Raw genomic sequence first — 113,882 nt, forward strand, 5'->3', positions numbered from 1 at the left:
CCGCGTAGCAGGGGATGCACACCCCGCCCTGCCGGCCGGGCAGCTTCATCGACCGTATGCCGCAGGTGGACTCCCGGTACCCACCGGGAGCGGGGCCGCTTCAGCTGCGGGTCACAGACGCGTCTGGCCGGGGCCCACGTGCTGGATGTCGTTACCCGTCTTGTTCTCGGCGCCGGTCGTGCCGCCGCTGTCGACGTTGGTGTTGCCGTTGTCGATGGTCGGGCTGCCGCTGTCGCTGTTGTTGCCGCTCAGGTGGACGTTCTGTCCGTTCCTGACGTTGCCGCTGTTCACCGGCCCGTTGACACAGATCCGCGCCCGGGGCCCGCACCGCAGCACGGTGCGGAAGCTGGCGATGGTGTCGCTGGCCCACACCCCGTCCCCGCCGTACCCGCGGTCGAACCCGCCCCACGCCAGGGCGGGCGACGCCCCACCCGCAGCCAGGAGCAGGCCGCAAGCTCCTGCGATCACGAAATTGACGCGTGCCATGTTCTTCACTGTGTGCTCCTGCACCTCGCGGTTGGTAACCCGCGGTCTTGCTACCGGGCGTGCCGGTCCGGGCCAAGCCTGAGCAACGGCCCGTCCCCGGTATTCACCCTGTCCGACCACTGGATTCACCGTGACGGCCCTCCACGGCGGAGTACTCCGGCCGGCCGCCGGCCCCGGGCACAGGAGCGGTGCCCGGGCCCGGCGGGCTCACGCCCTCAGCTGGAGCCGCTGTCCGGGATAGATGCGGTCCGGGCCATGGGGCAGGGCGTGTCTGTTGCGGTCGTAGAGCCCCTCGGCGCCGCCGGCGGCGCGGGTGCGCTCGGCGATGGTCGAGAGGCTGTCGCCGGGGCGCACCACGTAACTGCGGGTGCCGGTGGGGGCGGCCTGGGGCGTGGCGCGGGTGCCGGTGGTGTAGGAGCAGTTGGGCCAGGCGGACATGCCGCGGTCGCGGACGATGCGCTCGGCGATCGCGATCTGCTCATCGCGGGTGGCGAGGTCGGCGCGCGGGGCGTAGCGCTCACCGCCGTAGGCGCGCCAGGTGGTGAGGTCGATCTGGAGGCCCCCGTGGTAGCCGTTGCCGGTGTTGATGTGCCAGCGGCCGCTGCTCTCGCAGGCGGCGACCCGCTCCCAGTCGGGCACCGGGGAATCGGCGGGCACGGGGGTGGCGGCGGCGGGGCGGGCGAGGCCGAGGACACCCAGCAGGAACAGCAGCACGGACAGGGTGGCTTCGGCGGACCGTTTGGCGAGGGGCGACGGCATGACGGGAATCCTCCGCTGTGCTCCGGCAGCGCCGCGGCGGGGTCCCCGCCACGACCGGTGGGCACGCACCAACTAACCCGGCAATATGGTTTTCTGCATGCTGGGGGAGCGCGACATGCGACGGTTTCACCCGGGTGGGCCATGACGTGGTGCCGCCGCCCGCGGCCACGAGCCCGGGGCCCGAATTCAGGCCACCGGCGGGGAATTCACGGCGCATTCCCACCGCCCGCACGGGGAAACGGGCAATTACGTGCCCGAATACGGGAAGGAGGGGGTGAGCGGAAGGGGTTCGGGGATCGCCACGGCGAACTCGTACGAGGGGAAGAAGGCGAAGTTCCGCACCGACACGGGCACCTCCGTGCCGTAGGGGCCGGGGACGCGCACGGTGCCGCGGTCGGCGGGGAAGCCGGCCTCGATGCGTTCCGGTGCGATGGACAGCCCCCGGCCGACGGCCTGCATGGCGGCGTCCTTGCGCACCCAGAAGCGGGTGATCAGGCGCTCCCGCTCGGCGGCCGGGCAACCCGCCGCGGTCCGGGACTCCTGGGCGGTCAGCACCGCGTCCTGGGTCTGCGGCAGGGCGCCCTCACCCCGGACGGACTCCACCGAGAAGCCCATCGCACGGGCGTCCTCGCCGCACGCCACGATCAGCAGCCCGCGGGTGCCGTACAGCTCCCAGTGGGAGGCCGTGGCCATCTCCTCGCGCACCCGGGCGGGGAGCCGGGCCAGCAGCCAGCTGCGGGACGCACCGTCGAGGGTGGCCCGGGTGTGGCCGTTCAGGCCCAGGCAGTGGTCCGGGGACAGGGACCCTACGGATCCGCCGCCCCGGGGGGACGGTGCGGGGACGGACGATCCGACGGGGACGACGAATATCGGGACGGGGGTGGACACCGGCGCGGGGTGACCGGTGTCCGGGCGGGGCCGGGTGTGCGAGGGTGTGAGCGGGGCCGGGCGGGCCCGGCCGGGGTGCTGCAGGTGATCCGGAGCGTCCTGGTCAAGGGGTTCCGGACAGAGTTCGAGAAGAGCGGCGTTCGTTTCCACGTACTTTCCGTCCTCCACAGGTGAGCGGTGCCGAGGCCGTACCGGGTGAATGACAGCCCGTCATACAGGTGGTGTCTCCCCCTTTTCCGCCTACATCGATCGATACAGACAGCCCAAGGTTTGCAGATCCTGCGGATCCTCCGAGTCATCCCTCTTGCTGATGTGCGGCTACATACTTCGATGTACGAGAGCACAACCCGAATTCGGGCGCCAGGGCCAGGAGAACGGACACTAAACCCCAGTACTGTCCTCGTGTGTGGTTACGTCTTTTCACAAGTACGAACGCGCGTCGCCGTCCCCTCCCGCTCCGTGACCTCAGATTGGCCGTGGGTTTCTTCGCGGGCTGTCTGATCCTGTACGTCCTGGGCGGCCCCCGGGTCATGGGCGGCGACATAGCCGCCTGGCAGGCGGTGATCCCGGTGCTCGTGCTGTGTGCCGCCACCGCCTTCCGCAGCACCCTGCCGCCGCTCGCGGTCGCCGTCGGCACCGTGACCGTGACGGTGGAGATGACCTCGAGCGGTGGGCTGGGCCCGGTACTGATCTACACCGACCTGCTGTACGCGGCGGCCCTGTACGGCGCGACCTGGCTGTGCCGGCTGCTCCAGGTCGGCACCGTCGCCGTCACCCTCGCCACCACCATCGCCCTGGTCGCCCTCGGCAACCGCTCGGAGGGCGTGACGACCGGCGTCATCGTCGCCCTGCTGCTCATCTCCCCCGTATGGACCGGGGTGTTGATAAGGAACCACAAGGAGCAGGCGGACGCCGAGCGGGAGCGCGCCGCACAGATCAACCGGCTGGCCGAGCTGGACCGCAAGACGGTGCTGCAGACCGAGCGCACCCGGATGGCCCGTGAGCTGCACGACCTGGTGGCCAACCACCTCAGCGCGATCGCCATCCACTCCAGCGCGGTGCTGTCGCTGACCGAGGCCAAGCGGGCGGCAGAGGCGGACAAGGGTGAGAACGGCGAGAAGGGCGAGAAGGGCGAGAGGGGCGACGGGGAGGAGGACCCGGTGCTGCGGGCGCTGGCGGTGATCCGGGAGAACAGCGTCCAGGGGCTGACCGAGATGCGCCGGATGGTGGTGCTGCTGCGGTCCGACCGGGGCGTGGACGACGACTGGGACCGGCCGCAGCTCAACGCCCTGGGCGCGCTGGTCGAGCAGGCCCGGCCGGCCGCCGATGCCGCCGCGCTGACCCTGCACACCGAGTTCCCCGAGGCCTTCCCGGAGGTGTCGTCGGTGATCGAGGTGACCGCGTACCGCATCGTCCAGGAGGCGCTGACCAACGTCCTCAAGCACGCCGCGGCGGGCCGGGTGCGGATCCGCTGCGAGGCCGGCGTCGAGCAGCTGACCATCTCGGTCGACAGTCCGCTGTCCCGCCCCGACGGCCGGGTCCGGCAGCGCCCGGTGGCGCAGCTGACCACCGGCGCCGGCGCCGGGCTCGCCGGGATGTCCGAGCGGGCCGCCCTGGTCGGCGGGGTCTTCGACGCGGGACCCGACCGCACCGCGCCCGGGCGGTGGCGGGTCCGGGCGGTACTCCCGCTGACCCAGAACTCCTAGGGCGTACCGCACCCCTGGGCGTACCGCACGTAAGGACACAGATGACTCCCGGGACCCGGCACCCGGGTCCGGCACGGGGGCGGTGATGACGAGAGGTGGAGCAGCCAGTGAGGCAGCCGGTGGAGGAGATAGTCAAGGACGCGGCGGACGCACCGAGGGAGGGGACGGCGGGCAGCTCACCGGGCATCCGGGTGCTGGTCGCCGACGACCAGGCCGCGGTGCGGTCCGGGCTGGTCCTGGTGCTGCAGACCGACCCGGGCATCACCGTCGTCGGCGAGGCCGGTGACGGGGAGGCGGCGGTCCGGATGGCCGCCGAGCTACGGCCCGACGTGGTGCTGATGGACGTTCAGATGCCCCAGCTCAACGGGGTCGCGGCCACCCGCAGGATCGTCGAGCGGCAGCTCGCCGAGGTGCTGGTGCTGACCACCTTCGACCTCAACGAGTACATCTTCGGGGCGCTGCGGGCCGGCGCCGGCGGCTTCATCCTCAAGAACGCCGAGCCGGCCGTGCTGGTCGGCGCGGTGCGGGAGGTGGCGCACGGCGAGGGCTTCCTCACCCCGGCGATCGCCCGCCGGCTGATCACCGAGTTCGCCGACCGCCCGCCGTCGGCCGGCCCCACCCTGCCCGACGGTGCGGCGCAGGCCCTCGACACCCTGACCAAACGCGAGCTGGAGGTGCTCGCCTGCATCGCCCGCGGGCTGGCCAACAGCGCGATAGCCGAGACCCTCAGCCTCGCCGAGGGCACCGTGAAGACCCACACCAGCCGGATCCTGTCCAAGCTCCACCTGAGCAGCCGGGTCCAGGCGGCCATCCTGGCCCAGCAGCACGGGATCACCCTGTCGGGCTGAGGGGCGGCGGCCGGGGGGGGCGGCCGGGGGGGTGCGGCCCCTCCCCGGCCCGGCAGAGCCGTGGACCGCCGTTCCGCCGTCGGTTCGGGCGGCCGGGCTCAGGCCTCGGTTTCGGGCCACGGATTCGGGCCTCGGTTTCGGGCCTCGGTTTCGGGCTTCAGGCTCAGGCCTCCGGTTCCAGCCCCGGGTTCGGGAGTCGGGCTCAGGCCTCGGCCGGGTCCAGCAGCAGCCGGCGGGCGATGGCGTCGTTCTGCCGGAAGTAGACGGCGTTGGTTCCCGGGCGGGGGAACTGGGCCGGGCCGGCGACGATCCGGTCCCGGTGCTCGGTGCCGTCCGCGCCGACCGGGTGCAGGCCCGTACCGGACAGCCGCGGCAGGCCGCTCGCACCGCCACCCGAGCCGGGCTCGGACACCAGCTCCCCGCGGGAGTACAGGGCGCGCCGCAGCGGGTCGGCCGGCTGCCCGCCGTCGGGTGCCGCGAGCCGGGCGTCGAGCAGGACGGCGGCCTCGTGGACCACACCGGGCAGGGCGGGGCTGGTCGCGCGGTAGACGGCGGACGAGCCGCCGGCCACGGTCTCCACCCGCATCCCCGGCCCCACGAACGTCACCACCCCCGCCTCGGCCAGCGCCAGCAGCTGCGCGGCGCGCAGCGGCGGCGGCCCCGAGCTGAGGTGGGTGCCGAGCGCGAAGCGGTCCAGCGCCTCGGCGACCTGATCAGCCGTCAGATGGCCGTCCCGCCACAGCTCCTCGATGACCGCACCGGTCCGCTGCAACGCATCGACCAGGGCGGTCGCGATCCCCCGCGCGGGTCCCGTACGGCGGCGCAGCTCCCCCGCCAGATGGCCCTGCAGGCGGCGCTGGAGGTCGTCGGCGCCGTCGAACCGCAGCCCGGCCAGCGGGTCCGCCAGCCGGTCCAGGTCGAGCCGGTCGGCGGGGTCGGGCACCGCCGCGCGGGCGAGTTTCGCCAGCCGCTCGGGGTCGGTGTGCAGCAGCGCGTACTGGGCGTCGAAGTCGGCCCAGGTCGTACCGGCGGCGGTGGGGCGCTCGGCGAAGAGCGCGCGGTAGTGGCACCACCCCAGTTCGGCCAGCACCAGCGGCCAGACGTCGCGGCCGAAGGTGGCGCCGGGCCGGGACAGCCGGTCCCGGCAGGCCTCGACGGTGGCGAAGCGCAGCGCCGGGGGGCCGGCGGCCGGGGCGGCCGGGGTGTCGCGCGCCGGCTTGGGTGGGAGGGGAACGCCGCGCCGGGAGCCGGCGAACAGCCGGGGCTCCCGGCCGGACGGCAGGTAGCGCAGTGGGCCGCCGGGGGCGGTACGGAGGAACCGGCCGCCGCGGCCCTCCGTCAGCAGCGCCAGGCAGTCGATGAAGACCAGGCCCAGTCCGCGGACGAGCACCGGGGCGCCGGGCGGCAGCGCGGCCAGCGCGTCCGGGTCGGCGGGGCCGGGGCCGATCCGGGTCAGGCCGGGCGGGACCGGCCCGGGGCGGTGGTCGAGGTGGCCCTGGGCGAGGACCACCCGGTCGGCCGGGACGGGCGGGTGGCCCCCGTCGAGGACGACCAGTTGCCGGCCGTCGGGCGTCCGCCGCAGGTCCGTGGCGCGCGCCCGGTGCAGGTGCAGCCGGACCGAGGCGGGGCGCGCGCGGGTGACCGTCTCGAAGAAGTGGCGCAGGTAGCGACCCTGGTCGCGGCGGGCCGCGTAGCCGCCGTCGTGCAGCGGGGCGTCGAGCCAGCCGGCGGTGGTGGGGCCGGGCCGCGGCGGGCCGGCGCAGTCCACGCTCTCGTCGGGGTACAGGGTGACCTGCTCGGCGGCGGAGTTCATCCACAGCAGGCCGGGCTGGTCGGTGCGCCAGGTGCGGCCGGCGCCCGGCGGGTAGGGGTCGACGAGGTGCAGGTCCAGCGGACGGTCGCCGTACAGGGTGGGGACGTTGGCGAGGATCCGCTCGACGATCGAGGTGCCGCGCGGGCCGCAGCCGATGATGCACAGGGAACGGGCGGGGCCCGCGGTGTCGTTCAACTGGCCTCCGTCCGTGGGCTGTTGGGGCGGCGCGAGCGGTGGTGTCCCACGGGCCGGACGCCCGGGAGAAGGCAAGGGCCCGGTGGCCCGTGCCGCAGCACGGGACCACCGGGCGCCGTGTCAGCAGCCGCCGGAGACGGTGGAGCCGAGCGCCTGGGCGTCACGCTCGCCCGGCACCTCCAGACCCTGAAGATCCATGATGGTCATGTCGTCACCTCCCTTCCGCGTTTCGGTGGACGTGTGTACGGTTACAAGACGGTGTGTAGTGAAGGACGAACGTCCTTGACGGACGCCGTAGTTCATCGCCGTAACGCATCGCTGCCGTACCGCATCGCTGTGGAACAATGCCGTACCGAATGCCGTCACCGACACCGTGTTGCCGACTGGGTCAGCAGCCGCCGCTGATGGTGGAGCCGAGCGCCTGGGCGTCACGCTCGCCCGGCACCTCCAGGCCCTGCAGGTCCATGATGGTCATCTGACGACACCTCCCTCCGGTGGTGTGGAGTGGATGATCGCGGTGGTGACGTACCAGGTGCCGTAGTGGGACACCTGGTGCCGGCGGGCCGTGCAATGACGGTGCACGGTCCGGCCGGCGGTTCGTCAGCAGCCGCCGGAGACGGTGGAGCCGAGCGCCTGGGCGTCACGCTCGCCCGGCACCTCCAGGCCCTGAAGGTCCATGATGGTCATCTGACGACACCTCCCTTCCGCGGTCCGCAGTGCCCGCTGCCCCGGACGGGGCGGTGGGGGTGACGGCGCCGGTGGCGCCGCCGCCGCGTCCCGGTGCGGCCGGTGCAACGGCCGCCGCGGGGCGCGAGTCGGTGAGGAACGGCAGCAGCGGGGTGCCCCGTTCGGCGGTGGCGAGCGCCAGCAGGACGCCGGCGCCGCCACCGGCCAGGTCCATGGAGATCCGGGCGCGGCCGTCGCAGGGGAAGACCGTCGCTCCGTTCCACGTCATGGCGTGCTGGCCGAGGTTGGTCAGATGGCGGCGCAGGTACCGGTCGACGGCTGCGCGGTCGAGGGCGGGGCCGCCGGGCCGCTCCGGTCCGTCCGGGGGCAGCGGCACCCGGTCGCGGAGCAGCGCCAGGGTGGCGAGCAGGCCCGCGCGTCCGCCCAGCAGCCCGGACTCGATGACGAAGTCGGCGGCACAGGCGCGCAGCAGGGCGGGCAGCGCCTCATGGATCCGCGGGTCGTCGCGGTGGTCCAGCAGGTGGGCCGCCACGAGGGCGATGCCGGCGCTGCCGTTGTCCAGATAGGGCAGCAGACGGAAGCCCTCGTCCACCTGGAGCGTGCCCTGTGGGCCCGGTGAGCACCGGTCGAGGTCGCGGTGGACGGCGCGGACCGCGGCGTCCAGCAGCCCGGGGTCTCCGGTGGCGCGGTGGGCGTGCAGCAGGAAGAGCGCGGCGCCCGACCAGCCGTACATCAGCCCGGCGGCGTCCGTGGAGCCGCGCCGGCGGCGGCGTGCGACGGGGGCGGTGCGGGCGGCGTCCAGCCGGTCGGTGACCCGGTCGGCGAGGCCGAGGGCCTGCTGCCGCAGGGCGGCGCTGTCCAGCGCGTCGGCGAAGTGCAGCAGGTTCAGGCCGACGCCCGACAGCCCGCGGTAGAGGCTGGGGCAGTGGCGCAGGGCGAGCGATCCGGCGGCCCGCTCCAGGGCCCGTCCGGCGGCCTCGTGGTCGCCCAACTCCCTTAAGACGTACGCCATGCCGTGCAGACCGTCGTAGAAGCCGATCCGTTCGGCGGGGGTCTTGTCGAGGGCGGCGCGCAGCCAGGCCGCGCCCTGCTCGTCGCGCTCCCCGAGGGCGATGTGCCGGGCCCACAGGACACCGGCCGCGCCGTGTGCGAAGCCCGCGCCGCCCTCGACGAACTGCTCGAAGTCGCCGGGGTACAGCCGGTCGGTGCGGTACGGGGTGGCGCTGGCGCGCAGCCCCCGGCCGAGCGAAGCCAGCACGTCGTCCGGTGGGAACGCCCCTGGTGAGGAGCGGAGTTGGGAGGTGGTGTCGTCGTTGGGCGCCAGCTGCGGGGCGAGCCGGGCGACCAGGGCGTCCGGCAGGGCGTAGCGCTCGGCGGCGGTGGCCAGCAGGGCGGCGGCCTTGTCCGGGGCGAGCCCGCCCAGGGCGGCCAGCGGCAGGAAGAGCCAGAGCCCGATGGCGGCGAGCGCGTAGTGGTCGCCGTCCGCGCCGGTCGCATCGCCGCGGTGGAAGCCGGGGGCGCCGAGGCTGCTGGGGGTGGCCCGGTCGAGGTCGTCGGCCACCTCGAAGTCGATCAGCACCGGTTCGTCACCCGGCTTGATGATGAGGTTGCCCGGGTGCAGGTCACCGATCCGCAGGCCGCGGGCGTGCACCGAGGCGACCAGCGCCTCGATCCGGTCGAACAGGGCCACCGCGCGGTCCCGGTAGTCCGTGACGGCCCGCTCGTCGGGGTCGGGGACGGTCAGCGGGTGGTGCGCGGCGAGCCAGGTCTGGAAGTCCTGCCCGTCGATGTCCTCCAGGATCAGGAAGAGGTGGTCGCGGACCTTCAGGGTGCCGAAGGTGCGCGGGATGCCGGGGAGCCCGGCCAACCGCTGGAGCATCCGGTGCTCGTGGGCGACCCGGGTGACCGCGTCGCGGCCGATGCCGTCGGTGCCGGAGAAGGGCCGGCCCTCCTTGAGGACGACGCTGCGCTCGCCGGCGCCCGGGGCGTCCCCGCCGAGGGGCGCGGCGCGGTAGACGCCGCCGCCGTGGGAGAACTGCAGCGCCCCGGTGATTCGGTAGGGGAAGTCGTCCAGCGCCTGCCGGGCGGCCAGCGAGTCCTTGAGGACGTCGGGCAGCTGCACCCAGTCGGGGGTGTGGAAGACGGGGGTGCGGCGGTCGGCCTCGGGGGTGCCGTCGGGGCGGCGGAAGGCCGTGACCAGGTCGCCGTCGTCGTCCTCCAGGTAGCGGGTGCGGAAGCCGCCGTACCGTACGTAGAGCGGGCCCTGACGGAAGCGCAGGTCGGTCAGGACGTACGGGCCGGGGCGACCGCCGATGAGCGCGTCGAGCCCTTCGAGGGCGGCCGCGAACTCGGCGTCGTCCACCGGGTAGACGGTCAGCAGCTTGCCGGCCGAGGAGCGCTGCGCGTACTTGCGGCTCAGGGCGCGCAGGACGTTGGCGCTCTTGAGGTACTTGAAGGCGATGCCGTGCGCGGTGCAGTGCGCGGCGACGTCGGCGAGGGTGCGGGCGGCGTCCTCGGGGGCCGCGCTGACGTGGATCTTCCAGCCCTGGTCGGGGAGTCGGTCCTCGGCCGGGCGGCAGAAGGTCCAGGCCTCGTTGTCCTCGCGGGTCCAGCCGTCTGGCAGCGGCGGGGCGGGGAAGCGGGTGGCTTCCAGGTCCCAGTTGCCGGGCCAGTCGAAGAAGGTGCGGTCGGCCAGGGCGAAGCTCTCGGCGCCGTCTCTCATGCCGCACCTGCCGCGGGGGCGGGCTCGCCGGCGGCGAGCGGTTCGACGGACGGGGCGGCCGACGGCCCGGCGGGTGCGGCAGACGGGGCGGCGGGTGCGGCCGACGGCTCGGCGGGTGCGGCGGGCCGTCCGGCGCCGCCCAGGTAGCCGTCCAGTGCGGTGCGTCCGCGGGCCGCCAGGTGCTCGACGAGCACGGCACGGGCCTGCGTCTTGTCGTCCTCGGAGACGAAGTCCTCCAGCCCGACGGCCAGCACGCGGTTGTCCTCGCTTGGCTTGAGCGAGGCGTAGTGCTCGTCGCGGAGCAGGCCCCACACGATCGCGTCGTGGTACGCCCCGTCGAGGTAGCAGTGGTCCCGCAGGATGCCCTCGACCACGAACGGGGTCTTGGTCATCAGCCGGATGATGCCCTTGTTGTAGCCGGCGGTGGTGACCTGCACGCGGTGCGCGTCGAGCTGGTGGAAGAGGTAGTCGACCAGCAGCACCACGGCCTCCGCGCCGTAGCCGCGGCGCCACAGCTCGGGCGCGCCGATCGCACCGCCGACGGTGAAGCCGCCGATCCGGCCGGAGCGTTGGTAGCTGACGGTGCCGATGCGGTCGCCGTCCTTGGTGCGGATCACCAGGTTGTGGACCCGGCCGGCGCGGTTGGCCTGCTCGATCTCGGCGGCGCCCAGCAGCTCCCAGTCACCGCTGAGCACGGCGGCCGGCGAGCCGGGCCGCAGCCAGGTGGCGATCGCCGCCCAGTCGTCGTCGCCGGGCCATTCCAAGGTCACCAGTCGTCCCTGCACGGTGTGCGTCCCTCCTCAGCTCGGGTCTCGTCGGTCAGCGGGTGTAGCGGGTCAGGACGAGTACGGCGTTGTGCCCGCCGAACCCGAAGGAATTGCTCAGCACCACATCTCCGTCCCACTCGCGGGCGCCCTTGACCACCAGGTCGAGGTCCTCCTCAGCGGGGTGGTCGCAGTTGCGGATCGGCGGGACGGTGCGGTCCCGCAGCGACAGCACCGCGGCGGCGGCCTCGGCGGCTCCGGAGGCACCGAGCATGTGCCCGGTCATGCTCTTGACGGCGGTGACCGGTGTGCGGCGCAACTGGTCGGGGCCGAACACCTCGCGCAGCGCCGCCGCCTCGATCCGGTCGTTGAGGACGGTGCCGGTGCCGTGCGCGCTGATCTGCCCGACGTCCTCGGGGGCGATCCGCGCCTCTTCGAGGGCGCCGCGCATCGCGCGGACGGCGCCGGCGCCGGTGGGGTCGGGGGCGGTGGCGTGGTGGGCGTCGCTGGTGGTGGCGTAGCCGGCCACCTCGGCGAGGATCTCCGCGCCGCGCCGCTCGGCGTGGCCGGCCTCCTCCAGCGTCAGGACGGTGGCGCCGACGGCCATCACAAAGCCGTCGCGGTCCCGGTCGAAGGGCCGGCTGGCGCCTTCGGGGTCGTCGTTGCGGCGGGAGAGGGCCTGGGCGTTGGCGGTGCCGGCCAGGTCGACGGCGGTCAGGGCGTCGTCCGTCCCGCCGGCCAGGGCGACGTCGGCCCGTCCGTGGCGGATCAGTTCGGCCGCCTCGCCGAGAGCCACCGCGCCGGTGGCACAGGCCGCGGAGACCGCGCCGCTGGGGCCGCCGATGCCGTACTTGATGGACAGCAGGCTGGTCGGGTGGTCGATGGCGGTGAGCACCGAGTGGTACGGGGAGACCCGCCGGGGGCCCTGCTCCCGCAGGATGTCGTACTGCTGCTGGATCGCGTTGGCGGCGCCGTAGCCGGAGCCGATCACCGCGGCGAAGCGGTGGTTGGCGACGCCGGCGCCGGTGTCGAGGCCGGCGGAGCGCATCGCCTCGGCCGCCGCGACCACCGCGTACTGGGTGAAGTTGTCGCAGCGCCGGGCCTCCTGCGGGGTGAGGTGGCCGGTGGTGTCGAAGCCGGTGAGGTCGCCGCCGATCCGGACGGGGAGGCCGGTGGTGTCGAAGCGGGTCACGGCACGGACGCCGCTGCGGCCGGCGAGGAGGGCGGCCCAGAAGTCCGCAGTGGTGTTTCCCACGGGGGACACCACGCCGCAGCCGGTGACGACGACGCGTCGCCGATCGGTGCGCAACTCCATGAAACCCACCTCCTGATTTTCTGCCCCGGTAGTCACGCTCGGGGCGTCCTCATGACCAGAAACATGACAGCCGAGTCATCGACCTGTCAACACTCTTCGCAAAGTCAGTCAGTCGATGGCGCGACCACCCACACCCCCACTACGCCCCGCACCAGCGAAAATGCGCCCAGACGCATGACCAGCAGAGTCATGAAAATTGACTGCACGGGGGCCGTTCAGCGCCGTCACCACAGGACAGCCGGACCGGTCACACCCCCGGTCACGCCCCCGGTCACGCCCTCGGTCGCCCACCCGGCCGCGCCGCGCGCGGAGCCGGACGGCGCCCCGGGTAGGGGCCGGGAGTACATAGAAAGTGACAGTCGGTGGGGCGGAAAGTGCCTACCTGCGGATGATCCGAATGCGGCGGCCGGACGGGACGCTGGTCCGTACAACCGACCCCGCCGCCCGATGCGGGGCGCCGTCACGAGGGACGAGGGAACTCATGAAGGGTATTGCGGTAGGTATTGTTCTGGCGATCATCGGCCTGATCCTCTGGCTGACCACAAAGGAAGTGGAGACACCGGTCGTCTCGCTTCACAAGGCCGGGCTGGTACTGGCGATCGTCGGTGGCGCCGAGGCCCTGTTCGCACTACTGGGCCTGGGAAAGAAGTCGAATAAGTAAGCGTGTATGGGGCGCAATAACGGCATTGTGGCAGCGCACCGCGCTTTTGCCCCGGCCGTCAGCCGCGCTTTTCCAGGAGGTCCGCCAGCCGTTCCCGGGCCCGCTCAGCGTGCCGGTACGCCTGGGCCCGCCGGAACAGCTCCGCGGAATACCGGAAGTACCCGGCCGCCCTTTCCCGGTCCCCCACCCGCTCACACGCCGCCGCGATCTCCCCGAGCGCGGCGGCCTTCTCATGGCTGCGGCCGGTGTCGGGCAGCGCGGCCAACTCCTCGCCCAGCGCGACCAGCTGCGCCACCTCGCCGGCCGCCTCGGCGCAGACCGCCTCCGCGGTCGTCAGCCACAGCGGGAAGCCCGGCTCCTGGGCCACCGAGGCGACCACCAGACCGCGCTCGACGATGCTGCGGGCCGCCGTCTCCTCGCCCTGCCCCAGGAGCAGCAGCGCGTACTGGCCGCTGATCCGCTCCCACAGCGGGAAGCCCGCGGCCGGTGTCACCCGGCGTGCGCACTCCCCCAGCAGCGCGGTGGCGCGCGCCGTCTCGCCCCGGTCGCGCAGGTCGAGCGCCCGGTGCAGATCGATGCTGGCGCGCGGCCCGGGGAACGCCCCGTCCGGCGACGGGCGGCCGTGGTCGGTGTCGGGCGCCCAGTCGGGGCAGCCGCTCCAGTACGCGCAGCGGGTGAGCACATCGAGGACCAGCAGCGCGTGGAAGCCGCCGCCCGGACGCCGGTCGGCGCATTCGAGGAAGCCGGTGAGCGCATGGCGCAGCCCGTCCTGGACCCGGCCGGCCGACTCCAGCAGGTCGGCGAGCGCGATCAGGGCACGCAGCCGGGCCTCGGCGTACGGCGCGGGCGCCAGCGCCTGGAGCATGCGCAGCAGGACCTCGGCGCCCTCATCCGCACGGCCCAGCGTGCCCAGTATTTCGGCAATCGCGAGCTGCGCCTCGGTCAATACGTCGTCCTGCCGGCCGGCCGGTTCAATCTCGGCCAGTGCGCGGAATTCCGACAGCGCCCCCTCGGCGTCGCCGCCCTCCCATTGCCGCCGGGCCGCCACCAATCGCCCGACCAGGTCCAGCCGGCGGACCCGGCCCGGGCTTTCGACCGGCTCGGCACTTCTGGATATGTCGTCCACGCCGACCCCGAGGCGTTCCGCCAGGATCTTGAGCGCCCGACCGCTGGGAATGCGCTTCCCGCGTTCGACGAGCGAGATGTAGCTGGACGACATCTCAGCCCCGGCAAGGTCGTGCTGTGTCATTCCCGCGCTGACCCGAAGCTCTTTGATGCGCCGCCCGGTGTCCGCCAGCTCAGGCATTCGACAAACCCTCCGGATTACGAACGGTGGATGACTCCGCCCGGCTGCATCAAATCGGCGAGTCACAATGAGTGCTACGCACTTTACCAAGCAGTCAAGAAGAAGTCGACCAATATTCGGATTCCTTCACCGTTCTTCACCGACCCTACTGAGATCATTTCGGCGACTACCCGGGCGACGAAAAACCGGCTGCCGAGTACACCGAACTGTGTGCCTCGGCGCCGGGGGTCAACCTTTCGATGTACTACCGCACGGCGATGCCCCCGCCCCCGGTGACGTGGTCCGATGATCCCGGCGAACGCCCCACCCCTGCCCGGACCTCGCGGAGGCACCACGATGACGCCGTCCCAACGCCCCGATCTGCACAAGGACGTGACGCCCTCGTCCGCCCCCACCGCCCCGGCCCGTGCGGTGCTGGCGTCCGACGCCGAGCGCGAGACCATGGTCGAGCGGCTCAGGGAGGCCACCGCCGAGGGCCGGTTGACCCTGGAGGAGCTGGCCGAGCGGTCCGAGGCGGCGTACCTGGCCCGCACCCGCGAGGAGTTGGATGCGGTCGGCGCGGACCTGCCGCACGTCACACCCCCCGAGTCCGCCGCCACCGCCACCGGGCAGCGCAGCTTCCGCGCCCTCGTCGGTGACCTCGTCCACCACAGCCCCTCCCTGGAGCACGGCATCGAGGCCACCGCGGTCCTCGGCGACGTGACCCTCGACCTGTGCGGCTCCCCCGCCCCCTCGACCGGCGAACTGACCATCACGGCCCGCGCCCTGGTCGGCGACGTCCATCTGCTGCTCCCCGAAGGCGTCCGGGTGGAGCTGAACTGCAGCACGGTTCTGGGCGACGTACGCAATCTGACCCGGGACCACTCCGGACCGGAGGCCGTCACCCCGCGCGTGCGCATCACCGGCTCCGCGGTCCTGGGCGACATCATCGTCGCCCACCCCAGCACCGACCGGCGGACGTACTGGCAGAAGTGGCTCCAAGAGCGCCGCGGCACGACGGCCTGAGGCGGGGAGCAGCCGTGACCTCCCCCCAGGCGGCGCAGCGGGTGCGCTTCCGCCCCGGGCCGACCGCCCCGCTCCGCGACGAGGGGCCGGTGGGCCCGCGGGCGATGGCCCGGCACACCGGCGCCCTGATCCGCCGCAACCTCCTGCAGATCCGGCGGAACCCGGAGTCGATGACCGACGCCCTGCTGATGCCGGTCGTCCTGACGGTGCTGTTCGTCTTCGTCTTCGGCGGTGTGCTCGGCGCCGGCGGCTCCCGTGCGCAGTACACCGCGTTCCTGGTGCCCGGCCTGATGGTGATCCTCGGCATGACCATCGCTATGGCCGTGGGCACCGGCGTCAACGACGACTTCCGCACCGGCGTGATGGACCGCTTCCGTACGCTGCCGATCGCCCGCTCCTCGGTGCTGGTGGCCAAGGTCGTGGTCGAGACCGGCCGGATGCTGGTCGCCATCGCGGTCCTGCTGACCATCGCGGCCGTGCTGGGCTTCGACGTCGCCGGCCATGCGGCGGGCCTGGCGGCGGCGGTCGGCCTCACCGCCGTCTTCGGCACCTCGCTGATCTGGATCTTCATGCTGCTGGGGCTGACCCTGCGCTCCGCCCAGGCGGTGCAGTCGCTGTCGGTGGTGGTGCTGACGCCGCTGCAGTTCGGCTCCTCGATCTTCGTCTCGCCGTCGACCATGCCGGACTGGCTGCGGGCCTTCACCGGCGTCAACCCCCTGACCCATATGGCCGACGCGGCCCGCGGACTCGCCCTGGGCGAGGGGCCGGTGGCCGGGCCGGTGCTCTGGACGCTGGTGTGGTCGGTCGGCCTCACCGCGGTCACCGCGCCGCTCGCCCTCGCACGGTTCCGCACCAAGACCTGACACCGATCCGTACGGTCGGAGCGCATCCCCCGTCACGCCGATGGCGTGGCTCCCCCGTACGAAGAAGCCGTGGACCCGGCCCCCCGGCCACCCCCGGGCCGGCCGGGCCGGGTCCACGCAGCACGCCGCCGTGGCTACGGGCCTCCCGTAACCCCTTAGGCCGTCCCCTCGCGCTCGGGGAAGTCCCCGGCCGAACCGCTCATCCCCGGCGGGGTGTCGGGGAGCGCGACCGCGATCTCGACCACCGCGGTGGTGCCGCCGGCGACCTGCTGCCAGGCGGCGGACAGCGCGGCGTCCAGCTCATCCGCCGCGGTCACCCGGCGGTAGTCGCAGCCGTAGGCGCGGGCCAGCCCCTCGGTGCCGGTGGGGCGCGGGACGGTGAAGGCGAACCGCGAGTCCGGGCCGCAGACCCGGTCGAGGTTGGACTGCAGCCAGCCATAGCCGCCGTTGTCGAGGACGAGGTAGAGCACCGCGGCGCCGGCGTCGGCGACCGTGGGCAGTTCGGCGCGGAAGAGGTTGAAGGCGCCGTCGCCGACCACCGCGACCACCGGCCGCCCGGCCGGTTCGGCCAGCCGGACACCGACCGCCGCCGCCGCGCCGAAGCCCAGCGGCGTCTGCTCGCTGGGCACCACCGATCCGGCACCGGCGCCGAGCGTGGTGTGCGGGAAGAAGTACGACCACATGTCCTGCAGGCCGTTCTCCTGGACCAGGACCCGGTCGGCGGGGACCACGCGGTCCAGCGCGGTGAGCACCCGGGAGACCGGGACCGCCCCCTCGGGCACCCGCTTACCGGCCTCCTCGGCGCGGTCCGCGGCGCGCTGCGCCAGGGCGGCCCGTACCGCCCCGACCCGCTCCGGCCAGCCGTCGCCGGGCCGGTGGCCGGCCAGCAGCCCCGTCCAACCGTCGACGGTCCGCCCCACGTCACCGAGGACGTGGTCCCCGGGCCGCTCCAGCACCAGGCTCTCCTCGCCCAGGACCGCCTGGACGACGGGGAGTTCGGCGGCCTCGTCCGGCCAGCCGAAGGTGGCGGTCTCCTCCAGTCGGCTGCCCAGGGCGATCACCAGGTCGGCCTCCCGCCACAGCGCGTCCATCGGTGCGGCCGTGTAGAGGCCGCTGACGCCGCAGTACAGCGGGTGGTCCTCGGCCACGGTGCCGCGGCCGGAGGCGGTGGTGAACAGGCCGGCGCCCAGGAGTTCGGCGAAGCGCTCGATACGGCGGCCGGTGTTGCGGTGCCGGGCGCCGCCGCCCACCAGCAGCAGCGGCCGCCGGGCGGCGGCGATGCGGTCCGCGGTGGCGGCCAGGGCGTCCGGGTCGGGGCCGGGACGCTGCGCCCGCACCGGCCGCCAGGGACCGGTGCGGGGGACCGGGTCGGCCGCGATCTGCTCGGCCAGCTCCAGGTAGACGGGCCCGGGAGTGCCGTTGACGGCCAGCGCGGCGGCCTTCTCCAGGGCGGCCGGCAGCCGTTCGGCGTGGTCGACCCGGACCGCCCACTTCACGAACGGACGGACCGCGGTGAGCTGGTCCAGCTCCTGGAAGGCGCCGGTGCCCAGCCGGTCGAGCCGGGTGCCGTCGGCGATCAGGAGCAGCGGGGCGGCGGCGGAGCGCGCCTCCAGCAGGCCGGTGAGCGCATTGGTCAGGGCCGGCCCCTTGCCGATCACACAGACCCCCGGGCGCCCGGCGGCCAGCGCGTAACCGGTCGCCATGAACAGCGCGTTGCGCTGGTCGCGGCAGAGCACCACCCGGGTGTCGGTGCGCTCCAGCTCGCCGAGGAGCGCCATGTCGTCGCCGGGCAGCCCAAAGACCGCCCGGGTGCCGAGGTGGCGGAGGTGGTCGGCGACAGCGGCCCAGGCGGTGGGGTGCGATGCCACGGTCATCGGGTGCCTCCCGCTCCGTGGGCGGCAACGGCCTGGGAGATCAGTACGGGCTCGGCGCGCACCTCGTGGCCGTCGGAGATGTAGTTGGCCATCCGGCCGTAGCCGCCGAACGGGGCGTTGCCGTCGTCGATGGACAGCAGGGTGGTGTCCTGGGTGACGGTGGTCCGCCGGCGCAGCGCCTCGACCAGGGCGGGGGCGTGGCCGTAGACGCTGGATCCCAGGGCACGTTCGGTGAACGTGCCGGTGGTGAGGGTGGCCGCGAGGGCGTCCTCGTCGCGGTAGGAGGTGACGTTGAAGATCGGGGCGAAGAACTCCGGCACCTGGGTGCGCGGGGTGACCTCCGCACCGACGACGACGGTGGGGTCGAGCCGGCGGCCCCGGAAGTCGACGTGCCCGCCGTGCACGATCTCCCCGCGGTGGCGGGCGAGGAACTGGGCGCCGTCCTCCAGCGCACTGTCGTAGAAGATCGGCCCGAAGTCGGCGTCCGGATCGGTGTACGGGCCGTAGCGCAGCCCCTTCAGCTCGCTGACCAGCGCGTCCACGAACGGCTCCCGCAGCGTGTGGTGCACGCTGAACAGGTCGGGGCCCAGGCAGTCCTGACCGGTGTTCAGCACCCGGATGGCGATCGCGTCCCGGGCCGCCCGCTCGACGTCGGCGCCGGGCGCGACCACGAACGGGTTGACCCCGGAGCCGAGGAAGAGGAACAGCTGCCCCGGGGAGAGCCGGGCGCGGATCTGCTCGGCGTTGGCGTAGGCGCCGGTGAAGACCACCACGTCGGCGGGGCGGACGTGGTCGTCCAGGAACTCCCGCTGGCTGGCGGTGGTCAGGGTGATCGGCAGGCCGTGCTGCTCGGCGAGCAGGGCGTGCAGCCGGCGCATCTGGTCCTTGACCCGGCTGGAGGGCCGGAAGACCAGGCGGTCGGTGTAGAGGGCGGGCACCAGGAGGTAGAGGGCGTAGGAGTAGAGGATGACGTTCGACGGCATGAAGGCGGCCAGCTGGGGGACCCGGCCCGGCCGGTGGCGGGCCACCTCGTCCAGGGCCCCGTCGAGGGTGGCGAGGGTCGACTCGATCTCGTAGCGAGCGGCGCGGTGGGTGGAGATCTCACACAGCAGCTCGTGCACGGTACCGGCGTCGTTCACCAGGAAGTCCCGGACCCTGTGCACGGCCGCCGCACGTTGGCGCGTGAGGCTGTCCTCCGGCTCGGCGGCCACGGCCGGCCATGCGGGAGCGGAGCTCATATGTCCCTCCTCGGGGCGTAGTCCATGGAGGGTCAGCGTCAGCCAATTGTCATTTATTGTCAAGCAAAGTCATTGCACTCGACTCACTCATATGACAAGCGGCGTCACCCCGGACCACTCCCCCTCGCCCACCACACGTCCGTTCTCCTCAGTGCCAGAGAACCCGACTCGGCTCCCAGCTCCCGCGATGTCCTGCCGCGAGCAAGGGCGAACAGACACGTCCACAAGTGACAAAAAATGACTCCCCGGGTGGGTGAACGTCGTCCCCGACCATGCCTGGGACATCGGCCGGTGAGTAGACTCGCGGTCATCACGTTCCGCCCGTCCGGAGCCGGCGGTACGCCGTCCCTGTCCGTCCGCCCAACTCAACTGCGAGCGTTTTTCTTGGTGATCGAGCAGCCTGCTTTCGGGAAGCGCGTGCGGGAGGTCCGGCGCGCCCAGGGTCTGTCCCAGGGGGACCTCGCCGGGGAGGACCTCTCCCCGAGCTATGTCTCCCTGGTCGAGAACGGCCGCAGAGTCCCGGGCGCCAAGATCGCCCGGTCGATCGCCGAGCGGCTGGGCACCACGGTCGAGGCGCTCAGCGCCCGCGAGGAGTCCGGCGCCCGGCTCACCCAGCGCCTGGACCTGGTCGGCCAGTTGGTGGCGGCCCGCGCCAGTGCGCTGGCCGGCGACTGGCCGGCGGCCCGCCGACAGCTGGAGTCGCTGGTGGCGCAGGCCGGTGCCGACCAGGACGAGGTGCGCTGGGAGGCGCGCTGGGAACTGGCCACGGTCCTGGGCCGGCTGGACGCCCCGGACCGCCACGAAGCGGCGCTGCGCGACCTGTTCGACGACCCGCTCACCCACTCCGCGCCGGTGCTGCACGCCCGGGTCGCCGTCGAACTCGCCCAACTGCTGCGCGCCGCGGGCCGGCTGACGGAGGGGGTGCGCTTCGCCGAGGAGGCGGTACGGGTCACCGGCGAGCTGGCGCCCGACCGGCCGGAGCGGGTGCAGGCCCGGGTGGCACTGGTGTCCCTCTCCGTCGACAGCGGGGAGTGGAGCCGCGCCGCCCAGCTCGGGGCGGAGCTGAGCACCCAGGCCGCGCCACTGCCGGCCGGTGAGCTGCGGGCCGGCGCGCTGTGGGCGGTGGCCGGTGCGCGGTATCTGGACGGGCAGCCGGAGCGGGCGCTGGAGCTGCTGACCGAGGCCGAGGAGCTGCTGGCGGCGACCGACGGCGTACGGCTGCGGCTGCGGCTGGGCCGGGCCCACACCCTGCTGGCGCTCGCCGCCGGCCCGGCACCGCAGGCGGACGCCCTGATGGCCCGCGCCCGGCAGGCCGCCGCGCTGGTCGGCAGTGCGTCCGCCGGTACCTGGCTGGCGGTGCTGGAGACGGCCGCGGCGCTGCGCCGGGACGATCCGGCCGGGGCCGCCGAGCGGGCCGAGGCGATCGACCCCGACGCGGCGGAGCTCTCGCCGCTGGACCGGGCCCGCTGCCTGCTCCACCGGGCCCGCGCCCGTCGCGCGCACGGCGCCGGGGAGGCCGCGGAGGCCGACTTCAAGCTGGCCGCCGAGGGGTACGAGCGAGCCGGCGCCCTCCGACTGGCACTGGAGACCTGGCGCGAGCTCAGCTCCGGTGTCCGCCGGGCCGAGGGGCCGGATCCCCATGCGGTGCTGATGCCGTAGGACGCCGCGCACTCCCGTACCGGGCCGGGTGCCCGGCCCAGCACGGGTCCCGGCCTCAGAGGAAGGGCGGGGTGCCGGCGTCGCCGAGGGTGTGCGGACCGTCCAGTGCACCGGACGCATCCGCCCGCCAGAGGTGCACGCCCGGCGCCGGGGCCGCGGTGGCCGCACAAGCCACAGTCTGCGGGCCCCCGGGCAGATCGCGGACGAAGGCGACGCCTCCGGGGTGCACCGGGGACGGGGGGATCACGACCTTGCCGTCCCGCGCCTCGCTCAGCGCGTCGACCTCGTCGGCGAGGGCTAGCCCGCCGGGGCCGGTCAGCCGCAGCGACGCCTCCTTACGCGTCCACAGCTGGGCCAGCCGTCGGGCGCGCCGGTCGGCGGGGGCCTCCTGGACGTGGCGCCGTTCCAGCGGGGTGAACGGGAGCAGCAGGCCACCCACCGGACCGTGCGGGACGGTGTGCACGGACAGCGCCACCGGGAGGTCCCGGGTCAGGGCGAGGAGCTGGCGGGCCGGGTCCGCGGCGATGCCCAGGCAGAGGCGGGCGCCCGGTGGCCAGCCGATCGAGGGGGGCGGTTCGGCGAACACCGGGCGGCCGAACCCGTCCGGGGTCACCGGAATATCGTCGGGCGGACAATGCAGCAACCGCCCGAGAAATGCCGCCAGACAGCCGACTTCCCGAATGTCGCCGTCGGCAGGCGAGAATATGTGAACACCGCCGTCAGCTAATTCTGAAGAGCGTGCGGGGTCCCAACTTCCTGCTTTGACAAAGGCGTTGGGCGGTCCGTCCGGGCCTCCCCGGCCGCCCTCATGGTTGAGTGAATGCGCGCCACAGAAAGGCTCGTCCGCCCGCATAGATCCCCTCGCACCATGTCTCCTTTCTGCGGACCGGTCACGTCCGAGAAAGCAGTGCACTGAGTCGATTTGATTTACCCACTGGAGATCTTCAAGGTAACCCTGGTCTATGCCTGCGTCAACAAGCGACGACCGAAAATCAACTTTGGTTTACTGCCCGGCATTACCAGATTTCGCCAAGCCGAGGCCACCTCGCCTCACCGGTGGCCCCTCGGTTCTGGGGCAGGCGGCGCACCGTGCAGCCGTGGGACGGACCGACGCACCACCGTCGCCCCGCCCTGGCCGGTCCGGAGCGCACCGGTATGTACCGTTCGGGGCGGGTGCGTTCCCGGCGGGCGCCGGCGGCCGGCGGGAACGCACCCGGCCGGGAACCGCTCCGATGCCGGTGGCGGGCGCGGGAGTTCAGGCCGCCAGCTGCTTCTCCACGCGGAGCACTATGTCCAAAACTCTACGCATGTCCTTCATCTCCTCTTCGGGTAGGGCGATCCCGAAGCGTTCCTCGGCGATGACGATCACCTCCGCCATCGCCAAGGAGTCCACATCCAACTCCTCGACCAGGGACTTCTCCTCGGTCACCTCGGACGGCAGCACGCCGGCCACCTCGTGCAGGATCTCGGCGAGCTGAGCGACGATCTCTTCGCGGGGCGGGACGGTCATGACGGTCACCTCTCTATGGAAGGGGGGGTGTTGCGGGCCGGCCAACGCCCCGGCGCGGGAACGGGGGGCCCTGGCGGGGCGGTTGGGCCGCCGCGGGGCCGCCGACCGCCGGCCGGGTGCGGCGCCCCGGCGGGTGTGTCGCACCACCGCACCGTGCACCCGGCACGCCACGGCACCTCCGTGACCCCCAAGTCATTCTTTTGACTACACTTGACTACCGAAGTCAACTGGAGGTCCGATAGGTTGTCAATGACGGTCTTTCAAGACCACGCCCGGACAATGCTTCTGAGTTATGTCCGGTGACTTCGAAGTCGAGAACGAGTCAGACGGAGGAACCGCATGAGCGGTCTGCTCGACGGAAAGCGGCTGGTGGTCACCGGTGTGATCACCGAGAGCTCGATCGCCTACGCGGTGGCGCGGCTCGCCCAGCAGGAGGGCGCCCGGATCGTCCTCACCGCGTACGGGCGGCCGAGTCTGGTGGCCCGACTCGCCCGGCGGCTGCCGGAGGACCCCCCCGTCGTGGAGCTGGACGTCACCGACGAGGCGCAGCTCAGCACCCTCGCCGACCGGGTCGGCGGGCACCTGGACGGGATCGACGGCGTCCTGCACTCGGTCGCACACGCCCCCGCGTCCTGTCTGGACGGCGGCTTCCTGACCGCACCGTGGCGCGATGTGTCCGCCGCCCTGCACACCTCGGCGTACTCCCTGGTGGCACTGACCATGGCCTGCCGACCGCTGCTGCGCCCCGGCGCCTCGGTCGTCGGTGTGGACTTCGACGCCTCCCGCGCCTGGCCGGGCTACGACTGGATGGGGGTCGCCAAGGCCGGGCTGGAGGCCTGCTCGCGCTATCTGGCCCGGGACCTCGGCGGCCAGGGCATCCGGGCCAACCTCGTGGCGGCCGGACCCTTGCGCACCCTGGCCGCACGGGGCATCGGCGGCGACGGCCCGTCGTTCGAGAAGGGCTGGGCGAACCGTGCCCCGCTGGGCTGGGACCCGCAGGACGCCGAGCCGGTCGCCCGTACCTGTGTGGCGCTGCTGTCGGACTGGCTGCCCGCCACCACCGGCGAGATCGTGCACGCGGACGGCGGGCACCACATGATCGGCGACTGACCGCCATGACCGACAGCGCGGCGCCGCCCCCGGCCCCGCCCGACCCGGCTGCCCGGTCCGCCCCCGCACCGCCCCCCACCACCCTGCGCTGCGGCCCCTACGCCCTCGACCGGGCCCGGCTCGCCGCCTTCGCGGCCGCGGTCGGCGACCCGCACCCCGCGTACCACGACCCGGCCGCCGCACGGGCGCTCGGCCACCCGGACACCCTCGCGCCACCCACCTACCTCGCCACCCTCGCCGCCCACGCCGAGGACCAACTGCTCGCCGCCCACGGCGGCTTCACCACCGACGGGGCCGTGCACCGGGCACAGACGGTGCGCCACGCCCGCCCCGCGCACGCCGGCGACACCCTGCACGCAACGGTCCGGCTCACCGCCGTCACACCGCTCGCGGACCGCCGCCTGCTCACCCTCGACTGCACGTTCCAGGACGCGGACGGCCGGTGGGTGGCCACCACCACCTCGGCACTGCTGTGCCCGGCCACCCCCACCCGGACCGGGCGGCGTCCCCTCGACCCCACCGGATCGGAGCACCCATGACCGACACCATCGCCCCTCCGGTCGCCGCCGCACGGCTCGTCGACGGCGCGGCGTCCACGGCGGCGCCGCCCGGCGACGGCGGCCACCTCGACGGCCCGGCGCTCGACCGCCGCGTCCGGGCCACCGCGGACGCCCTACAGCGCCTCGGCATCCGCGCCGGCGACCGGGTCCTGGTCCAGGGCGACAACAGCGTCGGTTATGTCCTGACGCTGCTGGCCCTGATGCACCTGGACACCTCGCTCATCCCGCTCGACCACCGGCTCCCGGCCGCCGACGCCACCGCCGCCGCGCGCCAGGCCGCCGCCCGCTGGCTGGTCACCGCCGACGGCCGCACCGAGGGCTTCCCCGGCGTCCCCGACCAGCGGATCATCCACTACCCGGCGCTGACCGCCGACGCCGCACCGGCACCGGCACCGGCACCGGCCGACGGCGTCGACCTGGCCCGCTGGTTCCGCCGCCCCGACGCGCTCGTCCTGTGGTCCTCGGGCACCACCGGGCGCCCCAAGGGCATCGTCAAGCCCGGCCGCGCCGTCCTCGACAACTCGCTGCGCACCATCGAGGCCATGGGCTACCGCGCGGACGACGTGCTCGCCCCGCTGCTGCCCTTCTCCCACCAGTACGGGCTCTCGGTCATCCTGCTGTGGTGGCTGGCCCGCTGCACCCTCCTGGTCACCCCCTACCAGCGGCTCGATGCGGCCGTCACCCAGGCCGCCGCGCACGGCGCCACCGCCGTGGACGCCGCACCGTCCACGTACCACGCGCTGCTGGGCGTGGTACGCCGCCGCCCCGACGTACGCGCCGGACTCGCGGGCGTCCGCATCTGGGGCGTGGGCGGCGCACCGCTGCCCGCCCCGCTGGCCGAGTCCTTCGACATGACAATGGGCCGCCCGTTGCTGGACGGCTACGGTCTGACGGAACTCGGCAATGTCGCGCTGGCAACGCCGCGTACGCCGCACGGCTGCGGGCGTCCACTGCCCGGCGTACGGCTCCGTGTGAGGCGCCCGGACGGCACCCCTGCCGACCCCGGCGAGCTCGGCGGGATCGAAGTGCGCTCCCCCGGACTGATGGCCGGCTACCTCCAGGAGGATGGCTCCCTCACGCCCGTCGACCCCGATGCCTGGTATCCGACGGCCGACCTGGGCAGCGTCGACGCCGACGGCACCGTACGGGTGGTCGGCCGTAACCAGGCGGTACACCGGCTGGGCTTCACGCTCTACCCCGAGAGCCTGGAGCGCCGTGCCGAGGCCTGCGGCCGCCCGGTGAAGGTACTGGCGGTCGAGGACCAACGCCGCGGCAGTGCACTGCACTTCGTCGTCGCGGACCCCGAGGGCGAGGCCCCGCTCATCTGGCGCCGGCGGCTGGCCGAGCACCTGGCGGCGTACGAAGAGCCCAATGCGGTCCATGTCGTCGACCACTTCCCGCTCTCCGCCAACGGAAAGCCGGACACGCGCGCCTTGCGTGTACAGCTGGGGCTGGAGCCGGAAGCCGGTCCGGGGCCGGTGCCCCGACAGGAGGCCGGTCGGTAGAACTCGGGTCGTCCAGGGAGTGGTTGGGGGGAAGAAGTCTGGGCGTTACATCTTCGCTGGCGTCATCACTTGCGTCTTCGCTTACGTCTCGGCTTACTTCTTGGCTTGCGTCATCACTTGCGTCTTCGCTTACGTCATCTCGTCTGCGCCGGCCGCACCGTCCGGCCGCAGGTCTCCACCTGCTTCGCGTACCTCTGCGCCGTCTTCTCCGGCGTTGGTTTCTCTCGCGTCGCTTCCTCTGGCGTCGTCCTCGTCCGTACCGACTGCGCCCGCTGCCTCGTTGTGCGGGTCGGCGTGCGGGTCGCCGTGCCGGTCATCGTGCGGACATCGCGGGGGACGTCGTGCGGGACCTCGCGAGCGACACCGTGGGGGACGACGTCTCCGTCATCGGCGGTGCCAACCGCCGTGTCCCGTCCAGGACTCAGACCGAACCGGCGGTGTGCGCACGGCGACGGGCCGCCGGGATGACCGCCTGACGGGCCTCGGCACTGGCACGGGCAGAGGCTGGGGTGGAGGAAGAGGCCGGGGCAGGGACACGGGCTTCGACACCGGCGTCGACGCCGGAATCGACATCGGCGTCGACATAGGCGTCGACATAGGCGTCGACATGGGCGTCGGCTTCGGCTCCGGCACGGGCGTCGGCTTCGCCGTCCTCGTGGGACGCGGCGTCGGTGGTCAGCGGCTCCAGGCCCCGGATGCCGCGGCTGCGCAGGCCGGGTGAGGTGCCGTGCGCCTCGGCGCTGATGCGCTGCTTGATCGTCGGCGGCAGCTCCGGGCGGGTCAGCGTCCGGCGGGCGGGCCAGGTACAGCCGAACTGTGGGACGGAGCGTGGCGCGGGCACACCCGGCGTGGCTCCTCCCCCGGCGGGCACCGCGGGGCTCCCCGCATCCGGATCACGTTCCCGTTCGGCGCCGTGCACCGCCTTGGGCACCTCGGCACCCGGGGCGTCGGCGCCGGCGGTCCCGTTGGCCGGGCCCCGCTCGTACAGTGCGGCCTCACGGCGCGCGGCGGAGGCCGGCGCCGAGACACCCAGCGATGCCAGCAGCTTGCCGAGCACGGCAAGGCACACCGCCCAGAACTTCATGACCTTGGTCGCAGCCATGGTCCCTCGCTTTCGGTCAGGATCTCCCCGAGAGATCCGGTTACTTCGTTTCCTGCTCGTGTCTTGCGGTCCTGCGGGTCTTGCGGTCCCGCGGGTCCTGCTGTCCTGCGCCACCTGTGCGGTCCGTAGGCGCTGGGTGCGCATACGTCCCGCGGGTGCGCACAGGTCTGTACGCGTACGTCCGGTGCACCGCCGCAGTTGCAGCACTCCGCTCGCATCGCTTACGTTGTGCCGCTTCTGTTGCGTTTTCTTATGATGAGTACGCAATGGGAGGATTCACGCACCGACGCCCCCGGAACGGCGTTCTTCCGATGAACACCACCCGTCCGCAGTAGCCGCGGCCGCTGCGCAGCAGGTCGGCAGGGGGCGTGGGGCCCGTGAGACCGCCGGCTCGGCGTTCCTTCGCACGGGAGGCGAGGCGCCGGCGGATGCGCGCCGCGGGTTCTCGGGGTATGACCGTCAGGACGCGGTGGCGGGTGGCTCAGGCCGGTGTCGTGGCGGGTGGCTCAGGCCGGTGTCGGCTCCCCGGTGCGGGCCATCTCGGCCATGATGCGGACGGCCTCTGCTTCTGGGGTGTCGGGCGGGATGATCAGCAGGTCCCAGCGGCCGTTGCCGGGGGAGACCAGGCAGATGGTGTCCGGCCCGGGCCGGCCGGTGGTGCGGCGGAGGCGGACGACATGACCGCCGACGAGGGTGTGGGTGGGCAGCGCCGGCCAGGCGTCGCCGTTCACCGTGGCGTGGGTGATCCGCGGCCAGTCGAAGGGCAACGCGGTCAACAGCTCGGGGAGTTCGGCCAGCAGATCGGCCGAGTGCGGCCACCAGGCGCCGTCGATCCGCCGTGCCGGGCCGGTGTGCGGGGCGATGGTGAGGCGGGCGACGAGGGGCGGGGCGTGGTGCGGGGAGCGCGCCTGGCGGGCCGGGTCCCCGGGGGCGGTGGTCATACGGTGCTCCTGCTGCTGATGCGGCGGGCCGCCAGCCGTGCGGGGTCGGGCCAGCGCACGTCCCGGACCCAGCCGAGGCGTTCGAAGAGCCGGATCACCGCGGCGGACACATCGAGCTGGCCCCGGTCGACACCGTGCCGGGCGCAGGTCGGGTCGGCGTGATGGGTGTTGTGCCAGCTCTCGCCGAAGGAGAGCAGGGCCAGCGGCCACAGATTGGTGGCCCGGTCGTGGCGCCGGGTGCGGAAGGGCCGCTCACCGATGACGTGGCAGAGCGAGTTGACGCTCCAGGTGACGTGGTGCAGCAGCGCGATCCGGATGAACCCCGCCCACAGCAGTGCGGTCAGCGCCGTGACCCAGCTGCCGCCGATCGCCCAGCCCAGTGCGCACGGCAGCGCGAGGGTGAGCAGGCACAGCGCGGGGAAGGCCCGGTCCACGGCGCGGATCCCGCGGTCGGCGAGCAGGTCGGGGGCGAAACGGCGGTGCGAGGTGGGGTCGTCGCCGAAGAGCCAGCCGATGTGGGAGTGGACCAGTCCGCGCAACTGGCCGCGCAGACTGGTGCCGTAGCGGTAGGGCGAGTGCGGATCGCCGGGGCGGTCGGTGAAGGCGTGGTGGCGGCGGTGGGTGGCCACCCAGTCGATCACGTCGCCCTGGAAGCTGAGCGAGCCGGCGACGGCGAGCGCGATCCGCAGTGCCGGGGTGGCGGTGTAGCTGCCGTGGGTGAGGCCGCGGTGGAAGCCGATGGTGACGCCGAGGCCGGAGATGACGTAGAAGACGGCGAGGAGAACGAGGTCGGTGGGGCGGACGACGCTGCCCCACAGCAGGGGGATGGCCACGGCCAGGCCGACGAACGGGGCGACGACGATGATGCCGGTGACCGTGACGTACATCCGCCGGCCGCCGCTGGGGGGCCGCTCGGTGTCACCGTCGGGGAACGGCGAGGTCCCGTCGTAGTCCTGTGCGGGCGGTGCGCTCCGGGCGGCCGGGTTCACAGGTCGCTCCCCGCCTTGCCGGAGCCGCCATGGTGCGCCCGCCGGTGCATCCGCTGCCGCATCGACTGCATCCAGGCCGCGTACCGGTGGGTGGCAATCCGCCCGGTCTGCTGGGCATTGACCCGGGCGATGAACAGCGCGCCCAGCGCCACCAGCGCCAGCAGCACGACGACGGTCAACAGCGTCTGCATGGAGCTCACCTCACCGAATCGCGCGCTCCTGGGCATTCCTCGGTGTTCCGGTGTCTCCACGGTACCCCGGGCCTCCGGACGGATCCCCTCAAAGCGGGTGATACCCCTTGGCCTGGGCGGGGGCGGTGGGGGCCTGCCCCGGGCCGTCCGGGCGGTGCGGTCACGGCGGTACGGTGGCGCGGCGCCACCCGCGGCGCCGCATACGACCGAGGGATACCCCTTGGGGGTATCCCTCAGGCCGCTTCCAGGACTCGGACGCTTCCGTGGGCTCGGGCGCTCTCAGGGACCCGGACGTTTTCGGCTCAGACGTTGACCCCGAAGTCCGCGGCGATGCCCGCCAGGCCGGACGCATAGCCCTGGCCCACCGCACGGAACTTCCACTCCGCGCCCTGTCGGTAGAGCTCGCCGAAGACCATGGCGGTCTCGGTCGAGGCGTCCTCACTCAGGTCGAACCGGGCCAGCTCGGCGCCGTCCGCCTGGTTGACGACGCGGATGAACGCATTGCGGACCTGGCCGAAACTCTGCCCCCGGCTCTCCGCCTCGTGGATCGAGACCGGGAAGACGATCGTGGCGATCTCGGCGGGCACGCTCGACAGCGCCACCTCGATGGCCTCGTCGTCCCCCTCGCCCTCGCCGGTGAGGTTGTCACCGGTGTGCTGCACCGAGCCGTCGGGGCTGGTGAGGTTGTTGTAGAAGACGAAGTGCGCGTCCGAGGCGACCTTGCCGGCCTCGGTGCACAGCAGCGCACTGGCGTCCAGGTCGTAGGCGGCGCCCGTCGTCGTCCGTACGTCCCAGCCGAGGCCGACCGTGACCGCGGTCAGGCCGGGCGCCTCCTTCGACAGTGAGACATTGCCGCCCTTGGCCAGCGAGACTCCCATGGCTTCCTCCAGGTGTGGCTACGTTCCGGGATCGAGCGAGAATCTACAGGAGTGTAGAAGTTCGGGGCCGGGATCTGCGGGGTGGAGCGACGCGGCAGGCGGCGGCCCTCCGGCTCCGGCCACTCGGCGCTCGGGCACTCAGTAAAATGCCCGGCGTCCCGGCCGGGCGGGACACCCGGCACGATGGGAGGCCACGGCATGGGCGGCAAGCCCTTCGGTAAGGCGCTGGGCGATTCGCTCGGCGGCTCCGGGCGCGAGCGTGCCCGCCGGCGCGGACAGGGCCAGTTGGAGGCCCAGGTGCTGGCCGCACTGCACCGGGCACCGGGCCCCGCCACCGCCGCCTGGGTGCAGGAACACCTCGGCGGCGACCTCGCGTACACGACCGTGATGACCATCCTGTCCCGGCTGCACGCCAAGCGCGCCGTCTCCCGGGAGCGCTCCGGCCGCGCCTACGTCTGGACGCCGGCCGCCGACGAGGCCGGGCTCGCCGCGCTGCGGATGCGCCGGGTCCTGGACGGCGAACCGGACCGGGACGCGGTGCTGACCAGCTTCGTCTCGGCGCTCTCGGAGCACGACGAACAGCTGCTGCGCGCCCTCCTCGACCGCGCGACGGACGCCACCGACGACAACGTGACCGCGGCCGGTGCGGGCCCCGGTCCGGGACCGACGGCCCCGGGCCACGACCACGACCGCCGCGACCACCACGGCCACCACGACCGCCACGACCACCACGACCGCCGCGATCCTTCGGACGAAGCGCACGGGGGCTGAACCGGTGGGCGTCTTCGTGTTCCTGCCGCTCGTCCTGCCGCTCACCGCGCTGCCGATCGCCCACCTCGCGGAGCAGCACCTCCACCCGCGCGTCAGCACCCGCCTGCTGACCCTGCTCGCCGCCGTGCTCGGCCTGTGCAGCACGCTCTGTCTGGCGCTGCTGATGGTCGTCGGCACCGCCCAACTGCCCGGCAACCCGCTGCCCGACGGCTGGTCCGACCCCGAGGTGCGGGCCGCGGTGCCCTACGCCGAGGTCGTCGGGGCCGCCGCGATCCCGCTGCTGGCCGCGGCGCTCGCGGTGTGTGGTGCGACGCTGCGCCGGCACCACCGCATCCGGGCCCGCGCCCACCGGGCACTGGACGTCCTGCCCGCCGGCGCCGACCCCGCGGTCCTGCCGGACGACGCCCCGTACGCCTACGCGGTGCCCGGCACCCCGGCCCGGCCCGGGCGCCCCGCCGGACCGGGCCGGATCGCGGTCTCCCGCGGCATGCTGCGCAGCCTGGACGCCGACGAGCGGCGCGCCCTGTTCGCCCATGAGCGCGCACACCTGGTCTGCCGGCACCACCGCTACCTGCTCGCCGTACGCCTGGCCGGCTGCGTCAACCCGCTGCTGCTGCCGCTGCGTTCCGCGGTCGCCTTCGCCACCGAGCGGTGGGCGGACGAGGAGGCGGCGCGGGAGGTCGGCGACCGGCGGCTGACCGCGCGCGCCGTGGGCAAGGCGGCGCTGATCGCGCGGCCCGCCCCCCTTCCGGGGCTGACCCACTTCGCGTCGCCCGAACCGGGGCCGGTGCCGCGCCGGGTGGCCGCCCTGCTCGGGCCCGTGCCGTCGGCCCGGCACTGGCCGCCGGCGCTGACTCCGGCGGGGATGGCGGCCCTGATGGCCGCCGCCGGGACGGCCGCCTCCGCGCTCTCCGCGCTCAATGCGGCGGTGGCGCTGTTCCTCGTCCTCAAGGCGGCGACACCGCTCTGATCCGGGATGGGCGGATCGCGAGGGACGGACGGGATGGACCGACTCCCCGTTTCCCCCCATTGGCCCGGATTCCCCGGGGCGCCGCCGGCTCGCCCTGCGCCCGGTTCGACGTTCCCGGGGCAGCAAACGCCCTCTCCGGGCACACTGATGCCTGACCCTTACAGGGTGCGCACCCGCGCACGGTGACGCACGAGGCACCACCGGCACCTTCTACAACACTGTAGAACTTCCCGGTATGGTGGCGCGCACACATGCGCAACGGGCGCGGGCGGAGGGGGAGATGGCGACGAGGTGCGGACTCCTGAGCTGGGACTGCCCGCCTCCAGAGGCGGAGGTGCGATGGGTCTATCAGCCCGTGGAGGTCCAATACCCGGACGGCACCTGGGAATTGGGGCGGATCAGCGCCTGGTGGACGGACGGTGCGGGCGAGACGTGGTGCAGGCTGCGCACCCTGCCCGGTGGGGACGGCCCGCAGTGGCGCAGCTACGACCCCGAGTCCATCCGACTCCTGCCCAGCACGGGCATCTGACCCGCCACCTCCGCGTGCCTCCGCGGCCCGCGCGCGCGGTTTCACGGGAAACCGCGCTCAGCACCGCCCCGTACCCACCGTTTCACCAGCAACAGAAGGACCAGAAGGGCCACCGGCGTGCATGACAGGCAGACGCACCAGCAGACGGCCCGACGGGACGGTGCGGCCGGCTCGTCCCGTACCGGCGAGGCATCCGGTGCGGCCGACACCCCCTCCCGCCGTAAGCCTTCCGGCTCCTCGCGCCGGGGCGACGACGCACGCCGGGCGGGCAAGCCGGGGGGCGTACGGATGACCCGCCGCGGGCGCATCGTCGCCTGGACCGGCGGCGTCCTGGGCGTCCTGCTGCTCGGTACGGCCGGCGTCGGCGCATGGGTCTACCAGCACCTGGACGGCAACATCCACGGCGCGGACATCGCCGTGGACGGCAAGCGGCCGGTCAACCTCAGCCCGGGCTCGAAGAACATCCTGGTCGTCGGCTCCGACAGCCGCGCCGGCGCCAACGCCAAGTACGGCAAGGGCCTGACGACCATGCAGTCGGACACGCTGATGCTGCTGCACATCGCCGCCAACCACGAGTGGGCCACCGCAGTGTCCTTCCCCCGTGACTCGTGGGTGCAGATCCCCGCCTGCATGCGCGGCAACAACGCGAAGTCCACCCCGCACCACTTCAAGATCAACGAGGCGTTCTCGATCGGTGGGGACACCGGCGACATCAAGAAGGCCGCCGCCTGCACCATCAAGACCGTCGAGCAGAACACCGGACTGCGCATCGACCACTTCACCTCGGTCGACTTCCAGGGCTTCAAGGGCATGGTCAACGCGCTCGGCGGCATCGAGGTCTGCCCCAAGCACGCCATCCACGACAAGAAGGCCCACCTCGACCTGGACGCGGGCTGCCAGAACGTCCAGGACGAGAAGGCGCTGGGCTACGTGCGCACCCGCTACAGCGTCGGCGACGGCTCCGACCTCGGCCGGATCGGGCGGCAGCAGGAGTTCATGAAGGCGCTGGCCGCCAAGGCGCAGTCCAAGATCACCAGTCCGGGCGACCTCTACGACTTCCTGGACTCGGCGACCAAGTCCCTCACCACCGACAAGGGCCTGGACAGCCTGAATGAGCTCTACGACCTGGCCTCGACGGTCAAGGACATCCCCACCAACCGCCTGACCTTCATCACGGTCCCCAACTACTACCGCGAGGCCGACGTCCCCACCGACAAGGCCAATGTGGTCTGGCAGTACCCGCAGGCCGGCCAGCTGTTCGGCGATATCGCCCATGACCGCGAGATCGGCGCCGCCGGGAAGAAGAAGTTCGCCGAGGCCGCCAAGAACCCGATCACCGCGCACTCCGTCCAGGTCCGCGTCCTCAACGGCACCGGAACCCCGGGCCAGGCCGCCGCCGCGGCCGAGCAGCTGCGCAAGCTCGGCTTCACGGTGATCGCCACCGGCAACGGCCCGTCGACGGACAAGACCGCCATCAGCTACCCGGCGGCCCTCAAGCCGCAGAGCGAGGTGCTGGCCGCACGCCTGCACGCCACCAAGTCGACAGAGTCGTCCTCGGCGGCACCGGGCGCGGTCACCCTGACGATCGGGCCGGACTTCTCGGCGGCGGCCTGGGGGTGAGGGCGGTCCCGTGATCCCTGGCGGGCGCACGGATCACGGGACGGCCCGTAGGGCGCTTCTTCCGGATCTTCGTGGCGCGCGGGGTCCGGCACCCTGGCCCACGAAGGTCCGGACGGAACACTCCGGGCGCCCCGGGCGCTCAGACCCGCAACCGCTCCACCGGGCGGGACGTGTGTACCTCGATGTCGTGCGCCGCCCGCTGCAGCAGCTGGTGGCTGAGGTCCGACATCGCCCGGGCCACCGCCAACTCGTCACCGATGGCCGGGACGTTCTCGTCGGCGGGGTTGCAGCGGGCCGCCCCCTGGCCCACCAGCTGGCCGCCCTCCTTGCCCCGGAGCCTGGCCTCGGCCCTGACCTCGCTGTCGGTCTCGGTGATGGTGATCTCCGTCTTCCATGTCTTCGTGGTCACTGGAAGCCTCCTCGCCCTCGTACGCCTCCTACGCAGCACAGGACCTGCCCCCACGAAAATCGTCGCACCGCACCCCGTGCGCCGCACCTGGGCCCGCCCGGCCCCTGCGGAACACCACACCTCAAAGGTGGGGTTTACCCCATGGTCCGGGCCGTGGTCACCGCCCTAGCCTTTCGATACGTGGCCGCAGGGCGAGGGGGAAGAGCCCGGCCACCCCGGCAACTCCACGCACACACGGGGGACTTCATGCGCACGCCCATCCGGATCGCCACGGCCGCCGCGGCGCTCTGCATCGGGGCACTGGGGATCAGCGCCTGCGGGCTGCTGCCCGGCAAGACCTTCAGGGACGACGCCACGGTGTCGAAGAAGATCACGGCCATCCGGCTGGACAACGACTCGGGCGGCCTCACCGTGCACGGGGGCGCGGCCGGCGGGAAGGTGTCGGTGCACCGCGCGGTCACCTACCACGGCGGCCGGCCCGAGGGGCCCACGCACCGCGTCACGGACGGTGTGCTGGTGCTCGGCGACTGCGGCACCAACTGCTCGGTGGACTACACCGTCGAGGTGCCGGCGGGCCTCCCGGTGAGCGGGGAGACCTCCGACGGCGCGCTGAACCTGAGCAAGGTGGGCGCGGTGAAGGTGACCACCAGCTCGGGAGCCATCGAGCTGGACGGCGTGACCGGCCCGGTCGATGTGGAGACCTCCAACGGCCAGATCACCGGCCGGGCCCTCTCGGGCGGGCACATCGGCGCCGAGACCTCCAACGGGGAGATCGACCTCCGCCCGGCCACCCCGCAGAACGTCCGGGCGGAGACCTCGAACGGCTCCATCACCGTGCAGGTGCCCAAGAGCCACTACCGGATATCCGCCGACACCAGCAGCGGCGACAAGGACATCAGCGTGCCCGACGACCCCTCGGGACGTTTCCACCTGGACCTGACCACCAGCAACGGCGACATCACGGCCAAGACCGCGTCGGGCTGACGCCACCGCCCCGGGGGCTCCCCGCCCGCGGTGCCGGGTGCGGGAGCGCGCCCCGGCCGGGCGGGGTGCCCGGCCGCGGGCACCGGCGGCCGGGTCAGCCGTCCTCGCCCTCCAGCTCGCCCTCGGTCTCCAGGAAGGCCTCGCGGAGGGCCGCCAGCGTGGCGGCGTCCGGCTTCTCCCACATGCCGCGGGACTCGGCCTCCAGGAGGCGTTCGGCGATGCCGTGCAGGGCCCAGGGGTTGGCCTCCTGGAGGAAGGCGCGGTTCTCGGGGTCCAGGACGTAGGTCTGGGCGAGCTTGTCGTACATCCAGTCGGCGACCACACCGGTGGTGGCGTCGTAGCCGAACAAGTAGTCCACGGTCGCGGCGAGTTCGAAGGCGCCCTTGTAGCCGTGGCGGCGCATCGCCTCGATCCAGCGGGGGTTGACGACCCGGGCGCGGAAGACCCGGGAGGTCTCCTCCACCAGCGACCTGGTCCGGACCGTCTCGGGGCGGGTGGAGTCACCGATGTAGGCCTCCGGGGCCTTGCCGCCCCGCAGCGCCTTGACGGTGGCGACCATGCCGCCGTGGTACTGGAAGTAGTCGTCCGAGTCCGCGATGTCGTGCTCGCGGGTGTCGGTGTTCTTCGCCGCGACCGCGATCCGGCGGTAGGCCGTCTCCATCTCCTCCCGGGCCGGCCGGCCTTCGAGGCCGCGGCCGTAGGCGTAGCCGCCCCAGACCGTGTAGACCTCCGCGAGGTCGGCGTCGGTGCGCCAGTCGCGGGAGTCGATCAGCTGGAGCAGGCCGGCGCCGTAGGTACCGGGGCGGGAGCCGAAGATCCGAGTGGTGGCCCGGCGCTCGTCGCCGTGGGCGGCCAGGTCCGCCTGGGCGTGGGCCCGTACGAAGTTGTCCTCGTCGGGCTCGTCGAGCGAGGCGGCCAGCCGTACCGCGTCGTCCAGCAGGCCGATGACGTGCGGGAAGGCGTCCCGGAAGAAGCCGGAGATGCGCAGGGTCACATCGATGCGAGGGCGGCCCAGCTCCGCGAGGGCGATCGGCTCCAGGCCGGTGACCCGGCGCGAGGCGTCGTCCCAGACGGGGCGGACGCCCAGCAGGGCCAGCGCCTCGGCCACATCGTCGCCGCTGGTGCGCATCGCGCTGGTGCCCCACAGGGACAGCCCGACCGACTGCGGCCAGTCGCCGTTGTCGGTGCGGTAGCGCTCCAACAGCGAGTCGGCGAGCGCCTGTCCGGTCTCCCAGGCGAGGCGGGAGGGCACCGCCTTGGGGTCGACCGAGTAGAAGTTGCGGCCCGTCGGCAGCACATTGACCAGACCGCGCAGCGGGGAGCCGGACGGGCCGGCCGGGACGAAGCCGCCGGCCAGCGCGTGCACCGCGTGGTCGATCTCGTCGGTGGTGGCGGCCAGCCGCGGGACGACCTGGCGGGCGGCGAAGTCGAGGATGTCGGCGACCGCGGACGGGTGGCCGTCGGCGACCCCGGCCACCGCCGCCGGGTCCCAGCCGGCGTCCTCCATCGCCTGCACCAGGGCGCGGGCGGTCTCCTCGGCGGCGTCGGCGGTGGTACGGGTCGCCGCGGACTCGTCCAGGCCGAGCGCCTCGCGCAGTCCGGGCAGCGCGGCGGTGCCGCCCCAGATCTGACGGGCGCGCAGGATGGACAGCACGAGGTTGACCCGGCCCTCGCCGGTGGGCGCGCCGCCCAGGACGTGCAGACCGTCGCGGATCTGGGCGTCCTTGACCTCGCACAGCCAGCCGTCGACGTGCAGCAGGAAGTCGTCGAAGCCGTCGTCGTCGGGGCGCTCGTCCATGCCCAGGTCGTGGTCGAGCTTGGCGGCCTGGATCAGCGTCCAGATCTGGGCGCGGATGGCGGGCAGCTTGGCCGGGTCCATCGAGGAGATCGACGCGTACTCGTCCAGCAGCTGCTCCAGCCGCGCGATGTCGCCGTAGGACTCGGCGCGGGCCATCGGCGGGACGAGGTGGTCGACGAGGGTGGCGTGCACCCGGCGCTTGGCCTGGGTGCCCTCGCCCGGGTCGTTGACCAGGAAGGGGTAGACCAGCGGGAGGTCGCCGAGCGCGGCGTCCGGGCCGCAGGCGGCGGACAGCCCGGCGTTCTTGCCGGGCAGCCACTCCAGGTTGCCGTGCTTGCCGAGGTGCACCATGGCGTCCGCGCCGAAGCCGCCGTCCTGCGCGGTGGCCGCGATCCAGCGGTAGGCCGCCAAGTAGTGGTGCGAGGGCGGCAGATCGGGGTCGTGGTAGATCGCGATGGGGTTCTCACCGAAGCCGCGCGGCGGCTGGATGAGGATCAGCAGGTTGCCGCGGCGCAGCGCGGCCAGCACGATGTCGCCGTCGGGGTTCCGGCTGCGGTCGACGAACATCTCGCCGGGCGGCGGGCCCCAGTGCTCCTCGACCGCATCCCGCAGCTCCTGCGGGAGGGTGGCGTACCAGCGCCGGTAGTCGGCGGCCGGGATGCGGACCGGGTTGCGGGCCAGCTGCTCCTCGGTGAGCCACTCCTGGTCGTGGCCGCCGGCCTCGATCAGGGCGTAGATCAGCTCGTCGCCGTCGCCGGACGCAAGGCCCGGGACGGGCTCGGCGGCCTCGTCGCCGAAGTCATAGCCCTCCGCCCGCAGCCGGCGCAGCAGGGCGACGGCGCTGGCGGGGGTGTCCAGGCCGACCGCGTTGCCGATCCGCGAGTGCTTGGTCGGGTACGCGGACAGCACCAGCGCCAGGCGCTTTTCGGCGTTCGGGATGTGCCGCAGGCGGGCGTGCCGGACGGCGATACCGGCGACCCGGGCGGCCCGTTCGGGGTCGGCGACGTAGACCGGCAGCCCGTCCTCGTCGACCTCCTTGAAGGAGAACGGCACGGTGATCAGACGGCCGTCGAACTCCGGGACGGCGATCTGCGAGGCGGCGTCCAACGGGGAGAGCCCCTCGTCGTTCTCCTCCCAGGCGCTGCGCGGCCCGGTCAGGCAGAGCGCCTGCAGGATCGGCACGTCCAGCGCGGCCAGCGCGCCGGCGTCCCAGGCCTCGTCGTCGCCGCCGGCCGAGGCCTCGGCGGGCCGGCTGCCGCCCGCGGCGAGGACGGTGGTGACGATCGCGTCGGCGCCGCGCAGCTCGTCGATCAGCTCCGGCTCGGGCGCGCGCAGGGAGGCGACGAACAGCGGGCGGGCCCGGCCGCCGGCGGCCTCGATCTGCTCGCACAGGGTCCGTACGAAGGCGGTGTTCCCGCTCATGTGGTGGGCGCGGTAGTAGAGCACCGCGACGGCCGGGCCGCTGTCGTTGCGGGTCTCCCACTGAAGCGGACCCCAGGACGGCGCGGGGGCCGGCGGTTCGAAGCCGTGACCGGTGAGCAGCACGGTGTCGGAGAGGAAGCGGGCGAGCTGGTCGAGGTTGGCGGGGCCGCCGTGCGCGAGGTAGGCGTGCGCCTCGGCCGCGATGCCGACCGGGACGGTGGACTGCTCCATCAGCTGGGCGTCGGGGGCCTGTTCGCCGGTGAGCACCACGACCGGCCGGTGCTGGTCCTCAGCGAGCAGCAGGTCCAGCCCCTCCTGCCAGGCGCGGATGCCGCCGAGGAGGCGTACGACGACGAGGTCGGCGCCCTCCAGCAGGGCGGGCAGTTCGGCCACGTCGAGGCGGGCGGGGTTGGCGAGCCGGTACGGCACCGGGCCCGCGGCCGCACGGGCGCTGAGCAGGTCGGTGTCGGAGGTCGACAGCAGCAGAAGCATGCGAGCGCAGGCCTTCCTCGGGGTGTCCGCGCCCCGGGTGGTCGTAGGGACGGCGGGAGTTCCTGGCTCACCCGGGCAGGCCGGGTTCACAGTGGCGGGACCGCGCCGGATTCTCACCGGGCTTCCTCCCTCGGGCCGTGTGGCCCGGCGCCGTCGCTGGCGTCCGGCGGGCCAGCCGACCCACCGACCTGCATAGTAAGGGCTGTGCGCCGGGGAGGTAAGCGGGCCCGGGGACCTTCCGCCGCGCGGGCCCGGCGACCTCCCGCCACGGCCCCGGCCCACCGCGCCGCGGACCGCCCGGCACCTGCGTCCGGAACGGTCCGGCGCCCGCACCTGCACCCGCACCCGCACCCGGGACAGCTCCACGGCGGGCCGGCACCCGTATCCCGGGCGGCTCCACGGCCGTACCGGCAACCGGGTCCAGGGCCGTACCGGCAACCGGGTCCATAGCGCCTCGCTGGCCGATCCCCGCCCGTCCGGTGGCCGGATCCGCCCCGGATCGGCCGCGCACCGTCGTGGGTATGCTCGCCGCCATGCCGCCCTCCCCCTCACCACGGACCCCTGCGTCCGCACCGCCCCTGCGGGACCGCGGTGACGCCTGCCCGGGAGCGCTGCGGCTGCACTCGGCGGCGGACGGCCGGCTGGCCCGAGTGCGGATACCCGCCGGTGACTTGACGGTGCGTCAGGCCGCGGCGCTGGCCGAGGCCGCGGACCGGCTCGGGGACGGCTCGCTCTCCCTGACGTCCCGGGGCAATGTGGAGCTGCGCGGCCTTTCCGACGACTGCGGCGGCCCGCTCGCCGCCCTGCTGCACGACGCCGGTCTGCTGCCGTCCGCCCGCCATGAGCGGATCCGCAACATCCTCGCCTCCCCACTGGCCGGCCTGGACCGACACACCCCCGCTGACGTGCGGTTGTGGGCCCGGAGCCTGGACGCGTTGCTCTGTGCGAGCGCGTCCGCGACCGCACTGTCGGGCCGTTTCCTCTTCGTCCTGGACGACGGACGGGGCGATGTGGCGGCGCTGGGCGGGGATGTGAGCTTGGTCGCAGAAGCGGGTGCGGCGCATGCGTCGCATGCGACGGACGCGACGGACTCCGGCGACGGTACGCCGGGCTCCGCGCTGCTGCGGGTCGGCGACGACCCGGCCGCACTGCGGATCGCCGGCCCGGACGCCGCACGCGCCGCGCTCACCGCCGCCGAGGCGTTCCTGGCCGCCGCCGAGGCGAGCGGCAGCGGCGCCTGGCGGGTCCGCGAACTGCCGGACGGACACCGGCTGAACGCCCCGGCCGTGGCCAAGGCGCTGCGGTCGGCGGGCATCGAGGCCACGTACGTACCGGAGGCGCCGCCCGGGCCGCACCCCGCGACGGACCACGCACCGAAGGCCTCCGGGACTCACCTCGCGACGGACCACGTGCCGAAGCCGTCCGGGACCCGCCTCGCGACGGAGCGCGTACCGAGGACGTCCGGAGCTCACCTCGCGACGGAGTGCACACCCACGCCCCCCGCACCGCCCCGCTCGGCCTCGGACTCGTCCAACCCAGGCATCATCGAGGGCGTCGACGGCCGTCGCGCACTCTCCGTCCTGGCACCGCTGGGCCGACTGACCACCGCCCAGTGGCGGCTGCTCACCACCCTCGCCGACCGCGACGGCAACGGCGCCCTGCGCCTCACCCCCTGGCGCGGCATCATCCTCCCCGGCCTGTCCGCCGCCACCGCCGGTCACCGGCTGGCCGAACTGTCGGACGCCGGGCTGATCACCGATCCGTCCTCCCCCTGGTTCCGGCTGAGCGCCTGCACCGGCCGCCCCGGCTGCGCCAAGTCCCTCACGGACGTCCGCGCGGACGTCGCGGCGGCGGTGGCGGCGGGCGGGCCGCTGCCCGGCGGCCGGCCCGCCACGGCAGCCGGCACGCCCGTTCACTGGTCCGGCTGCGCACGCCGCTGCGGCCACCCCCACGGCACCTGGACCGACGTCCTGGCCACAACAGGCGGCTACCAGGTGACGGTCGTCCGGCCGAACACCCCACCGTCAACGCCGGATGTGCCACCTGCCACACCGGATGCACCACCAGCACCACAGGAAACGAGGCCACAGTGACCGCGTTCGACTACGAGAAGGACGGTGCGGCGATCTACCGCCAGTCCTTCGCCACCATCCGCGCCGAGGCGGACCTCGCCGGGCTGCCCGCCGACGTCAGTCAGGTCGCGGTCCGGATGATCCACGCCTGCGGCATGGTCGACCTCGTACGCGATCTGGCCTTCACCCCCGACGTGGTGGCCAACGCCCGCACGGCACTACGGGCCGGCGCCCCGATCCTCTGTGACGCCAACATGGTCGCCAGCGGCGTCACCCGCAAGCGGCTGCCGGCCGACAACGAGGTGCTGTGCACCCTCGCCGACCCGTCGGTACCGGAGTTGGCCGCCCGGATGGGCACCACGCGCAGCGCCGCCGGCCTGGAGCTGTGGCGGGAGAAGATGGCCGGCGCCGTGGTGGCGGTCGGCAATGCGCCCACCGCGCTGTTCCGTCTCCTCGAAATGATCGAGGAGGGGGCACCCCGCCCCGCCGCCGTCCTCGGCATACCCGTCGGCTTCATCGGGGCCGCCGAATCCAAGGACGCCCTGATCGCACACCCGTCGAAGCTGGACCACATCGTGGTGCGCGGGCGCCGGGGCGGCAGCGCCATGGCCGCCGCCGCGATCAACGCCATTGCGAGCGAGGAAGAGTGAGCGTGAGCGAGCAGCAGCCGACCGGCCGCCTCTACGGTGTGGGCCTCGGCCCCGGCGACCCGTCCCTGATGACTGTACGGGCCGTGCAGGTCATCGCCCAGGCCGACGTCATCGCGTACCACAGCGCCCGGCACGGACGCTCCATCGCGCGCTCGATCGCGGCCGAGCACCTCCGCGACGACCACATCGAGGAGGCGCTGGTCTACCCGGTCACCACCGAGTCGACCGACCACCCCGGCGGCTACCGCGGCGCCCTCGACGACTTCTACGAGCAGGCCGCGGCCCGGCTGGCCGGCCACCTCGACGCCGGCCGCACGGTCGCCGTCATCTCCGAGGGCGACCCGCTCTTCTACGGCTCCTACCAGCACATGCACAAGCGGCTCGCGCACCGCTACCCGACCGAGGTGGTCCCCGGCGTCACCTCGATCAGCGCCGCGGCGGCCCGCCTGGGCAGGCCGCTGGCCGAGGCCGACGAGGTCCTGACGATCCTCCCCGGCACCCTCCCCGAGGAGGAGCTGACGGCCCGTCTGTCCTCGACCGACACCGCGGTGGTGATGAAGCTGGGGCGGACGTTCCCGGCCGTCCGCAGCGCGATGGAGCGCTCCGGCCGCCTGGCCGAGGCCCGGTACGTCGAGCGCGCCACCATGTCCGGCGAACGCACCGACGCGCTGGCCGCGATCGACGCCGACAGCGTCCCGTACTTCGCGGTCGCGGTCGTCCCCAGCCGCGTCGCCGAACAGTCCTACCGGGCGCCCGCCACGGACCGTTCCACCGCATCCGCCCCGACGGACGAGGCCACGAACGAGGCCACCGTGCCCGCCGCCACGGACGAGGCCGCCACGCCCGCCGCCACAGCCGCGGCCACCGGCGAGGTAGTCGTCGTCGGCACCGGCCCGGCCGGCCCGCTCTGGCTCACCCCCGAGTCCCGCGGCGCGCTGGCCGCCGCCGAGGACCTCGTCGGCTACACCACCTACCTCGACCGCGTTCCGGTACGCCCCGGCCAGCGCCGGCACGGCTCCGACAACAAGGTCGAGTCCGAACGCGCCGAGCTGGCCCTCGATCTGGCCCGCCGCGGCCGGAAGGTGGCCGTGGTCTCCGGCGGCGACCCCGGCGTCTTCGCCATGGCCACCGCCGTCCTGGAGGTCGCCTCCCAGGACCCCTACCGCTCCGTTCCCGTACGGGTCCTGCCGGGCGTCACCGCCGCCAACGCCGCCGCCGCCCGCGCCGGCGCCCCGCTCGGCCACGACTACGCGGTCATCTCGCTCTCCGACCGCCTCAAGCCGTGGGAGGTCATCGCCGAACGCCTCGGCGCCGCCGCCTCCGCCGATCTGGCCCTGGCCCTGTACAACCCCGGCTCCCGCAGCCGCACCTGGCAGGTCGCCAAGGCCCGCGAACTCCTCCTGGAACACCGCGCCCCGGACACCCCGGTGATCCTCGCCCGCGACATCGGCGGCCCCGAAGAGTCCGTCCGTACCGTCCCCCTCGCCGACCTCGACCCCACCCAGGTCGACATGCGCACCCTCCTGATCGTCGGCTCCTCCCAGACCCAGGCGGTACGCCGCGACGACGGCACGGAGCCGGTCTGGACGCCGCGGCGGTACCCGGAGAAGTAGCCACGCCCCGCTTCAGCGACGCAGCCTCGCGGTCCGCCCTGGCCACCGGCCGGAGCGGACCGCGAACCCCCCTCCTCCACACCGGGCGCCGGCCGGCCTCACCTCGACCAGTCGGACGACCCTGGAGCCGAATCAGGCGGTATCGATGCGCCGAGCGACGACCGCCACCGTGGTGTACGGCATCGTGAAGCTGCCGCCCAGCCCGTCGATGGCGGCCCCGACGCCGTCCAGTACGTGCGCCAGGTCCTCCGGCGGGAGCTGGGTGAGGTTGCCGTGCGTGGGCATCTGGTCCAGCCATGCGTCTCGGGTGTAGGTCCGCTGCCAAGCGAAGCGCCATCGCTCCGGGGCGCCGAATCCGCCCACCTCGCCGATGCCGTCCGCGAACGTGGCGTACACCGCCTCGTACGCATCGCGGGCTTGCGTCATCGGCCGCAGGTTGACCGGCGCATCGGGCATCACCCGCCGGAAAGCCCGGGCGAACGCGTCGGCCACGTCGGGCGGAAGCTGGAACGCGTGCCCGAACACCGCCAGGCGGCCGTCGGGCCGCAGCACCTGTGCCGCTTTGGCCGCGCCCGCGACCGGGTCCACCCAATGCCAGGCCGTCCCGGCGATGACCGCGTCGAAGGTGCGGCCGGCCGGGTCCCAGGCCTCGTAGGCCGACACCTCCACCTCGACTCCGCTGCGCCGCGCGAAGTCGGCCATCCGCGCGTCGGGGTCGACGCCGAGCACCCGGCAGCCGGCCGCCTGGAACTGGCGGGCCGCGACGCCGGTACCGCAGCCGACGTCGAGCACGTCCGCACCGGGGCTGGCGGCGACGATCCGGTCCACCAAGGCGTCGGGATAGCGGGGCCTGGTCCGGTCGTAACGCTCGGGATCCGAGCCGAACGACTCGGCCGTACGCCGGTGTTGATGGGGCGCGGGCTGGGGGTGAGGAGAGGGCTCCGAAGGTAAAGTGGGCATGCGCCCACTATGAGTGGGCACATGCCCACTGGTCAATCACATCAGGCCGAGCAAGCCAAGAAGGAGATGAGCGGTGCCCACGGGAGTAGCCATCCGCGACGTGCGGGACCACCTGTTCGACGCGGCCGAGCGCGTCCTGCTCCGGAACGGGCCGAGCGCGCTGACCAGCCGGGCGGTCACCACGGAGGCGGACTGCGCCAAGGGCGTCCTGCACCGGCACTTCGCCGACTTCGATGCGTTCCTCGCCGAGCTCGTGCTGGACCGCATCGCCGGGGTCGACGCCCGGGCCGCCGCGCTGCGCGCGTCCGCCGGGACCGGCGCCGTCGCCGACAACCTCACCGGGGCACTGATCGACATGTTCGGGCCGGTCGCGGTGGCGATCGTCAGCCTCGTCACGTCCCGGGACGACCTACGCACCCGGCTGCGCCAGGCCAGGCCGACCGGCCTCCCGGTCCTGACGGATGCGGCGACCGCGATCGCCTCTTACCTCACCGCCGAGCGCGCACTCGGCCGCATCGCCGCGGACGCCGACGTCGACACGCTCGCCCCCACCCTGATCGGGGCCGTGCACATGCTGTTCGCCGACCGGCAGGGCACCCCGCCCGAGGCCGACACGGTCCAGAAGGTCGTGACCACGGTCATCGCCGGCGTCGAGCGCTGACCGCTGCGGTGGACGGCCCTGCGGCAGGCACCCACCCGAGGCTCTGGGCACGCTTCATCGCCGCCCTCGGCTTCGGACTCCCCCGCCCTCAGTCCTACGCCTCCCGGCACACCGCGCACCGGTCCCTGCCGTCCCATTCCTCCCAGCCGAAGGCCGCCGGGGCGAAGTCCCCGCCCTCCAACTCCCGGCGTACGGCGACCCGGTAGGCCCAGACCGCGTCGAGGTAGGGGTGGTAGACATCGTGGAAGGCAGCCGACGTCTGCCGAGCGCCACCCGCGACGACCCGCTGCACCGCCCGAAGCCGCTCGAACATCACCTGCCCGGCCCCGGCGACGGCCGTGCTGGCATCGATGAACAGCCGCTCCCGCACCTCATGGATCCCGGCCTCGCGCAACGCGCCCCGGGCTGCGACCGCCACATCGTCCTCCGCCTCCGGATCCTGCGCGATCTGCCGCAACCGCGCATGGCACACCCCGGCGGCGCCGATGAACTCGATGTACACCGCCCGGCGCCGCGTCTCGCTGTTGCGGTCGGTCTCATGGCGGTGCCGGAGGCGGTCGGCGAAAACCGTCCCCGAGATGGCGATGAGGCCACCGCTCACCGTCGCAGCGAGCGTTCCCCAGTCCACGTGTCCCCCTTCACGATGCCCACGAACGCCGCCCAGGAGGCCGCAGGGACCAGCAGCACGGGGCCGTCGGGGTTCTTGCTGTCACGGACCGGGACGGCCCCCGGGAAGCCGTCGGCGACCTCGACGCAGTTGGCGTCTCCGCCGTTGCTGTAGGTGCTCTTGCGCCACACCGTGCCCGCCTGGCCGGACAACAGCCTCACAGCTGCCCGCTCTTCACCGACTCCACGAACACCGACCACGCAACCGCCGGGATGAGCAACGAGGGACCGTCCGGGTCCTTGCTGTCGCGGACCGGGACCGCACCTAGGAAACCATCAGCGACCTCGAGACAGTTGTTGTCTCCCCCGTCGCTGTAGCTGCTCTTGCGCCACGCGTTCCGGCCCTGCTGAGAGGTGCTGCTCATGGCCTGTCGTCCTCCATCAACTGCCCGATAAATGCGGCTGATTCGGTCGGCGTGAGTGCCGCGTCCCGGAGCCGATCGTAAGCCAGTCGATATCGCGCCACCGCGGCTGGTTCTTCAAGGAGGTCCCCTGCGTCGTTGCCCTCCAGGTAGGCAACGGCGCTTCCATCAGCCATCCACAGCAATGAGAGCGACCCTCCCATCAAGCCATGCAGACCAGCTGCAAACGGAATCACTTGGATGGTGATGTGGGGAGCTTGAGCGGCCTCCATAATGCGCACCAGTTGTGCGTGCCAGATCTCCTCATCAAGCACCGGCCTCCGTAGAGCTGCCTCGTCCAGCACGATCCGGACGTTCGGGGCAGGCTCGCGGTACAGCAGCTCCTGCCTACCCAGACGTGCCGCGACGCTCTCCTCCAGTTCCCCCGGGCTCATAGGCCTGGGGGCGGACGACAGTGTCCATCGGGCAAAGTCCTCGGTTTGCAAGAGGCCAGGGACGACCGCAGCGTATTTCTGCATGATCGTCGCCTTCGCCTCGTACTGCATGAACTCCCGGTACTTGTCCTTGAACGCGTCCAGCCGCGCCAACCGCCACAACCGCACCAGCAGCCCACCCGTCCCGTACACCCGGTCCAGCGCCTCCATGACCGGGAGCTTCGAGAGGCGTTCGCCGGTCTCCAGGCGGTGCAGGTACGTGCGGTCGTAGTTGGTCTCCTCGGCGAGCTGGGCCAGGGAGCGGCCGGACGCCTCGCGTAACCGGCAGAGTTCGCAGGCCAGGACCCAGCGGGCGGAATCCTCTTCCTCGGATTTCTTTTCGACCATTCCACGCCTCCTTGTTGCCTTTCTCCGGCGGCAACGCCGACCCCCTTTCGTCGGCCTGCCCGATCCACAACTCTAGGACCGCACAAGGGCTTTGGAGGCCCGTTCGAGAATTCCAACAGAACGGAGCGAAGGAAATGCTGGAAGGCAGCCCGGCGGTGGCGGTGGTCAAGGACGCGGAGGAGGCCCGGAACGCGTTGCGGGCGGCGTTGCGGGAGGCCGGGATCACCCTGCCGTCGCTGTCGCTCGACCTGGTCTCGCTGGTCGGGGACTTCCCCCGTCCGCTGGTGGACCTGGGGCGATGCAACCCGGACGTGGCCCGTCGACTGGCGGAGGCGCTGCGGACGAACGCCCCGTGAGCGACGGCGCGGAGGCCCGCGGTACCGACCGTGCACCGGACGGGAAGAACACCCCCGACCGGAAAAGAGAAACGGAAATCAACAGAAGGCGACAGGAATTACTGGCCCGAGTGCGGGAGATAAATCGTTTCAGCGTGCGCCGGCCCCGCTGAAAAGGCGGGCGAGCCATTCCACGGCCTCGTCGGGGCCGGGTGCCACCGGAATGCCTTCCGGGGCCGAGGGGCGCTGGACGACCACGACCGGGATTCCCGCCTTCCGTGCCGCGGTCAGCTTCGGGGCGGTCGCCGCCGCGCCGCTGTCCTTGGTGACGAGGACGTCGATGCGGTGGGTGCGCAGCAGTTCGCGCTCCCCGTCCAGGGTGAACGGGCCGCGGTCCAAGACGGTGGTCATCCGGGGCGGGTACGGCGGCTCGGGGGCGTCCACGGAGCGGACGAGGAACCAGAGGTCGGCCAGGTGGGCGAAGTGGGCCAGGCCCATCCGGCCGGTGGTGAGGAAGATCCGGGTGCCGAGGGCCGGCAGGGCCGCGGCGGCCTCGTCCAGGGAGGTGACCCGGTGCCAGGCATCGCCGGGTCCCGGTACCCAGCCGGGACGGCGCAGCGCCAGCAGGGGAACATGGGCGGTGGCGGCCGCCCGGGCCGCGTTCTGACTGATCGTGCCGGCGAAAGGATGGGTGGCGTCGATGAGCGCGTCCACCGCGTGCGCGCGCAGCCAGCGGGCCAGGCCGTCGGGGCCGCCGAACCCCCCGATGCGCACCTCCCCCGCGGGCAGCCGTGGGGCGGCGACCCGGCCGGCCAGCGAGTTCGTCACGCGCAGGGACGGGTCCGGGGCCAGCGCCGCGGCCAGGCGGCGGGCCTCCGTCGTACCGCCGAGGATCAGGACGTGGCGCGGCGGACGGGCTGCGTCGGACATGGGATGTGGGTTCCTCCGTGGGTGAAGCGCAACCGCAGGGTACGGGGCCGGGCGGCGGCGCGGCTCCGGGAGGTCCGGCCGCCGGCGGGCGGAGTGCGCAGCTGGCGCACACCGGGCTGCGGCACGGCTGGACGACCGGTGCCTGTGCGACGGCGGCGAGCACGGCCGCGTACACGGCGCTGCTGAGCGGGGAGTTCCCGGACCCGGTGACGATCACCCTGCCGAAGGGGCAGACGCCGTCCTTCGCGCTGGCGGTGGAGGAGCTGGACGCGGAGGCCGGCAGCGCCATGGCGGGGGTGGTCAAGGACGCGGGCGATGATCCGGATGTGACGCACGGGGCGCTGATCCGGGCGCGGGTGCGCCGGCTGCCCCCCGGCTCCGGGGTGGTGTTCCGGGCCGGGCCGGGGGTGGGGACGGTGACCCGGCCGGGGCTGCCGCTGGAGGTCGGCGAGCCGGCCGTGAACCCGGTGCCGCGGCAGATGATCCGGGAGCATCTGAGCGAGGTCGCCCGGCGGTACGGCGGCGCCGGAGCGGTGCCGAACGCCGGGCCGGACGTCGAGGTGGAGATCTCGGTCGATCACGGGGAGGAGATCGCGCGCAGTACCTGGAACCCGCGGCTGGGCATCCTGGGCGGGCTGTCGATTCTGGGGACCACCGGGATCGTGGTGCCGTACTCCTGCTCGGCGTGGATCGACTCCATCCGGCGCGGGGTGGATGTGGCACGGGCGGCGGGGCGTACGCATGTGGCGGGGTGCACCGGGTCCACGTCGGAGAAGACCGTGGTCGCACTGCACAAGCTCCCCGAGGACGCCCTGCTGGACATGGGGGACTTCGCGGGGGCGGTGCTGAAGTACCTGCGGCGGCACCCGGTGGACCGGCTGACGATCTGCGGTGGGTTCGCCAAGCTGTCGAAGCTGGCGGCGGGGCACCTGGACCTGCACTCCGCGCGGTCCCAGGTGGACAAGGGGTTCCTGGCGGAGCTGGCCCGCCGCGGCGGCGCCGACGAGGAGCTGGCGGACGCGGTGGCCGGGGCCAACACCGGCCTGGCGGCCCTGCAGTTGTGTGCGGCGGCCGGGGTGCCACTGGGTGACCTGGTGGCGGCGACGGCGCGGGACGAGGCGCTGGCGGTGCTGCGCGGCGCGCCGGTCGCGGTCGATGTGGTGTGCATCGACCGCGCGGGGATGGTGGTGGGGCAGGCGGAGCCGCGTGGACCCGGCCCCGCCCGCCGGAGCACCCCACCCCGGTAGGGGCCGGACCTACTTGTGCCGGGCGGCCCGGACGCGCATGCCCATCCGGTCCGCGACGCAGTCCCGGCCGCTGCCGGTCAGCGACGACAGTGCGGTGCCCAGGGCGCAGGTGGTCAGCCGCAGCGGGCTGTCGTTCATCCAACGGGGGCGCTCGACACGGCTGTTGCCCTCGTAGGGCCGGGTGCGCTCGTAGCGCTCGCCGGTCCGGGCGGGGTAGCTGCTGTCGGCCGGCCGCGCCGCGGTGCCGTCGTGCATCCAGCGCGAGTGGTCGGTCGGGTTGGGGTCGGACGCCGTACGGACGGCGCTGCCGTTGTCGTCAGCCAAGGCGGCGGTGCCGCCGAACAGGGTCAGCAGGACGGCGGCGGCCGCCCCGGCGGCCAGTTGGGTGCGCATCGTGGGGGCTCCTTCGGTCGGTCGGTCCGGTGGTCTCCGGCGGTGCGGTGTCCCTCGGTGTGGACGTTCCTTACCGGCCCCCGGAGAGCGGATAACCGACATTCACCCCTATGCGGTCATATGATCAGTCAGACGCCGCAGGGGCCGTGCGGCCGTTCCCGGTCCGTCGAGTACAGGTGGCTGTCCCGGAACTGCTCGGCCCCCAGGGTGCGGCCCACGATGATCACGGCCGTACGGACCACGCCCGCGGCCTTCACCTGGCCGGCGATGTCGGCGAGGGTGCCGCGCAGCACCAGCTCGTCGGGGCGGGAGGCCATCGCGACCACGGCGGCCGGGCAGTCCGCCCCGTAGTGCGGCAGCAGCTCGTCGACGACCCGGTCGACGTACATCGCGGCCAGGTGCAGCACCAGCAGCGCCCCACTGCGGCCCAGGGTCGCCAGGTCCTCGCCCTCGGGCATGGGGGTGGCGCGCTGGGCGACGCGGGTGAGGATGACGGTCTGGCCGACGGTCGGCACGGTCAGCTCGCGCTTGAGGGCGGCGGCCGCGGCGGCGAACGCGGGGACGCCCGGCACCACGTCGTAGGGCACCCCGGCCGCGTCCAGCCGGCGCATCTGCTCGGCGACCGCGCTGAAGACCGACGGGTCGCCCGAGTGCAGCCGGGCGACGTCATGGCCCTCCTCGTGGGCCCGGACCATCTCGGCGGTGATGGTGTCCAGGTCCAACTGCGCGGTGTCGATCAGCCGCGCGCCGGGCGGGCACTCGGCGAGCAGTTCCCGCGGCACCAGGCTGCCGGCGTACAGGCACACCCCGCAGGCGGCGAGGGTACGGGCGCCGCGCACGGTGATCAGGTCGGCGGCGCCGGGACCTGCGCCGATGAAGTGGACGGTCATGGTGTTCGGGCTCCTGGACTGCGGGGGGGGGAGACGGGCGGGGTGCCGGGTGGCGGACGGGTGCCGGGGCGGGCGGCAGGTGCGGCCGGTGGGCGGCGGGTGCGGGGGCGAGCGGTTCAGGCCGGTCCGGCGGCCGGTTTGACCGCGGCCCACTGGGTCACCGGCATCGCCTGCCGCCAGCCGGTGAAGCCGCCCACCGGTACCGCGTGGGAGACCGCGAGCCGGACCAGGTCGCCGCCGTACCGCCGGTACCGGTCGGCGAGCAGTGCCTCGGACTCCAGCGTCACGGTGTTGGCCACAAGCCGGCCGCCCGGGGGCAGCGCCGCCCAACAGGCGTCCAGCAGCCCGGGGGCGGTCAGACCGCCGCCGATGAACACCGCGTCCGGCGTCGGCAGGTCCGCCAGTGCCGCGGGCGCCGCACCGTGCACCACGCGCAGTGCGGGGACGCCGAGGGTGCGGGCGTTGCGGCCGATCCGCTCGGCCCGTACGGCGTCCCGCTCGACGCTGACGGCGCGGCAGCTGCGGTGGGCCCGCAGCCATTCGACGGCGATCGAGCCGGAGCCGCCGCCGATGTCCCACAGCAGTTCGCCGGGGGCGGGGGCCAGCGCGGCGAGCGTGGCGGCGCGGACCTGGCGCTTGGTGAGCTGCCCGTCGTGTTCGTAGGCGCTGTCGGGCAGGCCGGGGACGGTGCCCAGGGCCGGTGTGCCGGGCGCGCGGGCACAGTCGAGGGCCAGCAGGTTCAGCGGGTCGCCGGGCGGTAGGTCCCAGCCGTCGGCCGCCCCCTCGGTGATCCGCTCGCCGGGACCGCCGAGCTGCTCCAGCACCCGGATCCGGGTCGGGCCGAAGCCGTGCGCCCGCAGCAGGGCGGCGACCTCGGCGGGGGTGCCGGCGCCGGCGGACAGCACCAGCAGGCGGCGGCCGTCGTACAGCGCCCGCGCCACACTCTCGACGGGGCGCCCGACGACCGTGATGACCTCGGTGTCCTCGACCGGCCAGCCGAGCCGGGCGCAGGCGTGGGAGACCGAGGAGGGGTGCGGCAGGACGCGCGGCACCGTCGTAGCGCCGGTCTCCGCCAGCACCTCGGTCAGCGTCCGCCCGATCCCGTGGAACATCGGGTCGCCGCTGGCCAGTACGGCGACCCGGCGCCCGGCGTGGGCGGCGAGCAGCCCGGCGACGGCGGGGCGCAGCGGCGAGGGCCACGGCACCCGCTCGCCCGGGCACGCCGCGGGCAGCAGCGCGAGCTGGCGGGCCCCGCCGATCAGCACCTCGGCGTCGTGCAGCGCCTGCCGGGACGCGTCGGGCAGTCCGGCCCAGCCCTCGGCGCCGATGCCGACGACGGTCAGGGCGGCGGGGCCGGCCGGGGCGGAGGGTGCGGGGCTCACTGCCGGATACCTCGGAACTGGCTCGGTGACGGGGACCGCACTCTACTGACCGGCGGGTACGCGGCGGCGACCGGGACGGGCCGCAAGGTTTCCGCAAGGGTGCGGCAAGGCTTTCGCCCGGCCGTACGGGCACCCCCCTGGTGCGGACCGCCGCGAAGCACGGTCCGCAGCAGCGTCGACATCGAGCAGACATGGGGGATGCTGTGACGGCATTGCGAGAGTTCACCGACGGCCGTGCCCACCTCCGGGAGTGGCTGACCCTCCCGGGACGCAAGCGGGTCCTGGTCATCGCGCACACCGTGACCTATGTGAAACGACTGCACGAGGTCGTTTCCCTGCTGGGTTCGGACCTTCGGATCCAGGTCGTCTTCACCGCGCCGCCCCACCCGTTCAGCGCGGGGGTGGCGCAACTCCTCGACCGGCTGGGCAGCGCGGTACTGCCCTGGGACGAAGCCGTGCGGATGGAGTTCGACCTCGCGCTGGCCGCCGGGCCCCGCGGGGTGGAGAAGGTCCGGGCGCCGCTGGTCATGCTGCCGCACGGGGCCAACTTCCTGAAGCGGGTCACCGAAGGGACCGACACCCGGGTGGCCGGACTCGGGCGGCAGGACATCGCCCCGGAGGGCCGGGCGCTGCCCGCCGCGGTGGTGCTGGCGCACCGCGAGGACCTCCGGGGCCTGGCGGAGTCCTGTCCGGAGGCGCTGCCGGTGGCCACGGTGGTCGGGGACCCGGTGCACGACCGGATGGTGGCCAGCCTGCCCCGGCGTGCGGCATACCGCCGGGCGCTCGGGATGGGCAAGGGCCAGAAGCTGATCGCGGTCGTCTCGACCTGGGGGGCGGGCTCGTCCTTCGGGGCGATCGAGACGCTGCTGCCCCGGCTGCTGGAGCTGACCGGGCGGAACCGCAGGGTGGCGGTGCTGGTGCACCCCAACGTCTGGTCCGGGCACAGTCCCTGGCAGGTGCACGCCTGGCTGTCGCGATGCGTCCAGCGCGGCATCGCGGTCATCCCTCCGGAAGCGGACTGGCGCCCCCTCCTGATCGCGGCGGACACCATCGTCGGGGACCACGGCTCGGTGACCCTGTACGGCACGCTGGCCAAGGTCCCGATCCTGCTGGCCGCCTCGCCGGAACAGGAGATCAACCCCGCGTCCCCGGCCGCCGACCTCGCCCGGACCGCACTCGCCCTCTCACCAGCGCACTCCCTCAAGAGCCAACTGGCGTACGCCGCCGCCGAATTCCGCCGGCACCAGCGGGCGGAGTACGACGCCATCGCGGCACGTATCACCTCCGAGCCCGGCCGGTTCAGCCGGAACATGCGGCACCTGTTGTACCGGCTGCTCGGCCTCGGTCAGCCGGCCCACCCGGCCCCCACCACGCCGCTGCCGCTGCCACCGCCGCTGGCCTCGTGGGCCGCCGCGCCGCACGGACCGTACGGCACGGGCACGGGGGTGTCCGCATGAGGGCGGTGCCGGCCGCGGGAGCGGTCTGGGCCGACCGGGGACGACGGAGGGTACAGGTGATGCCCGGCCGGGCGGTCGGGCAGCCCGCCGCTCTCGCGGTCGCCGTCGCAGTGAGCGGGCCCGGGGACGGCAGGCCCGAGGGCGGCTGGCCCTCCGCGCCGGCGTGCGCGTGGTTCACCGGGACCTGGTCCCACGCGGATCGCACGAGGGCCGCCGAGACGGACGAACACGTCGCGGTGGACGCCGAACGGTGCCGCGATGAACGCTGGCTCGCCTGCGCCGATGTGCTGCATGGCGCCCGCCCGTGGCCGCCCGAGAGCGCGGTCGGCTGGCTGCGGGACCTCCTCAGCCGGTACACGGGCTGCCGACTGGCGGGGATACCGCTGATCGGCGGCGGCTGGGCGGTCGCCGAACGCATCGGCAGCTGCCGACTCCTGCGGTCCGCGTTCATCCGGTCGGCACCGCCGCCGCCCGGGCGCACCCGGGCGGCCTGGGAGTACTCCCTGATGGCTTCGTGCCTGCACGGGCTGGTGGTCACCGGGCACCCGCTGGAGGAACTGCTGCCCTTGACGGTGCTCTCGCTCAGCTGACCCACCCCACGGGCCGCCTCGGGGTCAGGCGTCCGACGCCTGCCCGGGTGGCCCGTACCGGGGATCTGCCGGCTCCGCCGGGAGCGCGGCCAGCAGATCCCCGACCCGGCCGGCGTCCGACGGGCTCTGCAGCGCGTACAACTGCCTCGCCCGCGCGAAGCAGTCGCGCGCCGCCGCGGCGTCCGCGTGTTCCGCGGCGCTCGTCCCGAGCATCTCCAGGATCCGTGCCTGCCAGGGGGTGGCTCCGGCCGCCTCGAAGAACGCGAGCGCCTCCCTCAGCTCGGACACCGCCGTCCGGTAGTCCCCGTCGACCGCACGGGCCCGGCCGCGGAAGGCGAGCGCCCGCGCGGCGTCGTACGGGTCGTCCACCGCCAGCAGCGTGCGGTGCGCCTGCTCGAAGTACTCCACCGCACGCCGGCCGTCCCACTCCGCGCCCGCACTCTCCAGTGCCATCTCGCCCAGGACGATGCGTGACAGCGCCGCTCCGCGCGGGTAGCCGGCCGCCTCCCAGGTGTCGATGGCCCGGCGCAGGAACGCGGTGGCCTCGCGGAACCGGCCCGCCTGCCGGTGCGCCGAGCCGATGCCGTGCAGCGCCTGCCCCTCGTCCCGGGCGTCACCGGCCTCGCGGGCCGCTTCCAGGGACCAGGAGAACCATCTGATGGCCTCGTCGACGCGGCCGGCGACGCTGAAGCCGATGGCGCCGGAGTTGAGCATCTGGCGCTCCGCCGAGCGGTCCCCGCTGCGCCGGGCGGCTCGCAGTCCGATGTCGTGGGCGTCCACCCACAGGTCGTGGTAGCGGAGCCGGTGGAACAACGGCCACAGCGCATCGACGAGTTGCCACGCCAGATCGTCCCAGCCCTGTTCGTACGCGGCCCGCACCGCGGCGAGGAGGTCCATACGGCGCGTCTCGAGCCAGGCCAGGGCCCCGGCCCCGTCCTGGAACGGGGCCGGCAGCTCCGGCTCGTAGCGGTAGGTCCGGCGCAGGGTCAGCTGGATCGGCGACAGGCGGCACTGGGCCTCCGTGGCGGTGGCCAAATACCATTCGCACACACGTCGGAGTAACTCCGTCCGGTGCGCCGGCTGCTCGTCCGACTGCCCCCGTTGCTCGGCGTGCAGCCGGACCAGATCGTGGAATCGATAGCTGTCCGGTCCGATGTCCTCGATGAGGTTGGCCTCGACCAGCACATCGAGCAGCTGCTCGGCCTCGCCCAGCGGGATCCCGGCGGCCGCGGCGGCGAGACGGGTGTCCAGCACCTGGGCCGGTGCCAGGGCCAGCCGCCGGTAGAGCCGGGCCGCCTCGCCGGTCAGCACCGCGTACGACTCGTCCAGTGCGTGGTTCACGGAGGACTCTCCTTCGATGGCGAGTGCGGCCAGCCGGTCCTGCCGGTTGAGGGCGTCCACCAGGGAACGCATCGGCTGCCGGGGACGGGAGGCCAGACGGGCGGACGCCAGGCACAGCGCCAGCGGGAACCCCCCGCACAGGTCGATCAGTTGGCGGGTTTCCTGCGCCTCGCTGCGGACCCGGTCCGCACCGACCCCGCGGGAGAGCACCTCCTCGGCGGCGGCCGGATCCAGCAGCCCCAGCTGGTGGTAGAGCGCGCCGTCCGCCCGCAGGCCGGTGAGGCGGTGCCTGCTGGTGACCGCGACCAGCGCGTGCCGGCCGCCCGGCAGCAACGGGCGGACCTGGGCGGCGGAGAACACGTTGTCCAGCATCACGCAGACGCGGAGACCGGCCGTGACCGAGCGCCAGAGCGCGGCCTGCTCGGCCAGGGTCGCGGGGAGCGGGCCGGCCCCCAGCGCGCGCAGGAACTGGCCGAGCAGCTCGGACGGCGTCGCGGGACCGTCCGACGCATGGCCGCGCAGATCGGCGTAGAGCTGGCCGTCCGGAAACCGCTCGGTGGTGGTCCGCAGCCACCGGGACACCAGCGCCGTCTTCCCGATGCCGGCCGGCCCGGACACCACGATCAGCGGTGTCGACTCCTCCGCGCGGCCCACGAGGAGGCTGTTCAGCAGCGCCAGGTCGCACTCGCGGTCGGTGAAGTGCGGTGAGACCGGCAGGAGTTGCCGGGGAACGGGGGGTCCCGCTGCCGGCGCCTCCGCGGCACGGGCGTGGAAGTGGACACCCCCGTGAATTTCCCCCGCCTGGATGTTGGGCCCTTCCAGCCTGGCCGAGCCCCCTATGAAGTTCCCGCCCTGATGCACTCGCGGCCCCCGTCCCGGTACGTCACGGTTCGGTTCAGCATTCCCTGCGGACGTCGTGGGAGTCCACGGCACGCACGGTCTGATTCAGCCAGCCTCTCCGAGGCGTTCTGGCCTCTGCCCCTGGCGAGTGCCATGCTCGATGCACCAGATGGTGCGCCGACAGGGGGAGGCGCTGATGGAGATTTACGTTCTCGGCCCCATTTGTCTCGGCACCCGGGAGAACAGACTCAGCCTCGGGTCCGACAAGGAACGCTGCATTCTGGCCTCGCTCGCGCTGTCCGCCGGACGCCCCGTGGCCATGGAAACCCTCATCGACCGACTGTGGGACAACGGCTCCCCGAAGAAGGCCCGGGAGTCCGTGCACACCCATGTCTCACGCGTCCGCCGGGCGATCCGTACGGCGACCGCCTCCCTGCCGGCGCCGCCCGCCGGGGGACAGCCGCCGGCCATCACCCATCACGCGCACACCTACACCCTGCGCATCGACCAGGAGTGCGTCGACTGGCACCGCTTCCAGCGGCTGACCGCCCAGGCACGGGCGCGGTCCGACACCGGCGACGACGCCGCGGCGGCGGCGCTGTTCCACGAGGGCGAGGCCCTGTGGGAGGAGGAGGCGCTGGCCGGCCTGCCCGGGATCTGGCCGGAGCGGATACGCGCCCGGCTGGCCGAGGAGCGGCTGGGCGCCGCCACCTCCCGCATCGCGGCGGAGCTGCGGCTGCACCGCTTCCACGGTGTGATCGGGCCGCTGTCGTCCCTGACCGCCCAGCACCCGCACGACGAAACCCTGCTGGAATTCCTCATGCTGGCCTACTACGGCTGTGGCCGGCACCCCGAAGCCCTGCGCGTCTACCAAAATGCCCGCCGGGTACTCCGTGACGAGCTCGGCGCCGATCCGAGTGAGCAGCTGGCACGGGTCCACCAGGACATCCTGCGACGGACACCGCTGGCGGAACTGATCCCCTTCCCCGCCGATGCACGCCGCTCCTCGCTCCCGCACCGCTCGTCCGCCCGCCCGGACGAGCCCCCGGTCGTCCCGCCCCCGCGGAACCTGCCCCGCCACACCTCGCTCGTCGGACGGCAGGCGGAGCTGCGCCGGCTCTGCGCCGCCGTCGATGCCGCCGTCCGGCCGCACGGCGACTCCGGCCCGGCCCCCGGCATCATCGCCCTGGAAGCGATCTCCGGTATGGCCGGCGTGGGGAAGACGGCAGTGGCGGTCAGCGCGGCCGACCGCCTCGGTGAGCGGTTCCCCGACGGCCAGATCTATCTGGACATGCGCGCCCACGCCAGGATCCAGGACCCGTTGACCGCCGGGGCGGCGCTGGCAACCCTGCTCCGACTGCTGGGAGTTGCGCCCGCCGATGTTCCCGGTGAGATCGAGGAGCGTACGGCGCTGTGGCGCACCCTGCTCGCCCACAAGCGGGCGGTGGTCATCCTGGACGATGCCGCGGACACCGACCAGGTGCGGCCGCTGCTGCCCGACAGCGGCTCGCCGTCGCTGCTCCTCATCACCAGCCGCCGCCACCTGGCGGGACTGCCCGGCGCCAACTGGCTGGCGCTCGACGTCCTTCTCCCGGACGAGGCGACCGCGCTGTTCCGGAGGTTCGCCGGCGAGGAGCGCACCCGCGACGCCGGCGCCGTGGACCACATCGTCCAGTTGTGCGGCTATCTGCCGCTGGCCATCGAAATCGCCGCCAACCGGTTCAACGCCCGGCCGTCCTGGACGCTCGCCACACTCCGGGAACGGCTGTCCCGGGGGCCGGGCAGGCTGGGCGAATTGCAGGACGGCTACTCGGCGATAGCGCGTGCCTTCGAGATGTCGTACCAGCACCTGACGGCAACGCAGCAGAGCGCCTTCCGGCTCCTCGCCCTCCATCTGGGCACGGAGTTCGGACCGCATGCGGCCGCCGCCCTGCTGAACCTTCCCCTGGGCGAAACCGAGCAGGTGCTGGAAACCCTGCTGCACTCCCACTTGCTGCAGGAACCGGCCCCGTACCGCTACCGCTTCCACGATCTCCTGGGGGAGTACGCACGGACCCTGGCCTTCTCCGAGGATCCGGAGGAGGAACGCGAGCGCGCCGTTCGCCGACTGATCGACTGCTATCTCCGTACCGCGGACGCCGCCGACCGGCTGCTCTTTCCCCGCCGGGTACGGCTGCCGCGGCCGGACCTCACAAAGGGCGCTCCCTTGCCGGTCCTCCGGCATGCGGAGGACGCCAGGGAATGGTTCACGACGGAGCGCTCCAACCTCCTGACCGCGGAGCGCCATGCGCGTACGCACGGACCGGCCGGTCACGCGGCCGGGCTGAGCCACGCCCTCGCCGGGTTCCTGGACTCCGAGTGCCACTGGACGGACGCCGACCGGATGCAGCGCCACGCGGTGGACCACTGGGAGCGGGCGGGCGACCGGTACGCGCTGTGCCTGGCGCTGCTCGCCCTCAGCACCACCCACGCCAACACCTCGCGCTACCCCCAGGCCGAAGAGGCCGCCTGGCGGGCCCTCGGTCTGGCCCGCGAGACGGAGGCCACGGGTGCGGAGGCCGAGGCCCTCCGCACCCTGGGGCTGATCAAATGGCACCTCGGGCAGAGCCATGAGGCGCTCAGCCTGCACCGGGAGACGCTGAAGATCCATCTCCGCTCGGGCGACACCTGGGCCCGGGCCGGCTGCGAGAACAACATCGCCATCGCCCTGCTCTACCTCGGCCACCATCAGGACGCCCTGAAGCATTTCACCCACGCCATTCACAATTTCCAGCTCGCACAGGACACCGGCGGCGCGGCAAAGTGCATCAACAATCTCGGAGATTTACATACGCGAACGGGCAATGCAGCCATGGCGAGGCGCTCCTACGAAGAGGCTTTGCGGCTGAGTTCCACTCTAGGAAACCCCGCCGTCCAGGTCACCATTCAGGCAAATCTTGCCGGACTTCTCGTCGATTCCCGTGACGCGCAGGACATCACCTCCGGCCTGGATATGTACCAGGAATGCCTTTTCATGTTCCGCCGACTCGGCGACCGTCGGAACGAGGCAAATTCGCTGATCGGCCTCGGCCTCGCACACCACCGCCTCGACCGCCACGCGGAGGCCGTCGACCACCACCACAAGGCCCTGCAACTCGCCCGCGCCATCGGCGCCGCTCACGAAGAAGCGCACGCCCTGCACCGACTCGGCACGGCGCAGGCGGCCCTGGGCGACATCGACGCCGCCGCCGGACACCTGGAGATGTCGATCGCCCTGGCGGACCGGATCCAGGCCCGGGAGCAGCAGGCACGGGCCCTGGACGCACTGGCCGCCATCCGACTGCGCCAAGGCCGCCGCGACATCGCGCGCGAAGTGTGGGAATATGCCTTTGGCATATTCCAAGAACTCGACGCCCCCGAGGCCGATCGAGTCGCCGAACACCTCGCCACCCTCGACCAATCCGAGAGGGGCCGAGAGGCGGGCCGCCAGGCCCCCTGAGGCGAATTACGGCCTATCTACCATTTGCGCACGCCAAGGCGTTGCCGCATTTGATCTCCAGGCTTATTTCATGGTCCACTCCGCTCCCTACCTTTCCCGTCGTTCTCGCAGGGAGCAGCGTGACCCTTCACTCCGCACGTTCCGCGGCATCCATGTGCGCCACCGCAGCAGTCGCTCTGGCAGCGGTACTGAGCCTTCAGGCGCTCACCGCATCGCCGGCCGCCGCGGCCCAGCACGAGGCCGCCGGCCGTCCGATAGCCGCGGCCGGGGCGTACCGGAGCGCCCCCACGATTTGCATCCCTACGCTCCGACGCTGGAAATGACACGACCCGCCGGGGGCGGCCGCCCGCCGGGTCGCCGCCCTCACGCCAGCAGGGAGATCAGGAACTGCCCGGCGAACAGGAACGCCGCGCAGAACCCCAGGACGGCCAGCAGCCACTGCCAGAAGCCGCGCGGGGAGTCGAACCAGACCAGGTAGCCGAGGACGGCGGCCACCCCGAGGAGGGCGCCCAGCCAGAACGGCAGGCCCTCGTGGTGCCGGGCCAGCACGGCGACGGCGCCCAGCAGGCCGAGGGTCGCCAGGACCTGGCCGGTGCCCGGTGCGGGACGGTGCTCCGCCATGGTGCTCTCCCCGTCGCGGTGGTGTGGCCGGATGCTATCGGCTGCGGCGGCGCCCGGGCGGGATCCGCCACCCCTGGTGACCGGAGGGTCGGGCTCCGTGCACCGCTCCCGCGAGCCTCCGCCGAGCACCGCTCCGACCAGGCACGACAGTCCGTTCGACGGTAATGACAACGGTCACCGGTGCAGCCTTTGGATCTTTCGCCGAAGTGCGGTTTGCTTCCCAGCGAGGGCCTCAGGAAGGAGCGCGCCCATGACCGAGCACGCGCACAGCCACGGCCACGGCCACAGCCACGGGGTGTCACCGGACGCCGACCGCCGCTGGCTGCGGGCCGCGCTCCTCCTGCTCACCGCGTACATGGCCGTCGAGGTCGTCATCGGTGTGCTGGCACAGTCGCTGGCGCTGATCTCGGACGCCGCCCATATGCTCACCGACGCGGTCTCCATCGTGCTGGCCCTGATCGCGATGCGGCTGGCCGCCCGGCCGGCGCGCGGCGGCTTCACCTACGGGCTCAAGCGCGCCGAGATCCTCTCCGCACAGGCCAACGGCATCACCCTGCTGCTGCTGTCGGTCTGGCTGGCGTACGAGGCGGTGCAGCGGCTGATCACCCCACCCAAGGTGACCGGCGGGCTGGTGCTGGTGACCGCGCTGTCCGGGATCGTGGTGAACCTGATCTGCACCTGGCTGCTCTCCCGGGCCAACCGCTCCAGCCTGAACGTCGAGGGCGCCTACCAGCACATCCTCACCGACCTGTTCGGCTTCGTCGCCACCGCGATCTCCGGCCTGATCGTGCTGACCACCGGCTTCGAGCGGGCCGACGCGATCGCCTCGCTGGTGGTGGTGGCGCTGATGCTGCGGGCCGGGACGGGGCTGGTGCGGGAGTCCGGGCGGATCTTCATGGAGGCCGCGCCGGCCGGCGTCGACCCCGACGCGCTGGGCGATCACCTGGTCGGCCAGGACGAGGTCGTCGAGGTGCACGACCTGCACATCTGGCAGATCACCTCCGGACAGCCGGCGCTGTCCGCGCACATCCTGGTGGCCCCGGGCGGCGACTGCCACAAGGTCCGCCGCACCCTCCAGGAACTGCTGAGCCGCCGGTACGGGATCACCCACGCCACCCTTCAGGTCGACCACCTCGGCGAACAGGGCGGCGCGGACGACCTGCTGACGCTCAGCCCGGGACCCGGCCTGGACACCGGGCCGGAGCAGCCCCCCGGCGAGCACTGCGAGGACGCCCACGGCCCGGTGCACCGTCAGGGACCCCACCGGCACTGAGGGCCCGCGGCCGCCCCCTCACTCGGGTGAACCCCGCCAGGGGACCGGGCCGTCTGCCGCCGCCTTGGGGTGCCGCGGTGCTCGGATGACGGCATGAGAACCACCGCTGTCCGCGCGCTGCGCACCGCCGCCGTCTGCGCACTGCCGTGCACTGCCGCGCTCGCCGCCCCGTCCGCCGCCGCCCTCGCACCGCAGGCGCCGCCCGCCGTATCGGTGACGGTGGAGGTGACCGACGGCGCCGACGACACCGAGGCGGGCCGGCGGCTCGACTACCGCATCACCGTGCACAACCTGGGCGCCGAGGCGGTGCACGGCGCCCGCATCGAACAGCGGATGCCGGCCACCACCACCTCCGCCACCGCGTCCCGCGGCCTCGTCCAGGGCCACGGCATGGGGCGGCAGACCGTCACCTGGCGCTCCGACCTGCCCGCGCACGACGTCCAGGTGTTCACCGCCTCCGCCGTCCTCGGCGACCGCCCCGGCAGCGCCCCCTCCGCCGCCCCCGGCACCCTGCGGGCCGCCGCCACCGCCTGTGTCTACGTGGACGGCAACTACGCCCCGGCCGCCTGCTCCGGCGACGTCGACGACCTCCCGGAGTCCCGCGCCGACGCCGGCGGCGGCCACTGGGGCTGGTGGGCGGCGGCCGTCGCGGTGGCGGCGCTGCTGGGGCCCGGAGTGGTGCGGGCGGTCCGGCGGGCGCGCGGGGTGCGCCGGGCGTGAGGGCCCCGCCGCGCGGCGGGCACGTCACGGCACGACCGCCGCGCGGCGGGTCACCCATTGGCACCGGTCCCGGTCGCGGGCGGCGGGCGGCGGCACTTGCCTGGAAGGTGGCCGCAGGCCGCCGCGGAGGAAGGACCACGCGATGTCAGCGAGCTCACCCGTACGCCCCGGCGGGCGGGTGACGGAGCGGGAACGGCCGCCGGGCGCACCCCGGTGGCGCGGACGGGCCCTGGCCGGCGGGGTGTTGCTGGTGGTGGGGGCCGTCCTGCTGCCGCTCAGCCTGGTGGCCACCTGGGCCCGGGCCGAGCTGACCGAGACCGACAGCTATGTGGCCTCGGTGGCACCGCTGGCCCAGAACGCCGCCGTCCAGCGGGCCGTGATCGACGATGTGACGGACGGGGTGATGACGCACGTCCGGCTCGACGGGCTGCTGAAGGCCGTCTCCCCCGCCCAGCGCCCGGCCGTGCGGCAGCGCTTCACCCGCGGCATCCGCGGGTTCGTGGCCCGGCAGGTGCGCCAGGTCGTCACCGGCAGCGGCTTCCCCGCCATGTGGAACGGCGTGCACCGCACCGCCCACCGGACCCTGGACGGCACCCTGACCGCCCCCGGCCGCTCCGCGGTCACCCTCGACCTCACACCGGTCGTCGAGCGGGTCCGGCGCGAGGTGTCGCACAACGGCATGGGCCTGGACCTGCTGCGCCGGGTGCCGCGGTCGGGGGTGGAGATCGTGCTGCTCAAGGCCCCCGATGTGCCACGGGTCCGGACCGTCTACGACCTCGTGGGCCACGGGGCGCGGCTGCTGCCGCCGGCCGCGGTGCTGTGCCTGGGCGGCGGGCTGCTGCTGGCGCGGCGCCGGCGGCGGGCGCTGATCTGCGCCGGGACGGGGAGCGCGGCGGCCGCCGCCCTGCTGGCCGCGGCGCTGGCGCTGCTCCGTGGCCGCACCCTGGACGCGCTGCCCGCGCTGGTCTCCCGGCCCGCCGCGGACGCCTACGCCGACGCGGTGACCGACCCGCTGCGCACCGGGGTGTGGTGGCTGGCCGGGGCGGGTGTGCTCACCGCGGCGCTGGCTGCGGCGGGGCCGCCGGCGGTGCGGGCGGCGGGGCGGGCGTGGCGGGCCGGGGCGGCGGCCCGGCAGCGCCCGTGACGGATGGTCAGATGTCCAGCACGGTCTTGCCCTGTGCCCGCCCGGTGCGGCTGGCGTTCAGCGCCTCCGGGGCCTCCTCCAGGGAGACCTCCCGGCCGACCAGGACGGTCAGCCGGCCCGCGTCGACCTGGCCGGCGAGGATCTCCAGGAGCTGTGGGGAGGGGCGGTTGACGAAGTTGAAGCCGCGCAGATTGCGTTCGGTCAGGTCGTCGGCGTCGGCCGAGCCGATGAGCGAGACGGCGGTCCCGCCGTCCCGTACGGTCCGGGTCAGCTCGGCGAACTCCGCGGGCCCGCTGGTCATGTCGATCAGCACGTCCACCCCGTCCGGGTGGGCCGCCAGGACCTGGTCGGCGACCGCGTCCGCGGTGTGGTCGACGGTCTCCGCGGCGCCCAGGTTCCGCATCAGCTCCGCCATGGCCGGGCGGGCGGTGGCGATCACCTCGGCGCCCCGGCCGGCCGCCAGCTGGGTGGCGAAGGTGCCGACGCCGCCGGTCGCACCGACGATCAGCACCCGCCGGCCCTCACCGATCCGGGTCTCCTCGACCAGGTTGTACGCCGTCATGCCGGCCGTCGGCAGGGCGGCGGAGGTCGCGTAGGTGACGGTGCGGGCGGCGTGTGCGATGCGGTCCTCCTCGGTGACGGCCAGCTCGCAGTACGACCCGCCGCCGTGCTCCGGCCGCTGGAACTGGCCGAACACCGCGTCCCCGACGGTGAACCGCCGGACGCCGGCGCCGATCGCCAGCACCTCGCCCGCGCCGTCCGTTCCCATCACGAGGGGGAAGTCGGCCTTGACGGCGTCGCCGAACATCCCGTCGGCGAGCTTCCAGTCGACGGGGTTGAGTCCGGCGGCGGACATCCGCACCAGGACCTCGCCGGGCCCTGGTTCGGGCTGTGGCAGATCCATCAGCTGCGGCTGGTCACCGAATGCGCTGACTGCTACGGCTCTCATCGTGGCGTTCCCTTCCACCCTTCCGACCGGTGGCCGGACAGGATCGTAAGCACGCCGGTGCGGCCGGATCCCGCAGGAGGAGAGGCGGTGCGGCGGAAGCAACTCGGACGGCCCCGCCGCGCCGCCCCGGCGGCGGCAGCCACCTCCACCGGCCGTCGTGCATACCGCGAATCCCCCGGCGCCTCGGGTACATATGGCCCATGCACGTTCTGGTGGTGGAGGGCGAGGCGGTCCTCGCAGACAGGATCGGCGCGGGGCTGCGCCGGGAAGCGATCACCGCGGACCTCGCCCATGACGGCCATGAGGCTCTGGACAGGCTGCGGCCCGGCACGTACGACGTGCTCGTCCTGGACCGCGATCTGCCCGGTCTGCACGGAGATGAGGTCTGCCGGCAGGTGGCGCAGGAGCGGCTGCCGACCCGGGTGCTGATGCTCACCGCCGCCGGCACGGTCCACCACCGGGCCGGCGGGTTGGGCATGGGGCTGGGTGCCGACGACTATCTGACCAAGCCGTTCACGGACGAGGAGTTGGTCGCCCGGGTCCTGGCGCTGGGCCGGCGCGCCCGCCGGCCCGCCCGGACGCAGGTCATCGAACGGGCCGGGGTCACGGCCGACACCGCGCAGGGACGGGCGCTGCGGGACGGCCGGCCGCTGGCCCTGTCCCGCCAGGAGTTCGGGGTGCTGGAGGTGCTGCTGCGCGCCGAGGGCGCGGTGGTCGGCGAGGACGAACTGATCGAGGAGGTGTGGGAGGAGCACACCCGCCACCGCGGCAACGCCGTCCGGGTCACGCTGAGCGCACTGCGCGCCAAGCTGGGCGACCCGCCGGTGATCGAGGCCGTGCCGGGCGCCGGGTACCGGCTGGTCTGAGGGGCCAAAGGGGCGCTCCCGCCCGGAACGGTGGCCCGCGCACCCGATTGCCCGCATGACGGGACCGGCGCACAGCGGCGGGATTCAATGGCGCAATGATCCGGTTCGAGTCCGTCACCAAGCGCTACCCCGACGGGACCACCGCCGTGGACGACCTCTCCTTCGAGGTCGACGAGGGGGAGTTGGTGACCCTCGTCGGGCCGTCCGGCTGCGGCAAGACCACCACGATGATGATGGTCAACCGGCTGATCGACCCCACCCACGGGCGGATCTGCGTCGACGGTGCGGACATCGCCGGCGTCGATCCGGTCCGGCTGCGCCGCCGGATCGGCTACGTCATCCAGCAGACCGGCCTCTTCCCGCACCGCACCGTGCTCGACAACACCGCCACCGTGCCGTTCCTGACCGGCTGGAAGAAGGCCAAGGCCCGCGCGCGGGCCGCCGAACTCCTCGAACTGGTCGGTCTGGACCCGTCCGTCCACGGCGCCCGCTACCCCGAGCAGCTCTCCGGCGGCCAGCGGCAGCGCGTCGGAGTGGCCCGGGCGCTCGCCGCGGACCCGCCGGTGCTGCTGATGGACGAGCCGTTCGGCGCGGTCGATCCGGTCGTCCGCGACCGGCTGCAGAAGGAGTTCCTGCGGCTGCAGGCCACCCTGCACAAGACGGTGCTGCTGGTCACCCATGACATCGAGGAGGCGGTCCGGCTCGGCGACCGGATCGCGGTCTACGGGGCCGGCCGGATCGAGCAGTACGACACCCCCGCCAGCGTCCTGGGTGCCCCCGCCACCCCCTACGTCGCCGAGTTCGTGGGCACCGACCGGGCGTTGAAGCAGCTCTCGGTCACCGGCATCGACCGCGGTGACCTGGAACGTCCGCCCTTCGCCCGGCTCGGCGAACCGGCCGCCGGGGCGGCCCGGCGGCTGCGGACCGAGGGCGCCCGCTGGGCGGTGGTGCTCGATGACGACGGGGAACTGCACGGCTGGGTGGGCACGGAGGAGCTGGCGGGGGCCGACGGCACGGTCGCCGGGCACGCCCGCCGGATGGAGGCCTGGGTACCGGTCGGCGGCACCCTCAAGGCCGCCTTCAGCGAGATGCTCAAGCACGACGCCGGCTGGATCGCCGTCCTCGACGACCGGCGCTTCCTCGGCGTCCTCACCCCGACCACGCTCCACGAGGCGCTGCGCCGCACCATCGGCTCGGGCCGGCCGGGGGTGCCGCGGGAGCGGACGGAGGTCGATTCGGTGCCCACGGAGTGAGTGCGGCGGGCAGCCGGCGTGGCAGGAGGGCCGATGGCTGTTTCACGTGAAACACTCCGCCGCCCGCCTCAGCCCTTCGGCAACAGCCCCTTCGCCACGAGGTAGTGGTGGGCCACGTCCGCCGGCAGCCGCCGCCAGCTGTCCACCTGCTCGTTGAGGCGCGCCAGATCGGCGGTGGTGAGCACCGTGTTGAGGCGGTTGAGAGCGGCGGCGGTGCGGGCGCCACCGGCCCGGGCGCGGTTGACGACGGGGAGGACGTAATCGGCGTTCTGCAGCTTCTTGTCGTCGGTGAGCAGCACCAGCCCGAACCGGTCGAGGGTGGCATCGGTGCTGGTGGTCAGCACCATCTGGTCCTGCCCGTTCTGCACCGCCTGCTTGGCGGGGGTGGTGCCGACGCCCTTGGGATCGATGGCGGTGATGTTGATCCCGTACGTCTTCGTCAGCCCCGGGGCGCAGAACGGCCGCTGGACGCACTCATCGCCCGCCGCCAGGCGCACCGGCAGCTTGGCGCGACCCAGGTCGCTGAGCGTCCTGAGGTGGTGGGTGCGGGCGTAGGAGGCGCTCACCGCGAAGGCGTTCTGGTCCACGGCCCGGCCGGGCCGGAGCACGGTCAGCCCCCGGGGCGCGGCGAGCGACCGCAGTGCCGACAGGGTGGCGCCGAGGTCGGGCGAGGCGACCGGGGCCGCCTTGGAGCCCTTGTTCTTGGCGTTGAGCCAGTCCGCGAAGGTGGCGGCGTACTCAGGGACGACATCGATCTGGCCGACCTCCAGCGCCGGTTCGTACAGCTCCCGGTTGCCGACGGTCAGGACGTGGGTCCGGTAGCCGGCATGGCGGAGCAGCTGCGCGTACATCTGGGCCAGCAGCTCGCTCTCGGTGAAGCCGGCCGAACCGATGGCCAGGTCATGGCTGTTGCCGGGCGGGGCGGTGATCGCGGACCGGGTCTCCAGGGAGGGACCGTGGGAGCAGCCGGTGAGGCCCAGGACGGCGAGGGCCGTGGCGGCCACGAGGGCGCCGCCCGCAGCGGCCCTCACCGCGCCCGCCCCCGCACCCACCCCGGCGCATACCGCTCCACCAGCTCGAATCCCGCCTCCATCAGCAGCGCGAACACCGCAACCAGCACCGCTCCGGCCACCACCTGCGGGGTGCTGGCCAGGTTGAACCCCGCGGTGATGATCCTGCCCAACCCGCCGCCGCCCACCAGCGCGGCGAGCGTGGCGGTGGCCACCAGTTGGACGGCGGCGATCCGGACGCCGGTCAGCACCAGCGGGAAGGCGAGCGGCACCTCGACCTGCCACACCAGCTGGCCCCCGGTCATCCCCATACCGCGGGCGGCCCGCACCACGTCCCGGTCCACCTCGCGCATCCCCACATAGGCGTTGGTCAGCAGCGGGGGGATCGCGAACAGCACCAGCGCGATGACCGTCGGCCACTGCCCGTGCCGGCCGAGCGGGGTGAGCAGCAGCAGGACCAGCACCGCGAAGGTCGGCACCGCCCGCCCGACGTTGGCGAGGTTGATCGCCAGCGCACCGCCCCGCCCGAGGTGGCCGAGCGTCACCGCGACCGGCAGCGCGATCAGGGCGCTGATGACCAGGCAGACGAAGGTGAGCACCACATGCTGCTCCAGCCGGTGCCAGACCCCGTTCTCGCCCGACCAGTTGGCGCCGGTGGTCAGCCAGCTCCACACCGCGGAGAGGGTGTTCATGCCCGCCGTCCGGTGGCCGCGGCCGGCTGCCCGTCCCGCGCGGCGGACCGGGCCCGCACCCGGCCCCGGCGGCCCGCCCGCCGCCAGGGCGTCAGCAGCCGCTCCGCACCGAGCAGCAGCAGGTCGAAGACGACCGCCAGCAGCACGCACAGCACCGACGCGGTGAGCACCTGGGCCTTGAAGAACGAGTTCATCCCGGCGTAGATGAGGTTGCCCAGCCCGCCGTACCCGACGATCGCGCCGACGGTGGTGAGCGCGACCGCGGAGACCGTGGCGATCCGCAGCCCGGCCATCGCCGCCGGCACCGCCAGCGGCAGTTCGACGGTCAGCAGCTGGCGCACCGGCCCGTACCCCATGCCGCGCGCGGCCTCCTTGGCCTCGACGGGGACGCCGTTCAGCCCGGCCAGGAGGTTCCGGACGAGCAGGGTGAGGGAGTAGAGCGCCAGGCCGACCACGACGAGGGTGGCGGAGAGCCCGTAGACCGGCAGCAGCAGCGAGAACATCGCCAGCGACGGGATCGTGTAGAGCACCGTGGTGATGCCGAGCACCGGCCCGGCCGTCCAGCCCCGCAACCGGGCCAGCAGCGCCAGCGGCACCGCGATCAGCAGCCCCAGCGCCACCGAGGCGAGCGTCAGCGTCAGGTGCTGGAGGACCGCGTCGAGCAGGATCTGCCGGCGGGTGCTCAGGTACTCGCCGCAGATCCAGTCGTTGTGGGCCAGGCAGTCGTCCGGGGGCGGTGCGGTCACGGTACGAGTGCACCCCGGCGGACGCGGGGTGTCGCGGCGGACGCGTCCGATCGTGCACCCCACGGCCGGTGTCCGCACCGGCGGCGCTCCCGGCGGCCGCATCCGCCCCTGGCCGGGCTGCTGGCGGCCGCCTCCCTGGTGACCCTCGGCGGCTGCGCCAGCTCCGACGTCACCGCCCCGGCCGACGCCCGCGCCAACGCCTCGACGGCCGAGGTGCGGGCCAAGGACGCCCGGCTCGCCGCGACCGGCGGGGGCCGGTCCGCCCCGCACGGCACGGCCGCCGACGAGGTCGACTGCCGCAAGGCCAAGTGCGTCGCGCTCACCTTCGACGCCGGCCCCAGCGAACACACCAACCGCCTGCTGGACATCCTCAAACGGGAGAAGGTGCACGCCACCTTCTTCCTGCTCGGCAAGAACCACGTGGAGCGGCGCCCCGCCGAGGTGAAGCGGATCGCCGCCGAGGGCCATGAGCTGGCCAACCACACCTGGTCGCACCAGATCCTGACCGAGATCGAGCCGGCCGCGGCCGAGCGGGAACTGTCCCGCGTCCAGGAAGCGGTCCACCGGATCACCGGCACGACGCCCACGCTGATGCGCCCGCCGCAGGGCCGGACCGACGAGAAGGTCTCCGACATCAGCAAGAAGCTCGGCCTGGCCCAGGTCCTGTGGAGCGTCACCGCCAAGGACTACCAGACCAACGACTCGGCCCTGATCACCAAGCGGGTGCTCGAACAGACCGAACGCGACGGCATCATCCTGCTGCACGACATCTACCCGGGCACGGTCCCGGCCGTCCCCGGCATCCTCAAGGAACTGAAGAAGCGCGGCTACACGGTCGTCACGGTCTCCCAGCTGCTGTCCCCGGCGAAGCCGCAGCCGGGCATGGTGTACCGGCCGTAGGCCCTGTCGCCTGGCGGTCGCCGCGGCTCTACGGCCGGCCCCGGCGCGCCGTCAGCCGCCCTGCGCCCCGGAGGCCTTGGCCCCGGCCGCCCGCCGGGCGCCGGACAGCCGGTGCCACCAGTGCCGGCGCCGCGGGTGGACGGCCCGGCCCAGCCGACGCCCCAGCAGCAGATAGCCGAGCAGCGCACCGGCGCAGTTGAGGATCACATCGTCGATGTCGAACGCCCGGCCGGTGATCAGCGCCCCCTGCACCAGCTCCACCAGCAGCATCACCAGCGCCGTCGCCACCCCCACCCGCACCAGCCCGCGGGCGCGCGGCTCCAGCACCGGCAACAGCACGCCGAACGGCAGGCCCAGCAGCACATTGCCGCCGAGCTGCTTGAGCGCGTCGGCCGCCGGCGCCCCACCGAGGTAGTCCCGGATCGACGCACCCGGGTGGAGGTTGGGGTGGGTCAGCGGCACCGAGGCCGCCGACGGGGTCAGCGTGATCCGCGCCAGCACCGCCGCGAACGCCACCATCGCGGCGAACGCCAGCACCAGCAGCAGGATCCGTACGGCCAGCGGGGCGCGCGCCGCCGCCGGCGCCCACTCCTCGTCAGCCGGTTGTGCAGGCACCATGAGAGCTCTCCCCGGGTCGACGGGCCCGGGCGGTGTGCCCGAGGACACGTCGGTTACCCGCGGCCGCCCGGTTCATGTACCGCCCGGACCGTGCCACCGCCGCACGCCCGTCCCCACACCCCACCCACCGCCGCCCGGGCATACGACAGGGGCGCCGGGAGAACCCGGCGCCCCTGCGCGTACCGCTGTGCGGATCAGCCCCGCGGGCGTTCCGCCTCCACCCGCTGACGGCCGTCGGGCGCCGCCGGCGCCTTGGACGGCCCGGTCGACGTGCCCGGCTTGCTGCCCGGCTTGCTGCCCGGCTTGGTACCGGGCTTCGGCGGCAGGTTCTCGGTGTCCTGGGGGAACGTCAGCTGCTGGCTCTGCCACTCCAGGGCCGGCACCACCTCGCGCCGCCAGGTGGTGAACTGGTGGCTGCCCTGGGGCAGGATGATCGAGTCGACCCGCATCGGCGACTTCGCCGCGTGGATGAACTTCATGGTCTCGCCGTAATCCGCCTCGCCCTTACGGCTACTGGCCACCAGCGCGGAGATCTGCGGCGCGGGCAGGTGCTTCAGCCGCCACAGCAGATCGTGCTCGCGCTCGCGCTGGGCGCCCGTCGGACCGGGGCCGAAGAGGCTGCCGGTGGTGAGGTCGTCCTTGATCGCGTAGTCACCGGAGAGCGAGACCGCCGAGGTGTACGCGTTCGGGTGGCGCATCGCCAGCTGGAGCGAGCAGGTACCGCCGGAGGAGTACCCGAACGCGCCCCAGGCGCTGGGGTCGTGGCCCACCCGGTAGGCCGACTTCATGGCGTCCGGCAGGTCCTTGGTGAAGAACGTCTCGGCCTGCGGCCCGCCCGGCACGTCCACGCACTCGGTGTCCCGCGGCGGCGCGATCGTCGGACGCACCATCACGATGACGGTCGGCTGCATCTTGTTCTGCGCAATCAGCCGGCCCGCGTTCTGCGGCACCTGAAGGTGCTGCGCCAGGTTCATGATGCCACCCGGGTAGCCGCTGATGACGACCATGACGGGGAACCGCTGCCGGCGGAACTGCTGCTGGAAGTACTGCGGCGGCAGATAGACGAAGCCCGGGTTGATGGCCCGGGTACGGCGCCCGATGATCCGTACCGACTCGACCTTGCCCACCTTGTCGGCGGGCCCCTTGGGCAGGCCGGTCACCCGGTCCAGGCCCTGCGGCCCGGCCGGCTGGATCAGACCGCTCTTGAGGTTGCCGACCGACGCGTACTGTCCGCCGCCCTGGCTCACGGACGCCGGCGCCTCTTCGTTGTTGCCCAGCAGCTCGTCCCAGTTGCCGTAGAACTCGAAGTTCGCATTCACGGCGAGGGCGAGCGCGCACACGATCGACACCTGGGTGACCACGATCGCGCCCAGCCTGCCCAGCACGGGTCCGACCCCGCGCTTCGACAGCCGGGGCCAGAGCCACACCGTGGCGGCCACGCAGACCACCGCCAGCACGACCACCGTGTATTCGAGCGACTGACTGGTCAGCCCCATGCGCCCACATCTCCCGTCACCCTCGGAAGGGTTCTTGCCTTACTTACCGGCCGCCAAAGGCACAACGGGCGGCTCAGGACAATGGTCACCGGAGAAGACGGGCACACCTGCGCATCGGATACCTGAGCGACTCAGTTCTTACCCACCTCTTGCCACTTCGTTTCCGGGACGTGATGTGCGGGGACCGGGAAGGGGTCGGGGAGGCCGGGGAGAGTCCATGAACATGTGGTGAATCCGCCGTCGCCACAAGCCCGTTGAGCTGCGCCCCACGCGCCCCGTTACGCGCCGCGGCGCACGCCCGTACGCAGCAGCGATGCGATCCGGCCGGAACACCGCGCGGTTGGCCGAAACCACATCCTCCGGCAGACCCCCCGGATAGCCCAGCACACGAGGCGCGGGGTCCCACGGTGAGGCCCTTCCCGGCCGCTACGCTTACGTATCCGTCCTGGTCAGGGACATGTCCGCGCTTCACGGACAAAGGCCGCACCCACCACACGCAAGAGAGGTTCGCCGATGGGCATTCGGAGTCTGCTGCGCAACGCTTTCGGTCGCTCGAAGGCGACCCGTGAAGAATCCGGCGCGGCCTCGAGCGGCGCCGGCACGCCGGAGTCCGCGACCATCCCGGAGGCCCGCGAGGAGGCGGCCCCGGCCCCCGCTGCGGAAGCGGAGGTGCCCGCCGCCCGCACGGCCCCGCCCGAGGACCGCCCCGCGGCCCCGGCACCCGCCCCGACCACCGCCACGCTGCCGGCCCAGGGCAGCCGGGCGGACCGGACGGAGCCGCCGGTACGGGAGACCGTGGAGGCGCCGGCGGAGGCGCCGGTGGAGTTCCCTGCGGCCGAGGACAAGGCGGAGGCCACCGCGACGGCCGAGGCTGTCGGGGACACGGCCGGTGACGAGGCCGCGGCCGAGGCCGACGACGTCCAGGGCAAGGCCGTGGCGAAGGCGGCGGGCGAGACCGAGGATGCAGCCGAGGTGGTGGACGAGCCGTCCACGGCCGCCGCCGACCTCGTCAGCCAGGCCTTCGACAACCCGGCCGCGGCACGGGCGGCCACGACCGCCGAGGCCGAGGCCCCCGCCGTGCCCGAGGCCCCCGCCGTGCCCGAGGCCCCCGCCGTGCCCGAGGCGCCCGCCGTGTCGGAGGCGCCGGAGGCGGAGGCCGAGCCGGAGGCCGAGCCGGAGGGAGAGACCAAGGTCAAGCCGGAGGCCGAGGCCAAGCCTGCGCCCGCGCCGGAGGCGGAAGCAGAGGCCAAGCCCGAGCCCGCGCCGGAGACCACGCCCGCGCCGGAGCCGGAGGCGGAACCCCGGCCGCAGGCCGCCGCCGAGCCCGAGGCCGCCACCGAGCCGGAGCCCCGCCCCGAAGCCACCCCGGAGCCGGACGCCACAGCCGCCCCGGAGCCGGACGCCGAGGCTGCCCCGGCCGCTGAGGCCACCGAGGTCAGCGCGGCCGCTGAGCCGAGCGCGGCCACGGAGGTGCCCGAAGCACCCGCCGTATCTGAAGCCCCCGAGGCACCCGCCGTATCTGAAGCCCCCGAGGCACCCGCCGTACCCGAAGCCACCGAGGCCACCGAGGCCACCGAGGCAGCGGAAGCAGCCGAGGCACCGGAGACGGCCGAGACGCCTGAGGCCCCCGAGGCCCCCGAGGTCGCCGAGGCACCCGCGCCCGTCGCCGGCGCCGCCCCCGACTCCTCGCTCGCCGCCACCGCCCCCGCACTCGTCAGCCTCTACAAGTCCGCCGGAGCCACCCTGGACAAGCAGGGGCTCGCCACCCAGCGCGCCGCCGTCTACCTGGTCCTCGACCGGTCCGGCTCGATGCGGAACTACTACAAGGACGGCACGGTCCAGAACCTCGCCGAGCAGGCGCTGGCCCTCGCCGCCCACTTCGACGACGACGCGACCGTCCCCGTCGTCTTCTTCTCCACCGACGTCGACGGCACCGCCGACGTCGACCTCAGCAACTACGAGGGCCGCATCGAGGAGCTGCACTCCGGCCTCGGCCACATGGGCCGCACCAACTACCACTGGGCCATCAACGCCGTGGTCGAGCACTACAAGAGCTCGGGAAGCACCGCCCCCGCGTTCGTCATCTTCCAGACCGACGGCGCCCCGACCTCCAAGCCGGCCGCCGAGCGGGCTCTGTGCGAGGCGGCCGAGCTGCCCCTCTTCTGGCAGTTCATCGGCTTCGGCGACCCGGACGCCAAGGGCTTCGACTTCCTCCGCAAGCTCGACGACCTGACCGTTCCCGAGAAGCGCGTGGTCGACAACGCGGGCTTCTTCCACGCCGGCCGGGACCCGCGCAGCCTCTCGAACGACGAGCTCTACCAGCAGCTGATGGTCGAGTTCCCCGAGTGGCTCACCGAGGCCCGCACCGCCGGGATCGTCAAGAACGGCTGACGCCCGCCCGTTCCCCAGGCACCCCACCGGCCGCGGCCGGGCCCACCGGCCCGCCGCGGCCGGCGCCCTTGCCGCCGCCACCTCCGCCGCCCCCTACCCGCCGCCCCTACCCGCAGCCCGCTGCCCGCCGTCCATGGCCGCCGCACCACAGCAGGCGCGCCCCCGTCTCCCTGCCTAGGCTGATTGGGTGAAGCGCCCCGCATGATCCCGTTCGCCCGGCTTCGGGTGCCGGGTGGACCGGGGTGGCCGTACCGGCGGGACAGGCAGGGTCGTCATGGATGACGTGGGCCGAGGGGGAGACGGGGGCGGGGAGCCGCCTCCTGCCGTACAGCGGCCGCCCACCCCGAGCTGGGCGGTGCCCGATACGCCCGACCCCCGGCGCTGGTGGGCGCTGGGGGTGATCGCCCTGGCCCAGCTGATGGTGGTGCTGGACGCCTCGATCGTGAACATCGCCCTGCCGTCGGCCCAGCGGGACCTGGGGATATCGGACGCGAACCGGCAGTGGGTGATCACCGCGTACACGCTCGCGTTCGGCGGGCTGTTGCTGCTGGGCGGGCGGATCGCCGACTTGGTGGGGCGCAAGCGGACGTTCATGATCGGGCTGGTGGGGTTCGCCGTGGCGTCCGGGCTGGGCGGGGCGGCCGGCGGCTCCGGCCTGCTGTTCGGGGCGCGGGCCCTGCAGGGGGCGTTCGCGGCGCTGCTGGCGCCGAGCGCGCTGTCCCTGCTGACGACCACGTTCACGCGGGGCAAGGAGCGCAGCAAGGCCTTCGGGATCTACGGGGCAATCGCGGGCGGCGGCGCGGCCATCGGGCTGATCGCGGGCGGGCTGCTGACCGAGTACCTGACCTGGCGCTGGTGCCTGTATGTGAATGTGCCGGTCGCGGCGGTGGCCCTGGTGGGCGCGGCGGTGTTCCTGCGGGCCGCGGCCGACCGGGGGCGGGTGACGCTGGACGCGCCCAGTGCGGTGCTGGGGTGCGGCGGGCTGGTGGCGATCGTCTACGGGTGCAGCGAGGCGGAGCCGCGGGGCTGGGGCGACGGCCTGGTCGTGGGGATGCTGGTGGGCGGCGTGTTGCTGCTGGCGACCTTCGCGTGGTGGCAGACCCGGGCGCGGCACCCGCTGCTACCGCTGCACATCGTGCGGGACCGGAACCGCGGCGGCGCGATCATGACCATGGCACTGGCGGTGATCGGCATGTTCGGGATGTTCCTGTTCATGACCTACTACCTGCAGACGGTGCTGGGGTACTCGCCGGTCCGGACCGGACTGGCCTTCCTGCCGATGGTCGCGGCGATCGTGGTGGGGTCGACGCAGATATCGGCGCGGCTGCTGCACCGGGTTCCGCCGCGGCGCCTGATGGTGCCCGGGGCGCTGCTCGCGTCGGCGGGGCTGTTCACACTGACGTTCCTGACCGCCCGGCCCGCGTATGTGTCCCATGTGCTGCCGGCCGAGCTGCTGGTCGGGCTGGGGATGGGGCTGACGTTCATGCCGGTGATGGCCACCGCCACGAGCGGGGTCGCCCCGCACGACGCGGGCGTCACCTCCGCGACGGTCAACACCGCACAGCAGGTGGGAGGGTCGATCGGCACCGCGCTGCTGAACACCATCGCCGCCTCGACGAGTGCGGCGTACATCGCCGGCCGCCTGGCCGAGGCGGCGCGGCGAGCCGGCGGCCAGGGGCTGACGCCGGCGGTGCGGGAGGGGGTGGTGAAGGCCGGGGTGGTGCACGGCTTCACCGTGGCCATCGGCGTGGGGTCGGCGATCATGCTGGTCGCCGCGCTGATCGCCGGGGTGCTGGTGAACGCGCGGCCCCCGCAGCAGGCACCGGGGGCGGGCGGGAGCGGGCCCGCCGGGCGGTGACGCCGGCGCGGCTCGCCGCGAGAAGCCGGCCGTACGGTGCCGCCGGCGCAGCCGGTGCGATGGCGGCCGCAGGGTGCCGGCGATGCTGGTACGGCCCGCCGCGACACCGGCCGTACGGTGCGATCCGGCCGTGCGGGGCCGCGGTGGCCGCGGAAAAGCCCGCGCGGGAGCCCCCACCCCGTCCAGTACGATATTGACGTTCCGTAAAGCAAATCCTCACTCACCGTAGCGACTTGGGAGCAGCCGGCAATGGCTCGACACCTCATCACCAGCGCCCTTCCGTACATCAACGGGATCAAGCACCTGGGCAACATGGTGGGGTCCATGCTCCCGGCCGATGTGTACTCCCGGTACCTGCGCCAGCGCGGGCACGACGTGCTCTACATCTGTGCGACCGATGAGCACGGGACGCCCGCCGAGCTGGCGGCGAAGGACGCGGGCCAGTCGGTCGACGCGTTCTGCGCCGAGCAGCACGACAAGCAGAAGGCGATCTACGACGGCTTCGGCCTCGACTTCGACCACTTCGGGCGCAGCTCCTCGACGGAGAACGTCGAGCTCACCCAGCACTTCGCCCGCAAGCTGCACGAGAACGGCTTCATCGAGGAGCGGGCAATCCGCCAGGTCTTCTCGATCGCCGACGACCGCTTCCTGCCCGACCGCTACATCGTCGGCACCTGCCCGCACTGCGGCTACGACAAGGCACGCGGCGACCAGTGCGAGAACTGCACCCGGGTGCTGGACCCGACCGACCTGATCGACGCCCGGTCGGCGATCAGCGGCAGCGGCGAGCTGGAGGTGCGGGAGACCAAGCACCTCTTCCTGCTCCAGTCGAAGCTCCAGCACGAGGTCGAGGGCTGGCTGGAGGGCAACGGCAGCAAGGAGTGGCCGACCCTGGCGTCCTCCATCGCGCACAAGTGGCTGACCGAGGGCCTCCAGGACCGGGCGATCACCCGCGACCTGGACTGGGGCGTCCCGGTGCCGGCCGACGTCTGGCCGGAGCTGGCCGCCGAGGGCAAGGTCTTCTACGTCTGGTTCGACGCGCCGATCGAGTACATCGGCTCGACGAAGGAGTGGGCGGACGTCGACCCGGAGCGGCGCGACTGGAAGGCCTGGTGGTACGAGGCCGAGGACGTCCGCTACACGGAGTTCATGGCCAAGGACAATGTGCCGTTCCACTCCGTGATGTTCCCGGCGACCCAGCTCGGGACCCGTGAGCCCTGGAAGAAGGTCGACTTCCTCAAGGCCTTCAACTGGCTGAACTACTACGGCGGGAAGTTCTCCACGTCGCAGAAGCGCGGCATCTTCACCGACGCGGCGCTGGAGCTGCTGCCGGCCGATTACTGGCGCTACTTCCTGATGGCCAACGCCCCGGAGTCGGACGACACCTCCTTCACCTGGGAGCTGTTCGCCTCGTCGGTCAACAAGGACCTGGCGGACACCCTGGGCAACTTCGTCAACCGCGTGCTGTCGTTCTCGCGCAAGCGGTTCGGCGACGAGGTGCCCGCGGGCGCCCAGGCGGGCGCGGCCGAGCAGAAGCTGGGCGAGGAGATCGCCGGGCTGCTGGCGGAGTACGAGGGCCACATGGAGGCGCTGCAGTTCCGCAAGGCGGCGGCCTCGCTGCGCGCCCTGTGGAGCGCCGGCAACTCCTACCTGGAGGAGAAGGCCCCCTGGCTGGAGATCAAGACCGACAAGGACGCGGCGGCGCTGACGCTGCGCACGGCGATGAACCTCATCCACCTCTACGCGGTGGTCTCCGAGCCCTTCATCCCGGCGTCGGCGAAGGCCATGCGGAGCGCGTTCGTGCTGGCGGACGACACCGCGGTGTGGGTCTCCCAGGACGAGGCGAAGGCGCTGGCTTCGGTGCCGGCCGGTACCCCGTTCACAGTGCCCCCGGTGCTCTTCGCGAAGATCACCGAGGAGGACCTGGAGTCCTACCGCGAGCGCTTCGGCGGTGCGGAGGCCTGAGCCTCGGAGGCCTGAGCCCCACGCTCCTGGTGCGCGCCCGTCCGGTCCTCGGGGACCGGGCGGGCGCGTCCCTTGGGTGACCCAGCGGGCGCCTCAGGGCCACGCGCGCTTCAGTGCCACGCGCGCCTCAGGGCCGCGCGCACCTCAGGGCCGCGCCGCCGGTGACAGATAGGCGGTCAGCCGCTTCAGGCCGGGCGTCGGCGGGAGCGGCACCCGCCGCCAGGCACGCGCGTAGTGCGGCGGCCGGTGGCCGGCGGCGATGAGGACCGCGGCGGGGTGGCGGGCGCCCAGCCGGGCCAGCCCGGCCGGGGTGATGCTGGCGTCGTGCCCGCCGGGCTGCCGGGAGGCACAGCCGATCCCGTACGCCACCCGCACCGCCTCCTCCCCACTCACCACGCACGGCGGCCGTACGCCGGCGGTGCGCAGCGTCCCGGCGATCCGGGCGGTGTCATGCTGCGCACGGACGGTGGCCCGCTGCATGGAGCGCAGGATCGCCAGCTGCACCGCTTCGTGCCCCAGCAGCACCACGACCAGGACGGCGACCGCCCAGGCGTGCCGGCGGCGGGGCAGCAGGGTCAGCCAATACAGGAACCAGGCGGCGGGCATCAGCAGCAGGGCGTAGGCGGGCAGCAGGAAGCGCGGCGCGGCGTAGTCCACCATCAGCAGGTACGGGACGGCGAGGCAGAGGCCGACCAGGGCCGGGAGGGCGATCGGGCCCGGTCCGTAGCGGTGCCGGGCGCCGCCGGGGTCACGCAGGCCCTGCGTCGGCCAGGCCGGCCCGTACCGGTGCATCGCGCCGTCGAGCCCGAGGCCGACCGCGCGCACCGGATTCAGGCCGAGGGTGCCCAGGCGGACCGGCTCCAGGCCGAGCTTGCCGGGGCCCGCGCCCGGCACCCGGCCGCGGGGGGTGGGCCAGACCGGCCCGTAGCGGTGCAGCGTGCCCCCGGGCTCGCTGGCGCGGGCCGCCGCCCACACCGCCCCGGCGACCGCCAGCGGCAGCAGCAGCCACCACACCACCGTCACCGGGTGCTCCCAGGCCAGCTCGCAGGGACGGCACAGGGTCTTTCCCTGGAGCGCCCGGGCGTGGTCGCCGAAGGACGGGTGCCAGCCCAGCCCGCCCTGGATCTCCGCCGCCTGCCGCAGCCGGGCCGGCAGCCCGCCGTACGACAGCCAGGCCTCCACCGCCCACTCGGCGCACCCGAGGAGCAGCCCGGCCGGGAGCGCCAGCAGCACCGTGGCGCGCCGCCAGGCCGGCACGCACAGCGCCGCGACGCACAGTGGCAGGGCCAGCCAGACCGCGTCGATGGGACGCATCAGCGCGGCCACCGCGACCGCCGCGGCGAGGCCGAGCGCCGCGCCCCGGCCGGCTCCGGGAGCCAGTTGGGCCGGCGGCTGACGGACCGCCAGCAGGAAGCAGCCGGTGGCGATCAGCGCGGCATAGCCGGTCCACAGGTTGGGCATCGCCTGAGGGCCGTAGAAGAGGGTGACCCAGAGACCGGCGAACAGCGCACCGCCCAGGGCTGGTACGGGGGCGGGCAGCAGGCGTCGCCACAGGCACAGGGCGAGCAGGAATCCGGCGCCGGAAAGCACCGCGAGGTAACAGTGCAGGGCGAGGGGAGAGGTGGTCAGGACGGCGAGCGGGGCGAGCAGGAGGCTGACGCCTCGGGCGCGCGGGGCGCTGAAGAAGGCCGCCGGGGCGTGCGGGTCGACCTGGCTCACATAGACCGTCTCGTCCCAGCCCAGGCCGGGGGTGAGCACGGCGAGGTAGAGCTGGGCGGCGGTGAAGACCCCGGCCAGGGCGACGAGCCATCGCAGATCGCGGACCGGGGCGAGGTGTGCCGTAGGGGTCCGCGCGCCCAGGTCGGCGGTACCGGGGAGGAGGCTGGCTTGCTGCATGGGCACCACAGTGCGTGCGGCGCCCGGAACCGGCCACACCAGTGGTGCGGTTGGAGCACGCGGCCGTTCACGCCAAAGGGCGGTGTTTCACGTGAAACACCGCCCCTGGACCGGTCCGTGGCTCCGCCGGCGGCTACTTCGCCTGCGGCTTGCGGACCGTCAGATGGAGCTCCTTGAGCCGGGTCTCCTCCAGCTCGGTCGGCGCGCCCATCATCAGGTCCTGCGCGTTGCCGTTCAGCGGGAACGCGATGGTCTCGCGGATGTTCGGCTCGTCCGCGAGCAGCATGACGATGCGGTCGACGCCGGGGGCGATACCGCCGTGCGGCGGGGCGCCGAAGCGGAAGGCGCGCAGCATACCGGCGAACTGCTGCTCCACGGTCTCCCGGTCGTAGCCCGCGATCTCGAAGGCCTTGATCATGATCTCGGGCTCGTGGTTCCGGATCGCACCGGAGGACAGCTCCACGCCGTTGCAGACGATGTCGTACTGCCAGCCCAGGATGTCCAGCGGGTCCTGGTTCTCCAGCGCCTCCAGGCCGCCCTGCGGCATGGAGAAGGGGTTGTGGGAGAAGTCGATCTTGCCGGTCTCCTCGTCCCGCTCGTACATCGGGAAGTCGACGATCCAGCAGAAGCGGAAGACGTTCTCCTCGAAGTGGCCGGCGCGCTTGGCCGCCTCGACGCGGACCGCGCCCATGATCTTGGAGACCTCGTCGAACTCACCCGCGCCGAAGAAGACCGCGTGACCGGCCTCCAGGCCGAGGCGCTCGGTGAGGACCTTGACGTTCTCCTCGGTCAGGAACTTGGCGATCGGGCCGGACAGCGCACCGTCCTGGCCGACGCGCACCCAGGCCAGACCCTTGGCGCCCTGCTGGACCGCGAAGTCGCCGAGCTGGTCGAAGAACTTGCGCGGCTGGTCCTGCACGGCCGGCACCGGCAGTGCACGGACGTGCTTGCCCGCGAAGGCCTTGAACTCCGAGCCCTCGAAGACGTCCGAGATGTCGACCAGTTCCAGCTGGGCACGCAGGTCCGGCTTGTCGGAGCCGTACTTGAGCATCGCCTCGCGGAACGGGATGCGCGGGAACGGCGAGGTGACGTGGCGGCCGCCGCCGAACTCCTCGAACAGCTCGAACATCAGCTTCTCGACCGGCTGGAAGACGTCCTCCTGCTCGACGAAGGACATCTCGATGTCGAGCTGGTAGAACTCGCCCGGCGAGCGGTCCGCGCGGGCGTCCTCGTCCCGGAAGCAGGGGGCGATCTGGAAGTAGCGGTCGAAGCCCGAGATCATCAGCAGCTGCTTGAACTGCTGCGGGGCCTGCGGCAGCGCGTAGAACTTGCCCGGGTGGAGGCGCGAGGGCACCACGAAGTCACGGGCGCCCTCCGGGGAGGTGGCGCTGAGGATCGGCGTGGCCATCTCGTTGAAGCCGAGGGTCGTCATCTTGTGACGGATGGCCGAGATGACCGCGGAGCGCAGCATGATGTTGCGGTGCATCCGCTCGCGGCGCAGGTCGAGGAAGCGGTACTCCAGGCGCTTCTCCTCGTTGACGCCGTCGTCGGCGTTGATCGTGAAGGGGATCTGCTGGGCGGCGCCCAGGACCTCGACCTCACTGGCCTCGATCTCGATCTCGCCGGTGGGCAGCTCGGGGTTGACGTTGTCGGCGCCGCGCGAGACCACCCGGCCGTCGACGCGGACGACGGTCTCCTTGGTCAGCTTGTCCAGCACCTCGGCGGCCGCGGTGCCGGGGCGGGCCACGAGCTGCGTGATGCCGTAGTGGTCGCGCAGATCGATGAAGAGGATGCCGCCCAGGTCACGTCGATTGTGCAGCCAGCCGCTGAGGCGGACGTCCGTGTCGACGTCCGCGGCTCGGAGCTCGCCGCAGTTATGGGACCGGTACCGGTGCATCGCTCATCCAAGTCGTCGCGAGTGTCGAGGTGAGGAGTTGTCGGGCAGGGAGGAGAGGGAGCGGGGCACGGGCTCGGACGCCCGGTCGCTCTCCCGTCGGTCACCCGAAAGGCCACCCCAGGATTGGCATAACCGCTCCAGGTTACCGTCCCGACCCCGAGCTCTCGTTGACATATACGCATCACAGCAGCCGGAGCCGGGAGCGGCGGCGCCGGACTGGGAGCAGGGTCACGCCCGCCTCTCTGGTCGGCCCTCGCCAAACGCACCTAAAGTGAGGCAATGCGCACCGAGGACCTCCTGGCCGCCATCGCGACCGGCCTGTGGCGCTGGGACAACGCCTCGGGCCGGGTGGCCCTCGATGCCGAGGCGGCCCGGCTGCTGGGGCTGCCCGCCGAGCCGGTGGAGCTCAGCGAGGCGGCCGTACGCTCCCGCTTCCACCCCGTCGACTTCGCCGAGATCAACGGGATCGTCCGGCTCGCGGTGGCCGAGGAGACGCTCGCCGAGGCCCGGCTGCGCATCGTGGACGAGCGCGGGCGGGTGCTGCGCATCGTCCGCTCCCGCTCCCGGCCCCGGACGGTCGACGGGGACTTCGAGCTGGTCGGCACCCTCCAGGAGGTGCCCGAGCCACAGCCCGGGACCTCCGCGGCGCACACCCCGATCACCGGCGACTGGCGCCGCTCCCGGGAGGCCTTCCTGCTGGACGCCGGACGGGCGCTGGCCGAGGCGCGGTCCACGGCCGAGGTGCTGCGGGTGGCGGCCGGGCTCGCCATGCCCGGCTTTATGCCGGACGGGCTGGCGGTCTTCGGCATCGAGGGCGACCGGCTCTCGGTGATCGGCCACCACGGCCACCGCCCCGGCGACGAGCGGCCCTTCCTCGGCATGCCGCTGGAGTCCGACTACCCGGCCGCCGAGGTCATCCGCACCGGCAGGGCCCTCTACCTGCCCAGCCCCGAGGAGTACCGCCGCCGCTTCCCCGCCACCTGGCCGCTGGCCGCCCGCTTCGGCCGTACGTCCTGGGCGTTCTTGCCGCTGGTCAACGCGGGACGGACGATCGGCGCGTGGATGGCCGGGTTCGCCCAGCCGGTCGCCTTCACCCCCGACGAGCGCGCGGTGCTGACCACCGTCGCCCGGATGCTGGCCCAGGCACTGGCCAGGGCCGGCGTCCAGGAGGAGCAGCAGGAGCTGGCGCTGGGGCTGCAGCGCAGCATGATGCCCACGGTGCAGCCGGACATCCCGGGGATGACGGTGGCGGCCCGCTACGTCCCGACCGGCGGTGGACTGGAGGTGGGCGGCGACTGGTACGACATGATCCCGCTGCCGTCCGGACGGATCGCGCTGGTCATCGGGGACGTCCAGGGGCACGACGTACGGGCCGCCGGCCTGATGGGGCAGCTGCGGATCGCGCTGCGCGCCTATGCCTCCGAGGGGCACCACCCCGACGCGGTGCTCTCGCGTGCCTCCCGATTCCTGGCCGGGATCAACGAGACCGAGTGCCGCGGCCACGGCGAGGACCAGCGCTTCGCGACCTGTCTGTACATCGAGGTGGACCCGGCGACCGGGCTGCTGGACATCGCCCGGGCCGGCCACCCCGATCCGGCGATCCGGCTGGCCGACGGCACGATGCTGGTGCGGCCCACCGCGGGCGGACTGCCGCTGGGCATCGTCCCGGACGCCGACTACCCCACCACCCGGCTCGTCCTGGAGCCCGGCGAGACCATGGTGGTCTGCACCGACGGGCTGATCGAGACCGGCGGCCACGACCTGGAGACCGGCTGGGCCCGGCTGCGCGACCTCATCGAGTCACATGAGGGCAACCAGGACGGCGAGAGCCTGGAGCGGCTGGCCGATGCGCTGGTGCAGGCCGTGCACGGGCCGTCCTCGCACCACACCACCGGACCGCTGGTGGACCGCCGCGAGGACGACATCGCCCTGCTGCTGCTCAGCCGCGACGGGGCCAGCTGCGGGGTGGGCACCGGAGGCCTGCTGCCGCAGCAGCCGGTGCGGCGGACGGTGCTCTCGGTCGCCCAGGCCGAACCGGAGCGGATAGCCGAGGCGCGCCGGCAGGTCCGCGAGGTGCTGCACGACTGGGCCGATCCGGACCAGGTCGACTCGGCGGTGCTGATGGTCTCCGAGATGGTCACCAACGTCCTGCTGCACACCGACGGGGATGCGCTGCTGGTCGCCGAGATCTCCGGCCCGCACGGCGCCCGGCGGATCCGCGTCGACGTCTCCGACGGCAGCGACGAACTGCCGCACCGCCGCAGCCCCGGGGAACTGGCCTCCTCGGGCCGCGGGCTGGTGCTGCTGGAGCTGCTGGCCGGCGCCTGGGGGGTGGATCCGCGCGGGGACGGCAAGTCGACGTGGTTCGAGCTCTACGAGGACGCGGCGGAGGCGGCGGGACCGGTGTCGCCGGGTTCCGCACCGGCATCGGAGTCCGAACCCGCGGCATAGTGCTCGCGCAGCTCGTGCAGCACACCGGTGACCGCGGCGGTCAGCGGCACGGACAGCAGCATCCCGAGGATGCCGGCGATGCTGGCGCCCGCCGTGATCGCCAGCAAGACGGTCGCCGGGTGCATCCGGACCGTCCGGCTCTGGATCATCGGCTGGAGCACATGGCCCTCCAGCACCTGCACGGCGAGGACCACCCCCAGCGCCCACAGCGCGATCACAAAGCCACGGTCGGCGAACGCCACCAGCACCGCGACCGTGCCCGAGATGAGGGCGCCGAGGTAGGGGATGTAGGCGCCGACGAAGACCAGCGCACCCAGGCCGGCGGCGCCCGGCACCTTCAGGACCAGCAGTCCGACGGTGATGCAGAGCGCGTCGATCAGCGCGATGAAGGTGGTGCCGCGCATAAAGCCCTCGATGGACCGGAAGCCGCGGCGGGCCATCCGCTCCAGCTGCGGCGCCGAGCCGCCGGGCGCCCAGCCGTGCAGGGCGCGCACCGCCTTGTCCGAGTCCCGCAGGAAGAAGAACGTCAGCAGCAGGGCCAGCACCGAGGCAGCGATGAACTGGCCGACGACGCTGACACCGGCCAGCAGCCCGGACGCCGCGGCGCCGCCGAACTTGGAGGCCAGGCCCTTGGCGTGGGAGACGAGGTCCCCGAACGAGGTGCCGGCGACACCGAGGGCCTTGGAGAGGCCCTCGGCGGCGTCCTTGAGCGAGGCGAGGATCTGGTCCCCGGTGTCGACCAGCGCGCTGACCACGATGTAGCCGGCGCCACCGACCACCAGCACCAGGACGGCGCAGGTCAGTCCGGCCGCCAGCGAGTGGTTGAGCCGCATCGCCACCAGCCGCCGGTAGAGCGGTCCGAGCAGCGCACTGCCGAGCAGCGCCAGCAGTACGGGGGTGACCGCCGCGCTCAGGAAGACGCACAGCCACACCACGAGGGCCAGGACGGCCGCGATCAGCAGCCCGACCAGGCACCAGGCAGCGGCCCGCCGGGCCGCGACCGGCAGCAACGGCTTGTCGGGCGGCGGCCTTTCCCCCGCACTGCCCCCTTGGTCATGATCCGAGTCGTTTCGCACCCTGACAGTCCACCACGGCGAGGGGGCCGGGAGCGGCCCCCGAACGGAAGCGGGGCGGTGTTTCACGTGAAACACCGCCCCGCACCACACCGGCGCCCGCGTCCGACGAAGCGTCAGCGCGCGTCGGCGGGGATCGTGCCGAGCCGCCCGGCCTGGAAGTCCTCGAAGGCCTGGGCCAGTTCGGCGTGGGTGTTCATCACGAACGGGCCGTAATGCATCATCGGCTCGCGGATCGGGCGCCCACCCAGCAGCACCACCTCGAAGTTGGGGCTGCGCGACTCCTGGCTCTCCTCCGCCCGGAGCGTGATCGCGTCGCCGGCACCGAACACCACCGCCTGCCCCATACGGAACGGGCGCCCCTCGGCACCGGCCGTGCCGCGCCCGGCCAGGGCGTAGGCGAGGCCGTTGAAGTCCTGCCGCCAGGGCAGGGTCACCTCGGCGCCCGGGTTCACGGAGAGGTGCATCATCGTGATCGGGGTGTGGGTGACCCCCGGCCCCTGGTGGCCGTCGACCTCACCGGCGATCAGCCGCAGCAGCGCACCGCCGTCGGCCGAGGTCAGCAGCTTGACCTTGCCGCCGCCGATGTCCTGGTAGCGCGGGGCCATCATCTTGTCGCTCTTCGGCAGGTTCACCCACAGCTGGAGGCCATGGAAGAGACCGCCGGACATCACCAGCGCCTCCGGCGGCGCCTCGATGTGCAGCAGACCCGAGCCGGCCGTCATCCACTGGGTGTCGCCGTCGTTGATGGTGCCGCCACCACCGTGCGAGTCACGGTGCACAAAGGTGCCGTCGAGCAGGTACGTGACGGTCTCGAAGCCGCGGTGCGGGTGCCAGGGCGTGCCCTTGGCCTCTCCGGGCGCGTACTCCACCTCGCCCATCTGGTCCATCATGATGAACGGGTCGAGGTGCTTGTAGTCGATGCCGGCGAACGCCCGGCGCACGGGAAAGCCCTCCCCCTCGAAACCGCTCGGAGCGGTGGCGACGGCCAGCACGGGACGGGTGTGCGCGGCGGCAGGTGCCGCCACACGCGGCAGGGTCAGCGGGTTCTCTACGGTCACAGCGGGCATCACGGCCTCCTCGATGATGCGGCCAACTTAGTTGAATCCTTAACAACCCGCAAGGCATGTGGCATTCCCGCCCGCGTTGACGCAGGTCAGCCGGGCATTCATCAGGAACAGGCAACGCACCGAAGGCCGTCGACGGCCCGAAACGGCGACGGCCGACCGCCCGCACGGTGCGGGTGGCCGGCCGGTCGGACCGAGCGGGGACTGCTAGCCGTACATCCGGCGCATCGCGAAGTCGACCATCTGCTCCACGGCCTTGGCGTCGAAGACCATCCGGTGGTCGCCCTCCATGTCGAGGACGAAGCCGTACCCGGTGGGCAGCAGATCGAGCACCTCGGCACCGGTGATCACGAAGTACTTGGACTCCTTGCCCGCGTACCGCCGCAGCTCCTTGAGCGAGGTGAACATCGGGATCACCGGCTGCTGGGTGTTGTGCAGCGCCAGGAAGCCGGGGTTGTCACCGCGCGGACAGTAGACCTTGGACGTGGAGAGGATGCCCTGGAAGTCCTCGGCGGACATCGAGCCGGTGGTGAAGGCGCGGACCGCGTCGGCGAGCGAGGGCGGGGACGGCTCGGGATACAGCGGCTGCTCGCCGTAGCCACCGGGGGCCGATTGCTGCGGCGGGGGAGGCGGTGGCGCGCCGTACTGCTGCTGCCCGGCACCCGCGTTCTGGTCGTAGCCGTACATGCGCCACAGCGTACTGAGTCGGGGGTTCGCCGGGGGACGCTCGTCACAGATGGGCGTAAGGGGTTGATTCTTATTACCCGCGGGTAGCATCATTTGGCTACTAGCCGGTATTGCGTCTGAGGTCCCGCCTTGGGTCCTCTCCCGAACCCCTACGGAGCCGTACCCATGGGCCACTACAAGTCGAACCTCCGCGACATCGAGTTCAACCTCTTCGAGGTGCTGGGCCGTGACAGCGTGTACGGCACCGGACCGTTCGCGGAGATGGACGTCGACACCGCCAAGAGCATCCTGTCCGAGATCACCCGGCTGTCCGAGAACGAGCTCGCCGAGTCGTTCGCCGACGCCGACCGCAACCCCCCGGTCTTCGACCCGGAGACCAACACCGCGCCGGTCCCGGACACCTTCAAGAAGAGCTACCAGGCGTTCATGGACGCCGAGTGGTGGCGGCTGGGCATCCCGGAGGAGATCGGCGGCACCACCGCCCCCCGCTCCCTGCTCTGGGGCTTCGCCGAGACCATCCTGGGCGCCAACCCGGCGGTCTGGATGTACGCCTCCGGCCCCGCCTTCGCCGGTGTGCTCTTCGAAGAGGGCACCGAGGAGCAGCACCGCATAGCCCAGCTGATGGTGGACAAGCAGTGGGGCTCCACCATGGTGCTGACTGAGCCGGACGCCGGTTCGGACGTCGGCGCCGGCCGCACCAAGGCCACCCAGCAGGAGGACGGCTCCTGGCACATCGAGGGCGTGAAGCGCTTCATCACCTCCGGTGAGCACGACATGTCCGAGAACATCGTGCACTTCGTCCTCGCCCGCCCCGAGGGTGCCGGTCCGGGCACCAAGGGTCTGTCGCTGTTCATCGTGCCGAAGTTCGACTTCGACTGGGAGACCGGCGAGCTGGGCGAGCGCAACGGCGCCTACGCCACCAACGTCGAGCACAAGATGGGCCTGAAGGCCTCCAACACCTGCGAGATGACCTTCGGCGCCAACCACCCGGCCAAGGGCTGGCTGCTGGGCGAGAAGCACGACGGCATCCGCCAGATGTTCAAGATCATCGAGTTCGCCCGGATGATGGTCGGCACGAAGGCCATCGCCACCCTCTCCACCGGCTACCTCAACGCGCTGGAGTACGCCAAGGAGCGCGTGCAGGGTCCGGACCTGGCGGCCTTCACCGACAAGACCGCTCCCCGCGTCACCATCACCCACCACCCCGACGTGCGCCGCTCGCTGATGACGCAGAAGGCGTACACCGAGGGCATGCGCGCCCTGGTGCTCTACACCGCCACCGTCCAGGACGAGATCCTGATCAAGGAGGCCGCGGGTGAGGATGCCAGCGCCGCGCACCGCCTGAACGACCTGCTGCTCCCGATCGTCAAGGGCTACGGCTCGGAGAAGTCCTACGAGCAGCTGGCGCAGTCGCTGCAGACCTTCGGCGGCTCCGGCTACCTGCAGGAGTACCCGATCGAGCAGTACATCCGGGACGCCAAGATCGACACCCTCTACGAGGGCACCACCGCGATCCAGGGCCAGGACTACTTCTTCCGGAAGATCGTCCGCGACCAGGGCCAGGCCCTCACCGTGCTGTCCGACCAGATCAAGCAGTTCCTCGCGGACAACACCGGCGGCGAGGAGCTGGCCCAGGCCCGCGGCGAGCTGGCCAAGGCCGCCGCCGACCTGGAGGCGATCGTCGGCGCCATGCTGGGCGACCTCGCGGCGACCGAGAAGGACGTCAAGTCCATCTACAAGGTCGGCCTGAACACCACCCGCCTGCTGTTGGCCTCCGGCGATGTCGTCATCGGCTACCTGCTCCTCAAGGGCGCGGCGGTGGCCGCCGGGAAGCTGGCCGGCGCCTCGGCGAAGGACAAGCCGTTCTACACCGGCAAGATCGCCGCGGCGAAGTTCTTCGCGCACAACGTCCTGCCGGGCGTCGGCGTCCAGCGCGGGCTGGCCGAGTCCGTCGACCAGTCCCTGATGGAGCTCGACGAGGCCGCGTTCTGAGAACGGTGCCCGCGGCCCGCCCGCGGCGTTCTTAGAGGTCTCTCAGATTGAGTGTCCACACTGACGGTGCCCGCCTCTCTTCCCCCGGAGAGGCGGGCTTCGTCATCCTCGACCCCGGGGCCCGCGCCCGGCCCATACGGCCGCTGCGCCGCATACGGCCGCCCCGAGCTTCGAAACGATCGGAATCGTTCATTCCATTTAGGTTTTCGACCTGCAATGCCGACATCGTGGCCGGAAGGGAACGGAGTCACGTCGTACACACACCGGGAATGCGGGGTCCGGCTCCTTATGCTGAATCCATGACCAATTCCGTCCGCTTCGATCGCGGCCACACCGACGACCTGATGTCCTTCCTCGCCGCCAGTCCGTCGCCCTACCACGCGGTGGCCAATGCGGCGGAGCGGCTGGAGAAGGCCGGCTTCCGGCAGGTGGCGGAGGTCGACGCCTGGGACGGCGAGAGCGGCGGCAAGTACGTGCTGCGCGGCGGCGCGATCATCGCCTGGTACGTGCCGGAGGGCGCGGACGCGACGACTCCGTACCGAATTGTGGGGGCTCACACCGACTCTCCCAATCTGCGGGTCAAGCCGATTCCGGATACCGGCGCCCGCGGCTGGCGGCAGATCGCCGTCGAGGTCTACGGCGGCACCCTGCTCAACACCTGGCTCGACCGCGACCTGGGGCTGAGCGGACGGGTGACCCTGGCGGACGGCAGCCACCGGCTGATCACCGTCGACCGGGCGTTGCTGCGGGTGCCCCAGTTGGCCGTGCACCTGGACCGCTCGGTGAACGCCGAGGGCCTCAAGCTCGACAAGCAGCGCCATATGACGCCGATCTGGGGCCTGGGCGAGGTGGCCGAGGGCGATCTGATCGCGTTCGTCGCCGAGGAGACCGGCGTTCCGGCCGAGGAGATCAAGGGCTGGGACCTGATGGTGCACAGCATCGAGCCGCCGTCCTATCTGGGCCGTGACCGTGAGCTGGTCGCCGGCCCCCGGATGGACAACCTGCTCTCCGTGCACGCCGGTACCGCCGCACTGGCCGCCGCTGCCGGCACCGGCAGCCGGCTCACCGGCATTCCGGTGCTGGCCGCCTTCGACCACGAGGAGAACGGCAGCCAGTCCGACACCGGAGCGGACGGGCCGTTGCTCGGCACGGTGCTGGAGCGCTCGGTCTTCGCCCGCGGCGGCTCGTACGAGGACCGGGCACGGGCCTTCGCCGGCACCGTCTGCCTGTCGTCGGACACCGGCCACGCCCTGCACCCCAACTACAGCGAGCGGCACGACCCGGGGCACCACCCGATGCCCAACGGCGGCCCGATCCTCAAGGTCAACGTCAACCAGCGCTATGCCACCGACGGCAGCGGCCGGGCGCTCTTCGCGGCGGCCTGCGAGCGCGCCGACGTGCCGTGGCAGAGTTTCGTCTCCAACAACTCGATGCCGTGCGGCACCACCATCGGTCCGATCACCGCCGCCCGGCACGGCATTGCGACGGTCGACATCGGCGTCGCGATCCTGTCCATGCACTCGGCACGTGAGCTGTGCGGCGCCGAGGACCCGTACCTGCTGGCGAACGCCCTGACGGCCTTCCTGGAGGGCTGAGTTGGAATTCTCACTGCTGGGCTCGATCACCGTGGCGACCGGCTCCGGAGAGCTGGCGCTCGGGCCTGCCAAACGGCGCAGTGTGCTGGCGCTGCTGTTGCTGCAGCCCAACACCACCGTTCCGCTGGAGCAGTTGATCGACTCCCTGTGGGAGGACGAGCCGCCCGAGCACGCCCGTACGGTCGTCCAGGGTCATGTCTCGCGGCTCCGCGCCACGCTCGCCGAGGGCGGCGCGCAGGCGTACGGCATCGAGCTGACCACCCACGGCTCCGCCTATCTGCTGCGGCTGCCGGAGGAGTTGATCGACGCCCACCGGTTCGGAGAGCTGGTGACGCTGGCCCGCCCCGAGGCGGCGCCGGCCGATGCGGTACCGCTGCTGCGGGAGGCGCTGGGGCTGTGGCGCGGCCCCGCGCTGACCGGCACCGTCACCAGTCCGCCGTTCGCCGCCGCGGCCCACGCCCTGGAGGAGCGCCGGCTGACGGCCGTGGAGGCGCTGGGCCGGGCGCACGGTGCCCTGGGTGAGCACGAGCAGGCCGCAGCGATCCTCTACTCCGCGGCCGTCAACCACCCGTTGCGGGAGGGGCTGATCGCCGGACTGATGCGGGCGCTGTTCCGTACCGGGCGGCAGTCCGATGCCCTGGAGTGGTTCCACCGCACCCGCCGGCTGCTCAACGAGGAGCTGGGCGTCGATCCGGGCGAACGGCTGCGCGGTGCGTACGAGGAGATCCTGCGGGCGGAGGCAGCGAGCGAGCAGCAGCGCGCGGCCGCTCCGGCGAAGGGAGCGCGCCCCGCGGGCGACGGCTCCGCGGGCGCACCCTCGTTTCACGTGAAACACGACCGCAGCGGGCAGGTGCCCGCCCAGGGCTCCACCGAGGCGAGCGGCCCCGGTGGTCCGGCCGCCGGCACCCCTCCGCCGACGGGGCCGGGCAGTGCTCCGGAGGGTACGGCCGACGGGGCCGCACCGGGGAGCCCGGCTGGGCGGGGCGGTGCGGCGCCGCGGCTGCTGCCCAGGCCGCCGGCGCGCTTCCTCGGCCGCGAGGAGCAACTCCATGCACTGACCGAGGTGTTGCTGGACCGTACGCCCGGGGAGAGTCCGCTGGCGGTGGTCGCGGGCCCGGCCGGTGTAGGCAAGACCGCGTGCGCCGTGCAGTGGGCGCACCTGCACGCCGGCTCCTTCCCCGACGGCCAGCTCTTCGCCGATCTGCGCGGCTTCGGCGAGGAGGACGAGGCTCCTCCGGCCGAGATCCTGCGGGACTTCCTGCTGGCGCTCGGCACGCCCCCGGACCGGGTGCCCGGGTCGGCGCAGGCCGCCTCCGCGCTCTTCCGGTCGCTGGTCGCCGAGCGCCGGCTGCTGGTCGTCCTCGACAATGCCCGCAGTTCGGCACAGGTCCGGCCGCTGCTGCCCGGCGGCCCGCACTGCGCCACGGTCGTCACCAGCCGCAGCCGGCTGGACGGCCTGGTCGCCACCGACTGGGCCCGGCCGGTCGGCCTACAGGCGCTGGGGTATGAGGAGGGCGCCGCGCTGCTCGGCGCCATGCTCGGCCCACAGCGGGTGGCCGAGGACCCCTCCGCCGCCCGGGAGTTGGTCGATCTGTGCGACGGGTTGCCACTGGCGCTGCGGGCCGCGGCCGCCCAGCTGACCGCCCGGCCGCGCTGGCGGCTGGCCCGGCTCGCCTCGGCCCTGCGCGACGAGCGGCGCCGGCTGGCGCTGCTGTCGGCGGAGGACACCGGGATGGCGGCGGCGCTACGGATGTCGGTCGCCCGGCTGTCGGCGGACGACGCCCGGCTGCTGTCCGCGCTGGCGACCAGTGCGGACGGGCATCTCAACGCATCGGTGGCGGCGGCGCTGGCCGGCTACGACCAGGAGCGCACCCAGGACGGTCTGGAGCGGCTGGCCGAGATGCACCTGGTGGACGAGGAGGCCACCGATGTCTACACGATCAGCACGCTGACCCAGCTCTTCGCGCGGGACGAGCGCGGGGACGGTGGGGGGAGCGGCGGCCGGAGCGGTCCGGGTGGCCGCGACGGCACCGGGGACGGGACCGACTGATCCCCGCACGGCGTGCCCGGGACGGCGCCCGGGGGGGGGCGTTAGGCGCACGTTAGTGGGACGCCAACGGCGGGCGGCATCGTGGTCAGTACACCGCAGGACCACCAACCCGGGGGAGACCGGAGATGCCGCGCCGTCAGACCCACACCAGCACTGTCCGTACGGCCGGCACCGCCCGCCGTCGTACGCTGCGGGCCGCCGCGGCCGGGCTGACCGCGGCGGCCGCGCTCACCCTCACCGCATGCGGCCAGGACAACCCGCTGCAGACCAGCGCCGCCAAGCCGTACCACCCGGGGCCGTGGGAGGCCCGGTCCGCGGCAGTCCTGCCGGCGGCGCAGGACAACCGGCCGGTGGCGCACGACGACGGGGCGGAGCTGAGCGGCACCCGGCCCGACGGCGGAGACCGGGAGCAGAACGCGGCGAGCGGTCAGAGCACCGGGGCCGGACGCCGCACCGCCGACGGGACGGACGGCGCGGGCCACGGCGGCGGCACCGCCCCCGTCCGGCACTCCGCCTGCGACGCCGATGCGGTACGGATCGTCGCCAAGCCGCTGGAGCGGCCGGTCGGTCACCTGCTGCTGAGGGCCACCAACACCTCCGGCGCCGCCTGCGACCTCTACCTCGCCCCCCATCTGCAGTTCGACGGGGCGCAGTCCCCGCTCGCCGAGCTGGCGGACAGCAAGCCGGCGGCCCTGGTCACCCTGGCCCCCGGAGAGTCCGGCTACGCGGGCGTGCTGACCTCGTCCGCCGACGGCTCCGGCCGGCACGGCCGGGCCGTGTCCTCCCTGTCCGTGAGCCTCCCGGGCCGCGACGGCAAGGGCAGCATCGGCGGTGCGAGCGCCGTGCCGCTCCCGGGCGGTGCGGTGTACGTGGACGACAGCGCCTGGGTGACGTACTGGCAGGCCGATCCGGGCGATGCCCTTGCGTGGTGAGCCGGCCGGCTGAGCCGCCACCCCAAAAAGCCAGGGCGCCCGTTTCCCCCCGCGGGCGCCCTTTCTCCTGCCCACCGTCCCGTCATGTCCCGGGCGGTGGCCCGTCCTTTCCCTGGCGGTGGCCCGTCCTGTCCCGGACGGTGGCCCGTCCTGTCCTGGCAGCACGCACCCGGCGGACACCGCACCGGCAAGGGACCACCGCACCGCTCCGGGAGGCGGGAAGCCCGCCCGGCGGGCGCCACTCCGCAGGTCCGTGGTCCGCACGCTCCGGCCCGCGATCGCCGCGGCCGGCATCGGTGTCGCCGGGGTGCGCGGGGTACGCGGGGTGCACCCACGCCGTCCCGTCGCGTTCGGCGGCTGACCCGAGCCGCCCCCCGGCCGGACCGGATCCGCGGTTTCACGTGAAACATCCGTGTGTTTCGCGTGAAAGGTCACCGATCGATCGGGGTCACCTCCGGATCGTGTAACGAGGGGCACTTCCGTCACAGGGGAGCGGAAGTGCCCCTCGCGCGCGCATGCCCGCTGTGCTGGAATGCGGGACGTGCCTGGCCATCAGAACCACGCCGCAAATTCCCGTCGCAAGCCCCTGGCCCCTCTTCCCCACGAACTCTCCGGCCCGTTACGGGACTTCGCCGCCGCCCTCCGCCGGATGCACGGTGAACTGGGCTACAGCCTGAAGGAGTTGGAGGGCCGACTGCCCGCCAGCCGCTCCGCCCTCTCCCGCTACCTGCGCGGCCGGAGCCTGCCCGACGAACGGCTGCTGGTGCAGTGGTGCAAGCTCTCCTTCACCGGCAAGGACCGGCTGCCCGCCCTGGTCGATCTGCTCCACCGGGCGCAGGAAGCGGCCGATGCGGGCGAGCGGGGCGCAACCGCCCCCTCCCCGGGCGAGGTCACCACCACAGGGGAGACCACCACCACAGGGGAGACCGCAGCCACGGGAGAGACCGCCACCGGGGAGCAGGCGCCGCACGGCGGGGACGGCGCCGTATCGCCGGCCCGGCGCCTGCTGCGGCTGGCGCTCGCCGCACTCGGCACCGCCGCGCTACTCATGGCCGCCGCGCTGGCCGTCCTGGCGTTGACCCAGCCGGACGACGACGTCGAGAGCCCGGTACCCCGGCTCCCCGCCCGGGGCACGGGGTCCGCCCTGATCACCGTCCACAACGTCGAACGGGACTGCCAGGGCAAACGGACCGCGCACTGCGCCCTCTCCCTGGCCCGGGATCCCTACCGGCCCTACCGGCGCCCCAATGTCGTGGGACACGTCTGGCACGGCGATGAGCTGCACGCGGTGTGCCGCATCGCCAACGGTGTGACCGTCACCGACGAGGTGGGCGGGCACAGCAGCACATGGTTCCGAATCAAGTACGACGGACAGCAGAGGTGGGTCCCGGGCATCCGGATCCGACCGGAACAGCTGGAAAACACCGCATTGCCCAGTTGTCCGGAATCAGCCCCCACCGCACCGCCCACTTCCCGCCTATCAACGCCCTGACCTGCGATGACACCCCGACCACCGGGCACTCGCCAAACCCACCCTGGCGCATTAGGCCGCAGTGGATATCGTGGCCGTGCCATGACAGACCCACCTCGCTGACCGCAGCGACCCACTGGGGGAACCACCCATGACCGCACGCCGCTCCCGCAGCCGCTCCGCCGCCTACGCCGCACTGGCCCTCGGGCTGGCCGGCTCGCTGGCGCTGACCGGCTGCAACAGCCACTCCTCGAAGAATGCGAAGAAGTCGAAGAAGTCCTCCTTCTCGTCCTCCAAGAGCAAGAAGCGCAAGATCATCGGTGGTGGCGCGGCCGCGGCGGGAGCGGGAGCGGCGGCGACGCGGGTGCCCGACTGCTTCCCCAGCACCTACAAGGTCACCTTCTCCCAGCAGACCGGCCCCAAGAGCCATGTGACCGTGAAGTTCAAGAACACCACCAGCCGCGACTGCAAGCTGTACAACGCCCCGCTGCTGCGCTTCACCAACGCCAAGGACCCGCTGCCACTCCAGCAGGGCGCCCCCGGCCACGTCGACGGCACCCGCATCACCGTGCCCTCCAACGGCTACGCCTACGCGGTGATCCCCACCAACACCGCGGCCGCCAAGGGCACCGCGCAGAAGTCGGTGACCATCGACTTCATGGGCATCTCGTCGACCTCCGTCACCCGCGGTCCGGTCACGGTCGACTTCGCGGAGAAGCGGCTGCACATCTCCGTCGGCAAGAGCAAGGTCACCAACTGGTCGTCGAGCGTCCACGGCGCCGAACTCGCGGCCGGCGTGGGCAACTAGACCCTGTCGGCCGGGGCCGGGACTGCCCGGCAGTCCCGCCTGGGCCGGTGCGGCGGGCCCGGGCGGCAGGCCCGCCGGTTACGCGTCCAGTCCCGCCAGAACCAGCCCCAGCCGGGCCGTCCCGCCGTCGGTGACCTCCACCGGGACGCCCCAGTCCTGCTGGTGCACATGGCAGGCGGGGTACTCGATGTCCGGGTCGTCATCGCAGGATGCGGCCATCGCCGAGACGTGCAGCACGCCCTCGGTCACCCCGTCCGCGAGCACCAGGTCCCGGGCGAGGTCGGTACCGGCGCCGGCGCCCTCCGCGAGCAGCTCCGGCGGGGTGGCGCTGACCAGCAGCCGCGTCGAGGGGCCGTACCGGGTGTCCAGTTTCTGGCCCGCCGGGGCCTGGAAGACCACCTCCAGCCGCAGCGCGCCCGGCGCGACCTCCGTGGCCGCACGCTGGGTGCGGTGCGCCACCGACTCCACGCGCACCGCCTCCTCGGGCAGCCGCAGCCGGGTCAGCCGGTGCCGCGCCGACTCCACCACCACGATGTCGTCGCCGACCAGCACCGCGTCGGACGGCTCGCGCAGATCCGTCGCCAGCGTGCTGACCTCGCCGCTCGCCGGGTCGAAGCGGCGCAGCGCGTGGTTGTAGGTGTCCGCGACGGCGACCGAGCCGTCGGGCAGCGCGGTCACGCCCAGCGGATGCTGCAGCAGCGCCTGGCCGGCGGCGCCGTCACGGTGCCCGAAGTCGAAGAGACCGGTGCCCACGGCCGTACGCACCACATGGCCGTCGCCGTCCGCGGCGGGCTCCACCCAGCGGACCGCGCTGGTCTCCGAGTCCGCCACCCACAGCCGGTCGCCGGCCGCCGCGAGCCCGGACGGCTGGGCGAACCAGGCCTCGGCCGCCGGGCCGTCCACCAGGCCCTCGTTGGTGGTGCCGGCCGCCACCTCGACCGTGCCGGTGGCCGGGTCGTAGGTCCACAGCTGGTGCACCCCGGCCATCGCGATCCACAGCCGGTCCCGCCACCAGGCGACGTCCCACGGTGAGGAGAGCGCCACCTCCAGGGCCGGGCCCGAGGTCGGCGAGCCCTGCCACCACTGCGTGCCGGTGCCGGCCATCGTCTCCAGCGCACCGGTCTCCGGGTCGAACACCCGCAGGGCGTGGTTGACGGTGTCCGCGACGGCGACCCTGCCGTCCGGCAGCAGCGCCAGGCCCTGCGGTTCGTTGAAGGAGTCCGGCGTCAGGCCGCGTTCGCCGCTGCCGATCCGGCGCAGTACCCGCTCACCGTCCTCGGCCAGCTCCACCAGTTGGTGCCGGGTGGTGTCGGAGACCAGGAAGCCGCCGCCCGGCAGCCGTACGGCCTTGCCGGGGAAGCGCAGGTCGGTGGCGACCGGCTCCGGCGGCACGTACGGGCCGTCGCCGCGGCGCAGGGTGCCCTTGGCGCCGTGCTCGGCCGCCAGCTCCTCGATGAGCGCCGCGAGGGCGTGGGCGTGCCCCTCACCGGCGTGCTGGGCCACCACATAGCCCTCGGGATCGATCACCACCAGCGTCGGCCAGGCCCGCACCGCGTACTGCTTCCAGGTGGCGAGCTCGGGATCGTCGAGGACCGGGTGCTCCACGCCGTACCGCTCCACGGCGTCCACCACCGCCTGGTGGTCGGCCTCGTGCACGAACTTCGGGGAGTGCACGCCGATGATCACGACGGTGTCGCGGTGGCGCTCCTCCAGCTCCCGCAGCTCGTCCAGGACGTGCAGACAGTTCACACAGCAAAACGTCCAGAAATCCAGGACGACAATGCGTCCTCGCAGGTCGGAGAGGGTGAGTTCCTTGTCGCCGGTGTTCAGCCAGCCGCCCTTGCCGGTCAGCTCGGGGGCCCGGACGCGTGCACGTGAAGCCATGTCGACATTCAACGTCACTCCGGTGCGTGCGCATTCCGCCGGGGCACCGGGGAACAGGTCAGCCATGCAGCCAACCCCCGGGGGCCCGCCCCCGCGCTCCCGCAAGTACCTCGTACGCGACCGGATCTTCGGCATCGGCGACGACTACTGGATCGTGGACGAACACGGCCACCACGCCTTCCTCGTCGACGGGAAGGCACTGCGGCTGCGGGAGACCTTCGAGCTGAAGGACCCCGACCGCCGGGTGCTGATCACCATCCGGAAGAAGATGCTGGCCCTGCGCGACACCATGACGATCGAGCGGGACGACCAGCCGCTGGCCACGGTCCGGCGCAAGCGGCTCTCGCTGCTGCGCAACCACTACCGCGTCGAGCTGGTGGACGGCACCGAGCTGGACATCAGCGGCAAGATCCTGGACCGGGAGTTCGCGATCGAGTACGACGGCGAGCTGCTCGCCGAGATCTCCCGCCGCTGGCTGACCGTGCGCGACACCTACGCCGTCAATGTCGTACGGGAGGACGCGGATCCGCCGCTGCTGATCGCCCTCGCGGTGTGTGTGATCCGGCTGGCCGAGCGGGAGCGCGGCGAGGACTGAGGACCGGGCGCGGCAGGGGCGCCGCGACCCTCTGAGGGAGGGGCGCCGTGGCCCTCTGCGGCAGGGGCACATCCGCCTACGATGGTCATCCGAAAGCACTGCCGGGGTGCCCGTGCGCAGCGTAACTTAACTGCACAGACAGCAGCCCGCGTACGAACCGTCCGAGGGGTCCCGTGACCGTCCATCCCAGCCTTCAGTCCTCCATCGATGCCTGGACTCACTCCATAGAAGCGATAACCGAGCTGGTCACCCCGCTCGTCGAGGGCGAGTGGAACAAGGCGACATGCCTGCCAGGATGGTCCGTTCGCGATGTGGTCTCCCATGTCATCGGCCTGGAATGCGAAATGCTGGGCGACCCGCGGCCGATCCACACGCTGCCGCGCGACCTCTACCACGTCCGCAGCGAATCGGCCCGCCGCATGGAGGTACAGGTCGACGTCCGCCGGCACCACACCGCGCCGGAGATGCTCAGCGAACTCGAATACACCGTCATCCGTCGCTCGCGACAGCTGCGCAACGAGTCCCGCCAGCCGGACGCCGTGGTGCGCAGCCCGCTCGATGAGGACCGTTCGCTGGAATTCGTGCTGCAGCAGCGGGCGTTCGACGTCTGGGTGCATGAGCAGGACCTGCGCCGGGCGCTCGGCAAGCCCGGCAATCTGGACTCCCCCGGCGCCCATGTGACACGGGATCTGCTGGTGAAGGCGCTGCCCGGTGTCGTCGCCAAGAGGGCCCAGGCGCCGACCGATTCGGCGGTGGTCTTCGATGTCGGCGGAGCGCTGGAGTTCCTGCGCACGGTCCGCGTCGACGCCGAGGGCAAGGCCACGATCGACGGCAGCGTCTCGCTCGGCCCGACCGTGACCCTCGCGCTGGACTGGGACCTCTTCCACCAGCTGGCCTGCGGCCGGGTCCGTCCGGCCGCCGTCGCCGAGCAGCTCAAGATCGATGGCGACCGCGAGCTCGCCGACGCCATCCTGAACAACTTCGCGGTCACGCCGTAGCGGCCCGGCCGGGAGACGGGGCGGGGGTGATCCGGCGGTGACGTTTCACGTGAAACAGCCCCCGCCGCCTCATGCCGGTACGTGCACCGCCTCCACCCGGCTGACCACCAGCCTTTCGCGCTCGCGCTGTGCGGCACTGCGGCGCAGGCGGAGTATCTGGCAGAGCCCCACGGCCTCCAGGACGAAGAGCGAGGCCAGCGCGATCCGGTAGTTGTCGCCGGTCGCATCCAGCAGCACACCGACGGCCATCAGGGTCGTCATCGAGGCGGTGAACCCGCCCATGTTGACGATGCCGGAGGCGGTGCCCTGACGCTCGGGCGGATTGGCAGGCCGGGCGAAGTCGAAGCCGATCATCGAGGCCGGACCGCAGGCACCCAGCACCGCGCACAGCGCGACCAGCAGCCCCATTGGCGCATGATCGGCCGGCCAGCACAGCACCAGCGCCCACATCGACGCGGTGGCGGCGACGGTGCCGAGGGCCAGCGGCATACGGGCGGCGTGGTGGCGGGCGATGACCTGTCCGTAGACCAGGCCCACCGCCATGTTGGAGAGCACCACGAGCGTGAGCAGCTCCCCGGCGGTACCCCGGGACAGGCCCTGGGCCTCGACCAGGAACGGCAGTCCCCACAGCAGCAGGAACACCATCATGGGGAACTGGGTGGTGAAGTGCACCCACATGCCCAGCCGGGTGCCGGGCTCTCGCCAGGCCTCGGCGATCTGCCGCCGTACGAAGCCGGCGCCGGAGTGCGCGGCCGGCGCCGGCGGGGGCTCGAAGCCCTCGGGGTGGTCCTTGAGGAAGAGCAGCAGCACGATCAGCACGAGCACCCCGCCGGTCGCGCTGGCGGCGAAGGTGGGCGTCCAGCCGAAGGTGTGCAGGAAACGGGCCAGAACGAGGGTCGAGACCAGGTTCCCCGCCATCCCGACCAGCGCGGCGATCTGGGCGATCATCGGGCCGCGGCGCGCCGGGAACCAGCGGGAGCCCAGCCGCAGCACGCTGATGAAGGTCATCGCATCGCCACAGCCGAGCAGCGCCCGGGAGCCAAGCGCCATGGAGTACGACACGGAGAGCGCGAAGCCGAGCTGGCCGAGGGTGTAGAGCACCACCCCGAGCGTCAGCACCTTCTTGGCGCCGAGCCGGTCGACCAGCAGGCCCACCGGGATCTGCATCCCCGCGTACACCAGCAACTGCAGGATGGAGAAGGTCGAGAGCGCCGAGGCGTTGATGTGGAAGCGCTCGGCGGCGTCCAGCCCGGCCACACCGAGGCTCGTACGGTAGGTGATCGCCACGAAGTAGACCGCGACGCCGATGCCCCAGACCGCCACGGCCTGTCGACCGCCGGGCGGGTCGAGGGGCAGCAGCCGGGCGGAGGAGCCGCCTATGCCGGAGCCGCCGGAGCCCTCCGCTCCGCCGGCGCTCATCGCACCTCTCCCTGCGCGAGGTTGCGGACCCAGCTGACGTGCCGGTGCACGGCCTCGGTCGCGGCGTCCGCATCGCCGGCCTCCAGCGCCTGGAGGATCTCGGCGTGCTCGGCGATGTTCTTGGCGATCCGGTCCGGGTGGGCGTGCATCACCGCAACGCCCATCCGCAGCTGACGGTCGCGCAGTTGCTCGTAGAGCCGGTCCAGGATCTGGTTGCCGGCGCTGCGCACGATGGCCGCGTGGAAGGCGCGGTCAGTGACGGAGACGGCGGCCAGATCGCCGGCGGCGGCCTGCGCCCGCATGGTCTCCAACAGCTCGGTCAGCTCCTCGACCAGCGCCCGGCTCGCGGGCACCGCCTTGGCCGCGGCGTGCTGCTCCACCAGCAGCCGGGTCTCCACGACATCCGCGATCTCCTGCGCGGAGACCGGCAGCACCATCGCGCCCTTCTTCGGGTAGAGCTTGATCAGTCCCTCGACCTCCAGCCGCAGCAGCGCCTCCCGCACCGGCGTCCGGGACACCCCCACGGCATCGGCCAGTTCGCCCTCGGTGAGCAGCATGCCGCCCTCGTAACGCCGGTCCAGGACGGCGTCCTTGATGTGCGCATAGACCCGCTCGGCGGCGGGCGGCGGCTTGGCGGCGGGATCTCTGACGGGAGGGGCGGAAGTCGGTGCAGAGGGCATGCACACAGGATAGATACAACAGGTATCCGTCCGGCACCCCCGTCCGCGATACGGACGAAAGCCTGGCGATATGACCTGGTAACGGGGCCTTGGGGCCCCGCTACCCTGCCCCGGGGATCAGCCCGGCATCCGTCCCTGTGCGATCAGCCGGGCCACCACCTGGGCATGGGCGGGAGCGCAGCGCTCACCCGCCTCCGCGCGGTCGAACCAGGCGTACTCGGCGATCTCCCGGCCCGGCACCGGGACGATGTCCTGGGGCCCGCCGGTGAAGCAGGTCATATGGAGCCGGCGCCCCTCGTTCCTGCCGTGGGCGAGGGCGTGGATGACGAACGCCTCGCGCAGTTCCTCGGCGTCGACCACCAGACCGAGCTCCTCGCCGAGCTCCCGGGCGAGCGCCTCGCGCGCCGTCTCGCCGGGCTCGTACTTCCCACCCGGCAGGTAGAAGGTGTCGTTCCCCCGCGTCCGTACGCTCAGCAGTCGCCCCTCCCGCAGGTGCAGCCAGCTCACCGACCGCAGCGGAGCGGCACGGTCCAGGGCGATCAGGGGATGACCGGTCTCCCCGTCCGTCCGCCGGCCCCGCTCGGTGAAGCCGAGGTGTGCGGAGAAGCGGCGGCCACGGGCGTTCCCCTCGAAGACCTCCAGCCGCAGCGCCCCGTGCAGCGCGGCGGCATGCTCGACCAACTGCCCCCCGGCGCCGCCCCCTTGGGCCTCCGGCGCCACGAACAGCCCGCCGACCTCGGCGCCGGGCCCCTCCCCGGGCGCCCGGTCCGTGTGCTCCCCCGGCCCGCCCGGCAGCAACGCCAGCAGCCCGATCACCGTGCCGTCGCGCTCGGCGACCCAGTTCTCCGCCCGGGCCAGATACACCTCGCGGAGGATCCGGGCCCGCTCGCCGGCTCCCTCACCCTCGATGAACGGATGGGCCTGCCGCACCGCCCGGGACCAGAGGTCGATGACCACGTCCTGGTCGGAGGGCCGATAACGCCGAATGCTCGCCTCGCTGCTCATTGCGCCGACCGTAAACAGCGCGGCACCCGACGGCAAACCCTTTACGGCGGTGTGGCCCGACTCCTTCGCAAGGGGGGCTCGGAGGGGGATGTAAGGTCCGCCTAAAGTGTGAGGCGAGTCCGTACCTGGCGCGTACGAGCGGGCCTGGATCCCATGGGTGAATGGAGACACGGAGTCGGGGAGGCTCCGACACTCAAGGGGAGTTGACCATGCAGACCAGGACGAACGCCGGCCGCCGCACGCGGAACACCGTCGTGCTGGCACTGATCGTTGCCGGCCTGTGTGCGGGCGTTGCGCTGACCCGTGGCGCCGCCCATGTGGACGAGTCCGGCCCGACCGGCCCGGTGGCGCACTTCAGCCGCGCCGTGCAGCTCATTCGCGGCTGATCCGACGCAGAACCGCCCCGGGGCGTCGTTTCACGTGAAACGACGCCCCGGGGCGGTGGTGTTCCCTGTGCCGGATCAGCTCCAGGTGATGAGCCGCTTCGGCCGCTCCAGGATCGCCGCGATGTCCGCGAGCAGCTTGGAGCCCAGCTCACCGTCGATCAGACGGTGGTCGAAGGACAGCGCGAGGGTGGTGACCTGGCGGGCCTTCACCTTGCCCTTGTGCACCCACGGCTGGAGCTTGACCGCACCGAAGGCGAGGATCGCCGACTCCCCCGGGTTGAGGATCGGCGTACCGGTGTCGACGCCGAAGACGCCGACGTTGGTGATGGTGACCGTGCCACCGGTCATCGCCGCCGGAGAGGTCTTGCCCTCCCGCGCGGTGGCCACCAGATCGCCCAGCTCCGCGGCGAGTTGGGGGAGCGTCTTGCCCCCGGCATCCTTGATGTTGGGGACGATCAGCCCGCGCGGTGTGGCCGCCGCGATCCCGAGGTTGACGTAGTCCTTGTAGACGATCTCCTGACGCGCCTCGTCCCAGGCCGCATTGACCTCCGGATGGCGCTTGAGGGCCACCAGGAAGGCCTTGGCGACCAGCAGCAGCGGGTTGACCCGCAGCCCCGCCATGTCCGGGTCCTGCTTCAGCTCCTGGACGAGCTTCATCGTGCGCGTCACATCGACGGTGATGAACTCCGTGACGTGCGGCGCGGTGAAGGCACTGGCGACCATCGCCTGGGCGGTGGCCTTGCGGACGCCCTTGACCGGAACCCGCCGCTCGCGTGCCGCGGTGTCCACGATGCCGGGCTCGGCCGCCGCGGGCGCCACCGCCACGGGTACCTCGGCCGGTGCGACCGGGGCCGCGGCCGCCGGTGCGGCGGCCGCATGGACGTCCGCACGGGTGATGATCCCGTCCGGGCCGGTCGGGGCGACCGTCGACAGGTCGATGCCGAGGTCCTTGGCCAACTTGCGCACCGGCGGCTTGGCCAGCGGCCGGCCGGCAGCACCGGCACCCACGGGCCGCGCAGCCGGCGGAACCGGGGCGGCCGGAGCCGGTGTCGGGACCGCGGCCGGCGCCATCGGAGCGGGCGTCGGAACCGCCGCGGGCCGCCCGTTCAGCTCGGCCTGCAGCTGGGCCTTGACCGGCTCCGGCTGTGCCGGCACCCCCGGCTGCGGCTTGCGCGCCCGGCGCTTGGTCGAGGACGGAGCGGCGCCATAGCCCACCAGCACCGCCTGCCGGCCCTGCGGCTCGGCGTCCTCCTCCTCGGCCGCCGCGGCCTGCTCAGGAGCGGCGGCCGCGGCCGGCGCCCCGGCGGGGCCGGCACCGGGGTCGGTGTCCACGGAGATGATGGCGGTGCCGACGTCGACGGTGACGCCCTCGCCGAAGCGCAGCTCGTGCACCACCCCGTCGTAGGGGATGGGCAGTTCGACGGCCGCCTTGGCGGTCTCCACCTCACAGACGACCTGGCCGTCGGTGACGGTGTCGCCCGGCTGGACGTACCACTTGAGGATCTCGGCCTCGGTGAGCCCCTCGCCCACGTCGGGCATCTTGAACTCGCGGAAGCGCTGGGCGTTGGCGGTGCCTGCAGTCATGGTCACGAACTCTCCTCAAACCCTCAGTACGCCAACGCACGGTCGACGGCGTCGAGCACCCGGTCCAGCCCCGGAAGGTACTCGTCCTCCAGCCGGGAGGGCGGGTACGGGGAGTGGAAGCCGCCGACCCGGAGGACCGGGGCCTCCAGGTGGTAGAAGCACCGCTCGGTGATCCGGGCGGCGATCTCCGCACCGGAGCCGAAGAAGACCGGCGCCTCGTGGACAACGACCAGCCGGCCGGTCTTCTGCACTGACGACTGGAGGGTGTCGAAGTCGATCGGGGAGAGCGAGCGCAGGTCGACGACCTCGACCGACTTGCCCTCCTCGGCCGCGACCTTGGCGGCGTCCAGGCAGACCTTCACCATCGGGCCGTAGGCGGCCAGGGTGAGGTCGGAGCCGGTCTGGGTGACCCGGGCCGTGTGCAGCGGGTCGGGGATGGACTCGGTGTCCAGGCGCGACTTGTCGTGGTAGCGGCGCTTGGGCTCGAAGTAGATGACCGGGTCGTCGCCCGCGATGGCCTGCTGGAGCATCCAGTAGGCGTCGGAGGAGTTCGAGGGAGTGACGATCTTGAGGCCCGCGACATGCGCGAACAGCGCCTCGGGGGACTCGGAGTGGTGCTCGACCGCGCCGATGCCGCCCGCGTACGGGATGCGGATGACGACCGGCACCTTGACCTTGCCCAGCGCGCGGGCGTGCATCTTGGCGAGCTGGGTGACGATCTGGTCGTAGGCGGGGAAGACGAAGCCGTCGAACTGGATCTCGACGACCGGGCGGTAGCCGCGCAGCGCCAGGCCGATGGCCGTGCCGACGATCCCGGACTCGGCGAGCGGGGTGTCGATCACCCGCTCCTCGCCGAAGTCCTTCTGCAGCCCGTCGGTGACGCGGAAGACGCCGCCGAGCTTGCCGACGTCCTCGCCCATGACGAGGACCTTGGGGTCGGCCTCCATGGAGGCACGGAGCGAGGCGTTGATCGCCTTGGCGATGGTGATCTTCTCGAAGACGGCCATGGTCAGTTCCCCTCCGCGGCGAGATCGGCGTCGGCGAACGACGCCTGGTACGCGGCGAACTGCGCGCGCTCCTCATCGACGAGCGCGTGCCCGTCGGCATAGACGTTCTCGAAGATCGCCATGTGGTCCGGGTCCGGCATGGCGCGGACGGCGTCGCGGACCCGCTTGCCCAGGGCCTCGCTCTCCTCGTCGATCGACGCCAGGAAGGCCTCGTCGACCAGCCCCTCGTCCTGCAGGTAGGTCCGCAGCCGCCGGATCGGGTCCTTGGCCTCCCAGGCCACCCGCTCCTCGTCCGCCCGGTAGCGCGTCGGGTCGTCGGAGGTGGTGTGCGCGCCCATCCGGTAGGTGAACGCCTCGATGAGCATCGGCCCCTGACCGGTGCGGGCCCGCTCCAGTGCCGCCCTGGTCACCGCCAGACAGGCCAGGACGTCGTTGCCGTCGACCCGTACGCCGGGGAATCCGAAGCCGCGGGCGCGCTGGTAGAGCGGCACCCGGGTCTGCTTCTCGGTGGGCTCGGAAATCGCCCACTGGTTGTTCTGGCAGAAGAACACCACCGGGGCGTTGTAGACCGCGGAGAAGGTGAAGGATTCCGCGACATCGCCCTGGCTGGAGGCACCGTCACCGAAATACGCGATGACCGCGGAACCCGCGCCGTCCTTCTGCACACCCATCGCATAGCCGGTCGCGTGCAGCGTCTGCGAACCGATCACGATCGTGTAGAGGTGGAAGTTGTTGGTGTTGGGGTCCCACCCGCCGTGATTGACACCGCGGAACATGCCCAGCAGATTCGTCGGGTCGACACCACGGCACCAGGCCACACCGTGCTCACGGTAGGTCGGGAAGACATAGTCATCGTCGCGCAGCGCGCGGCCGGAGCCGATCTGGGCCGCTTCCTGGCCCAGCAGCGATGCCCAGAGGCCGAGTTCTCCCTGGCGTTGCAAAGTGGTCGCCTCAGCGTCGAACTTCCGCGTCAGCACCATGTCACGGTAGAGGCCGCGCAGTTCTTCAGGGGAGAGGTCGATCGAGTAATCCGGGTGCTCGACCCGCTTCCCTTCCGGGGTCAGCAGTTGTACGAGCTGATCCTGCTCCGCCTGCTCGGGCCGGCCGCCGGGGCGGGCCTTCGCCGAGGACGCCTTCTTCGCCGGCGTCGCCTTTTTGGCGGTGGTGCGCTTGCTGCTGCCGCGGGCATTCTTCCGCTGCGCAGTGCCTTCCACGGTCACGTGCTGCTCCTCCGTCTGTCCGGCCCCCGGGGTCCGCCGGTGGCCGTATTGCGGCTCACCCGGTATCCGATACGGCGCACGGGGTGTGTGCGATCGCGGCCGGCTCCGGGTGGAACAAAGCTCCCGGAAGGTGGCCTGCCTCATTGCACGTTACCCATTGTCAAAGCCGAAGTGGAAACGGCGCTGACCTGCGATTTTGCTTGGATTTCCAAGTAAAATCGCAAAGGTGGGAACAACTCCTGGTCACAGCGTTGCAGGCCGCCGGGACAACGGCACGTTATATCGGTGACCTGGAGCACGGGAAGAGTTGATGTGTGAGACTGGTGTGGTGCGCGAAGACGGAAAAATCACGGTATTCCTGCTCGATGACCACGAGGTCGTCCGGCGCGGTGTCCACGAAATGCTCTCGGTCGAGCAGGACATCGAGGTCGTCGGAGAGGCCGGCACCGCCGCAGATGCCCTGGTCAGGATCCCCGCGACGCGTCCCGACGTGGCGGTGCTGGACGTACGGCTGCCCGACGGCAGCGGCGTCGAGGTCTGCCGTGAGATCCGTTCGCAGAACGCGGACATCAAATGCCTGATGCTCACCTCCTTCGCCGACGACGAGGCCCTCTTCGACGCGATCATGGCCGGGGCCGCCGGCTATGTGCTCAAGGCCATCCGGGGCAATGAACTGCTCTCCGCGGTACGCGAGGTGGCGGCCGGCAAGTCGCTGCTCGACCCCGTGGCCACCGCCCGCGTCCTGGAGCGGCTGCGCGACGGCAACGGCGCCAAGGGGGACGACCGGCTGGCCAACCTCACCGACCAGGAGCGCCGGATCCTCGACCTGATCGGCGAGGGCCTGACCAACCGGGCGATCGGCGAGCGGCTGCACCTCGCCGAGAAGACGATCAAGAACTATGTCTCCAGCCTGCTGTCGAAGCTGGGCATGGAGCGCCGCTCCCAGGCCGCCGCCTTCGTCGCACGGCGACAGGCCGAGAAGCACTGACCCGTAAGGGCAGCGGCCACCCCCGCCCAGGCCCGGTACGCGGACCGACCCCGGCCCGGCTCATGGTGATTCGGGACCATCGTCCTCGTCTCCCCGGGCTGCTGGGCCCTACAGGACGGCCGGGCCCGGCGGGCAGGGTGGGGCCATGCCCACCGACCACCACCGTGCCGTCGAACTGCTCGGCCGCATCCCCTACGGACGGGTCTCGGCGAGTCGGCGGGCGCTGCCCTTCACCGCCGTCACCCGGCACCTCGTCCTCGCCGACGGGCGGCTGATGATCCTGCTGCACCGGGGCTACGACTACCACCGGGCGCTGGACGGGAGCGTGGTCGCCTACGAGGCCGACAACGTCGGCAGCGGCGCCGACCACACCTGGTCGGTGCAGTGCACCGGCACCGCCCGGGTGATCGCCCCGACCCCCGCCGAGCGGGCCCGCTTCGACCCCGCGCCGCGGCTGGCCGACGGAGTGCCCTTCGAGCCGGTCTTCCTGCGCATGGAGCCGGAGTTCGTGACGCTGCACCTGCTCACGGGGTGCCGGTCCCCGGCTGTGCGCACTCTGCGTGAGGCTCTCCCACGTGCCCACTCCGACGGGTGCAAGTGATCTAACATCTGGCGCGTGCTGCGCTCATCTGTAGTCCGGACGGCGGCGACGCCCGACAGAGACACCCTCGGATCCCTGCTCCGTCACTACACCCACGCCGGCGCGCCGCTGTCCTGCGAGCCGGTCGCCGAAGGCCTGCTCAACCACGGCTACTTCCTCGCCACCACCCGTGGCCGCTACTTCCTCAAGCACCACCTCGACGGCGACCGGGCCGCCCTCACCCGCCAGCACCGCGCCACCCGCCGGCTCGCCGCGCTCGGCCTGCCGGTCGCCCCGCCCGTCGCGGACGCCGACGGCCGCACGGTCACCGTCCTCGACGGCCGCTGCTACGCCCTGCACCCCTGGATCGAGGGCCGGCACCTCACCGGAGCCGCCCTGACCGGCGGCCAGTCCCGCCGGCTCGGCGCCCTGCTCGGGCTGGTGCACACCGCGCTGGAGCAGGTCATGGCCAACGAGCCGCACCCGCCCCGGCCGCCCTGCACGGACGCCGGCGCCGACCCCGCGCGGACCTTCGAGATGATCGACGAGCTGCTGGCGCTGGCCCGCAGCGCCCGCCCACGCACCAGCTTCGACGAGCTGGCCGAGCACCGCCTGCTGGAGCGCCGGGCCCTGCTGGAGCGGCAGGCGCACCGCCGCCCGGCCCCCGGCGCGGAGCCGGCCGCGGGCTGGGTGCACGGCGACTTCCACCCGCTCAACGTGCTCTACCGCGGCACGGAACCCACCGCGATCGTCGACTGGGACCGGCTGGACGTCCAACCGCGCGCCGAGGAGGCGGTACGCGCCGCCGCGATCTTCTTCGTACGCCCCTGCGGCACGCTGGACCTGGCCAAGGTCAGGGCGTACGCGGGCGCCTACCGCAGCGCCTGTGGGGCCGGCGCGGAGGAACTGGCCGCGGCCGTCCACCGGGTGTGGTGGGAGCGGCTCAACGACTTCTGGATGCTCACCTGGCGCTACCGGCTCGGCGACCGCCGCACCGATCCGCAATTCCCGGCGGCGGCCGCCCTGGCCGTGTGGTGGACCCGTGAATACCGCGCGGTGCGCGAGGCGTTCACCCGCTGACCCGGGCGGCCGGACGGGTCAGCCGGTGGTACCGAGCGTGGTGCCGGTGTTCGTGCCGGTGCCGGAGGTGGGGCCGCCGTCCGTACCGGCGTTGGCCCCGCCGTCGGCCGCCCCGCCGTCCGCGGCGCCGCCGTCGGCCGCCCCGCCGTCCGTGGTGCCGCTGGTGTCGGTGCCACCGGTGTCGGTGGGCGGCGCGGTGGAGGGCTCCTGGGTGGTCGGCGGCTGCGAGGTGGGCGGTGCGGACGTCTCCGGCGTGGACGGCTGCTCGGTCGACGGCTCGGTGTAGGTACCGGTGTCGCCGCCGATGCCGCCGGGCTCGGTCTGCGGGGTGCTGGGCTCCTCCGACGGCGGCTCGCTGGTCTTGTCGTCCTTCGACGGCTTCGGGGACTGCGAGGCGGGGGTCTGCTGCTTCTTGTGCTGGTCGCCGGTGTTCTGCAGCGCGAAGGCCACGCCCACCGCGATGGCGATGATGGCCAGCGCCGCGATCAGCCAGGCCTTGCCGCGGCCGCCCTTGGCCGGCCGGCCAGCGCCGTCGAAGCCGCCGTCGTCGTCCCGCATGCCGTGCGGCAGGATCGGCTGGGCCGTGGTGTGCCCGGCGTCGGAGTGCGGCAGCGCGGTGGTGGCGGCGGTGCCCATGGACGGGCGGCCGAGCCCGCCCTCGTGCATGGCGACCGGGCCGGTGCTCCAGGTCCCGGTGTACCCGCCCTGTTCCTGCAGCATCTGCAGCGAGTACTGGACCAGACCGCGCATCTCCTCGGCGGTCTGGAACCGGTCGTCGGGGTCCTTCGCCAGCGACCGCATGACCAGGCCGTCCAGCTCCGGCGGGACCTCGGCGACCTCGGACGGCGGCACCGGCATGTCCTGGACGTGCTGGTAGACGACCGACAGCGGGGTCTCACCGGTGAACGGCGGCCGCAGGGCGAGCAGTTCGTAGAGGAGACAGCCGGTGGCGTAGAGGTCGGAGCGGGTGTCGACGGTCTTGCCGAGCGCCTGCTCCGGGGAGAGGTACTGAGGGGTGCCCATGACCATGCCGGTCTGCGTCATGGTCGACTGCGCGCCGTGCAGCGCGCGGGCGATGCCGAAGTCCATGACCTTCACCGCACCGCTGTTGGTGATGATCACGTTCGCGGGCTTGATGTCACGGTGCACGATGCCGTGCTGGTGGCTGTAGGCCAGCGCCTCCAGCACACCGGAGACGATGATCAGCGCCTGGTCCGCCGGCGGGGAGTCGGCGTTGAGCAGCAGGTCGCGGATGGTGTGGCCCTCGACCAGCTCCATCACGATATAGGGGACGGTGTTGCCACCGACCAGGTCCTCGCCGGAGTCGTAGACCGCCACCACCGCGTGGTGGTTCAGGCCGGCCACGGACTGTGCCTCACGCGTGAAGCGGGCCTTGGACACCGGGTCCTCGGCGAGGTCGGCACGCAGCAGCTTCACGGCGACGGTACGGCCCAGACGCACGTCCTCGGCCGCGAACACCTCCGCCATGCCGCCACGGCCGAGCCGTCGCGTGAGCCGGTAGCGGCCGTCGCCGACCAGTCCGCCGTTCCCCCACATCTCCGGTGCGTCCGGGATGTGGGAGCCGGTGGCATCAGGATCGGACGGGCCCTGGGGGCTCTGCGTCGGTGCCATCGGTCCTCGCCGTCGAATCGATCCGCTCGGGAGCGGTAAGGTCATCGGTCTTCGCTAGAGCACGCTACAGGTTCTGCGGCACCCGCCGGTCCGTCGTGGACCGGCCATCAAACCCGCCGGAAGCGTGAAATCGCAAGTTCACCTGGGGTAATTACAAGCGCCGAATGTCCCGGTGCGGTGACTTGATCTTGCACATCTGGTCACGGAACGGGCACACGGCTTGACGTGTACGGGGCCTGGGGCAGACTTGGCTGCGAAATTCCAGATTTTGATCGCTATACGTACGGGTAGTGCGCCGTGCGCCTAGGGGGAAGCGGGAAGATGAGCCAGGACGGCGCTCAGGGCCAATTCGAGGGCCGTTCGGTCGGCGGAGGACGTTACCAGCTTCGTGATCTTCTCGGGGCCGGCGGAATGGCGTCCGTACACCTGGCGCACGACACCGTGCTCGACCGCGACGTCGCGATCAAGACACTGCACACCGAGCTCGGTCGCGAGCCGGCCTTCCGCGAGCGTTTCCGCCGCGAGGCGCAGTCCGTGGCGAAGCTCACGCACACCAATATCGTCTCGGTCTTCGACTCCGGCGAGGACGAGCTCGACGGCGGCATGGTGCCGTACATCGTCATGGAGTACGTCGCGGGCCAGCCGCTCCGCTCCGACCTGGACACCGACATCGCCCAGCACGGCGCGATGCCCACGGAGAAGGCCCTGAAGATCACGGCCGATGTGCTGGCCGCGCTCGAGGTCAGCCACGAGATGGGCCTGGTCCACCGCGACATCAAGCCCGGCAACGTCATGCTGAACAAGCGGGGCGTGGTCAAGGTCATGGACTTCGGCATCGCCCGTGCCATGCAGTCCGGCGTCACGTCCATGACGCAGACCGGCATGGTCGTCGGCACCCCGCAGTACCTCTCGCCCGAGCAGGCGCTGGGCCGCGGCGTCGACGCCCGCTCCGACCTCTACTCCGTCGGCATCATGCTCTTCGAGCTGCTGACCGGTCAGCTGCCCTTCGACGCGGACTCCCCGCTGGCCATCGCCTATGCGCACGTCCAGGAAGAGCCGCCGGTCCCGTCGAGCATCAACCAGTCGCTGCCGCCGGCCGTGGACGCGCTGGTGGCCCGTGCGCTGAAGAAGAACCCCAACGAGCGGTTCCCGACCTCCGAAGCGATGCGGGACGAGTGCCTGCGGATCGCCGGGTCCGGACAGTCCGGCGCGACGCCACTGATCATCGGTGAGGGCCCGCGGGCGCGCACCAGCGGCGCCTCGGTCTCCTCCGCGGTCTTCCCGACCGCGACCGGCAGTCCGCAGTCGCCGGTCCCGCCGAACGTGCAGCAGCCGTACCAGCCCCCGCAGGCGGCCCCCTACGGCCCGCAGACGCCCCCGCCGCCGGTCAGCAACGCCTACCCGACGCCGGCGCCCGGTCCGGCCCCGTTCAACAGCGGCGGCTTCCAGGCCCCGCCGGCGTACACCCCGCCGCCCCCCATGGCCGCCTCGATGCCGACCGCCGGCCGGCCGGTCCGGAAGAACAACTCCGCGGTGGTCGTGGTCTCGGCGATAGTCGGCGTCATCGTGGTCACCGCGATCGCGATCGCCATCGGCCTGAGCGCCGGCTCCAGCGGGAGCACCGGCGGCGGTTCCTCGACGTCGACGTACCCCAGCGAGTCCTCGTCACCCTCCGAGTACGCCCGGCCCGAGGACAAGACCGCGACGATCCTGGCGTCCTCGTGCACCAATGCGAGCCGGGACTACTCGGACAAATCCAAGATCATGTTCCCGAACCTCAAGTACAAGAACCTCGACTCGGTGAAGAAGTGCCTTGCGGCCGCCGGCTGGAAGTACAAGATCGTCGCGCAGGAGGACAGCGCGCTCTGGGGCAAGAACACCGTCACGGACCAGAAGCCGGAGCCCTACGACTCCTGGGACCCGCACGACGGCGACACCGTCGAGCTGACGGTCGCGACCGGTCGCACCGGCTGACCCGACAGCCTTCCCGGCCCACGGCATGACGGAAGGGGCCGGCACGCGGAGTGCGTGCCGGCCCCTTCCGTGCGTACGGGCGCCGACTCCGGCGGCCCGGGAAGTGCTGGGAGAACCCGAATCAGCCCGGCAAGTCCAGGCACATCCCTAGAGGTACGGTCCCGAGCGGGCGCCGCCGTGGCCGGGCGTGCCCTCGTCGCCCTCCATCGGGGCCACACCGGGCGGCAGCGCGCGGCGCATCTGCTCCAGCTGGGCACGGGCCGCCATCTGCTGGGCGAACAGCGCGGTCTGGATGCCGTGGAAGAGGCCTTCGAGCCAGCCCACCAGCTGGGCCTGCGCGATCCGCAGCTCCGCCTCGGTAGGCACCGACTCATTGGTGAACGGCAGCGAAAGGCGCTCCAGCTCCTCGACCAGCTCGGGCGCCAGCCCGTCCTCCAGCTCCTTGACCGAACTGGAGTGGATCTCCTTGAGCCGGACCCGACTCGCCTCGTCCAGAGGCGCGGCCTTTACCTCCTCCAGCAGCTGCTTGATCATGCTGCCGATGCGCATGACCTTCGCAGGCTGTTCGACCATGTCCGTCACCGGGATCTCGCGGGACTCGTCGGCGTCAGCCCCGTCCCCGCTGGGGGCTGCGGCGGCGCCGAGCGCCATCCCGTCCGGGCCGACAACCAGGACGTGCGGGTTCTCCTGCGACCGTTCGTTCATCGGCATATCCATGCCGCCATTCTCTCGTACCAGCGCTTATGAACGGTGGTGCCCCCGGGAGAAGGTGATCCACCCTTCCTCATGGGTCCGGGGCGGTGTTTCACGTGAAACCACGGATTCCCCGCCGCTCGCCACGAGAGGGTCCGTGCGGAGGCCGTGCCTGCTGTGAAACACGGCCTCCGCACGGACCCGGGTCCCCTGACGTTTCACGTGAAACGCCCCGTATCAGCGCCGACGCAACCGCAGCCCCAGGAAAGCCAGCCCCAGGCCGGTCAGCGCCAGACCGGCTCCCATCGGCAGCACCCTCTCCACCGGGGCCCCGGGGGTCTCCATGGCGTACGGACCGGGCTCGGCCGCCTCGCCCTCGGTGCCGCCCGGGCTGGGGGACGCCTTCTCCGCACCGGACGGCGCCGGGAGCGGCGGCAGCGTTTCGTACGGGTGCATCGAGCGTCGCTCGGCGATATCG

General features: G+C 72.8%; 98 protein-coding genes and 1 riboswitch (1 of these 99 running past the window's edge). Of the genes, 47 read left to right on the forward strand and 51 right to left on the reverse strand.

What is annotated here, in order from left to right; translation table 11 throughout:
* Positions 1-111: 111 nt before the first annotated feature.
* The 3 genes from AB0G84_RS16285 to AB0G84_RS16295 all read right to left on the reverse strand — a co-directional run bounded on the left by AB0G84_RS16285 (position 112) and on the right by AB0G84_RS16295 (position 2,133).
* Positions 112-486: a hypothetical protein gene (locus AB0G84_RS16285; protein WP_361320575.1), complete on the reverse strand. Its 375-nt coding sequence runs from the start codon at positions 484-486 to the stop codon at positions 112-114.
* A gap of 207 nt (positions 487-693) precedes the next feature.
* Positions 694-1,245: a transglycosylase family protein gene (locus AB0G84_RS16290; RefSeq protein ID WP_361320577.1), complete on the reverse strand. Its 552-nt coding sequence runs from the start codon at positions 1,243-1,245 to the stop codon at positions 694-696.
* Positions 1,246-1,491: 246 nt separating this feature from the next.
* Positions 1,492-2,133, reverse strand: coding sequence for a hypothetical protein (locus tag AB0G84_RS16295; RefSeq protein ID WP_361320579.1), 642 nt, complete (start codon positions 2,131-2,133; stop codon positions 1,492-1,494).
* Positions 2,134-2,609: 476 nt separating this feature from the next.
* Between AB0G84_RS16295 and AB0G84_RS16300 the strand changes: the two genes are divergently transcribed.
* On the forward strand, positions 2,610-3,839 hold the full coding sequence (locus tag AB0G84_RS16300; RefSeq protein WP_361320581.1) for a histidine kinase: 1,230 nt from the start codon (positions 2,610-2,612) through the stop codon (positions 3,837-3,839).
* Positions 3,840-4,024: 185 nt separating this feature from the next.
* Complete coding sequence (locus AB0G84_RS16305) at positions 4,025-4,687, forward strand: response regulator transcription factor (RefSeq protein WP_361321049.1); 663 nt, start codon at positions 4,025-4,027, stop codon at positions 4,685-4,687.
* Between the two features lie 202 nt (positions 4,688-4,889).
* Here AB0G84_RS16305 and AB0G84_RS16310 read toward each other — a convergent pair whose 3' ends face one another.
* Positions 4,890-6,695 (reverse strand): FAD/NAD(P)-binding protein, encoded by a 1,806-nt coding sequence (locus tag AB0G84_RS16310; protein WP_361320583.1) that lies wholly within the window; start codon positions 6,693-6,695, stop codon positions 4,890-4,892.
* Positions 6,696-7,071: 376 nt separating this feature from the next.
* Between AB0G84_RS16310 and AB0G84_RS16315 the strand changes: the two genes are divergently transcribed.
* The gene (locus AB0G84_RS16315) at positions 7,072-7,236 is read left to right on the forward strand and encodes a hypothetical protein (protein ID WP_361320585.1); all 165 of its coding nucleotides are present in this window, start codon (positions 7,072-7,074) and stop codon (positions 7,234-7,236) included.
* Between the two features lie 99 nt (positions 7,237-7,335).
* Here AB0G84_RS16315 and lanKC read toward each other — a convergent pair whose 3' ends face one another.
* Genes lanKC through AB0G84_RS16330 form a run of 3 tightly spaced genes read right to left on the reverse strand, consistent with a single transcriptional unit; the run spans position 7,336 to position 12,183 of the window.
* Positions 7,336-10,104, reverse strand: coding sequence for a class III lanthionine synthetase LanKC (gene lanKC, locus AB0G84_RS16320; protein ID WP_361320587.1), 2,769 nt, complete (start codon positions 10,102-10,104; stop codon positions 7,336-7,338).
* Positions 10,101-10,889: a GNAT family protein gene (locus AB0G84_RS16325; protein ID WP_361320589.1), complete on the reverse strand. Its 789-nt coding sequence runs from the start codon at positions 10,887-10,889 to the stop codon at positions 10,101-10,103. Before AB0G84_RS16325 ends, lanKC begins: the two co-directional genes overlap by 4 nt.
* A 34-nt stretch (positions 10,890-10,923) precedes the next feature.
* Entirely contained in the window at positions 10,924-12,183 is a 1,260-nt protein-coding gene (locus AB0G84_RS16330) for a beta-ketoacyl-ACP synthase II (protein WP_361320591.1), read from the reverse strand.
* 481 nt (positions 12,184-12,664) lie between these two features.
* On the opposite strand from AB0G84_RS16330, the gene AB0G84_RS16335 reads away from it, so the two are divergent.
* Complete coding sequence (locus AB0G84_RS16335) at positions 12,665-12,844, forward strand: DUF5708 family protein (protein WP_361320593.1); 180 nt, start codon at positions 12,665-12,667, stop codon at positions 12,842-12,844.
* Between the two features lie 58 nt (positions 12,845-12,902).
* Here the strand turns inward: AB0G84_RS16335 and AB0G84_RS16340 are convergent, their stop codons facing one another.
* Entirely contained in the window at positions 12,903-14,150 is a 1,248-nt protein-coding gene (locus tag AB0G84_RS16340; protein ID WP_361320595.1) for a helix-turn-helix transcriptional regulator, read from the reverse strand.
* Positions 14,151-14,486: 336 nt separating this feature from the next.
* Here AB0G84_RS16340 and AB0G84_RS16345 point away from each other — a divergent pair, with 336 nt between their 5' ends.
* Complete coding sequence (locus tag AB0G84_RS16345) at positions 14,487-15,155, forward strand: DUF1707 domain-containing protein (RefSeq protein WP_361320597.1); 669 nt, start codon at positions 14,487-14,489, stop codon at positions 15,153-15,155.
* A 104-nt stretch (positions 15,156-15,259) separates the two neighbouring features.
* On the forward strand, positions 15,260-16,018 hold the full coding sequence (locus AB0G84_RS16350; RefSeq protein ID WP_361321051.1) for an ABC transporter permease: 759 nt from the start codon (positions 15,260-15,262) through the stop codon (positions 16,016-16,018).
* Positions 16,019-16,173: 155 nt separating this feature from the next.
* Here the strand turns inward: AB0G84_RS16350 and AB0G84_RS16355 are convergent, their stop codons facing one another.
* Together AB0G84_RS16355 and AB0G84_RS16360 are read right to left on the reverse strand one after the other, a co-directional pair.
* Positions 16,174-17,892: a thiamine pyrophosphate-binding protein gene (locus AB0G84_RS16355; protein ID WP_361320599.1), complete on the reverse strand. Its 1,719-nt coding sequence runs from the start codon at positions 17,890-17,892 to the stop codon at positions 16,174-16,176.
* Positions 17,889-19,130, reverse strand: a complete 1,242-nt coding sequence (locus AB0G84_RS16360; RefSeq protein ID WP_361320601.1) for an aldehyde dehydrogenase family protein — start codon at positions 19,128-19,130, stop codon at positions 17,889-17,891. Before AB0G84_RS16360 ends, AB0G84_RS16355 begins: the two co-directional genes overlap by 4 nt.
* A 387-nt stretch (positions 19,131-19,517) precedes the next feature.
* Between AB0G84_RS16360 and AB0G84_RS16365 the strand changes: the two genes are divergently transcribed.
* Complete coding sequence (locus tag AB0G84_RS16365) at positions 19,518-20,789, forward strand: helix-turn-helix transcriptional regulator (protein ID WP_361320603.1); 1,272 nt, start codon at positions 19,518-19,520, stop codon at positions 20,787-20,789.
* Between the two features lie 55 nt (positions 20,790-20,844).
* Here the strand turns inward: AB0G84_RS16365 and AB0G84_RS16370 are convergent, their stop codons facing one another.
* Both AB0G84_RS16370 and AB0G84_RS16375 read right to left on the reverse strand, forming a co-directional pair.
* Positions 20,845-21,402, reverse strand: a complete 558-nt coding sequence (locus tag AB0G84_RS16370) for a hypothetical protein (RefSeq protein ID WP_361320605.1) — start codon at positions 21,400-21,402, stop codon at positions 20,845-20,847.
* Between the two features lie 642 nt (positions 21,403-22,044).
* On the reverse strand, positions 22,045-22,299 hold the full coding sequence (locus tag AB0G84_RS16375) for an acyl carrier protein (protein WP_361320607.1): 255 nt from the start codon (positions 22,297-22,299) through the stop codon (positions 22,045-22,047).
* A gap of 339 nt (positions 22,300-22,638) precedes the next feature.
* Here AB0G84_RS16375 and fabI point away from each other — a divergent pair, with 339 nt between their 5' ends.
* From fabI to AB0G84_RS16390, 3 genes are read left to right on the forward strand one after another with little or no spacing between them, the layout of a single operon-like run.
* The gene (gene fabI, locus AB0G84_RS16380; RefSeq protein ID WP_361320609.1) at positions 22,639-23,409 is read left to right on the forward strand and encodes an enoyl-ACP reductase FabI; all 771 of its coding nucleotides are present in this window, start codon (positions 22,639-22,641) and stop codon (positions 23,407-23,409) included.
* 5 nt (positions 23,410-23,414) lie between these two features.
* Entirely contained in the window at positions 23,415-23,948 is a 534-nt protein-coding gene (locus tag AB0G84_RS16385) for a MaoC family dehydratase (RefSeq protein WP_361320611.1), read from the forward strand.
* Positions 23,945-25,474: a class I adenylate-forming enzyme family protein gene (locus tag AB0G84_RS16390; RefSeq protein ID WP_361320613.1), complete on the forward strand. Its 1,530-nt coding sequence runs from the start codon at positions 23,945-23,947 to the stop codon at positions 25,472-25,474. The genes AB0G84_RS16385 and AB0G84_RS16390 overlap by 4 nt, the downstream gene beginning before the upstream one ends.
* A 421-nt stretch (positions 25,475-25,895) precedes the next feature.
* Here the strand turns inward: AB0G84_RS16390 and AB0G84_RS16395 are convergent, their stop codons facing one another.
* From AB0G84_RS16395 to AB0G84_RS16415, 5 genes are all read right to left on the reverse strand, one after another.
* Positions 25,896-26,576: a DUF6344 domain-containing protein gene (locus tag AB0G84_RS16395; protein ID WP_361320615.1), complete on the reverse strand. Its 681-nt coding sequence runs from the start codon at positions 26,574-26,576 to the stop codon at positions 25,896-25,898.
* 506 nt (positions 26,577-27,082) lie between these two features.
* Positions 27,083-27,517 (reverse strand): DUF5994 family protein, encoded by a 435-nt coding sequence (locus tag AB0G84_RS16400; protein ID WP_361320617.1) that lies wholly within the window; start codon positions 27,515-27,517, stop codon positions 27,083-27,085.
* A complete protein-coding gene (locus AB0G84_RS16405; protein WP_361320619.1) occupies positions 27,514-28,506 on the reverse strand; it encodes an acyl-CoA desaturase in 993 nt (330 codons plus the stop codon). The genes AB0G84_RS16400 and AB0G84_RS16405 overlap by 4 nt, the downstream gene beginning before the upstream one ends.
* Positions 28,503-28,697, reverse strand: coding sequence for a hypothetical protein (locus AB0G84_RS16410; RefSeq protein WP_361320621.1), 195 nt, complete (start codon positions 28,695-28,697; stop codon positions 28,503-28,505). The genes AB0G84_RS16405 and AB0G84_RS16410 overlap by 4 nt, the downstream gene beginning before the upstream one ends.
* A 302-nt stretch (positions 28,698-28,999) precedes the next feature.
* On the reverse strand, positions 29,000-29,575 hold the full coding sequence (locus AB0G84_RS16415) for a TerD family protein (protein WP_361320623.1): 576 nt from the start codon (positions 29,573-29,575) through the stop codon (positions 29,000-29,002).
* Between the two features lie 198 nt (positions 29,576-29,773).
* Here AB0G84_RS16415 and AB0G84_RS16420 point away from each other — a divergent pair, with 198 nt between their 5' ends.
* From AB0G84_RS16420 to AB0G84_RS16435, 4 genes are all read left to right on the forward strand, one after another.
* A complete protein-coding gene (locus tag AB0G84_RS16420; RefSeq protein ID WP_361320625.1) occupies positions 29,774-30,346 on the forward strand; it encodes a BlaI/MecI/CopY family transcriptional regulator in 573 nt (190 codons plus the stop codon).
* Positions 30,347-30,350: 4 nt separating this feature from the next.
* A complete protein-coding gene (locus AB0G84_RS16425) occupies positions 30,351-31,316 on the forward strand; it encodes a M56 family metallopeptidase (protein ID WP_361320627.1) in 966 nt (321 codons plus the stop codon).
* A 355-nt stretch (positions 31,317-31,671) separates the two neighbouring features.
* On the forward strand, positions 31,672-31,845 hold the full coding sequence (locus AB0G84_RS16430) for a hypothetical protein (RefSeq protein WP_361320629.1): 174 nt from the start codon (positions 31,672-31,674) through the stop codon (positions 31,843-31,845).
* Between the two features lie 288 nt (positions 31,846-32,133).
* Positions 32,134-33,465 carry an LCP family protein gene (locus AB0G84_RS16435; RefSeq protein ID WP_361321053.1) on the forward strand — a complete coding sequence of 444 codons (1,332 nt, stop codon included), beginning with the start codon at positions 32,134-32,136 and terminating at the stop codon, positions 33,463-33,465.
* A gap of 139 nt (positions 33,466-33,604) precedes the next feature.
* On the opposite strand, the gene AB0G84_RS16440 is transcribed toward AB0G84_RS16435, so the two are convergent.
* Positions 33,605-33,874, reverse strand: coding sequence for a DUF1876 domain-containing protein (locus AB0G84_RS16440; protein WP_361320631.1), 270 nt, complete (start codon positions 33,872-33,874; stop codon positions 33,605-33,607).
* A 246-nt stretch (positions 33,875-34,120) separates the two neighbouring features.
* Between AB0G84_RS16440 and AB0G84_RS16445 the strand changes: the two genes are divergently transcribed.
* Positions 34,121-34,858 carry a DUF4097 family beta strand repeat-containing protein gene (locus AB0G84_RS16445; protein WP_361320633.1) on the forward strand — a complete coding sequence of 246 codons (738 nt, stop codon included), beginning with the start codon at positions 34,121-34,123 and terminating at the stop codon, positions 34,856-34,858.
* 94 nt (positions 34,859-34,952) lie between these two features.
* Here the strand turns inward: AB0G84_RS16445 and cobN are convergent, their stop codons facing one another.
* Entirely contained in the window at positions 34,953-38,570 is a 3,618-nt protein-coding gene (cobN, locus tag AB0G84_RS16450; RefSeq protein ID WP_361320635.1) for a cobaltochelatase subunit CobN, read from the reverse strand.
* Between the two features lie 56 nt (positions 38,571-38,626).
* Positions 38,627-38,698: riboswitch (cobalamin riboswitch) on the reverse strand.
* 393 nt (positions 38,699-39,091) lie between these two features.
* Between cobN and cobG the strand changes: the two genes are divergently transcribed.
* The 3 genes from cobG to AB0G84_RS16465 are packed head-to-tail and all read left to right on the forward strand — an operon-like array spanning position 39,092 to position 42,905.
* Positions 39,092-40,663, forward strand: a complete 1,572-nt coding sequence (gene cobG, locus AB0G84_RS16455) for a precorrin-3B synthase (RefSeq protein WP_361320637.1) — start codon at positions 39,092-39,094, stop codon at positions 40,661-40,663.
* A complete protein-coding gene (locus tag AB0G84_RS16460; protein WP_361320639.1) occupies positions 40,660-41,292 on the forward strand; it encodes a precorrin-8X methylmutase in 633 nt (210 codons plus the stop codon). Before cobG ends, AB0G84_RS16460 begins: the two co-directional genes overlap by 4 nt.
* Positions 41,289-42,905: a precorrin-2 C(20)-methyltransferase gene (locus AB0G84_RS16465; RefSeq protein WP_361320641.1), complete on the forward strand. Its 1,617-nt coding sequence runs from the start codon at positions 41,289-41,291 to the stop codon at positions 42,903-42,905. Before AB0G84_RS16460 ends, AB0G84_RS16465 begins: the two co-directional genes overlap by 4 nt.
* 132 nt (positions 42,906-43,037) lie before the next feature.
* Here AB0G84_RS16465 and AB0G84_RS16470 read toward each other — a convergent pair whose 3' ends face one another.
* Complete coding sequence (locus AB0G84_RS16470) at positions 43,038-43,865, reverse strand: class I SAM-dependent methyltransferase (protein ID WP_361320643.1); 828 nt, start codon at positions 43,863-43,865, stop codon at positions 43,038-43,040.
* A gap of 73 nt (positions 43,866-43,938) precedes the next feature.
* Here AB0G84_RS16470 and AB0G84_RS16475 point away from each other — a divergent pair, with 73 nt between their 5' ends.
* Positions 43,939-44,526, forward strand: a complete 588-nt coding sequence (locus tag AB0G84_RS16475) for a TetR family transcriptional regulator (RefSeq protein WP_361320645.1) — start codon at positions 43,939-43,941, stop codon at positions 44,524-44,526.
* Between the two features lie 94 nt (positions 44,527-44,620).
* Here AB0G84_RS16475 and AB0G84_RS16480 read toward each other — a convergent pair whose 3' ends face one another.
* Genes AB0G84_RS16480 through AB0G84_RS16495 form a run of 4 tightly spaced genes read right to left on the reverse strand, consistent with a single transcriptional unit; the run spans position 44,621 to position 46,375 of the window.
* A complete protein-coding gene (locus AB0G84_RS16480) occupies positions 44,621-45,154 on the reverse strand; it encodes a CchlQ (RefSeq protein WP_361320647.1) in 534 nt (177 codons plus the stop codon).
* Positions 45,124-45,354, reverse strand: coding sequence for a DUF397 domain-containing protein (locus AB0G84_RS16485; protein WP_361320649.1), 231 nt, complete (start codon positions 45,352-45,354; stop codon positions 45,124-45,126). Before AB0G84_RS16485 ends, AB0G84_RS16480 begins: the two co-directional genes overlap by 31 nt.
* Complete coding sequence (locus AB0G84_RS16490) at positions 45,351-45,557, reverse strand: DUF397 domain-containing protein (protein ID WP_361320651.1); 207 nt, start codon at positions 45,555-45,557, stop codon at positions 45,351-45,353. The genes AB0G84_RS16485 and AB0G84_RS16490 overlap by 4 nt, the downstream gene beginning before the upstream one ends.
* Positions 45,554-46,375, reverse strand: coding sequence for a helix-turn-helix transcriptional regulator (locus tag AB0G84_RS16495; protein WP_361320653.1), 822 nt, complete (start codon positions 46,373-46,375; stop codon positions 45,554-45,556). Before AB0G84_RS16495 ends, AB0G84_RS16490 begins: the two co-directional genes overlap by 4 nt.
* Before the next feature lie 134 nt (positions 46,376-46,509).
* Between AB0G84_RS16495 and AB0G84_RS16500 the strand changes: the two genes are divergently transcribed.
* Positions 46,510-46,731 (forward strand): hypothetical protein, encoded by a 222-nt coding sequence (locus AB0G84_RS16500; RefSeq protein WP_361320655.1) that lies wholly within the window; start codon positions 46,510-46,512, stop codon positions 46,729-46,731.
* A gap of 129 nt (positions 46,732-46,860) precedes the next feature.
* Here the strand turns inward: AB0G84_RS16500 and AB0G84_RS16505 are convergent, their stop codons facing one another.
* Positions 46,861-47,640 carry a cobalt-precorrin-6A reductase gene (locus tag AB0G84_RS16505; RefSeq protein WP_361320657.1) on the reverse strand — a complete coding sequence of 260 codons (780 nt, stop codon included), beginning with the start codon at positions 47,638-47,640 and terminating at the stop codon, positions 46,861-46,863.
* A gap of 101 nt (positions 47,641-47,741) precedes the next feature.
* Here AB0G84_RS16505 and AB0G84_RS16510 point away from each other — a divergent pair, with 101 nt between their 5' ends.
* A complete protein-coding gene (locus tag AB0G84_RS16510; protein WP_361321055.1) occupies positions 47,742-48,887 on the forward strand; it encodes a cobalt-precorrin-5B (C(1))-methyltransferase in 1,146 nt (381 codons plus the stop codon).
* A gap of 9 nt (positions 48,888-48,896) precedes the next feature.
* Here AB0G84_RS16510 and AB0G84_RS16515 read toward each other — a convergent pair whose 3' ends face one another.
* The 3 genes from AB0G84_RS16515 to cbiE form a co-directional block, all read right to left on the reverse strand.
* Entirely contained in the window at positions 48,897-49,280 is a 384-nt protein-coding gene (locus tag AB0G84_RS16515; RefSeq protein ID WP_361320659.1) for a hypothetical protein, read from the reverse strand.
* Positions 49,281-49,408: 128 nt separating this feature from the next.
* Entirely contained in the window at positions 49,409-50,170 is a 762-nt protein-coding gene (gene cobM, locus AB0G84_RS16520) for a precorrin-4 C(11)-methyltransferase (RefSeq protein ID WP_361320661.1), read from the reverse strand.
* Positions 50,171-50,286: 116 nt separating this feature from the next.
* Complete coding sequence (gene cbiE / locus AB0G84_RS16525; RefSeq protein ID WP_361320663.1) at positions 50,287-51,552, reverse strand: precorrin-6y C5,15-methyltransferase (decarboxylating) subunit CbiE; 1,266 nt, start codon at positions 51,550-51,552, stop codon at positions 50,287-50,289.
* A gap of 203 nt (positions 51,553-51,755) precedes the next feature.
* On the opposite strand from cbiE, the gene AB0G84_RS16530 reads away from it, so the two are divergent.
* Together AB0G84_RS16530 and AB0G84_RS16535 are read left to right on the forward strand one after the other, a co-directional pair.
* A complete protein-coding gene (locus AB0G84_RS16530) occupies positions 51,756-53,009 on the forward strand; it encodes a hypothetical protein (protein ID WP_361320665.1) in 1,254 nt (417 codons plus the stop codon).
* Positions 53,010-53,068: 59 nt separating this feature from the next.
* Entirely contained in the window at positions 53,069-53,599 is a 531-nt protein-coding gene (locus AB0G84_RS16535; protein WP_361320667.1) for a hypothetical protein, read from the forward strand.
* A 24-nt stretch (positions 53,600-53,623) separates the two neighbouring features.
* Here the strand turns inward: AB0G84_RS16535 and AB0G84_RS16540 are convergent, their stop codons facing one another.
* Positions 53,624-55,801, reverse strand: coding sequence for a tetratricopeptide repeat protein (locus AB0G84_RS16540; protein ID WP_361320669.1), 2,178 nt, complete (start codon positions 55,799-55,801; stop codon positions 53,624-53,626).
* A 175-nt stretch (positions 55,802-55,976) separates the two neighbouring features.
* Between AB0G84_RS16540 and AB0G84_RS16545 the strand changes: the two genes are divergently transcribed.
* A complete protein-coding gene (locus tag AB0G84_RS16545) occupies positions 55,977-59,258 on the forward strand; it encodes a BTAD domain-containing putative transcriptional regulator (protein ID WP_361320671.1) in 3,282 nt (1,093 codons plus the stop codon).
* Between the two features lie 363 nt (positions 59,259-59,621).
* On the opposite strand, the gene AB0G84_RS16550 is transcribed toward AB0G84_RS16545, so the two are convergent.
* Positions 59,622-59,879, reverse strand: coding sequence for a hypothetical protein (locus tag AB0G84_RS16550; RefSeq protein WP_361320673.1), 258 nt, complete (start codon positions 59,877-59,879; stop codon positions 59,622-59,624).
* A gap of 250 nt (positions 59,880-60,129) precedes the next feature.
* Between AB0G84_RS16550 and AB0G84_RS16555 the strand changes: the two genes are divergently transcribed.
* From AB0G84_RS16555 to AB0G84_RS16565, 3 genes are all read left to right on the forward strand, one after another.
* Positions 60,130-61,152, forward strand: a complete 1,023-nt coding sequence (locus AB0G84_RS16555; protein ID WP_361320675.1) for a cation diffusion facilitator family transporter — start codon at positions 60,130-60,132, stop codon at positions 61,150-61,152.
* Between the two features lie 93 nt (positions 61,153-61,245).
* Positions 61,246-61,872 (forward strand): hypothetical protein, encoded by a 627-nt coding sequence (locus tag AB0G84_RS16560; protein ID WP_361320677.1) that lies wholly within the window; start codon positions 61,246-61,248, stop codon positions 61,870-61,872.
* Positions 61,873-62,014: 142 nt separating this feature from the next.
* A complete protein-coding gene (locus AB0G84_RS16565) occupies positions 62,015-63,016 on the forward strand; it encodes a hypothetical protein (protein ID WP_361320679.1) in 1,002 nt (333 codons plus the stop codon).
* 7 nt (positions 63,017-63,023) lie between these two features.
* Here the strand turns inward: AB0G84_RS16565 and AB0G84_RS16570 are convergent, their stop codons facing one another.
* Positions 63,024-63,965 (reverse strand): NADP-dependent oxidoreductase, encoded by a 942-nt coding sequence (locus tag AB0G84_RS16570; protein ID WP_361320681.1) that lies wholly within the window; start codon positions 63,963-63,965, stop codon positions 63,024-63,026.
* 200 nt (positions 63,966-64,165) lie between these two features.
* Between AB0G84_RS16570 and AB0G84_RS16575 the strand changes: the two genes are divergently transcribed.
* Both AB0G84_RS16575 and AB0G84_RS16580 read left to right on the forward strand, forming a co-directional pair.
* Positions 64,166-64,831, forward strand: a complete 666-nt coding sequence (locus tag AB0G84_RS16575; RefSeq protein ID WP_361320683.1) for a response regulator transcription factor — start codon at positions 64,166-64,168, stop codon at positions 64,829-64,831.
* A 95-nt stretch (positions 64,832-64,926) separates the two neighbouring features.
* Positions 64,927-66,084, forward strand: coding sequence for an ATP-binding cassette domain-containing protein (locus tag AB0G84_RS16580; RefSeq protein ID WP_361320685.1), 1,158 nt, complete (start codon positions 64,927-64,929; stop codon positions 66,082-66,084).
* Between the two features lie 68 nt (positions 66,085-66,152).
* On the opposite strand, the gene AB0G84_RS16585 is transcribed toward AB0G84_RS16580, so the two are convergent.
* From AB0G84_RS16585 to AB0G84_RS16595, 3 genes are read right to left on the reverse strand one after another with little or no spacing between them, the layout of a single operon-like run.
* Positions 66,153-67,115, reverse strand: coding sequence for an ABC transporter substrate-binding protein (locus AB0G84_RS16585; RefSeq protein ID WP_361320687.1), 963 nt, complete (start codon positions 67,113-67,115; stop codon positions 66,153-66,155).
* Complete coding sequence (locus tag AB0G84_RS16590; RefSeq protein WP_361320689.1) at positions 67,112-67,786, reverse strand: ABC transporter permease subunit; 675 nt, start codon at positions 67,784-67,786, stop codon at positions 67,112-67,114. The genes AB0G84_RS16585 and AB0G84_RS16590 overlap by 4 nt, the downstream gene beginning before the upstream one ends.
* Positions 67,783-68,532 carry an ABC transporter permease gene (locus AB0G84_RS16595; RefSeq protein WP_361320691.1) on the reverse strand — a complete coding sequence of 250 codons (750 nt, stop codon included), beginning with the start codon at positions 68,530-68,532 and terminating at the stop codon, positions 67,783-67,785. Before AB0G84_RS16595 ends, AB0G84_RS16590 begins: the two co-directional genes overlap by 4 nt.
* 138 nt (positions 68,533-68,670) lie before the next feature.
* Here AB0G84_RS16595 and AB0G84_RS16600 point away from each other — a divergent pair, with 138 nt between their 5' ends.
* Positions 68,671-69,432, forward strand: coding sequence for a polysaccharide deacetylase family protein (locus tag AB0G84_RS16600; protein ID WP_361320693.1), 762 nt, complete (start codon positions 68,671-68,673; stop codon positions 69,430-69,432).
* Between the two features lie 51 nt (positions 69,433-69,483).
* Here the strand turns inward: AB0G84_RS16600 and AB0G84_RS16605 are convergent, their stop codons facing one another.
* On the reverse strand, positions 69,484-70,050 hold the full coding sequence (locus AB0G84_RS16605) for a VanZ family protein (protein WP_361320695.1): 567 nt from the start codon (positions 70,048-70,050) through the stop codon (positions 69,484-69,486).
* Between the two features lie 194 nt (positions 70,051-70,244).
* On the reverse strand, positions 70,245-71,546 hold the full coding sequence (locus AB0G84_RS16610; protein WP_361320697.1) for an alpha/beta hydrolase-fold protein: 1,302 nt from the start codon (positions 71,544-71,546) through the stop codon (positions 70,245-70,247).
* Between the two features lie 513 nt (positions 71,547-72,059).
* On the opposite strand from AB0G84_RS16610, the gene AB0G84_RS16615 reads away from it, so the two are divergent.
* The 3 genes from AB0G84_RS16615 to metG all read left to right on the forward strand — a co-directional run bounded on the left by AB0G84_RS16615 (position 72,060) and on the right by metG (position 77,760).
* A complete protein-coding gene (locus tag AB0G84_RS16615) occupies positions 72,060-73,937 on the forward strand; it encodes a VWA domain-containing protein (protein WP_361320699.1) in 1,878 nt (625 codons plus the stop codon).
* A gap of 418 nt (positions 73,938-74,355) precedes the next feature.
* Positions 74,356-75,795: an MFS transporter gene (locus AB0G84_RS16620; protein ID WP_361321057.1), complete on the forward strand. Its 1,440-nt coding sequence runs from the start codon at positions 74,356-74,358 to the stop codon at positions 75,793-75,795.
* 249 nt (positions 75,796-76,044) lie between these two features.
* Complete coding sequence (gene metG / locus AB0G84_RS16625) at positions 76,045-77,760, forward strand: methionine--tRNA ligase (RefSeq protein WP_361320701.1); 1,716 nt, start codon at positions 76,045-76,047, stop codon at positions 77,758-77,760.
* Positions 77,761-77,904: 144 nt separating this feature from the next.
* Here metG and AB0G84_RS16630 read toward each other — a convergent pair whose 3' ends face one another.
* Positions 77,905-79,656, reverse strand: a complete 1,752-nt coding sequence (locus AB0G84_RS16630; protein ID WP_361320703.1) for a hypothetical protein — start codon at positions 79,654-79,656, stop codon at positions 77,905-77,907.
* Between the two features lie 133 nt (positions 79,657-79,789).
* Entirely contained in the window at positions 79,790-81,553 is a 1,764-nt protein-coding gene (aspS, locus tag AB0G84_RS16635; protein ID WP_361320705.1) for an aspartate--tRNA ligase, read from the reverse strand.
* A 279-nt stretch (positions 81,554-81,832) separates the two neighbouring features.
* On the opposite strand from aspS, the gene AB0G84_RS16640 reads away from it, so the two are divergent.
* The gene (locus tag AB0G84_RS16640) at positions 81,833-84,004 is read left to right on the forward strand and encodes a SpoIIE family protein phosphatase (protein ID WP_361320707.1); all 2,172 of its coding nucleotides are present in this window, start codon (positions 81,833-81,835) and stop codon (positions 84,002-84,004) included.
* Here the strand turns inward: AB0G84_RS16640 and AB0G84_RS16645 are convergent.
* The 3 genes from AB0G84_RS16645 to AB0G84_RS16655 form a co-directional block, all read right to left on the reverse strand.
* Positions 83,926-85,080: an AI-2E family transporter gene (locus AB0G84_RS16645; RefSeq protein WP_361320709.1), complete on the reverse strand. Its 1,155-nt coding sequence runs from the start codon at positions 85,078-85,080 to the stop codon at positions 83,926-83,928. The genes AB0G84_RS16640 and AB0G84_RS16645 overlap by 79 nt on opposite strands.
* 113 nt (positions 85,081-85,193) lie before the next feature.
* The gene (locus AB0G84_RS16650) at positions 85,194-86,147 is read right to left on the reverse strand and encodes a pirin family protein (RefSeq protein WP_361320711.1); all 954 of its coding nucleotides are present in this window, start codon (positions 86,145-86,147) and stop codon (positions 85,194-85,196) included.
* A 204-nt stretch (positions 86,148-86,351) separates the two neighbouring features.
* The gene (locus AB0G84_RS16655) at positions 86,352-86,831 is read right to left on the reverse strand and encodes an SseB family protein (RefSeq protein ID WP_361320713.1); all 480 of its coding nucleotides are present in this window, start codon (positions 86,829-86,831) and stop codon (positions 86,352-86,354) included.
* Positions 86,832-86,996: 165 nt separating this feature from the next.
* On the opposite strand from AB0G84_RS16655, the gene AB0G84_RS16660 reads away from it, so the two are divergent.
* The 6 genes from AB0G84_RS16660 to AB0G84_RS16685 all read left to right on the forward strand — a co-directional run bounded on the left by AB0G84_RS16660 (position 86,997) and on the right by AB0G84_RS16685 (position 95,679).
* On the forward strand, positions 86,997-88,823 hold the full coding sequence (locus AB0G84_RS16660) for an acyl-CoA dehydrogenase (RefSeq protein ID WP_361320714.1): 1,827 nt from the start codon (positions 86,997-86,999) through the stop codon (positions 88,821-88,823).
* A 299-nt stretch (positions 88,824-89,122) separates the two neighbouring features.
* Positions 89,123-90,418: a M18 family aminopeptidase gene (locus AB0G84_RS16665; protein WP_361320716.1), complete on the forward strand. Its 1,296-nt coding sequence runs from the start codon at positions 89,123-89,125 to the stop codon at positions 90,416-90,418.
* A 1-nt stretch (position 90,419) separates the two neighbouring features.
* Positions 90,420-92,468 (forward strand): BTAD domain-containing putative transcriptional regulator, encoded by a 2,049-nt coding sequence (locus tag AB0G84_RS16670; RefSeq protein WP_361320718.1) that lies wholly within the window; start codon positions 90,420-90,422, stop codon positions 92,466-92,468.
* A 125-nt stretch (positions 92,469-92,593) separates the two neighbouring features.
* Positions 92,594-93,400, forward strand: coding sequence for a DUF4232 domain-containing protein (locus tag AB0G84_RS16675; RefSeq protein ID WP_361320720.1), 807 nt, complete (start codon positions 92,594-92,596; stop codon positions 93,398-93,400).
* A 532-nt stretch (positions 93,401-93,932) separates the two neighbouring features.
* Positions 93,933-94,892: a helix-turn-helix transcriptional regulator gene (locus tag AB0G84_RS16680; protein WP_361320722.1), complete on the forward strand. Its 960-nt coding sequence runs from the start codon at positions 93,933-93,935 to the stop codon at positions 94,890-94,892.
* Positions 94,893-95,022: 130 nt separating this feature from the next.
* A complete protein-coding gene (locus AB0G84_RS16685) occupies positions 95,023-95,679 on the forward strand; it encodes a DUF4232 domain-containing protein (RefSeq protein WP_361320724.1) in 657 nt (218 codons plus the stop codon).
* Between the two features lie 78 nt (positions 95,680-95,757).
* Here AB0G84_RS16685 and AB0G84_RS16690 read toward each other — a convergent pair whose 3' ends face one another.
* Positions 95,758-97,563 (reverse strand): thioredoxin-like domain-containing protein, encoded by a 1,806-nt coding sequence (locus AB0G84_RS16690; RefSeq protein ID WP_361320726.1) that lies wholly within the window; start codon positions 97,561-97,563, stop codon positions 95,758-95,760.
* A gap of 64 nt (positions 97,564-97,627) precedes the next feature.
* Here AB0G84_RS16690 and AB0G84_RS16695 point away from each other — a divergent pair, with 64 nt between their 5' ends.
* Together AB0G84_RS16695 and AB0G84_RS16700 are read left to right on the forward strand one after the other, a co-directional pair.
* Positions 97,628-98,158, forward strand: a complete 531-nt coding sequence (locus AB0G84_RS16695) for an LURP-one-related family protein (protein ID WP_361320728.1) — start codon at positions 97,628-97,630, stop codon at positions 98,156-98,158.
* Between the two features lie 173 nt (positions 98,159-98,331).
* Positions 98,332-99,156 (forward strand): maleylpyruvate isomerase family mycothiol-dependent enzyme, encoded by an 825-nt coding sequence (locus AB0G84_RS16700; RefSeq protein WP_361320730.1) that lies wholly within the window; start codon positions 98,332-98,334, stop codon positions 99,154-99,156.
* Positions 99,157-99,225: 69 nt separating this feature from the next.
* Here the strand turns inward: AB0G84_RS16700 and AB0G84_RS16705 are convergent, their stop codons facing one another.
* The 3 genes from AB0G84_RS16705 to AB0G84_RS16715 all read right to left on the reverse strand — a co-directional run bounded on the left by AB0G84_RS16705 (position 99,226) and on the right by AB0G84_RS16715 (position 102,260).
* Positions 99,226-100,575 (reverse strand): MFS transporter, encoded by a 1,350-nt coding sequence (locus AB0G84_RS16705; protein ID WP_361320732.1) that lies wholly within the window; start codon positions 100,573-100,575, stop codon positions 99,226-99,228.
* The gene (locus tag AB0G84_RS16710) at positions 100,572-101,255 is read right to left on the reverse strand and encodes a GntR family transcriptional regulator (protein ID WP_361320734.1); all 684 of its coding nucleotides are present in this window, start codon (positions 101,253-101,255) and stop codon (positions 100,572-100,574) included. Before AB0G84_RS16710 ends, AB0G84_RS16705 begins: the two co-directional genes overlap by 4 nt.
* 117 nt (positions 101,256-101,372) lie before the next feature.
* The gene (locus tag AB0G84_RS16715) at positions 101,373-102,260 is read right to left on the reverse strand and encodes a GNAT family N-acetyltransferase (protein ID WP_361320736.1); all 888 of its coding nucleotides are present in this window, start codon (positions 102,258-102,260) and stop codon (positions 101,373-101,375) included.
* A gap of 209 nt (positions 102,261-102,469) precedes the next feature.
* On the opposite strand from AB0G84_RS16715, the gene AB0G84_RS16720 reads away from it, so the two are divergent.
* Entirely contained in the window at positions 102,470-102,646 is a 177-nt protein-coding gene (locus AB0G84_RS16720; RefSeq protein WP_361320738.1) for a hypothetical protein, read from the forward strand.
* Positions 102,647-102,721: 75 nt separating this feature from the next.
* Here the strand turns inward: AB0G84_RS16720 and AB0G84_RS16725 are convergent, their stop codons facing one another.
* From AB0G84_RS16725 to pdhA, 3 genes are read right to left on the reverse strand one after another with little or no spacing between them, the layout of a single operon-like run.
* Positions 102,722-104,230, reverse strand: coding sequence for a dihydrolipoamide acetyltransferase family protein (locus tag AB0G84_RS16725; RefSeq protein ID WP_361321059.1), 1,509 nt, complete (start codon positions 104,228-104,230; stop codon positions 102,722-102,724).
* A gap of 23 nt (positions 104,231-104,253) precedes the next feature.
* Positions 104,254-105,237: an alpha-ketoacid dehydrogenase subunit beta gene (locus AB0G84_RS16730; protein WP_361320740.1), complete on the reverse strand. Its 984-nt coding sequence runs from the start codon at positions 105,235-105,237 to the stop codon at positions 104,254-104,256.
* Between the two features lie 2 nt (positions 105,238-105,239).
* Positions 105,240-106,457, reverse strand: a complete 1,218-nt coding sequence (pdhA, locus tag AB0G84_RS16735) for a pyruvate dehydrogenase (acetyl-transferring) E1 component subunit alpha (protein WP_361320742.1) — start codon at positions 106,455-106,457, stop codon at positions 105,240-105,242.
* A gap of 328 nt (positions 106,458-106,785) precedes the next feature.
* Here pdhA and AB0G84_RS16740 point away from each other — a divergent pair, with 328 nt between their 5' ends.
* The 3 genes from AB0G84_RS16740 to AB0G84_RS16750 all read left to right on the forward strand — a co-directional run bounded on the left by AB0G84_RS16740 (position 106,786) and on the right by AB0G84_RS16750 (position 109,105).
* The gene (locus AB0G84_RS16740) at positions 106,786-107,445 is read left to right on the forward strand and encodes a response regulator transcription factor (RefSeq protein ID WP_361320744.1); all 660 of its coding nucleotides are present in this window, start codon (positions 106,786-106,788) and stop codon (positions 107,443-107,445) included.
* Between the two features lie 145 nt (positions 107,446-107,590).
* A complete protein-coding gene (locus AB0G84_RS16745) occupies positions 107,591-108,046 on the forward strand; it encodes a pyridoxamine 5'-phosphate oxidase family protein (RefSeq protein WP_361320746.1) in 456 nt (151 codons plus the stop codon).
* Between the two features lie 15 nt (positions 108,047-108,061).
* Entirely contained in the window at positions 108,062-109,105 is a 1,044-nt protein-coding gene (locus AB0G84_RS16750; RefSeq protein WP_361320748.1) for a phosphotransferase, read from the forward strand.
* A gap of 18 nt (positions 109,106-109,123) precedes the next feature.
* Here AB0G84_RS16750 and AB0G84_RS16755 read toward each other — a convergent pair whose 3' ends face one another.
* Positions 109,124-110,737, reverse strand: a complete 1,614-nt coding sequence (locus AB0G84_RS16755) for a protein kinase (RefSeq protein ID WP_361320750.1) — start codon at positions 110,735-110,737, stop codon at positions 109,124-109,126.
* Between the two features lie 321 nt (positions 110,738-111,058).
* Between AB0G84_RS16755 and AB0G84_RS16760 the strand changes: the two genes are divergently transcribed.
* Positions 111,059-112,711, forward strand: coding sequence for a protein kinase (locus AB0G84_RS16760; RefSeq protein WP_361320752.1), 1,653 nt, complete (start codon positions 111,059-111,061; stop codon positions 112,709-112,711).
* A 147-nt stretch (positions 112,712-112,858) separates the two neighbouring features.
* On the opposite strand, the gene AB0G84_RS16765 is transcribed toward AB0G84_RS16760, so the two are convergent.
* Positions 112,859-113,428 (reverse strand): bacterial proteasome activator family protein, encoded by a 570-nt coding sequence (locus tag AB0G84_RS16765; protein WP_361320754.1) that lies wholly within the window; start codon positions 113,426-113,428, stop codon positions 112,859-112,861.
* Between the two features lie 213 nt (positions 113,429-113,641).
* Positions 113,642-113,882: the end of a hypothetical protein gene (locus AB0G84_RS16770; RefSeq protein WP_361320756.1), read on the reverse strand. 605 nt of this gene lie beyond the right edge of the window; 241 of the gene's 846 nt are visible here — the last part of the coding sequence; the start codon falls outside the window, past its right edge — the gene reads right to left on this strand; the stop codon is at positions 113,642-113,644.

Origin of the sequence: Streptomyces sp. NPDC020742, from assembly GCF_040641675.1 — a bacterium.
Classification (GTDB): Bacteria; Actinomycetota; Actinomycetes; order Streptomycetales; family Streptomycetaceae; genus Streptomyces.

Excerpts from the sequence above, each read along its gene's own strand:
- AB0G84_RS16765 (WP_361320754.1), bottom strand. The coding sequence starts at position 113,428 with ATGGATATGCCGATGAACGAACGGTCGCAGGAGAACCCGCACGTCCTG.
- AB0G84_RS16605 (WP_361320695.1), bottom strand. The coding sequence starts at position 70,050 with ATGGTGCCTGCACAACCGGCTGACGAGGAGTGGGCGCCGGCGGCGGCG.
- AB0G84_RS16515 (WP_361320659.1), bottom strand. The coding sequence starts at position 49,280 with ATGCGCACCCAACTGGCCGCCGGGGCGGCCGCCGCCGTCCTGCTGACC.
- aspS (WP_361320705.1), bottom strand. The coding sequence starts at position 81,553 with ATGCACCGGTACCGGTCCCATAACTGCGGCGAGCTCCGAGCCGCGGAC.
- AB0G84_RS16555 (WP_361320675.1), top strand. The coding sequence starts at position 60,130 with ATGACCGAGCACGCGCACAGCCACGGCCACGGCCACAGCCACGGGGTG.
- AB0G84_RS16330 (WP_361320591.1), bottom strand. The coding sequence starts at position 12,183 with ATGGAGTTGCGCACCGATCGGCGACGCGTCGTCGTCACCGGCTGCGGC.
- AB0G84_RS16505 (WP_361320657.1), bottom strand. The coding sequence starts at position 47,640 with ATGTCCGACGCAGCCCGTCCGCCGCGCCACGTCCTGATCCTCGGCGGT.
- AB0G84_RS16415 (WP_361320623.1), bottom strand. The coding sequence starts at position 29,575 with ATGGGAGTCTCGCTGGCCAAGGGCGGCAATGTCTCACTGTCGAAGGAG.
- AB0G84_RS16410 (WP_361320621.1), bottom strand. The coding sequence starts at position 28,697 with ATGCAGACGCTGTTGACCGTCGTCGTGCTGCTGGCGCTGGTGGCGCTG.
- AB0G84_RS16560 (WP_361320677.1), top strand. The coding sequence starts at position 61,246 with ATGAGAACCACCGCTGTCCGCGCGCTGCGCACCGCCGCCGTCTGCGCA.
- AB0G84_RS16660 (WP_361320714.1), top strand. The coding sequence starts at position 86,997 with ATGGGCCACTACAAGTCGAACCTCCGCGACATCGAGTTCAACCTCTTC.
- AB0G84_RS16335 (WP_361320593.1), top strand. The coding sequence starts at position 12,665 with ATGAAGGGTATTGCGGTAGGTATTGTTCTGGCGATCATCGGCCTGATC.
- lanKC (WP_361320587.1), bottom strand. The coding sequence starts at position 10,104 with ATGAGAGACGGCGCCGAGAGCTTCGCCCTGGCCGACCGCACCTTCTTC.
- AB0G84_RS16685 (WP_361320724.1), top strand. The coding sequence starts at position 95,023 with ATGACCGCACGCCGCTCCCGCAGCCGCTCCGCCGCCTACGCCGCACTG.
- AB0G84_RS16400 (WP_361320617.1), bottom strand. The coding sequence starts at position 27,517 with ATGACCACCGCCCCCGGGGACCCGGCCCGCCAGGCGCGCTCCCCGCAC.
- AB0G84_RS16725 (WP_361321059.1), bottom strand. The coding sequence starts at position 104,230 with ATGACTGCAGGCACCGCCAACGCCCAGCGCTTCCGCGAGTTCAAGATG.
- AB0G84_RS16675 (WP_361320720.1), top strand. The coding sequence starts at position 92,594 with ATGCCGCGCCGTCAGACCCACACCAGCACTGTCCGTACGGCCGGCACC.
- AB0G84_RS16470 (WP_361320643.1), bottom strand. The coding sequence starts at position 43,865 with ATGCCCACTTTACCTTCGGAGCCCTCTCCTCACCCCCAGCCCGCGCCC.
- AB0G84_RS16610 (WP_361320697.1), bottom strand. The coding sequence starts at position 71,546 with ATGGGGCTGACCAGTCAGTCGCTCGAATACACGGTGGTCGTGCTGGCG.
- AB0G84_RS16395 (WP_361320615.1), bottom strand. The coding sequence starts at position 26,576 with ATGGCTGCGACCAAGGTCATGAAGTTCTGGGCGGTGTGCCTTGCCGTG.
- AB0G84_RS16590 (WP_361320689.1), bottom strand. The coding sequence starts at position 67,786 with ATGAACACCCTCTCCGCGGTGTGGAGCTGGCTGACCACCGGCGCCAAC.
- AB0G84_RS16630 (WP_361320703.1), bottom strand. The coding sequence starts at position 79,656 with ATGCAGCAAGCCAGCCTCCTCCCCGGTACCGCCGACCTGGGCGCGCGG.
- AB0G84_RS16745 (WP_361320746.1), top strand. The coding sequence starts at position 107,591 with ATGCCCACCGACCACCACCGTGCCGTCGAACTGCTCGGCCGCATCCCC.
- AB0G84_RS16705 (WP_361320732.1), bottom strand. The coding sequence starts at position 100,575 with ATGAGCGCCGGCGGAGCGGAGGGCTCCGGCGGCTCCGGCATAGGCGGC.
- AB0G84_RS16420 (WP_361320625.1), top strand. The coding sequence starts at position 29,774 with ATGGGCGGCAAGCCCTTCGGTAAGGCGCTGGGCGATTCGCTCGGCGGC.
- AB0G84_RS16655 (WP_361320713.1), bottom strand. The coding sequence starts at position 86,831 with ATGTACGGCTACGACCAGAACGCGGGTGCCGGGCAGCAGCAGTACGGC.
- AB0G84_RS16385 (WP_361320611.1), top strand. The coding sequence starts at position 23,415 with ATGACCGACAGCGCGGCGCCGCCCCCGGCCCCGCCCGACCCGGCTGCC.
- AB0G84_RS16575 (WP_361320683.1), top strand. The coding sequence starts at position 64,166 with ATGCACGTTCTGGTGGTGGAGGGCGAGGCGGTCCTCGCAGACAGGATC.
- AB0G84_RS16500 (WP_361320655.1), top strand. The coding sequence starts at position 46,510 with ATGCTGGAAGGCAGCCCGGCGGTGGCGGTGGTCAAGGACGCGGAGGAG.
- AB0G84_RS16345 (WP_361320597.1), top strand. The coding sequence starts at position 14,487 with ATGACGCCGTCCCAACGCCCCGATCTGCACAAGGACGTGACGCCCTCG.
- AB0G84_RS16665 (WP_361320716.1), top strand. The coding sequence starts at position 89,123 with ATGACCAATTCCGTCCGCTTCGATCGCGGCCACACCGACGACCTGATG.
- AB0G84_RS16550 (WP_361320673.1), bottom strand. The coding sequence starts at position 59,879 with ATGGCGGAGCACCGTCCCGCACCGGGCACCGGCCAGGTCCTGGCGACC.
- AB0G84_RS16350 (WP_361321051.1), top strand. The coding sequence starts at position 15,260 with ATGGCCCGGCACACCGGCGCCCTGATCCGCCGCAACCTCCTGCAGATC.
- AB0G84_RS16690 (WP_361320726.1), bottom strand. The coding sequence starts at position 97,563 with ATGGCTTCACGTGCACGCGTCCGGGCCCCCGAGCTGACCGGCAAGGGC.
- AB0G84_RS16340 (WP_361320595.1), bottom strand. The coding sequence starts at position 14,150 with ATGCCTGAGCTGGCGGACACCGGGCGGCGCATCAAAGAGCTTCGGGTC.
- AB0G84_RS16755 (WP_361320750.1), bottom strand. The coding sequence starts at position 110,737 with ATGGCACCGACGCAGAGCCCCCAGGGCCCGTCCGATCCTGATGCCACC.
- cobM (WP_361320661.1), bottom strand. The coding sequence starts at position 50,170 with ATGACCGTCCACTTCATCGGCGCAGGTCCCGGCGCCGCCGACCTGATC.
- AB0G84_RS16565 (WP_361320679.1), top strand. The coding sequence starts at position 62,015 with ATGTCAGCGAGCTCACCCGTACGCCCCGGCGGGCGGGTGACGGAGCGG.
- AB0G84_RS16355 (WP_361320599.1), bottom strand. The coding sequence starts at position 17,892 with ATGACCGTGGCATCGCACCCCACCGCCTGGGCCGCTGTCGCCGACCAC.
- AB0G84_RS16495 (WP_361320653.1), bottom strand. The coding sequence starts at position 46,375 with ATGGTCGAAAAGAAATCCGAGGAAGAGGATTCCGCCCGCTGGGTCCTG.
- AB0G84_RS16445 (WP_361320633.1), top strand. The coding sequence starts at position 34,121 with ATGCGCACGCCCATCCGGATCGCCACGGCCGCCGCGGCGCTCTGCATC.
- AB0G84_RS16715 (WP_361320736.1), bottom strand. The coding sequence starts at position 102,260 with ATGAGCAGCGAGGCGAGCATTCGGCGTTATCGGCCCTCCGACCAGGAC.
- AB0G84_RS16710 (WP_361320734.1), bottom strand. The coding sequence starts at position 101,255 with ATGCCCTCTGCACCGACTTCCGCCCCTCCCGTCAGAGATCCCGCCGCC.
- metG (WP_361320701.1), top strand. The coding sequence starts at position 76,045 with ATGGCTCGACACCTCATCACCAGCGCCCTTCCGTACATCAACGGGATC.
- fabI (WP_361320609.1), top strand. The coding sequence starts at position 22,639 with ATGAGCGGTCTGCTCGACGGAAAGCGGCTGGTGGTCACCGGTGTGATC.
- AB0G84_RS16375 (WP_361320607.1), bottom strand. The coding sequence starts at position 22,299 with ATGACCGTCCCGCCCCGCGAAGAGATCGTCGCTCAGCTCGCCGAGATC.
- AB0G84_RS16490 (WP_361320651.1), bottom strand. The coding sequence starts at position 45,557 with ATGAGCAGCACCTCTCAGCAGGGCCGGAACGCGTGGCGCAAGAGCAGC.
- AB0G84_RS16360 (WP_361320601.1), bottom strand. The coding sequence starts at position 19,130 with ATGAGCTCCGCTCCCGCATGGCCGGCCGTGGCCGCCGAGCCGGAGGAC.
- AB0G84_RS16285 (WP_361320575.1), bottom strand. The coding sequence starts at position 486 with ATGGCACGCGTCAATTTCGTGATCGCAGGAGCTTGCGGCCTGCTCCTG.
- AB0G84_RS16730 (WP_361320740.1), bottom strand. The coding sequence starts at position 105,237 with ATGGCCGTCTTCGAGAAGATCACCATCGCCAAGGCGATCAACGCCTCG.
- AB0G84_RS16290 (WP_361320577.1), bottom strand. The coding sequence starts at position 1,245 with ATGCCGTCGCCCCTCGCCAAACGGTCCGCCGAAGCCACCCTGTCCGTG.
- AB0G84_RS16615 (WP_361320699.1), top strand. The coding sequence starts at position 72,060 with ATGGGCATTCGGAGTCTGCTGCGCAACGCTTTCGGTCGCTCGAAGGCG.
- AB0G84_RS16545 (WP_361320671.1), top strand. The coding sequence starts at position 55,977 with ATGGAGATTTACGTTCTCGGCCCCATTTGTCTCGGCACCCGGGAGAAC.
- AB0G84_RS16680 (WP_361320722.1), top strand. The coding sequence starts at position 93,933 with ATGCGGGACGTGCCTGGCCATCAGAACCACGCCGCAAATTCCCGTCGC.
- AB0G84_RS16535 (WP_361320667.1), top strand. The coding sequence starts at position 53,069 with ATGCCCGGCCGGGCGGTCGGGCAGCCCGCCGCTCTCGCGGTCGCCGTC.
- AB0G84_RS16760 (WP_361320752.1), top strand. The coding sequence starts at position 111,059 with ATGAGCCAGGACGGCGCTCAGGGCCAATTCGAGGGCCGTTCGGTCGGC.
- AB0G84_RS16390 (WP_361320613.1), top strand. The coding sequence starts at position 23,945 with ATGACCGACACCATCGCCCCTCCGGTCGCCGCCGCACGGCTCGTCGAC.
- AB0G84_RS16435 (WP_361321053.1), top strand. The coding sequence starts at position 32,134 with ATGACCCGCCGCGGGCGCATCGTCGCCTGGACCGGCGGCGTCCTGGGC.
- AB0G84_RS16620 (WP_361321057.1), top strand. The coding sequence starts at position 74,356 with ATGGTGGTGCTGGACGCCTCGATCGTGAACATCGCCCTGCCGTCGGCC.
- AB0G84_RS16580 (WP_361320685.1), top strand. The coding sequence starts at position 64,927 with ATGATCCGGTTCGAGTCCGTCACCAAGCGCTACCCCGACGGGACCACC.
- cobG (WP_361320637.1), top strand. The coding sequence starts at position 39,092 with ATGCTCGCCGCCATGCCGCCCTCCCCCTCACCACGGACCCCTGCGTCC.
- AB0G84_RS16695 (WP_361320728.1), top strand. The coding sequence starts at position 97,628 with ATGCAGCCAACCCCCGGGGGCCCGCCCCCGCGCTCCCGCAAGTACCTC.
- AB0G84_RS16650 (WP_361320711.1), bottom strand. The coding sequence starts at position 86,147 with ATGCCCGCTGTGACCGTAGAGAACCCGCTGACCCTGCCGCGTGTGGCG.
- AB0G84_RS16640 (WP_361320707.1), top strand. The coding sequence starts at position 81,833 with ATGCGCACCGAGGACCTCCTGGCCGCCATCGCGACCGGCCTGTGGCGC.
- AB0G84_RS16720 (WP_361320738.1), top strand. The coding sequence starts at position 102,470 with ATGCAGACCAGGACGAACGCCGGCCGCCGCACGCGGAACACCGTCGTG.
- cobN (WP_361320635.1), bottom strand. The coding sequence starts at position 38,570 with ATGCTTCTGCTGCTGTCGACCTCCGACACCGACCTGCTCAGCGCCCGT.
- AB0G84_RS16570 (WP_361320681.1), bottom strand. The coding sequence starts at position 63,965 with ATGAGAGCCGTAGCAGTCAGCGCATTCGGTGACCAGCCGCAGCTGATG.